Raw genomic sequence first — 112,067 nt, forward strand, 5'->3', positions numbered from 1 at the left:
CAGGCGGTTCCACCGACCCAACGGGCGCCGAGCCGCTCCCCGGTCAGCCTCCTGGCGGCCAGTCCGGCCACCGCCGGTACGGTCCCGAACGCCACCGCCGTGGCCACGGCTGCCCCGGAGCGGTCGACCGCCTCCAGGAAGCAGACCTGGAAGAGGGCGGTCACCAGCACCCCGACCACCATGGCGCCACGCACGCCCGGCTGCCAGAGCGTCCGAAGTCCCGCGCGGCGTACGGTGAACAGGCCCAGCACCGCACCACCCAGCAGCATCCGGCAGGCCCCCAGCGCCACCGGCGCCACTCCGGTGTCCGCCAGCACCTGCGCGGGCCCCACCGTCCCCCAGAGCACCGCGGCCGCCAGCACCGGCCCCACCCCGCTGCCCACCACCGCACGCCCGCCTGCCATCGCCCTCACTCCGCCAGGCCGAGGTGCGGACCGCACCTCGGCCCACGGCGCGGCGAGCCGCCCGGCGACACCCTCTCCCGGATGCTAACGGGGCGTCAGAACACCGGGCCATCACAGAAGTCCACCAACCAGGACCGCCCTCCGGCCGCCCGCCCCGTAGGTTCGCACCAGCTCACGGTCTCAGTCGACCACGAACAGCCGGGCCCCCTCCGCCGTGCTGGAGCGGTGCGGCTGGGTGTCGTCGCCGACCTGGTAGCTGCTGCCCGCCGTCAGCGTGACCACCTCGCCGTTGCCCAACTCCGTGGTCAGCGAGCCTTCGAGGACCAGCAGGATGTGCCCCCGGTCGCACCAGTGGTCGGCCAGGTAGCCCGGGCTGTACTCCACCATCCGGACCCGGACGGACCCGAACTCCCTGGTCCGCCAGGTGGCGAAGCCGGTCTCCCCCGGGTGCTCGGTGGCCGCGACCTGCGACCAGTCAGTGGTGCCGAACGGAATGTCGATCATGTCCATCCCGGCAGCGTATCCGTCCTGCCGGGTGAGCAGGACGGACACGCCTCCCGCTACGGCGCCTTGACGTCGGCCTGGCGGCCGCTCTTCAGCAGGCAGTCCCGGAACTCGTACCACGGCGTGACGCCCGTCCACCGGAGGAAGCCCGAATCCCCGGTGCCCGCCGTCATGTTGATGAACCGGCAGCCGTCGTAGAGCAGCTTGCCCATGGTCATCGCGGTCGGCGCGGTCACCTGGTGCGAGCCCATCAGGATGCAGTCCTGGTAGCGCACCATCGGCCCGCGCGACGGGTTGACGGTGTCGAAGCGGTACACGTGGGTGACGGCCGTCGGCGCCCAGGGCTGGTACGAGTTGGCGGTGTCGTCGCAGGAGACGAAGGTGATCGTGCCCTTGTACCAGGCCGAGTCGATCAGCTTGTGCCCGACGCCGCGCAGCTCGAACCGGATGCCCTGGACGAGCAGCCGCATCACCGAGTCCGCCCGGGAGTTGGCCGCCGCGCCGAGCTGGAAGATGGTGCCGGTGGAGGTTCCGTCGGTGATGATGTAGGAGCCGCCGATGAAGTTCATCGACCCGCCGCGCTCGTTCCGCACGAAGATGCCGGACTTGAACTCGACCTTGCAGTCCCGGAACCAGTAGTTAAGGAACTGGTCCTGCTGCGAGACCGACGGCGTCATGCCCATCACCAGGAAGGCGTCGGCGTAGGAGCCACTGATCTGACAGTGGTCCCAGCCCATCTCGCTGTTCAGGTTGGCGGTGGTCGGTCCGTCCAGCCCGATGCCGACCTTCCAGGTGCCGCGCCACTCGACGTCGGTGTACCAGGTGTCCTGGACACCGTAGGTCGTCGAGGACCTGGCGATGTTGAAGGTGGCGGTATCGTCCAGGCTGTCGAAGGTCAGCCCGCTGATCCGGATGTTCCGGTACCGCTGGTCGTTGGTCCAGAGCACGGTGTCCTGGACCGTCGGCGCGTACGTGATCCGGGACAGCCGCTTGCCGTACCCGACGATCGTGATGCCGTCGACGACCTTCTTCGCGGTCTCGCCACTGACGTTCGGCAGCAGTGAATCCGGCTGCGTCAGCAGGTAGTTGCCCGGCGGGATCAGCAGCACCTTGGTCGGCGTCGGCCCACCCACCGGGCTCACCTGCTCACCGGCCAGCAGCTCGGCCGCCGCCGCCCGGAACGCCGTGTCACTGGCCGTCCGCCCCGTCGGGTCGGCTCCCTTCGCCAGGACGTTCACCACATAGGCGTCCACCCCCGTGGCCGCGACCGCCGCCGCACTCCCCCCGCCCAGCGCCAGGCTGCCCGCAATGGCACCCGCCCCGGTGAACCCGGCGAGCAGGGCCCGGCGGCCGGGTCGCTTCACCGCCTCGTCGTGGCTTCCTGACCTGTCGTCACTGTGTCGTTCTGCGTACGTGGACAACGCGCTCCCCCTCGTGATGGATCTACTCAGAGCAGCATGATCATCTGTCATGCCCATCCGGTGCCACAACCCCCGGTCAGCCGCGAATCCGGTCACCCCGGCATGGTGGAATCAGCTCGGACCGGGCAGGATGCGCAGGGTCACCGCGTCGGCATCACCGGAGCCCGCTGGTCACTCGCCGGGGCCGAAGCCGTCCTCAAACTTCGAGCCTTGACCAGCAACGGCGACTTCGACGCCTACTTCACCTGGCATCTCAAGCAGGAACACCACCGCGTCCACAAGGTCCGCTACCAGGACATACACAGCCTCGCAGCCTGACGGCCAGTCACTCAGGAAGAACTACACCCAACCAGGTCTGCGCCCGTCACCCGTCCAGCCCCGGTCGGCCGGGTGGTGGGGATGGTTGCGGTCCACGAAATCACGGCCCTTCTCCATCCTGCTCGATCGACTACCGCGTTCGCTCGCCGGGCCTGTACGCACGCCGTGACGGCAGCTCACAGCGGCCCTGGAGGGCCGCCCGGAACGGTACTTGCCGCGGGCCCGCCGCATGCTGGATGACGCTGGATATCGAGCGTCTCTCGGCAGGTCAAACGGCTGAACGGTGACGGTTCGTTCCCGATTCGGATGTGACGTTTCGCCCAGCCCGTTGACCTGTCGCAGCACCCCGCGGTCGCCCCATACTCCAGGACCTGACGAACCAAAGGGGTGGTGGAGCACGGTGAACACAGTGGCGACAGCAACGACCTGGAAGCTCGGGGACCTGGCAGTGAACCGCGTCGGCTACGGCGCGATGCGGCTGACCGGCAACGGAGTGATGGTGAACTCCGACGGCACGCCGATCGACCGCGCCGCCACCTGCGCACCACCTTCGACCGCCACCTCGAGATGACCGTCCGCTTCACCATCTGGCACCACATCACCAGCGGCACCGGCCTACCTTCAGCAGCCTGACCCAGTACCGCCGGCGGGCACAACCACGCCCTGACAGAACCTCAGACGATCACATAACCGACAACGTGACAACACCCTCCGCTCCGCTGTCCGTCCCAGCCCAGCCTTGATCGACGACCAGGAGAACCAGGTGAACCAGGCGAGCACGCTGTCCCCCAACGACCTTCGGGAGGAGGCCGCTCCGGACCGTCGGTCCTGGCCGGTGCGGCGAGGGCTGCTACTCGAGTCCGCCCCCCAGCGCCGACTGGCTCTCGGAGGCTTCATCAACCAGCTCGGCACCGCAGCCTTCCTGGCGACGGCGCCGCTGTACGCCATGCGGGTGATCGGCCTGTCCATCGGGCAGGTTGGCCTCGGCCTCGGTGTCGCCGGAGTCGTCGGCCTGCTCGCCGGCCCACCCGTCGGACACCTCGCCGACCGACGCGGGCCGCACGGTGTGTTCCTGGCTACCCTGCTGGTCCAGGCCGTGTCCATGCTGTCGCTGCTGTTCGCCCACTCGTTCGTGGCATTCATGGTGGCCGTGGCGGTGACCGACCTGGCCGGCGCCTCGGGAGGCGCCGCGCGTGGCCCGATGATCCGCCGCTTCGGCGGTGACGAGGTGCCGAAGTTCCGCTCCTACCTGCGCTCGACCGCCTTCCTGGCGAGCACCTTCGGTGCGCTGGCCGCCGGTGTGGTGATCCAGCTCGACTCCGGCTCCGCCTACCGGGCGCTCATCCTCGCCAACGCCCTGTCCTTCGTCGGCTGCGCGGCCGTCATGCTCCGGCTGCCCAAGCTGGAGCCGCTGCCGGCCTCGGCCGAGTCGGACCGGTGGCTTGCGCTGAAGGACAAGCCGTACATGACGTTCGTCGTGCTGGACGGCATCCTGTGGATCCAGGGCGAGGTGGTGACCTACGCCCTCCCGCTGTGGGTGGTCCTGCACACCCATGCACCGCGCTGGTTCACCGGCGTCGCGCTCGCTGTCAACACCGTGATGGTGGTCCTCCTCCAGGTCCACACCAGTCGCGGCATCAAGGGCGGCCAGGTCGCCGGCCGGGCCACTCGGCGTGCCGGGGTGGCGTTCCTGGTCGGCATGGGGGTCATCGCGATGGCCTCGGGCCTGCCTGGCTGGGTCGCTGCGGCAATCATGATGGCCGGCGTCGCCATCCACACGGTGGGTTCGCTGTGGCACGGGGCCGGGTCGATGGAGCTGCGGTTCCGGCTGGCCCCCGCACACGCGCAGGGACAGTACTCCGGCGTGTTCGGCATCGGCATGGGCCTGTGCTACACCGTCGCCCCCGGCCTGCTCGGCTTGCTCTGCCTGAGGTGGGGCGCCCCCGGCTGGCTGGTCATGGGCGGCCTCTTCGTCGCAGCCGGCCTGGCCATGCCGTTCGTGGTCCGGTGGGCCGGACGGTCCCGGGAAATCGACGCCTGATCGGGCGAACCGGGGCCCGGGCCGCTCCTCCGGAGTGTCCGGGCCCATCGGAGCAACACCTGCAGCCACCGCCAGACACAGAGCAGTTGTGCCACGATACGCAGCGTTCTGCCACCGGAGATGGCGCTTGGCGCTGAGGCACACCTCGACCCAGACGACCTCTTCGGGCCCTGATCAGCAACGGCGACTTCGACGCCTACTTCGCCTGGCATCTCAAGCAGGAACACCACCGCGTCCACAAGGTCCGCTACCAGGACATACACAGCCTCGCAGCCTGACGGCCAGTCACTCAGGAAGAACTACACCCATCGGCGAACGTTCGTACTGCTGCCAGCGATCGGGATCCGCCTGCCGGACGGACCGTTGGACAGCGTGGTTCTTCGACGGAGCGGCCCCCGGCCGCGCTGGGTAGGTACCGGCTCCCGGGGCTGCCGCTCCAGCCCGCCCGGGCCACTACCTACCCGCGATCACGCTCCGCGTCGAACCACCGGACGGGACCGGCCGCAGCTCGAACAGGTGGGTAGCGGCTACCTGTTCGTCAGGAAGGGCGATCCGCCGACGGACCTACTGATCTGCCAAGATCTTCGCCAGAGCCGAATTTCGTGGCCGCTGAAACCGTCAGAGCCAGCTGACGAAACTGACTGCGCCGAGTACGACGAACAGGACCAGCAGAAGCGCGACGAGGACCGCAGCTGTGCAGCCGACGAACCGCATCACCGCAGATGAGCCCTCCACCTCTGACTCTTCACCCTCGGACGGGGTGAAGCCCCAGGCCAGTGGACGACCCTCAGCAGCCGAAGCTGCCTTACGGACTTCGGCCAGAGCGGTTCGGGCGAACCCGGTGGCCGCAACGTCCTCGGGGCCGCGCCATGCCAGCGCGATCATGCGTGCCACGGCGTTGGGGTATCGAGCCTCGAATGCCGCCGTCTCAGCGGGGTCCCGGTCGGCCTGCAGATAGGTCCAACGCCCAGCCTCGGCGGTGTCGCCGTACAGCCGGTAGATCTCGCCCAGACAGCACCGCACTTGAAGGTCACTCGGGTAGGAGGAGACCAGGCCACGCAACCGCTGGCGAGCCATGGGTACTCGGCCCGCACGAAGATCCGCGTCTACGTTGGCAAATGTCTTCTCGATAGTCACCAACACATGATCACCGAGCGAGAGCCCCAGGCCCAACGGCTTAATCACCTGGCAAGCAGCCCAGGGCTTCGGCAAAGTGGCGTGATGTCCGTTTTGATCAGGTGAGTCCGAGGAGGGCGAGTGGTCGCCTCGCCCGGTACCGGTTGCGGGATCACGGACGTCGAGAAGCCCATGAGCTTGGAAGCCGTACCTGCTTCCGATCCCAGAGCCACCAGCCCCACGGACGGACCGTCACGTACCTGACGCCACGCGGCTACGCCGTATTCGCTTACGTTCAGGCAGGTTGGAAGAATGCGAGCATTTTCTGGCTGGCGTCCGGCGACGCCAGCATCTCCTGCATGTCCGCGGACTGTCGGCCGACAGTGCCGGTGCGGTCGAACATCTCGCGTTCGTACTCCTCGACGGCGGCGGGGAAGTCGTCCGGGTGGGCGGCCAGTGCGAGGCCGAGCAGGGCGCCATCGAGCATCGCCATGTTGGCGCCCTGCCCTACCGGGGGCATCAGGTGGGCGGCGTCGCCGAGGAGGGTGACGCCCGGGGTCGCGGGCCAGGTCAGGCCGACCGGGAGGGTGGTGATCGAGCGGGGCAGGATCGTGTCCCCGCAGGCTGCGATCAGGGCGGTGAACCGTGGGTCCCAGCCGGTGAACAGGTCGATCAGCTGCGCACGGGCGGCGGCTGGATCGTCGAACGGGATCCCGCTGGCGGCGAACCAGTTCTCGGCGGTGTTGTAGAGGCTGAGGTACACGCGTACTTGGCCATCGCCGTTCCGCTGCGCCGACAGGGACTGTCCGTTGCCGAGCACCCAGTAGTTGCCGCGTCCGACCATGGTGGCGAGGTCGGGGTGGGTGAGGTCGATGTCGGGGATGGCGAGCTCGACGACGCTTTGGCCGGTGTGCGCCGGCAGGGCGTCGGTGAGCAGGGCGCGGACCCGGGAGTTCGCGCCGTCGGCGCCGACCAGTAGGTCGGACGTCGTACGGCTGCCGTCGGCGAAGTACAGGAGGCCGTGGTGGGCGGACTCGAACGCGTGCCCCCAGCGCACCGTGTGTGCGGGGAGGGAGTCCAGCAGGAGGTTGCGCAGGTCGGCACGGTCGGCCTCAGGCCGATCCAGCGGGGCGTCGTCGGGCGTGTCCTCCTGCAACAGCAGGGTTCCGTCCGGTTCGAGGAGGCGCAGGTCCTGGCCCTGGGGGCGGGCGATGGCGTGGAACTGGTCGATCAGGCCGGCCTTGCGCAGCGCCCGCTGGCCGGTCCTGGTGTGCAGGTCGAGCATGCCGCCCTGGCCGCGCGCGCCGGGCGAGGGTTCACGTTCGTAGACGACGGCGTCGATGCCGTGCACGTGCAGCACGCGGGCCAGGGTCAGGCCGCCCAGGCCGGCTCCGATGATGGCGATGGTCATGAGTACCCCCGATTCACCGTATTGATCGATACACTGTATCGACGCTGTCACCGTATCACTCACGCGGTATTGTCGGCGGCATGTTGGTGTGGGAACGGCCGGAGCCGCAGGATCGACCGGTGTTGGGCCCGCTGAGCCGGGAGCGGATCGTACGCGCGGCGGTCCGGCTGGCCGACGCGGACGGCCTGGAGGCGGTGTCGCTGCGCAAGCTTGCCGCCGCGCTGGAAGTCGGGCCGATGCGGCTGTACGGCTACATCGCCACCAAGGAGGAGTTGCTCGACCTGATGGTCGATGCGGTCCACACCGAGATTCGGCCGACCGGCGACGGCTGGCGAGAGGTGCTGCGCTCCCTCGCCGAGGCCACCCGACAGGCCGTTCACCAGCACGAATGGCTCGCCGACCTGATCGGCGGGCGGCCGCAGCTCGGACCGAATACGCTGGCCAGCGGCGAGGCTGTGGTGGCCGCGATGGGCGGCGTCGCCCTGGACGCCGCCGTGCCGGCGATCTCTGCGGTCAACGCCTACGTGATCGGCGCGGTGCGCCGGGAGATCACCGAGCGGCGCGCCGAGCGGGCCACCGGGATGGACAAGGAGCAGTGGCAGGCCACCTTCGGGCCGTACCTGGAGCGCACCTTCGCCACGGGCCGATTCCCCGCGCTGGCCACGGTCGTCCGCGACGGCCCTCACCTGGACGCCGATCAGACCTTCCGGACCGGCCTCGACTTCCTCCTCGACGGCATCGAAGCCCGCATCTCAAGCTGACACGCGACCGAGGGACCGGACGAGCGCCACCTGTGGCACCAGGTTGGCGCTGATGCATTGAAAGTCCGGTGAATCCCCTGTGAACCAAGTAAGTTGACGGTCAGTCACTTCAGGTCGGCCGAGGGGGACGCGGCAACCGTCCAGCGGCCGGCCACTGCGAGCTGTGGTGTCACACGTGGGGGGTACGTTGCGGCGGTCGGAGGACGAGCAGGTCGTGGCGGCGCTGGGCCGCGCCGGGGTGCAGGGTCTCGCCCCGGGAGAGATGCCGCTGTTCACCCAGCTGAGCGAGGCGTACTTCGCCCGCGGGGTCAGGCTCGACCGCTCCGATCGGGATGCGCTGTTGGGGTTCGGCCTCGACGCCGCAGTGGTGCTGCTGACACCGGTGGTGCTGGAGGCGTGCCGTCAGCTGTGGGGCGCGCTGAGCGCGAAGGCGGCGGAGCGGGCGGTGGACGGAGCCGGAGGTCTGCTGAGCCGGATCCGGCTGCGCCTCGGCAGGGGCGGCGCGCCACAGGACGGGGCCGCCCGGGTGGAGTTCACCGCCGAGGAGCTCACCCTGCTGCGCACCGAGGTCACCAGGTGCGCAGCCGACCTGGCGCTGACGGATGCTCAGCAGCGCCTGCTGGCCGACGCGATCGTCGGAGCACTGGCCGTGCCCTCCCCAGCCCTGCCCGCCGGGGAGTGACGTGGGACCGGCCGGCGCCGGGGCGAGCGGACGGGCCGTCACCTCGGTCCTGTTCACGCTGCTCTCGCTCGAGGTGGCGCTGTCGACACTGATCGTCGCCCGGGGAGCCTTCGCGATCTCCCCCGGTGGCCGGAACTGGATCGACCTGTGGACCCGGTGCGTGACCGCCCACCCGCTCGGCGGGGTGCCGACCGGCATCACCGACCTGCCGTCCTTCGCCGACTGGGGGTCGTACTCGAGCGGGCAGCTCGCCGCGGTCGAAGCGTGCGCGGCCCCCGCTCAGCACGACCAACTGCGCTGGCTCGTCGGCGGTCTGCTCCTCGTCCTGGCCGTCGCGGCGCTCTTGTACGCGGCGCATCCGCCGGTGCTCGCCCGCCGCTACCGCCTGCGCGGTTTCGACCCCTCGGACGCCGCACTGCTGCTGACCGAGCTGGAGCGGCTGCGACGGACGGCCGGTGCCGGACGCGTGCGGTTCCTCAGCCGCCCCTTCGATCCGGTGCCGTCGGCCTTCGTGGCCGGTCTGCCGGGTCGGCGCACGGTCGTCCTCAGCGCCGGACTCGTGGTGCGTCACCACACCGACCCGGCCGCGTTCCGGGCCACCGTCCTGCACGAGCTCGCGCACGTGCGCAACCGGGATGTCGACCAGACGTACGCGGCTCTGGCGCTCACGGGGGCGTTCACCCTGGTCGTGGGCGGGGCCGCGCTCTGGTTCGCGACGGCGGGCAGTGCCCCGCCCGGGCTGGTGGCGGGGTTCGTCCTGCGGGTGGTCGGTCTGCTGATGGTGAGCGTGGTGCTGCTGGCGGCGCTGGTCCGCTCCCGGGAGTTCCAGGCCGACGCCCGGGTCGGTTCCGGGACTGCGGAAGGGGACGCGCTGGCGAGAATCCTCGCGAGTATGCCGACCCCGTCGCGCCGAGCACGGCCACGGCTGCACCCGGCTCCCGGCTCCCGGCTGGCGGCCCTGCACGGCTCCGCGCCGTTGTTCGGGCAGAACTTCCGAGGGGGTCTCGGTATCGGCCTGGTCGCCATGGTCGGGCTGACCGGGCTGAGCCGGGCGGCATGGCTGCTGGTGTCGGACCCGGCCCAGGCCGCCTGGACCGCTGCGGCCATCGCCGTACCGGTGGCGGCGGCCGTGGTGGGTGGGCAGTGGCGTCCGGGCCCGCAGGCCCGGGCCGGGGGGGGACGGGGTCGGTGCGAGCCCGGCCGGGTCCGGAAGGACCGCGCGGGCCGCCCTGCTGACGGTGGTGGTCGTGCTCGCAACGGTCGCCTACACGATCGTGCTGCGCCTGGTCGACCAGGCGTTCCTGACGCTCGCTCCGCTGTCCGGGCAGGGCCCGGGCGCCGCGCTGTCCGAACTGGCGCAGCCGTTCGCGCTGCCCGGGCTGGCATACGCCTCCGCTGCCGTGCCCGCGGTGCTCGGCTGTGCCGTGGTGTCGGCCGCCGTGGTCGCGGGCATCGCGATGAGGCAGCGACTGCGGAACCGGCCGCCCTGGGCGGGCGAGTCGATGACGGCGATCAGGGCGGGTTCGCGAGCGGGGCTGATAGCGGGTACGGCCGTGGCGGTGCTGATCCTGCTCTCCGCCTGGCAGGCGCACCAACTGCCGCTGCTGGAGCGGTGGAGCCACGAGTTCGTCATCCGCTTCCAGCTCTGGCTGATCCTGGCCGCTGATGTGATCGCACTGCTGGCCGGCCTGGTCGCGGCCGGCCGGGAGCCGCGTACGGGGCTGCTGCGCGGGGGGACGACAGCCCTCGTGTGCGCCGCCGTAGGGGCGTTCGCGATGGTCGTGCAGCCACTCCTCGGCCACTGTGCGGACGCCTTCGCACTGCGCCCGTCCAGCCGGGGGTGCCTGTCCGCGCCCGCCGGGGACGGCGTCGTTCTGATGGTCCAGCTGCTCCCCGGGGTGACCGGCGTGCTGTGCGTACTGCTGTTGCCGCCCTGGCTCGGCCTGCGGAGTTGGGTGGCGGGGCGGCTTTCGCCACGTCTGCGGGTGCGGCGGTGGGCGGTCGGCGGGCGCGGGCTCGCCCTGGCGGCGGTGCTGCCGCTGCTCGCCGGCCTGTACCTGGCCGGTCACCTGGTGACCCGGCAGAGCCGCGCCACGCCGACTCTGGCCGGGGCGTCGGTCGGGGACGGCGGCTGGGTCGGGGCGGCCGACTACCGGTTCCGCCTGGTCCCCGGCTGGTTCGACGTCAGCTCCCAACCGGACGGCTCCGGAGCGCACCTGCGGATCCGCCCGGAGGATTTCGTGCTGCGCGCCCAGGTCACGATCACCCGGACCACGGACTTCCCGATCGACTCCTCCAAGGCGACCCTCCTCGCACAGGGCGGCCACGAGACCCTCGTCGGCGGACACCGGGCCCTCGTCCTCGAAGGCCGGCCACCGGGTGAGGACCGCTCACGCTTCGTCCTGGTGGAGGACGGCGGCGAACAGCTGCTCATCCACCTGTCGGCCCAGCCGCAGACCTGGCCGGACCGGGTGCGGGAGCTGGACACCATGCTGGCCGGCTGGCAGTGGACGGGGTGAGTGCAGGACTGCGGTGAGAACGTCGCACCAGAGGGTGCGAGGCCAGGGCTTCGGCAAAGTCTCGGGATGTCCGATTCGTGATCACGTGAGCCCGAGGAGGGCGAGTGGTCGCTGCGGGTCGCGGGCGTTGCGCCGCAGGGCAGTGGCGATGCTGCGGACGCCTGCGAGGCGGAGTGCGCCGATGGTGAGGTTGCGCCAGGTGGCCATCGCCCGGGGCGCGTTACCGGTGCGGAGCTGGGAGGCGCCCTCAGCGAAGGTCACGTCACGGATATGGTGCAGCGCCTCGATGGACCAGTGGCCACGGATCAGGGCGTCGAGCTGTGCGAGAGCGGCCCGGTCGGCGGGCAGGCTGGTGACCGCGTAGATCGTCTTGATGGTGATCCTGCCGGTCTTGCGGTTCACCCGGCGACGTTTGAGCTGGATGGCTTGGCGGGCGTGGGGGAACAGCAGGTTGTTCACGGTCGCCGCCTTGATGCGGCGGATCTCACCCCGCCCGTGCCCGGCCTCCCTGGCGCGTCCCTGCAAGGGGATCGCCTTCCGGGGAAGGGACTTGAGCTGCCTGCGGAGCTTCTTCTGATTGCCTTTGACGATCACGATGTAGTGGGCGCCGCGACCCAGGAGGTAGTCGGCGTGCTCGCGCTGGGTGTGCATCGCGTCGCTGGTGACGACCGTGCCGGCGAGGTCAGCGACGGTGTCCAGCAGCGGCTGGAAGCAGGTGATCTCGTTCGTCTTCTCACCGACGTCCAGCTGAGCCAGGACCAGGCCGGTGGTGTGGTCCATCGCGGCGCGCAGGTGGATCTTCCGGCCGTTCGCCTTGGCGGCGCCGCGCAGACTCTTGCCGTCCACGGCCAGGCCGCGCAGCCCGGCGGCGGCCCCGGTCGTCTTCGGGCGGCGGTCCGCGAGCCAGCGGCCGACCGCCCGGTCCAGCGCGTCACCGTCAAGCAGCCGAGCACGTCATTGCCGATCCGGACGCACTTACCGCGCTGCCTGCCGTCCGTGCGTTCGCTGCAGACCGGATCGACATCGAGGGCGAAGGAGCCCTGAGCATCGCCTGGGACGCCTACCGGGCCGTCGCCGGTGAGGAACGCCCAGAGGACGTCCACCAGGCTTCGGGTGCAGCACTGGTCGCCGTCGGACTGCCGGAGTTGCTACGGCTCCTCCTGGTCGCGCCTTGGTGGCGTGGCTGCCGCGCCTGATATGCACTCAGGAGCGCTGGCCCTACGATCCGCTGTTCACGAGCTGAGCACAGCGGGCTCCGTCCTACTCGCTCATACCGCCCATGCCTCGCTGGTCGCCCGGGTCAGCCAGCGCAGGTACCAGTCGCGGAAGTCCACACGGTCCGGTCCGGCGAGGAGCGGTTCGAGGGTTCCGTCGGCTGCTCGAAGGTCGGTCCAGAGAGCTCCGCGGTCAGGACCGGTGACGACGAGCCAGGTGAAGTAGCCGCATCCCTCGTGGCTGAGGCAGATCGCCCCTGCGGTCATCGAAACCTGCAGCCGTTCCCACTCGTCGTCCCAGGCCCGGAACGCGGCGAGGTACGACTGGCTGTCGGGGAAGTCCTGCTCGGCAGGCTCGCGAGCGTCCAGGTCCTCCTCCCGGTCGGCGCGCTCCGCCGCTGACGGGAACGGCTCTCCCAGAAGGACGTTGTCACTGCGAACGTCATTTCCTTCGGCCCAGTGCCATCCCTGTCCGTCGCGCCGGAGGGGAAAGATCCCGTAGTACGGCCCGGCACCGCTGGCACCGACCTCCAGCAGGATGGAATTCGGACGGACGTGACTACCTGCACAGCCAGACGATTTCGCCGGTCCCGAGTGGCAGCTGCCAGGTTCCAGCCGTGTCCGGGCTGGGGAGAATTCTCGCTGCTCCGTCCCGTTCAGCTTCGACCACCCGGGAGTTGGCCCATGCACCGTCGCGTTCTTCCCGTCGCCCTCACCCTGCTGTCGGTCTTCGGGGCGGTCGGGCCGGCCGGCTCCGCGCAGGCGGCCGAGGCCGGGCCGAATCCGGTGATCTTCGTGCACGGGCGCAATGCGGACCCGGGTGTCTGGGGCACGATGACGGCCGACTTCCGGGCCCACGGCTTCCCCGCCGACCGGCTGTTCACCTGGTCGTACGACACCAGCCGGTCCACCAACGAGGTGTTGGCCGGTCAACTCGCCACGTACGTCGAGCAGGTGCGGCAGCAGACCGGGGCCGCGCAGGTCGACCTGGTCGCCCACAGTCTGGGCAGTCTGCCGACCCGGTGGTACGTCAGGTTCGGCGACGGCAGCCGGACGGTGGCCAACTGGGTCTCGCTGGCGGGCCCCAACCACGGGACCACGCTCGGGTATCTCTGCGCGCTCTGGGACCAGGGCTGCCGGGACATGACGCCCAACTCCTATGTGGTCAGTCACCTCAACCAGGGCGACGAGACCCCGGGCAGCACCCGCTACACCACCGTCCGCTCCTCCTGCGACGAGCAGATCGCCCCCACCGCCAGCACCGCACTCACCGGATCCGTCAACCTGGAGACGGCCGCCTGCCTGAAGCACAACGACCTGCTGACCGACCAGTCCGTCGCCGCCGCCGTGCGCGCGGCGCTGACTCCCTGACGCCCCATGGTGACCGTCCTGGTGAACGGCCTTCCGGCGGCCGGCAAGTCCACCCTCGCCCGCGCCCTGGCGAGCGAGTTGAGGCTGCCGTTGTTCAGCAAGGACTCGATCAAGGAGACCCTTGCCGACCAGCTCACGCCCGGCACCGGCACCACCCCGCGCGAGTGGAGCACCGCCCTCGGCCGCGCCGCCTCGGAGACCCTGTGGACGCTGCTCGCCCACGCGCCCGACGGCGCCGTGCTGGAGAGCCCGTGGCCGGCCGACACCCGCCGGTTCGCGGTGGCCGGGCTCGCCAGGGCAGGCGTCCAGCAGGTCCAGGAGGTCTGGTGCGACGCGCCGTTGGCGGTCCTGCGCCGCCGGTACGCCGAACGGGCCGCCGAACGGCACCCCGTGCACCTCGAGGACCCGGCGGATGCCGAGGAGCGGTGGGAGCAGTGGAGCCGGGCGGCCCAACCGCTCGGCCTCGGGCCGGTGCACCGCGTCGACACCACTCGGCCGGTGGACATCCCGTTGCTGGCCCGGCAGATCACTGACCGGGCGGCATCAGCGCCCAGTCGATGGCCGACAGGGTGACCATCGACAGCAGCGTCGAGCAGAGCACCGAGTTCCGCGGCAGCGCGGTGCTCAGGCCGTACTCGCGCGCGAAGACGAAGACGTTCTGGGCAGTGGGCAGCGCGGAGCAGAGCACCACCGCCAGCAGCTGACGGTCGCTCAGCTGCAACATGCTGCCCACGGCCAGCGCGGCCAGCGGCTGGACCAGGTTCTTGGTGAGCACGACCACACCCACCTCGGCGCGCGGCGAGCTGCCGGTGGTCGCCGGGCGTCCGTGCAGCGAGAGGCCGAGGGTGATCAGCGCGGTGGGGACTCCGGCGCTGCCGAGCAGCGCGCAGGAGTGCCCGAGCGCCGTCGGCAGCTGCCAGTGGAGGGCGGAGCAGGTGGCGCCGAGGGCCGAGGCCAGGATGACCGGGTTGCGCAGCGGCATCAGCAGCAGCCGGCGGTGCGCGGCGCCGCCCCCTCCCCTGGTGCCGACGTCCAGCGCGGTCAGGATCACCGGCGTCACCAGCAGCACCTGGAAGAGCAGCACCTGACCGATGAACGAGGCGTCACCGAGCACCTGGAGGGCGACCGGGATCCCGAGGTTGGCGGAGTTCACGTACCCGGCCGCCATCGAGCTGATCGCCCGGTCGGCGGGCCGCCGGTCGAACAGCCACCGGGCGGCGGCCCAGCCGAGCAGCGAGGCCGCCAGGGTGCCGGCGGCGAAGGCCAGTATCGAGGTGTTGGCGAGGCTCCCCAGCGGTGCCCCGGCCAGCATGGTGAACAGTGCGGCGGGCATCGCGACATGGAAGACGAACCGGCCGAGCACCGCCTCGGCCTGCTCGCCCAGCAGCCCGGTCCGGCCGACCAGGTAGCCGACGGCGGTCAGCGCCCAGATCGGCACGAAACTCGACAACAGTGGCTGCATGGTCATGACGCACCATCATCGTCCCCCCATGATCGGTCAGCGCAGGGGGGCCGGGGACTCCGCGTCGCGGGCCAGCAGGCTCGGGCCGCCGGTGCCATCTGCCGGTACGGTCCAGACGTCGGAGCCCGGGCCGGAGTGCGGGAGACCGTACGCGATCGTATGGTCGTCGAGCCAGGCGGGCTGGTCGTCGACACTACGGGTCTCGGCGAGCGGGGTCTCGGCAAGATCTGCCAGCCGAAGCACGGTGAGCCGCCAGCCGTGGTCGGGGAGCGCCTTCTTGTACGCCAGCCTGGTGCCGTCCGGGGAGAGCGACGGGCACTCCACGTTGTCCTTGAGAACCCGTAGCGCCCGGGCCGCGAAGTCGCCCACCACCAGGGACCGGTGGCCGTCGGCCGACATCGTCGCGTAGAAGCGGTTGTCGTCGGCCGCGAAGGTGACGCCCCAGAAGTTGGCGTCGGGGGCCGGCGGGTGGCCGTCCACGGTGAAGGCTTCGAGGTTGCCCGCCAGGGTGCCGCTGCGGGTGTCCAGGATTCCGGAACGGGTGGAGAAGCGGCCACCGTTGTAGGAGTCGCCGGTGACGAAGACCGTCCAGGACACCATCCGCCCGGAGGCGGAGACCCGGGCCCGGCTGGGCACACCGTTCAGCGGGATCGCCCGCACCTGGCGCAAGTCCCGGTCGAGCACCGCGAGTTGGTACGAGGCCGGGCTCTCCAACAGGCACACCCCGGTACCACCGGCCGCGTACACCCGGGCGCAGGGCAGCGCCGACCGGGTACGCACGCCGTCGGGGTGCTGCATGGCGAGCAGGCCGGTCACGGTGTCGCGGATCAGCAGCCCAGGGCCGTCCAGGGTGACGGCGGTGTCCGGTACGGCGGGAGCGGGCACGGCCCGCAGCAGGGTGTAGCCGAGCGCGACCCCGGCGAGCAGCAGGGTCGCGGCGAGGGCGGTCAGGATGCGCCACTTCATTGAGGGGAGGGTCCTTTGAGCAGGGGGACGGAGAGAGCCAGCGCCACCGCGGCGGCCCCGGCGGCGGCCAGGCAGGCGGCGGAGGTGCCCCAGTACTGCCAGGCCAGCCCGAACAGCACCGAGGAGCACAGACCGGCCAGCGCCTGCCCGGTCTGCAGCAGAGCCAGGCCGCTGGTGCGCAGTTCGACCGGGAGCAGCGGCCCGGCCAGCGCCATCAGCACGCCGTCGGTGGCGGCGTAGAACGCGCCGTGCAGCAGCAAGACCGCCGGTACGAGCACTACGGGGCCGCCAGCCCCGGCTGCCAGCAGCACCTGCACGGCGACCACGGCCCCGTAGCCGCCGAGCACCACCGCCCGCCGCCCGATCCGGTCGGCCAGCCGGCCGAGCGGCGCGGCCAGCAGCAGGTAGGCGAGCGCGGAACCGACGGCCAGCAGCGGGAAGGCGGTGACCGGCAGGTCGTCCCGGCGCTGGAGCAGCAGGTAGACGAACCCGTCGCCCACGGTGGTCAGCCCGAGCAGCGCGGCGGCCGCGCACAGCGAGCGGAACGGCCCCCGGCCCAGCAGCGCCAGCGCAGCTTGGGGACGGACCCGGCCCGGCGGCAACGGCTCGGTGTGGTCGCGGACGAAGAGCGCCAGCAGCAGGACCCCGAGCAGGGCGAAGCACAGGCTGGTGAGGAACACCGCGTCGTACGAGCGGCCCGAGCCCGCCAGCGCGAGCACCCCCACGGCTACCAGCGGTCCGGCGAATGCTCCCAGACTGTCCATCGCCCGGTGCGCGCCGAAGGCCCGGCCGAGCCGGTGCTCGGGGACCGAGAGGGTGATCAGGGCGTCCCGGGGTGCGGTGCGCAGCCCCTTGCCGGTCCGGTCGACGGCCAGCACGGCGCCGATCGCGGCGGGGGCCGCGCCGGTCAGCAGCAGTCCGGCCTTGGCGGCGGCCGACAGGCCGTAGCCGATCCCGGCGACCAGCTTGCGGCGGCGGAACCGGTCGGCCGCGTACCCGCCGGCCAGCCGGGTCAGGGCGGTGGCTCCGGTGAACAGCCCGTCCATCATGCCGTACTGACTGACCGTCAGGTGTAGCCCGAGCACCAGATAGGCGGGCAGCACSGMGCTGACCATCTCGGMGGASACGTCGGTGACCAGGCTGACCAGGCCGAGGGCGAGGACGTTGCCGGTGAGGATCCGCGGGGGGGGGGGGGGGGGGGGGGGGGGGGGGGGGGGGGGGGCGGGGGGGTCACCTGCTGCCAACTGCCGCCCCTGGTACAGGTCTTGGCCAGCGGGGTGACCGTGCTGCCGCTGGTGTTGTGCTTGACCACGACGCTGGCCCAGGCGTACTTCACGGTGTCCTGGCAGTCACCCTTCCACCAGACGGTGAGCTTGGTGACGCCCGGCGGCGCGGTGAACGTCTGACTCAGGACGGAGTCCCCGTCGGTCGGGGTGGTAGCTCCGGCCGCGCCGCTGTAGGCACCGGCGTGTGCGGTGTCGGTGATCGCGGTGGTGCCGGTGCGGGTCCAGCCGTTGAAAGTCCCGTACWCGAAACCGCCGTTGACGATGCCACCGGCCGTGGTGGGCGAGGGCGAGGGCGACGGGCTGGGACTGCCGGTCGGCGAGGGCGAAGGCGACGGGCTCGGGGAGGGAGAGGAGGTCGTCCACACGTCGGTGATCGGCGTGGCGGTCGCCGCCGCGCCGAGCGGGCTGAGGCCGTAGGCGTCCTCGATGGTCCGCAGCACGTTGTAGTGGTTGATCTGCCCGGCGGAGGTTCCGGGGCGGACCTTCTCGCCGACGAAGACGGTGGCGATCTGGTTCACCGAGCTGAAGTTGTCCTCGTCGAAGGTGACGACCAGCAGGCTGTTGTGGGTCTTGGCCCACTGCGCGTACCCGTCGAGGTTGTTCTTCAGCCAGGTGTCGCCGGTGCCGACCGAGCAGTCGTGCATGTCGTTGCACATGTCGGGGACGACGAAGGAGACGGTCGGCAGCTGGGTGTAGTCCGTGGGGAAGGTGCTGTAGCGGACGTTGCTCGCGGCCGGGACGTTGTCGAAGTCGACCCAGGGGTTGTGCTTACGAACGTACTTGCCGCTGCTGCAACCGGTGTAGCCGTCCGAGGGCATGCCCTCGGAGTAGCCCTTGAACGTGAGACCGGCCCCGATCAGCTGGCTGCCGAGGTTGGCCTTGCCGGTGAAGTTCTTCGGGCAGGAGTCGTCCGTGACGCCCTGTTGGGAGCCGGAGAACATCGCGACGTAGTTGCCCTGGCTGGGGTGCGTGACGCCGAACGACTGGGTGAAGCTCGCGCCCTGCCCGGCGAGTTGGTTGATGTACGGCGCGCTTGAGCTGCCGATGATCGTCGAGTAGTCCTTGTTCTCGAACGTGACGACCACGACGTGATCGGGCCGCGGCACTGCGGTGACGGCTGCGGTGGTGCCCTGCGGTGCGGCGGACGGGACGGCGACGCCCAGCGCCGCGCCGGTACCGGCCAGGGTGATCACGGCGGCCACCACCGCCGTGATCACGGATCTTCTGCTTGGCATGAACAGCTCCTCATTCGTGGATGCCGAGGTCGGGCACATGGTGGAGGCAGTAGGGGTACAGGCGGTAGCGTGCGGGCCGACATCCGGGGAGCGGCTGCCCGGGCGGACCGGCACTGCCTGCGGGAACGGCCCGGCGGCAGTGAAAATCCAGTACTCGTCGGTAACTTATCTGGGGGGCCTCCGATCGACGACCTCCGGCACCTGCTGCGCACCGGCCCGTTCCACAGCGCCCTGCGCTGGGCCATCACCGCCCGGGGCCTCAGCCTCGACCGGCTCTGCGACCGGCTGGCCGCCCTCGGCCTGCGGGTCAGCGTCTCGACACTGAGCAACTGGCAGCGCGGCACCAGTCGGCCCCAGCGGCCGGAGAGCCTGCGCGCGGTCGCCGAACTGGAGCTCCTACTCGGCCTCACCAGCGGCTCGTTGAGCGGGCTGCTGGCGGAACCGGCGCACCGGGGCAGCCGCAGGCCCGCGCTCGTACCGGGCACTCCGCTGCTGCCGGCCACCCGGCTGCGGGCCTCGCTGGCCGATCCGGCCGATCCCGATCTGGACGTCCTCGCGGTGCAGGACGACGTGACGGTGACGGGTCGCGGGTGGGTGTCCACCGTCCGCTCCGTCGTCCGCGCGCGCCGCTCCGGGGCCGGGCGCCATGTGGTGCTCTACCACGTCGGAGCCGAGGCACTGCCCGAGATCCGAGCCGGGCGGGACTGCGCACTGGGACGGGTGCACACCGACCCGGACGCCAGGCTGATCGCCGCCGAACTCCTCTTCGGCCCGCTCAGCAAGGGCGAGACCTTCGCACTGGAGCACACCGTGACGTCCACAGAGGCGGACCTGCACCACGGACGCTGGTTCCGCACGGCCGGACAGCACTTCGAGCTGACGGTCCGGTTCGAGCCCTCGGCGGATGCCCGGCGGGCGTACCGGATCTGGCGGCTCGACAGCCGCTCGCCACACAAGGACGTGTCCCAACTGCGCCTGATCGACGGCCGATTGGTCCACCTGGTGGACCACGACCTGTCCCCGGGCTTCCACGGGATCCGCTGGACCGGCTGAGCCGCCGGGGCCGAATCCGGGTGAAATGTTACGTTGCAATGTCTCCGCGCATCGGGCATAGTCCTCTCTCACCGCTGCGGGCTTCCCACCCAAGTCCCGTTCACACAGCGGAAGTTAACGGCCGCGCCGACGCGCATCGGCCGGCCCGCAGGACGCCACTCGGAGCTCGACCCTCACCCCCAGGAGACCGACCATGGCAGAACGCCGTCCCCGTCGCCTCGCCCGGATCATCCTCGCAGCCGCCGTCGGCCTGCTCGTCCCGTTCACCCCGCTGGCGGTCGGCCAGGCCGATGCGGCCGGCACGGTCTGCCTCAGCGGCACCCTCGCCTACGACCACCAGGACGCCGAGTCCGGCACCGCGAAGCCGCTCCTGACCCAGGTCGCCCGCAACGCCAACTGGGAGCTGTGGGGCCGGACTTCGACCACCGGAACGGCCCGCCGGCTCGCCTCCGGGATCACCGACAGCGGCTCGGGGAGGTTCAACGCCTGCTACACCGCGTCCGCCCCGCTCCCCGAGGCGTTCGTCCGCTTCAACTCCGCCAGCACCACGATGTGGCGGGTCATCAAGAGCCCCGGCAACCAGGCCCAGTACACCTTCGACTCCGCACACCGCAGCAACGTCTCCAGCAGCCAGGACCTCGGCACCGTCAAGGTCCCCGCCACCATGCAGCGCGCCTGGCACATCGTGGACACCCTCAACCTCCTGTACTGGAAGCGCGGCAACCCCACCAGCAGCTGCTGGACCAGCCACCAGGCGGACGGCGGCTGCGACACCCTCACCTTCGTCTGGGACCCCAAGCGCACCAACGCCGGCTACTGGGACTACCAGGGCACCAACTTCGTCATCCTGGGCACCGACATGCCGGACTCCGAGCACCTGATCCTGCACGAGGCGGGGCACTGGTTCCAGTGGCAGCTGTACAGCCACGACTTCCCGACCGTGACCGGCTGCAACCCGCACTACATCGAGCGGTCCAGCTCTACCACCTGCGCCTGGACGGAGGGCTTCGCCGACGCGGTGGCCGCCTACACCCTCGGCGACTACCGCTACGTCTTCGAGGACGGCAACTCCTACAGCTTCGCCAACGACCCCACCACGCCCGGCTGGGACCGCGGCGACACCGTCCAGGGCCGGGTCGGCAGTTCGCTGCTCGACCTCTGGTCGGCGGCCGGCCCTGACGGCGGCAACTGGAACCGCACCATCGCCCTGATGACCAAGAACCCGAGCGAGGACTTCCGCGAGTACTTCACCGAGGACCGGCCCACCGCCGCCCCGCCCATGAGCACCACCGGGGCCGCCGCTGACATCCTCCACCGGCACACCATCGACTACTGACACCCGCTCAGGCCGACCGTCACGACCGTCGTGCTCAGCAGGCGACGGTGTGACGTTCGGCGATCCGCCCGGCCGCTGCCGCCCTGATGGCCCGTCAGCACCCGTGACTCGGTACGATCACTTGCCCATGGACGCGAACGAATCAATTGCGCTGGTCGCCGTCCCGCCCGGGCGGGTGACGCTGTCGGACCGGCGGACGCAACGGAGTTGGTCGGCCGACCTCGCGCCCTACCGGCTGGCGCCGCACCCGGTCACCCAGGAGCAGTACGCCCGGGTCACCGGCCTGCGGCCGAGCACCGCACAGGGCGACCGGCTGCCGGTCGAGGGTGTCTCCTGGCAGGACGCGGTCCGGTTCTGCAACGCCTGGTCCGCACAGGAGGGACTGACGCCCGCCTACCGCCTGCACGAGCATGACGCCGAGACCGTCGAGTGGGACACCGCCGCCGACGGCTACCGGCTGCCCACCGAGGCCGAGTGGGAGCACGCCTGCCGGGCCGGCACCACCGAGGCCCGGTACGGCCCGCTCGACGACATCGCCTGGCACCGGGGCAACTCGGACGAACGCATCCACCCCGTGGGCGAGAGGCAGCCCAACTCCTGGGGCCTGTACGACATGTTGGGCAACGTCTGGGAGTGGTGCTGGGACGTCTACGACGCCGAGGTCTACGGCACCTACCGGGTGCTGCGGGGCGGCGGCTGGTTCGACGAACGCTGGAGCTGCCGGGCCTCGGTCCGCCGCCGCAGCCACCCCACCTTCCGGATCGACGACGTCGGCTTCCGGGTCGCCCGGTCGTAGCGGCGGGCGACCCGACGGTAGCTGGTAGGCCAGGCCATCCGGAGGCCGCCGCCGCCCTGCTCCGCGCCTCCTGGCCTGAAAGCGCAACCTCCGAGTGGGCCTCGAGCGTGGGTATGTACGAACGGTTTATTCACGATCGGGGAGGATGCATACACATGATGCGACGTTGGATGACGGCACCGATGGCACTGGTACTCGCAGCGGGGGTCGCGACGGCGGTGGCGCCCACGGCGTACGCGGCGACCGCCACCAGCAGCACCGCGTGCGAGACCGGCTGGGGCAGCCTCAACAAGCAGAGCCCGGTCTTCGACTACGAGCACCAGCCGATCACCGACATCAGGACGGGCACCCACCCCTGCTACGACCGGATGGTCATCGACGTACCCGGCACCTCGACCGCCAACCCGCTCAGCTACCGCGTCCAGTACATGGACGGGAACACCATCCACCAGGCCGGCTCCGGCGACCCGATCACCGTCGGGGGCGGCGCAGTCCTGGAGGTCGTCGTGATGGCTCCCGTCTACGACCCGGCCACCTGGGAGGTGGTCTACCCGGCCAAGGCCCGCCAGCCGCTGCCCGGCGTGGACCTGACGGGATACCAGACCTTCCAGGACACCCGGTTCGCCGGCAGCTTCGAGGGAGAGACCCAGTTCGGCCTCGGCGTACGGGCGCGGCTGCCGTACCGGGTCTTCCAGCTCGACAACCGCCTGGTCATCGACGTCGCTCACAGCTGGGGCACCACCGCCTGACCCTCGTCCTCGGCTCTGCCCGGTCCTCGGGGACCTCGGGGGCGGGGAGGAGAGCTTCGCGGACGGCTCGCAGGAAGGCAGGTCGCCGGTGACCGGAAACGCCCGGCTGAGGGTCTACTACGTGCGCCTCCACCAAGTGTCCCGCCACCCGATGAACGTGGACGGCGACGAGATCGCCGGGATCCGCAACCTCTACTGCGCCACGGACGAGGACACGGCCGAGCGGCACCGGCACGGCGAACTGCCCTGGGTGGACGCGTCCGCCACCGACGCACAGCGCTGGTACGCCGCCACCGAGGCGCTCCAGCGGGCCATGGCGCGTCTGACGGAGCAGCAGGACGCGGCGCAGCTCCATCTGCACTGGGTGCGTGGTGCCGTGCGCCCGTTCTGGAAGGCTCGCCATGCGCTGCGCAACCGCCGACTGCGCGCCACGTACGACGCCACGATGGAGCGTCTGCGCCACGACGTGCTCACCGCGCACCGGGACTTCCGCGAGCAGGCCGGCGACCTCACGCCGTACGTCCACGCCGAACGCGAGCGCCTGGAGCGTGAGCGGCGCGATCGGCAGGAACAGTGGGAGGAGGAGAGGCGCCGACGTGAGCCCGGGGAGCGCAGGGTCCGGGCCGACGCGATGGCCGGTGCCCGGGGCGAGCCGGTATGGGGGTGCACGCTGGTCGAGCGAACGAGTGTCGGTCGCGTGTTCCGGATCTATCTGCAGACCCTGGAGGAGGTGCGGGACCCGCGTGGCGGTGTGGCACGGACCGACCTCACGCCGGAGCAGGTCCAGGCCGTGCTCACCCAGGAACGCGAACGGGACGGGTACACCGTCGTCATGTGGTCCCATCAGACCCGGCTGGCGCTGGAGGAGTGGCACGAAAGCGGGCGGGCGGTGCAGGCCTGGCGCGAGCTCAGCGGCGTCCTGGTCGACCCATGGCCCCGCATCACCGAGCAGTCCGCGCGGCAACGCCACTCCGGCCCCCACAGCACGTACTACGGTTTCGGCGGCTTCTGAGGCTCGACATCGGCCGAACTGACAGCCGGTCAGCCGACAGGCTCCATCGAGGCACTCACCGGCGGCGACCGGGCACTTGCTGACCCGGACCGGTCCGGGCCGCGGACCCCTACTCTGCTGTATGTGAGGGATACCGAGGCATTCAAGGACGCGGTGGCGCAGACGCTGGCCGAGCTGGCCCGGTTGGGTGTGACGGTACGGCCCGGTACGGTCGCCGACACCATCGAGCGGAACATCAGCGCGGTAGTCGCACGGCTGGGAATCCAGGAGCCGTCCGCCTGGCGCTATTTCGACGCGGCGAGGCTCGCCTCGGCCATTGCCCTGCAGCGCCAGGAATCCATGGACAAGAGCACGCCCCAGGACGCCGGGCATGCGCCCATGCCTCCGGTGGACAATCCCGAGCTGGCCTTGCTCCTGGCGGGCTTTCCCGACCTGCTCGCCGAGAACGGCGGGGACCTCTACGCCGCGCTCGTCAACGTTCTCGTCAACGCCTGGCTCGCCGGCCACATCCACGGCGAGGACGGCTGCTCAGGCTGCGACGGTAGTCGGGGGCCGGCAGGCCACGACTGGCAGGCTCGCATGAACGCGATCACCACGCTGGCCCCCGACATCACCAGGTGGTTCGACCGCGACGTGTGGACCACCGCCCTTCAGGACTGCGGCTACGGCGTCACCCGACGCTGATTCCCAACCGTACGGGCGGGAGTCTTTGCCAAGAGGTGGACGGGACGCCGGTCCCGGTCCGAGCGGGCGAGCTGTACCTGGTGGCGGCGGGTACCCCGCACCGGGTCCGTCCCGGCAGCCGGGGCACGCTGGTGATCGTGGCGCTGGCCGAGAACTGACGGGCGGGCACCGGAGGTGACGGAGGCCCCGGCCGAGCCGACCGAGGCTTCCGTCCGGCCTGCGTGTTACCGCCCCAGCTCGGCGGCGAACAGCTCCCTCACCCGGGCCCAGGAGTCGTCGGCGGCCGTCTTGTCGTAGGGCCCGCGCCCGGGGAAGAAGAACGCGTGCCGCACCCCCGGGTAGACCACCGTGTCGTGGCGCACCCCGGCCGCCGTCAGCGCGTCGCTGATCATGCTGCGCTGGTCCGCGGCGATGACGTGGTCGAGCTCCGCGAAGACCAGCAGCATCCGCACGTCGCGGTCGGCGATATCGCCGGTCGCCTCCAGCAGCGGTTCCGGACGGCTCAGCGCGGTACCGGCCACGGGCAGCCAGCCGGGGTAGAAGACCGCCGCCGCCGAGAGGTCGAGCCGGCTCGCGGCGAAGTACGCGATGTGTCCGCCGAGGCTGAAGCCGAGCACGCCGGCCTTCCCGGTGGCCGCCTCGTGGTCACGGACGTGGGCGAGGCAGGCCCGCAGGTCCGCTTCGACGCCCTCCCGGGTCAGTTGGCCCAGCAGGGCGAACCCGCGCTCCCGGTTGGCGTCGCTCTCCTCCAGCCCGGCAGCGGTCTCCGGGCCGGAACGGTGGTACAGGTTCGGGGCGATCGCGACATGGCCGAGCGCCGCCACCTGCCGCGCGACCTCCCTGACCTCCTCGGTCACACCCCACAGCTCGGAGCAGACCAGCACGGCCGAACGCCCCTCGCCCCCGGCCGGCCGGGCCAGGTAGGCGGTCATCGGCTGCGAGCCGCCCACCTCGATGTCCACGTCCTGCGCAATGATCTGCTCTGCCACGGAATCCCCCTCGCACCGACCGTCCCTGACACCCTGTCAGATCACCGTCGGCCATCGGGCACCCTATCCGCCCCGCACCCAGACGGACCACGCCACCCCTGCACCATCCGCCTCACAGGTTGTCGGGACCGCACGATACGTTGAGCGGATGACCGAGACAGAGAGCAAGATCGAGCGCATCAGGCCGAAGCAGTTCCACGAGACCGCCGGCCTGGCGGACTGGCGGGTGCTGGGCGAGGGGGCGTGCGCGTACTTCCGTACCGGAAGCTTCGCCGTCGGCGCCCGACTCGCGCTGGCGATCAGTGAGTTGCCGGGCCTCGAAGACGGTGAGCCGGATGTCGACCTGCGGCCCGAGGGCGTGACGGTGCGGCTGATCACGGTCACCGAGGACTACTACGGGCTGACCGAGCGACACCTCGAACTGGCCCGGCAGATCTCGGCCGTGGCACGCGCCCTGGACGTCCCGGCCGACCCGACCGCCGTGCAGACCGTCCAGGTCACCGTCGACGCCCTGGCCGGGCCCGAGGTGGTGGCGTTCTGGCGGGCCCTGCTCGGCTACCAGGACCGGGCCGGCAGCGCGGAGGATCTGATCGACCCGCAGCGCCGCGGGGCGCCGTTCTACTTCCAGCAGATGGAAACGCCGCGCCCACAGCGCAACCGGGTGCACGTCGACGTCTGGGTACCGTACGACCAGGCCGAGGCCCGGATCGCCGCGGCGCTCGCGGCGGGCGGCCGACTGCTGAACGACGCTGACGCCCCGTCGAACTGGGTGCTGGCCGACCCGGAGGGGAACGAGGCCTGCATCGGCGCGGCGGGGTGGACCGGGCCGGAGCCCACGCACTCCTGAAGCCCCCAGAGAAACAACAAAGGCAAGAGGGAAAACCCACCTCCTGCCACTACCAAGATATAGCGCACCGGGGGGCTTGCGGCAAGCCCCCCGGTGTACCGCAGAATCACTGGTCTGAACCAGAACCTGCGGAATCAGGAGATTCACGAAATTGCGTGTGCAGTTGTCAGCTGACGGGTCGTCCACCAGCGCGTTCGACCTCCCCGACCATCTCTCCGGCAAGGCCGACCCGGCCCTGATCGCCCGCGACGAGCAGCACTTCGCGGCCATCTCCGAGAGCCTCGAGCAGACCATCGCCGAACTCTCCGGCCGCCTCGACGCCGAGCGCAAGGCACCCGGCGGCATCGGCCAGGAGGCGATGGACCGGGACCTGGAGATCCACCGGTTGACCGGTCGCCTGCGCGCCCTGCGCCGCTTCGGGCTGGACCTGTGCCTCGGACACATCGTCAGCACGGACAGTCCCGAGCCGGTGTACATCGGCCGGCTCGGTCTCACCGACAGCACCGGCCGCCGGCTGCTGCTCGACTGGCGCTCCCCCGCCGCCGAGCCGTTCTTCGCGGCGACGCACGCCAACCCGATGGGTCTGGCCAGCCGCCGCCGGTACCGCTGGACCCGGGGCCGGATCGGCGACTACTGGGACGAGGTGTTCACCGCCGACGGGCTCGAAGGGCACGCCGCACTCGACGACCAGTCCGCCTTCATCGCCAGCCTGGGCAGCAACCGGTCGGCCCGGATGCGCGACGTGCTCGCCACCATCCAGGCCGACCAGGACGCCATCATCCGGGCGAGCTCCCGGGGCTCGCTGGTCGTCGACGGCGGTCCGGGTACGGGGAAGACCGTCGTCGCCCTGCACCGTTCGGCCCACCTGCTCTACTCCGACCCCCGCCTCGGGCACCGTCGCGGCGGCGTGCTGTTCGTCGGTCCGCACCAGCCCTACCTGGCGTACGTCGCCGACGTCCTGCCCAGCCTCGGCGAGGAGGGCGTGCAGACCTGCACCGTGCGGGACCTGGTCGCCGAGGGGGCGAAGGCGGCGGTCGAGACCGACCCGGAGGTGGCCCGGCTGAAGTCGTCGGTGGACCTGGTGCGGGCGATCGAGCCGGCCGTCGGCATCTACGAGGAACCACCCACCAAGGGGATGACGGTCGAGACCCACTGGTCGGACCTCTGGCTGAGTGCCGACGACTGGGCCGCGGCGTTCGATGCGCCGGACCCGGGCACCCCGCACAACGAGGCGCGTGACCAGGTCCTGGAGGAGCTGCTCACGATCCTGATGGACAAGGACGACAGCGAGGCCCCGCCCGCGCAGCTCCGGCGCTCCCTGCTGCAGAACCGGGAGCTGATCGGCACCCTGCACCGCGCCTGGCCGATGATCGAGCCGACCGACCTGGTCGGCGACCTCTGGTCGGTGCCCGCCTACCTGCGCAAGTGCGCCCCCTCGCTCAGCCCCGACCAGGTCAGGAAGCTGCAGCGCGAGGAGGCCGACGCCTGGACGGTGTCCGACCTGCCGCTGCTGGACGCGGCCCGGCAGCGGCTCGGCGACCCGGAGGCGTCCAACCGCAAGCAACGGCACAACGCCGCGGTGGCGGCCGAACGCGCGCGGATGGCCGACGTGATCGACCACCTGCTGGAGGCCGACCACGACGGTGACGGTGTGGTGACGATGCTGCGCGGGCAGGACCTGCAGGGCACCCTGGTCGACGACAGCGCGCTCCCGGGCACCGACCCGGAACCGCTGGCCGGCCCGTTCGCGCACATCGTGGTGGACGAGGCCCAGGAGCTGACCGACGCCGAGTGGCAGATGCTGCTGCTCCGCTGCCCGTCCCGGAGCTTCACCATCGTCGGAGACCGCGCCCAGGCCAGGCACGGGTTCACCGAGTCCTGGCAGGAGCGGCTGGAGCGGGTCGGTCTCGACCGGATCGAGGTGACCTCACTGAGCGTCAACTACCGGACGCCGGAAGAGGTCATGGCCGAGGCCGAGCCGGTCATCCGGGCCGTACTCCCGGACGCCAACGTGCCGACCTCGATCCGCAGCAGCGGCATCCCCGTCGTGCACGGGTCCGTCGCGGAGCTGGACTCGGTCCTCGACAGCTGGCTGGCCGCGCACGCCGAGGGCGTCGCCTGCGTCATCGGTGACCCGACGTTCCAGCCGACCTCCCGGGTCCGCTCGCTCACCGCGGAGCTGTCGAAGGGTCTCGAGTTCGACCTGGTCGTCCTGATCGACCCGGAGACCTTCGGCGCGGGCATCGAGGGAGCGGTCGACCGCTACGTCGCGATGACCCGGGCAACCCAGCAGCTCGTGATCCTCACCAGCTGCTGACCTCGGCCCGGCCCCGATCCGGCCGTCACCCGAACTGCTGAACCACCGACAGGCCCCACATGCGCCGCGCCGCGAAGGGGTAGTCCGACCACGAAGGTTCATCACCGGAACGGGAGACACGCATGGCACCCACTCGCATCCTGGCCACGGTCGGAGCCACCCTGGCCGTCCTGCTCGGCACCACGGCCGCCGTCCCCGCCGAGCCCGCCCAGCCGCTGTTGGCAGCCTCCTGCAAGGCCGCCGCCTGCAACGGCAAGGACCCGGTCTCGGCGGGCTGCGACAGCGACGGCAAGCTGGTGGAGAGCGTGCCGCTCGCCTCCGACCGGAGCATCAAGGTCGAGCTGTTCCACAGCAACGCCTGCCAGGCGAACTGGGCCCGCAGCGTCGGCGCGCCGGACGGCGGCGCGGTGCTGGTGACCAACAAGCGGGGCGCCAAGTACGTCCGGAACACCAGCGGCGCCAAGACATACGTCTGGACGCCGCTGGTGGACGGGACCGTCCAGGCCCAGGCCTGCCTCGGCCCGCAGAACAGCGATGCGCTGACCTGCACGAAGTACCACTGACCGGCCGTCAGCCGGTGGACTCCGCGCGCAGGTCCTCCTCGGAGGCCCCCAGCCGCCAGTAGCCGGTGAAGGTGACGGTCCGCCGGTCGAAGCCCCGCTCGCCGACCAGGTGGCGGCGGACCGAGCGGACGGCCGCCGCCTCCCCCGCCACCCAGGCGTACGGGGTGCCCTCGGGGAGGACGGCGGCCCGCAGGGTGTCCAGCACCACCCCGGGCCGCGCACCCCCGCGCGGCAGCCAGTGCAGCTCCAGGTCGGCGGCGGTGGTCAGCTCCAACCGGTCGGGCCCGTCCGGGACTTCGAGGAAGGCCAGCGCCCGGGTACCGGGCGGGAGCCACTCCAGGATCGCGGCGGCGGCCGGCAGCGCCGTCTCGTCGGCGGTCAGCAGCACCCAGTCGGTCCCGGCCGGGGGCCGGAACTGCACGCTGGAGTTGTCCGCCACGGTCGGGCCGATCAGCAGCACCCGGTCGCCCTCGGCGGCCCGCCCGGCCCAGTGCGAGGCCGGGCCGGTGTCACCGTGCAGGACGAAGTCCACGTCCAGCTCGGCGAGTTCGGGCCGGGCGGCGCGCACGGTGTACGAGCGCATCACCGCCCGGACCTGCTCGGGCAGCGCGCGCCAGGCGTGGAACCAGCCCTCGCCCTGCTCCACCGGGACCACCGGGGCGTCCTGGCCGGGGTGCGGCAGGAACAGCGAGAAGCTCTGGTCCCGGCCACCGGAGGCCAAGCCGGCCAGCTGCTCACCGCCGAAGGTGACCCGGAGCAGCGCGGGACTGATCCGTTCGGTGCGGACCACCCGGGCGGCGAAGAACGCGAAGGGCAGAGTCATCGGAACCTCTCCTGGAGTGACGGACGGTCAGCCGAACTTGCGGGCGCCCTGGACGGCCTTGGCGAGGTTCTCCAGCAGCGGCGCGGCGCCCGCCCAGGAGAACCGGGGCACCGCGTCCCAGGGGGTGATCTGGCCGGCCCTCACCGCGGGCAGCTCGGCCCAACCGGGCTTCGCCGCCAGGTCCTTGGGCTGAAGGGCGGTGCTGCGCTGGTCGAGCAGCAGCAGGTCGGCCTGGTACTTGCCCGCGTTCTCCCAGCTCAGGCTCTCGAAGTAGCCGCCCTGGTCGAGCCTGTCCGGGACGATGATGTTGACGCCCAGGTCGCGGAAGTACATCAGGTCGGTGCTGACGCCGGGGTTGGAGGCGTAGAACAGGTCGGCGGCGCCTGAGCAGGCCAGCACCCGCAGCCCGCCACTGGCCTTGGCGGCCTGCCGCAGTGTCTCGGCGGCGGCCTCGAACCTGGCCTTGGCGTCGACCACCGGCTTGGCCTTCAGGTCGGCGCCGAGCGAGGCAGCCAGCTCGGCGTAGCGGCGGATCGGCTCGGTCAGCGGGACCCGGCCGGTGGTGACCGTGACCACGGGGGCGAGCGCGAGGATCTTGTCCCTGCTCGCGTCCGGCACGTACCAGTAGGCGTCCGGGTCGTACATGTGGGTGACCAGCAGGTCGGGGCGGAGCGCGGCGTACCTCTCGATGCTGAACTCGCCCCAGGCGTTGCCGATGATCTGCACCTTGGCCAGGTCCAGCTCGCCCGCCTGCGGGTCGGGCCTGCCGTCCGCGCCCTTGGTCTCGCCGAAGACGCCGACCAGTTGGTCGCGTAGGCCGAAGTCGTGCAGCGCGGCGGCGGCGCCGGTGAAGGCGACGATCCGCTGCGGCCGGCTCTTCGCCGTGACCTCCTTCTTCCGGTCATCGGTGAACGACCACGGGCCGCCCGACGCCCCGTCACCGGTGCCCGTCCCGGACGAGCCCGAGCTGCCGCAGGCGGCGATCAGGGCGCCGGCTCCGACGGCGCCGGTGGCGGCGAGCAGGCCGCGGCGGGTGAACTGAGCGGGACCGGCGTGAGGCATGGCGGTGGCTTCTCTCGTCTGGGCAGGGTGTGCGGGCAGGCCGATGGACAGGCCTGCCGGACGACTGGGGCCGTGGGAACCGGCCCGGCGCACATTAGGTTAGCCTAACCATAGTTACTGTCCATCAGCTCGGGTCCTCCGCCCTGGGTCGCACCGGAAGTCGCGCCACGTGTCCTTGACCAAAGCTCCCCCCTCGGTGGCGGGCCCSCCCCCGCCGCCCGGGCGTCAGGCCCCCCCGGCCSCCSGGCKGTTCGCCTGCCTCCTGCTGCTCGCCACGAGGGCTCGACCGGCTGGACCGTGGTGCACGAGATGCGGCTCCCCCGCACCCTGCTCGGACTGCTGGTCGGCTGCGCCCTCGGCCTCGCGGGCGGCGTGATGCAGGCGCTGACCCGCAATCCGCTGGCCGACCCCGGCCTGCTGGGCATCAACGCGGGCGCCTCGGCCGCCGTCGCCACAGCAATCACCTTCCTCGGCGTCAGCACCTTCACCGGCTACATCTGGTTCGCGCTGCTCGGCGCCGCCCTGGTCTCGGCCGCGGTGTACGCGGTCGGCGGCGGACGCGGCGCCACCCCGGCGCGGCTGGCCCTGGCCGGCGCCGCGCTGAACGCCACGCTCTACTCGTACGTCAGCGCGGTGATGCTGCTCAGCGCGGCCGCGCTGGAGCGGATGCGGTTCTGGACCGTCGGGTCGCTGGCCTCCGCCCAACCGGCCACCGTGGTCAAGGTGCTGCCGTTCGTCCTGGTCGGTACGGTGCTCGCGCTGGCGCTCGCCCAGCCGCTCAACGCCCTTGCGCTGGGCGAGGATTCGGCCACCGCGCTGGGTACCAGGCCCGGCCGGGTCCGGGCCGGGGCGCTGATCGCGGTCGGCCTGCTCTGCGGGGCGGCCACCGCCGGCTGCGGACCGATCGTCTTCGTCGGCCTGCTGGTCCCGCACCTGGTCCGTGCCCTGACCGGCCCGGACCTGCGCTGGCTACTGCCGTACTGCGCGGTGCTGGCCCCCGTACTGATGCTCGGCGCGGACGTGCTCGGCCGGGTGCTCGGCCGCCCCGGTGAGCTCCAGGTGGGCATCGTCACGGCGGTGCTCGGCGGTCCGCTCTTCCTGTACTTCGTCCGGCGACCGAAGGCGGTGCGGGCATGAAGGTGCTCAGGACGGCCGGTCTCTCCGTCCGGCTCCGGCCCAGGGCGCTGGCCGTGGGCGCCGCCTGCCTGCTGGCCGCACTGGCCGTCGGGGTACTGGCGATCGGCCGCGGCGACTTCCCGATCTCCCCGGCCGAGGTGCTCCGCGCGCTGGCCGGGAACGGTGACCCGGCCCAGGAGTTCATCGTCCGTCAGCTGCGGCTGCCCCGGGTGGCCACCGCACTCCTGGTGGGCGCCGCGCTCGCGCTCTCCGGCGCGGTCTTCCAGTCGCTGGTGCGCAACCCGCTCGGCAGCCCCGACGTGCTGGGCTTCACCCAGGGCTCGGCGGCCGGGGCGCTGACCGCGATCGTGCTGTTCGGCGGCAGCTCGCTCGCCCTGTCGCTCGGCGCGCTGGCCGGCGGGGTGCTGACCGGCGTACTGATCCACCTGCTGGCCTGGCGGCACGGCGTTCACGGCAGCCGCCTGGTGCTGATCGGGATCGGCATCGCCGCCATTCTCACCGGCCTCAACGGCTACCTGCTGACCCGGGCCCAACTCACGGACGCCGCCCGGGCGATGCTCTGGCTGACCGGAAGCCTGGACGGGCGCGGCTGGGAGCAGGCCGTCCCGCTGCTGGCGGTGCTGGCCGTGCTGGTACCGGTGGTACTGCTCGGCTTCGGGCACTCGCTGCGCCTGCTGGAGATGGGCGACGAGGCCGCGTTCGCCCTCGGCGTCCGGGTCCGGCGAGTACGGCTCGTGCTACTGGCCGCCGCCGTCCTGCTCGCCTCCTTCGCGGCGGCGGCCGCCGGGCCGGTCTCCTTCGTCGCCCTGACCGCCCCTCAGCTGGCCCGCCGGCTGACCCGGGCGCCGGGGCCGAACCTGGCGGCTTCGATGACGGTCGGCGCGGCCCTGCTGGTCGGCGCGGACTGGCTGGCCCAGCACCTGCTCCCCGACCGGCAGTTGCCGGTCGGCGTGGTGACCGGCGTGCTCGGCGGCGGATACCTGGTGTGGCTGCTGGCCACCGAACGCAAGGCGGGTCGGATATGACGGACCGTACGAGGAGCAACGGCATGAGCCCCCGACTGGCCGGGCAGGGACTGACCCTCGCCTACGAACAGCGCACCATCGCCCGGGAGTTGACGGTGGCGATCCCGGACAACTCGTTCACCGTGATCGTCGGACCGAACGCCTGCGGCAAGTCGACCCTGCTGCGGGCGCTGGCCCGGGTGCTCCGGCCGAAGGCCGGTCAGGTCCTGCTGGACGGCCGGGACATCGCGACCGTCGCCCCGCGCACCGTGGCCCGTACCCTCGGCCTGCTGCCGCAGAGCTCGGTCGCGCCCGACGGCATCACGGTGGCCGAGCTGGTCTCCCGGGGCCGCCACCCGCACCAGGGGCTGCTGCGGCAGTGGTCGCGGGAGGACGAGCGGATCACCGACGAGTCGATGGCCGCCACCGGCGTACTGGAGCTGGCGGACCGTCCGGTCGAAGAGCTCTCCGGCGGCCAGCGGCAGCGGGTGTGGATCGCCATGGCCCTGGCCCAGCAGACCCCGTTGCTGCTGCTGGACGAACCCACCACCTACCTCGACATCGCCCACCAGATCGAGGTGCTCGACCTGTGCGCCCGGCTGCACGAGGAGCAGGGCCGCACCCTGGTCGCCGTCCTGCACGACCTCAACCACGCGGCCAGGTACGCCACCCACCTGATCGCGATGCGGGACGGCAAGGTGCTGGCCGAGGGCGACCCCGCGCGGATCGTCACGGCCGAACTGGTCGAGCAGGTCTTCCGGTTGCGCTGCCGGGTGATCGAGGACCCGGAGACCGGCAAGCCCCTGGTGATCCCCGCCGCCCGCGCCCGGACCTGACCCGGAGTCAGCGGGCCTGCCTCCCTCGGCGGTCTGCTTGCATGGGCCCATGAACGCCATACTCACCAGCGTCATCGCGGTGCTCGGTACCCTGCTGGGCTCCACGGTGACGCACGCCTTCCAGCAACGGTCCGCCCGGCGCACGGAGCAGAGCAGCCGCGACGACCGGCTCCGCCAGGAGCGGTTGGCGGCCTACGGCAGCTACGCCGGGCTGCTCGTCGAGTTCCGCCAGGCCGCTCTGCACCACTGGTTCTGCGTGCACGAGGGCAACGACGCCGAGGACGAAGTCGCCATCCGCAGGCGCTCGTTCGAGCTGCGCTCCAGTGCCCAGCACGCTCTGTTCCAGGTCCAGCTGGTCACCGACTCGCCCGAGCTCGGCACTGCCGCCATCGATGCCTTCAACGCCATCGGCAGGATCGACCGGGCCGGGGACCGGCCCGACCTGGTCACCCGCCGCGATGCCACCCGCACCCTGATCGACACCTTCGTCGAGACGGCCCGCCGGCACGTCTAGTGCCGCGCCGATGGACCGTCAGGCCGGGACTCCGGGACGGCCTCGGCCATCGGTGTGGGGGGTGTCGACCGCAGGGCCTGGCCGCCGATGTCGGCCGCCCCGTCCAGTTGCTGCTGCCACCAGGCGGCCATCGCGGGCTCGGTCATCGCCGACCAGTCCGGGGTCCGTTCCGCCTGGGCCAGGCCCAGGCGGCGGGCCAGCGCCACCAACTCCTGGCCGGTGGCGCCCCGGGCGGCCTGGTAGGCGGCCAGCAGCCCGTCCCAGGAGTCGGCCTGCCGCCAGGCGGCCTCGAAGGCGGTGGCGTCCTGCAGGGCTTTGGCCGCCCCGCTGGTGTTGTGCGGACGCACCACCGACGCGGCGTCACCGCCGAGCAGCAGCCGGTCCGCGACGGTGCGTTCGGTCCGCAGGTCGTAGATCGGCTGGAGGAAGGTGTGCTCCGGCGGGGTCAGGCCGATCACCTCGGCCCAGTACGTCGGGAACCAACGCCGCGTCAACTGGCGCAGACGGTCGGCGAGTTCGCCGGTCACGCCGCCCGGCGGGAAGCTGGTCGGGTCGTCCAGCCGCAGGCCGGTCTCCGGCGGGGTCGCGTAGAACACCCAGTTCACCATCGGACCGGCCGGCCCGGGGATCCGGTACAGGACACAACTCCCGCCCGGGATACCGATGGTGACCGCATCGGTGGCCGGCCAGTCGGTGCCGCCGTCCGGCGGGGTCCCCAGCTCGGCCAGCCGGTCGGCGGGGTAGCTGCCGCGCCAGCAGACGTACCCGGCGTAGCTCGGCCGGGCACCGGGGCAGACCGCCTCCCGGACCACCGAGCGGTAGCCGTCCGCGCCGATCACCAGGTCGAAGTCCGCCACCTCCCCGGTCGCCAGCCGAACTTCGGCCCGGTCGGCGAACCCCCGTACGCTCTCCACCCCGGCACCCTGGCGGTACCGCACCGACGGCGGCGTCGCGGCGCGCTGGCCGCGCCAGAGCAGGCCCCAGTGGTAGGAGTGGAACGGAAAGTGCTGGTCCCAGATCACCCGCCCGGTACGGGAGTTGCCGTCCTGGGTTACCCACTTGCGCCGGGTCAGCCGGTGCGTGGCGATGCCCGGGGCCAGCGCGCCGGTCGCGGTCAGCTCGGCGGCCCGGTCGTCATGGATGCACAGGCCCACCCCGCGATCCGCCAACACGCCGGTGGTCCGCTCCAGCACCACCACCTCGGCAGCACCCGCCCGGGCCGCCGCCGAGGCGAACGCGCAGCCCGCGATACTCCCGCCGACCACCGCGACCCGGCCTCCGCGCATTGCCGCTCCTCCGTTGGGGGCTCCCTGACTGCTCGTCACCCTACTGACCTTCCCCCGCACGGCACTTGCGTACGCGCGAGGGTGACCCGAACGAGTCATGACCATCCACGGCCGGGAAGCCCGCGACCTCATCACGGCCACCCCGACCGCGACCTGATCGGCCCAGCGAGCAGTGTGCCGCCGTGCCGGTTCCGGACGGCTCGGCCATCCTGGGGCGATGACACACGTACCAGAGGAACCACACCGGCGCCGCCTCCGACCACCCGGAACTCCGGCCCCGGCGCTGCCCGGTCCATCGGTGCCCGCCGGGCCGGAGCGGCGCCTGCCCCGGCCGGGCGGCAGCACCTGCTGCATCACCACGATGACCGAGCACGTCGCCCTGAACGGCACCGCGATCCGCACTCGCTGGCATGAGCCGCACTGCGCGACCTGGACGGCCCGCTGACGTAACGCTCCCGCCCGCAACGTCAAGAGGACGGTCCAGGGAGGCGCGGGTTCAGCGTCCCTGGTTGCGCGGGTGCTGCCGGGCCGCGCGTTCGTTGCCGTGCTTGTAGTGGCCGGTCCAGCGGGCCATCACCAGTTGGGGGTTGCCCGCCTCGATCTCGGCGAGGAACTCCCCGGCGCGGGCGCCGCGCAGGGTCCCGGCGGGCTTGCGGTGATGGATGATCACCACCGTTCCGTCGGGGCGCTGCTGGTACTCGAATCCCGAGGGTGCGGGCATCTGCTGACTGCTCGTTTCGTGGCGCGGGCGGGGCGGACCGCCACAGCGTGCCGCGCGGCGTCGAGCTGGGCAAACGGTTTTCCGCCCCGGTCCGGGCGGTAGGGTCGGGTCATGGCAACCGACGAGTCGAGCGTACGGGTGGACGCCTGGATCTGGTCCGTCCGGCTCACCAAGACCCGGTCGCTGGCCGCTGCCGAGTGCCGGGCCGGGCACGTGCGGATCAACGACGAGCGGGTGAAGCCCGCGCAGGCCGTGCGCGAGGGCGACGTGGTCCGGCTGTTCCACGCCGGGCTGGAGCGGATCGTCACGGTCCGCAAGCTGATCCGCAAGCGGGTCGGCGCCGAGGTGGCGGCCGAGTGCTACCGCGACGACACCCCGCCCCCGCCGCCGCGTGCGGAGGCCGAGATGGCGGGCATCCGGGACCGGGGCGCCGGGCGGCCGACCAAGCGCGACCGCCGGGACATGGAGCGGCTGCGCGGACAGTGACAGGGAGCCGCACGGACCGGCTTCGCGAGGCCGCAGAATAGGGGCATGTCACGACGCACGAAGCCCTCCCCGCGCCCCGCCGCCACCGCCACCTGCCCCTGCGGCCTTCCCGCCGCCTACCGGGAGTGCTGTGGCCGTCTGCACCGAGGCGAGCTGGCGGCCGGCACGGCCGAGCAGCTGATGCGCTCGCGGTACAGCGCGTTCGTGGTCGGTGACGAGGCGTACCTGCTGCGCACCTGGGCCGCCGCCACCAGGCCGCCGTCGGTCGACTTCGACCTGGAGCTGCGCTGGCAGCGGCTGGAGGTGCTGGCGAGCACCGAGGGCGGGGCGTTCCACACCGAGGGCACGGTCACCTTCCGGGCGCACTTCGTGCACCAGGGCGAGCAGGGCGTGATGAGCGAGCGCAGCGCGTTCGTCCGGGAGAGCGGCGCCTGGGTGTACCGGGACGCACTCGAACTGAGCTGACGGCGCCCGGCCATCACGGCACCGGCCAGGGGTGGCGGCCGGTGCCGAGGGTGTGAGGTGCGAGGATGGCCGTCCCGCCAGCCGTAGGCGGGCCTCTCAGCCGACCGGCCGGGTGCTCATCCAGCACCGGTATCAGGGGCGATGCGAGCAGGCCCGACCCGCTGCGTACCCCGGCAGCCGGCAGCGGTGACCGCGTCTACTCCTCTTCCCTCCCTCAGGAAGTTGCACCCTCATGCACGTCTCCGCCATACCCACGCGCGCCCTGGTGGCCGTGGGTTGCCTCACGCTGGCCGCGTGCGGCAGCGTCATCTCGGCCACCCCGAGCTCGAAGACCGAGCTGCGCAACCGCCTGCCGCAGTCCGTCCGGGACTCCGGCGTCCTGAAGATCGCCTCCGACCTCAACTACCCGCCCGTCGACTTCAAGGCCGCCGACGGCACCGCGACCGGTCTTGACCCTGACCTGGCCGCCGCGCTCGGCTCCTACCTCGGGCTGCGGGTCCAGTTCGTCGACCTGCCGTTCGCCGAGGTGCTCCCCGCCGTCCAGGACGGCAAGGTCGACCTGGCGATGTCCGCGGTGATCGACACCCGCCGCCGCCAGCAGGGCACCGACGAGGCCGGCAACCGGATCGACCCCGGGGTCGACTTCGTCGACTACTTCGTCACCGGCACCTCGATCCTGGTGAAGCAGGGCAACCCGCTGGGCATCGGCTCACTGGACGACCTCTGCGGGCGGACCGTCGCCCTCCAGCGCGGCACCGTCCAGGACGAGATCGCCCAACTGCAGACCTCGGCCTGCACCAGGACCAGCAAGCCGCTGCGGATCCACCGGCTGGACACCGACGACCAGGCCCTCGCCGAACTCGCCGCCGGTGCGGCGGTCGCCGACCTGAACGACTACCCGGTCGCCGAGTACAACACCCGCACCGGCCGCGGCAAGGGCACCTTCCAGGTGACGGGCGGTCAGTTCCAGACCAGCCCGTACGGGATCACCGTGCGCAAGGACCGGGCCGCCCTGCGCGACGTGCTGGCCAAGGTCCTGGACCAGCTGATCCGCAACGGCGAGTACGACAAGGTGCTGGCGAAGTGGAACGTCCAGGGCGGCGCGGTCACCAGCGCCGTGGTCAACGGGGGACGCTGAATCTCAGGACGCGGTCGTCCCCGGCCTGGGGGTGGCCGCGTCCGTCGGTGTTGCTGGTGGTCACCAGCAGCGTGCCGTCCCGGTCGGCCAGCACCGTCCGCAGCCGGCCGTACTGCCCGGTCAGATGGGCGGTCGGCGCGCCGCCGTCCAGCGGGACCTGCCACAGCCGGGCGCCGCGCAGGGCCGCCATCCAGATCGCGCCGTCGGCGTAGGCGATCCCGGACGGCGACGCCTCGGCGGTGGTCCACTGGGCGTACGGGTCGGTGAACCCCGGCCGCCCGGCCTTGCCCTCGACGGTGGGCCAGCCGTAGTTGCCGCCCGGCTCGATCAGGTTGAGCTCGTCCCAGGTGTTCTGCCCGAACTCGGCTGCCCACAGCCGCCCTTGGCCGTCCCAGGCCAGTCCCTGCACATTGCGGTGACCGAGACTGAACACCACCGAGCCGGGGAACGGGTTGCCCGGCGCGGGCGCACCCTCCGGGGTCATCCGCAGGATCTTGCCGCCGAGCGAGGCCCGGTCCTGGGCCAGCGCGGTGCGGCCCGACTCGCCGGTGCCCGCGTACAGCAGGCCGTCCGGGCCGAACGCGATCCGGCCGCCGTCGTGGTTGCTACCCTTCGGGATACCGGTCAACACCGGTTGCGGGTCGGCGAGTTGTCCGTCCTGGTAGCGCAGCCGGACGATCCGGTTGTCCTGCTCGGCGGTGAAGTACACATAGAGCAGCCGGTCCGTGGCGAACCCCGGTGAGAGCGCCAGCCCGAGCAGCCCGCCCTCGCCGCCGGGCCGTACCCCGGGGACGGCGCCGAGATCCACTTGCGGCCCGCCCGCGAGCGGGACCCGGGTGATCCGCCCCTCGTCCCGCGAGCCCACCAGCAGGTCGCCGTCCGGGAGCTCGGCCATGCCCCAGGGCGTGTCCAGTCCCCCGGCCACGGTGCCGACCGCCGGGCTGCTGGTGGCCGGGCCCGCCGCCGGGCGGCCGCCGACCCCGCAGGCGGTCAGCAGCAGGGCTGCCAGCAGAACGGCGACGGGTGCGGCTCTCACGGCGACCTCCGGTGGCGTCTTCCCTTCCAGCACACCACATCCTCAGGCGCACCACACCGGGCGCTACTTCGGGACGGCGGCCAGCCCGGTGCAGCCGCGCAGCCCGTCCCGGCGCTTCAGCGCGGCGGTCGCGGCGGCGCCGGTCTCCGGGGCGGGGACGCCCTGGGAGTTGACCTGGGCCGGGGTGAAGACCTCGCCGGTGACCTTGCCCTCGCCGGTCAGGGTGAGGGTGGTGACACCGGTCTCGTTGGAGTTGGCGTAGCTGGAGGTGCCGTACCAGAGGAAGTTGCCGAATCCGTAGGCGACATAGGTGTCACCGAGCATGCCCGCACCGAGCATGGTGTGGGCGTGGGTGCCGACCACCGCCGAGGCACCGGCGCCTGCGAGCCGCTTGGCCAGGGTGGTCTGCGCGCCGGTCGGACAGGCCACGCCCTCCTCGCCCCAGTGCAGGTAGACGATCACCACCGGGGCCTGGGTCCTGGCCTTTTGCACCGCCTTGACCAGCGCGTCCGCCTCAAGTGCCGAGGCGATGCCGGGCTTGTCGGCACCGGCCCGCCACTTCTGGTTGGTCAGGTCGACCACCTGGCTCGCCCCGAGCACCGCGACCTTGACCCCCTTCACATCCGCCACGTGGGCCGCGAACGCCTCCTCGGCGTTCTTGCCGAAGCCCACCACGGGTATCGGCGAACTCGCCTTCGCCGCCAGGGTGTCGGCCAGGCCGGACGGGCCGAAGTCGACGGCGTGGTTGTTGGCCATCGAGACGATGTCCACGCCGGAGTCCTGGAGCACCTTGAGCGAACTGGCCGGCGTCCTGAAGGTGTACGTCTTCGGCTCCGGCGCACCCCGCTCGGTGATCGCGGTCTCCAGGTTGAGCACCGAGAGGTCGGCGGCCGCCAGCGTCTTGGAGATCGGTCCGAGCGCCTGCTCGGGTGCCTTGACGTTGAGCCGGGCCTCGGTCCGGCCCTCGAAGTGCACATCGCCCGCGAAGGCGATCGTGATGGTCGCCGCCGGGTTGCCGGCCGCCGGCTGCGACGGTGCGGCCGAACCGCCCGTCGCCGCCGGGGATCCGGACCTGCCGCCGTCCACGTGGTCCGCGGCTCTGGAGGGCGGTTCGCCGCCGCACGAGACGAGGCAGGACAGGCTGACCAGCAGTACGGCAGCGGACGCAGCGCGGCGCATTGGAATTCCCCCGAAGTCGATGTGGCAGAGAGACTACCGACACGCCCCCACAGGTTCTCCATGCCCCCTCCACAGATGCGGAGGGAAGGACTCCGGATCCACTCTCACCTTCACATCGGCAGCGAGCGCAGCCGCACCGCACCGGCCGGCCACTCCACCCCCTCGTGCAGCGGCGTCCACATCGTGCACAGCGGCATCACCACGGCCCCGCCGGGCTGCTCGACCTCGACCTCGCCCGCCACCGGCTGCCAGCCGAGCCGCCGGTACACCGGGGCGATCTGCGGCCGGCAGAACAGCAGCCCGTACGGCGGCCCCGCCGTCCTGGCGTGCTCGATGGCCGCCCCCACCACCGCCCGGGCCAGCCCGCGCCCGCGCAGGTCGGCGGCGACCGCCACCCCGCCGACGCCCATCACCTCCGTCTCCAGCTCGCCGATGGCTATCGGCAGCCGCAGCAGGCCGGTGTGCGCGACCAGGCGCCCGTCCAGCCGGATGCCGAAGTGCTCCTCCTTGTGCAGCCAGCTCAGTCCGAGGTGGGCGACGCCGAACGCGTCCGTGGTGTCGCCGAGGATCTCGGCCTTGTCGTCCTCCGTGTACCGAGCGAGCCGGACCGGGGCGAGCGGGAGCTGATGATCAGTCATCCCGACATGATCCCCTTCACCGTCGCAGCCCGACAACGGGGGCGGTGGTGCCCCGGGTAGGGTGATCGGATGTCCCTGCTCAGCCTGCACGACAAGGGCGTTCTGGCCGCCCGCCTCGGGCGTGACCCGGCGCTCCATCAGATGGAACTCGGCGATCTCGACGACCTGTTGTGGCCGCACACCACCTGGTACACGCTCAGCGACGACGGCCCGGTGGCCCTGCTGTACAACGTCGGTGAGCCGCCCACCCTGCTCGGGCTCGTCCGCCCCGAACAGGCCGCCGAATCGCGGGAACTCGCGAACGCCCTGCTGCCCGTGCTGCCGCGCCGCTTCCTCGCCCACCTGTCGGCGGACTCGCTCCAAGTCCTGTCCGCCGCCTACGCGGTGAAGAGTCACGGCACCCTGCGGCGGATGGTGCTCACCGACCCCACCCTGGCCGACCGGCACCCGGTCGGCGACTGGCGGCCCCGCCCGCTGAGCCGGGCCGACCTGCCGGAGCTGACCGCCCTGTTCGCGGCGAGCTACCCGGGCAACTGGTTCGACCACCGGATGCTCGACACCGGCCACTACCTCGGGGCCCGGGACGACTCCGGCAGCCTGGTCGCGGTCGCCGGCGTACACGTCCACTCCCCCGCTCACCGGGTGGCCGCCCTCGGCAACGTGACCACCCATCCGGCCGTCCGGGGACGCGGGGCGGCCGCCGCCTGCGTCGCCGAGCTCTGCCGCCTGCTGGCCGGCACCGTCGACCACATCGGGCTCAACGTCCGCGCCGACAACACCGCGGCCGTCCGGCTCTACGAGCGCCTCGGATTCACCTCGGTGCTGGAGTTCGAGGAAGCTGTCCTCACCGCCCTCTGAGACCCGGCGGGCGGGCCGGCGTCAGAGCCGCACGGGAGCCGCAGGCGCGGATACCGGCGCGGGCCGCATCTCGGGGGCGGCTCCGGACACCTCCACCACCGGAGCCTCACGCCCCGACCCCTCCGGCGGCGCCGGGAAGCGCTCGGTCAGCCCCCGGAGCAGGCGCGCGTATGCTTCGCGTTGGGGCGTCCGGGGCTCGACCCGCCCTTTCTCCCAGGTCCAAATGGTCTCGCGTTTCACCTGCAGGGCGTCCGCGATCTGCTGCTGGGTCAACCGGGCGGCTCTGCGCAGGCGGGCCCGCTCCGCAGGGGGAGGCAGCTCCTCCGCTTTCGCGAGCAGCGCGTCCACTGCTTGGAACAACGACCCCGGTTCCGTCATTACGCCACCTCTGCGCAGTACCCTAGCCTCGATGTCACTACGGATCTAACACCCACACCGGTGCTGCCGGTGGAGTCCTTTCGGCCATTAGGCGCAATACCGTGGTCCACGTCACGTAATTCGATCCGTAACGGATCGACCTGCCCCGCGATGAACGGGGAGGTGTTGTCGCGCGGGAACGAGTTCCCGTACCGCGTTGTCCCACTCCCCCTTGTGAGAGGCTCCTCGTGTCGCTCAGCTCGACCAGCAGGGTTTCCGTCGCCGAGAAGAAGCGTCCCGCCAAGCGGGCGGCGGCCAAGGCCGCGGTGGCCGCTCCGCAGTCCACACCGTCCTCGGAGGACGGCGGCGACTGGGAGGACGACAAGGAGCAGGCCGCCGCCGAGCCCGAGGAGCAGGAGGGCGGGGTCTTCGTCCTGTCCGACCGGGACGACGACGACGCGCCCGCTCAGCAGGTGGCCACGGCCGGTGCCACCGCCGACCCGGTCAAGGACTACCTGAAGCAGATCGGCAAGGTCCCGCTGCTCAACGCCGAGCAGGAGGTCGAGCTCGCCAAGCGGATCGAGGCCGGCCTGTTCGCCGAGGACCGGCTCGAGGTCGACGACACCCTGACCCCGCAGTTCCGCCGCGAGCTGGAGCTCCTCGCCGAGGACGGCCGCCGGGCCAAGAACCACCTGCTGGAGGCCAACCTCCGCCTGGTGGTCTCACTGGCCAAGCGCTACACCGGCCGCGGCATGCTCTTCCTGGACCTGATCCAGGAGGGCAACGTCGGCCTGATCCGTGCGGTCGAGAAGTTCGACTACACCAAGGGCTTCAAGTTCTCCACGTACGCCACCTGGTGGATCCGGCAGGCGATCACCCGGGCGATGGCCGACCAGGCCCGCACCATCCGGATCCCGGTGCACATGGTCGAGGTCATCAAYAAGCTGGCCCGGGTCCAGCGCCAGATGCTCCAGGACCTGGGCCGCGAGCCCACCCCGGAGGAGCTGGGCAGAGAGCTGGACATGACCCCCGAGAAGGTGGTCGAGGTCCAGAAGTACGGCCGCGAGCCGATCTCCCTGCACACCCCCCTCGGCGACGAGGGCGACAGCGAGTTCGGTGACCTGATCGAGGACTCCGAGGCGGTCGTCCCGGCCGACGCGGTCTCCTTCACCCTGCTCCAGGAGCAGCTGCACTCCGTCCTCGACACCCTGGCCGAGCGCGAGGCGGGCGTGGTCTCGATGCGCTTCGGCCTCACGGACGGTCAGCCGAAGACCCTGGACGAGATCGGCAAGGTCTACGGCGTGACCCGCGAGCGGATCCGCCAGATCGAGTCCAAGACCATGTCGAAGCTCCGCCACCCGTCCCGCTCGCAGGTCCTGCGCGACTACCTCGACTAGACACCCTCCTGGGCCTGGGCCCGGGCCAGCAGCGCCTCGCTGCGGGCCAGGTCCAGCAGGTGGCCGATGCCGCGCTGGAGGTCGGCGGCCTGTTCGGCGAGCGGGACGGCGCCGGCCGGGTCGCCCTGGTGCAGCCGGGCGGTGGCGATCACCAGCAGGGCGCGGGCCTCCAGCGGGCGGTAGCCGCCGGTGTGGCAGAGCTCGACCACCCGTTCGGCGAGCCGGACGGCCTCGGCCGGGCGGTGCTCCAGCAGTTCGACCTCGGCCAGTCCGAGGGTCGCCCGCAGTTCCGGGTGCCGTACGCCGCTGGTCACCGCCAGCCGCAGGGCGCGCCGCAGGTACAGGGCGGCGGGGCGGCTGTGGCCCATCGCCAGCCGGTACCCGCCGAGGGCGAGCAGCGCGCCGCACTCCGCGAACGGGTCCCCCGTCCGCAGCACCAGTGCGAGCGCCGTACGGGCGTCCTGCAGCGCCTCCTCGGGGCGGCCGGCGGAGAGCGCCACCGCCGACCGTTCGACCAGTGCGGCGGCCTCGCCGTCCAGGTGACCCAGGTCACGGTCGATCAGCTGCGCCGTGCTCAGGTCGCGGCTCGCGGCGTCGAGATCACCCCGGCGGTGCCGGAGTACGCCGAGGTTGATCAGCGCGGCCGCCTCGCCGCGCCGGGCCCCGGCGGACCGGTGGATCTCCAGGGCCTCCGCCAGATGGGCCTCGGCCTCGGTCAGCCGGCCCGCCATCAGGTAGTCGGCGCCCAGGTTGTTGTGGTTGATCGCCATGCCGGTCCGCCGGCCGAGCTGCTGGTAGACCGCCAGCGCCGCCGACATGTACTCCACCGCCTGGTCGGCCCGGCCGAGGATCGAACAGGCCACCCCGATCCGCTCCAGCGCTGCGGCCCGGAAGCGGTGCAGCTCGGCCGGACCGTCGGTGATCCGCTCGGCCACCCGGACGATCCAGCGGTTGTAGCCGACCGCGCGCCAGTAGTCGCCGGTGCAGTGGTGGGCCATCGCCAGGCTGGTGAGCGAGGCCATCACGGCGGCCCGGTCGTCCCGGGCCAGCGCGGCGGCCAACGCGGTACGGGCCACCGGCAGCCAGTGCGGGTTGCCGCGCCGGGCGGTGTAGTGCGGGCGCAGCGCGTCGGAGAGCAGCCAGGCCATCTCGGGTGCGCCCTGCGCCACCGCCGCGCTCTGGGCCAGCACCAGGGCGGCCTCGTGCCGGGCGATCCAGGCGGCGGCCGCCCGCGGATCGGCGAACGGTTCGCCGGGCAGCCGCAGCGCCCCCGGGATCGGCAGCCGGACGAACTGCGGGAACAGCGTCCGGGCGGCCGAGTCCGCCCGGTGCAGGTACAGCGTGTACAGCCGTCGGGAGGCCGCCAGCCGCTCGGCCTCCGGGTCGCACTCCAGGCCCAGCAGCTGGGCGTAGCGGCGGAGCAGGTCGTGCACCGTGTACCGGTCGGCGGCCAGCTGGGTGATCAGGTGCGCGTCCAGCAGCCGGCGCAGCAGCGGGGCGGTCCGCTCGGGGGTGGAGCCGGTCAGTGCGGCCGCTCCCCGGGAGCCGAACTCGGGGACCGGCAGCAGGCCGAGGCGGCGGAACAGCAGTTGCTGATCGGGGGTCAGCGCCTGGTACGAGTAGTCGAAGGCGGTCCGGATCCCGGCCTGCTCGTCGCCCAGCACCTCCAGCTCGGCCAGTGAGCAGGTGCCGGACAGGGCGAGGGCCCGGTCGGCCAGCGTCGGGTAGTCCGTCCCGGCCAGCCCGGCGGTGGCGATCCGGATCGCCAGCGGCAGCTGGCCGCAGGTGCGGGCGATCTCGGCGGCGGCCTCCGGTTCGTCGGCGACCCGGTCGGAGCCGACCAGCCGGGCGATCAGCGCGACCGCCTGATCGGGTGTCAGCAGGCCGAGCCGCAGGTCCCTGGCACCGTCCCGGGCGATCAGGCCGGTGAGCCGCTCCCTGGAGGTGACCAGCACGCAGCTCAGCGGCCCCGCGGGCAGCAGCGGGCGGACCTGCTGGGCGGTGCGGGCGTTGTCGAGCAGCAGCAGGACCCGGCGCTCGGCCAGCACCGAGCGGTAGAGCCCTGCGGCCTGCTGCTCGTCGGCGGGGATCTGCTCGGGCCGGACGCCCAGCGCGCCGAGCAGTTGGGCCAGGGCCTGGCCCGGTGTCATCGGTTCACCGGGGCCGTGGCCGCGCAGGTCGAGGTGGAGCTGGCCGTCCGGAAAGTGACCCCGGGCCTGCTGGGCCCACCAGGTGGTGAGCGCGGTCTTGCCGACGCCCGCCATGCCGGAGACCAGCACCAGCGCGGGCAGGCCGTCCGGGACCAGCGCGTCCAGCTCCGCGAGCTCTGCCCGACGGCCCGTCAGCTCCCGTACCACGGGCGGGAGTTGGCGCGGTATCACGGCGGGCGGCGGGCTCGGCCTGAGCGCGGTCCGGTCACCGGCGAGCAGTCGGCGGTGGGCGTCGGCGAGGGCCGCGCCGGGGTCGGAGCCGAGCTCCTCGCGCAGCCGGGTGCGGGTGCGCTCGTACAGCTCCAGGGCCTCGGCGGTCCGGCCGCCCTGCCGGAGCGCCAGCAGCAGGAGCGTCACCAGCGGTTCGGCCAGCGGGTGTTCGGCCACCAGCGGGGAGAGCTCGGCGGCCACCAGGCCGTGCCGGTCCAGCCGTAGTTCGGTGCGGTAGCGGCTGGTCTGGACCTCCAGGTACTCCCTGGTCAGGGTCTCCCGCATCCGGTCCGCCCAGGCGCCGGGTACGCCCGCCAGCGGGCTGGCCCACAACCGGGCCGCCACGCCCAGGAGTTCGGCCGAGCGCGGCCGGTCGCCGTCCCGCTCGGCCCGCTGGGCGTCGGCGGCCAGCCTGCGCATCCGGTGCACGTCGATCTGCTCGGGCTCGGCGGTCAGGGTGTAACCCGCGCCGTCCCGCAGCAGTTGGAGGCCCGGCCAGGGCTCGAGCACCCGGCGCAGCCGGGCCAGGTACGCGTAGAGGGTGCTCCTGGCGGTGGGCGGCGGCTGCTCGTCCCAGACCCGGTCGATCAGTTGGTCCAATCCCACCTGGCGGCCCGGTGTCATCGCGAGCACGGCGAGCACGGCGCTCTGCTTCGCCGTCCCGGCCGGGACGAAACCGGCCGGGGCGAAACCGTCCGGGGCGAACCCGTCCGCTGCCGTTATCCCGACCCGGCCGAGCAGTCTGACCAGCACGTGCACCCCGTTCGTCGTCCCCTGCGGTCCCTCGCGGCCGAAGGTGGTTCTGCCGGTGGGCCGTCCGCCGGGCCGGTCCCGCCCGCCGGAGTGTCCACCTGATCCGGGCCGTCCGGCGGGGTGTGCCGTCGGCCCGTGCAAGATTCTTGCAATCGGGCTGGGCGAGACTGTTCCCGGCCCCGGAGTTCCGGGGTCCGGCGGCCCGCAGGGGCCGGTTGGGCGCGCGCGGGGGCGTGCTGCAGCCGGTGGTCCTGTCGGGCCGGCGAGTGGTGCGGGCAGGTGGTTCGCTGACCTACGGAGACCCCGTGGGGACAGGTGCCCACCGGAGGCGGGCTCCATACACCCGCGCCGGTGTCCTGTCGCTGTTCCTCGGAGTTCCCGTACCCGCGGTCCCGGTAGTGCTCACCGGCGACCGCGGAGCGGACCACCTCGCCCCGCCGAGGTCCGGTCGGGGCGCGCGGGCCCCCCGCCCGGCGGCTGATCCGCCGTCACAACATCCGTCGCATGCACACCCTCGGCCAACGGTCCAGGCCGTGGGCCGTCTCGCCGGCCCGGACCGCCCGCAGGCCGGGCCCGATCTCCTCGGCCGCCATCACCTCGAAGCCGCAGCGCACGTAGTACGGCGCGTTCCAAGGGACTTGGGCGAAGGTGGTGAGCGTCAGCGCGGGTACGCCATCCGCCCTCGCCTGCTCCGCCAACCGCTCCAGCAGCGCCCGGCCGATCCCGAGCCGTGCACTGTCCGGGTGCACCGACACCTGCTCGACGTGCAGACACCCGTCCACCGGCTCGGCCACCAGGTAGGCCACCGGCGCATCCGCCTCGTCCGCGGCCACCCACGCCAGACCGGCCGCCTGATACCGCGCCAGCTCCTCGAGCGACGGCGGTGCGTCCTCGGCGATCTCCGCCATGCCGACCTCCCGGAAACACCGGCCGGCAGCCACCTCGATGCCCTGCAGGACGGGAAGGTCGGCCGCCCGTACGGCCCGAATGCGCATGACCGCATTCTCCCCGTCAGCAAGGCTGTCGCCGACCGGTTTTCGCCCGGGCGCGGGCGGGCTCAGCCGGTGGCGGCGCCGAACCACTTCGGCAGGTGCTCGAGCAGCTCCTGCTGGTCCGCCCCGGCCCACGCCACGTGGCCGTCCGGCCGCAACAGCACGGCGGGCACGTCCAGTTCCCCGCCGGCGTCGACGACGTGGTCGACCCGGTCCGCCCAGCCCGCCACCGAGAGCTCGCCGGTCCGGTCGAGCAGCAGCCCGCGGCCGCCGTGCATCAGCTCGTAGAGGCGGCCCTGCTTCAGCTGCAGGTCCCGCATCCGCCGGCCGAGCAGCTCGTGGCCCTCGCCGAAGTCGTAGCCGACCCCGACCGCGGTGATCATCTCGGTCACGTACCGGTTGACCTCCTCGAAGTCCATCAGCTTCGAGAACAGCTCCCGCAGCGCGGTCGGACCCGGCTCGGTCCCCAGCAGCGTGATCTGCGCACGGGTGTTGGCCAGTACGGCGGCGCCCACCGGGTGCCGTTCGGCCTGGTAGCTGTCCAACAGCCCTTCCGGCGCCCAGCCGTTGACCGCGGCGGCCAGCTTCCAGCCGAGGTTGAACGCGTCCTGCACACCGAGGTTGAGCCCCTGCCCGCCGGTCGGCGGGTGGATGTGCGCGGCGTCGCCGGCCAGCAGCACCCGGCCGACCCGGTAGCGCTCGGCCTGCCGGGTGGCGTCACCGAACCGGGACAGCCAGCGCGGCGAGTGCACACCGAAGTCGGTGCCCGCGGTGGCTCGCAGCTGCTGCTTGAAATCCTCCAGGGTCGGCTCGGCCGCCCGGTCCTCGGCCACGCCGTCGGCGGGCACCACGATGCGGTACGCCCCGTCCCCGGTGGCACCGACGCCGAACCGCAGTTGGGTCTTGCGGACCTCCTCGACGACGGCGGTGATCGTCGCCTGATCCGCCGTCAACTCCATGTCACCCAGCAGCGTCTCCACCTTGGCGGGCTCGCCGGGGAAGCCGACGCCGAGCAGCTTGCGCACCGCGCTGCGGCCGCCGTCGCACCCCGCGAGGTAGCGCGAGCGCAGCTGCGTACCGTCCGCCAGCTCGACCGTCACCCCGTCCTCGTCCTGGCTCAGGCCGACCACCTCGCAGCCGCGTCGGATCTCCACGCCGACCTCGAGCGCGTGCTCGTTGAGCAGCCGCTCGGTGACCGGCTGCGGGGTGGCGAGACCGTACGGGTGCGCCGTGTCCAGGCTCTCCGGCCACGGCTTCATGATGCCGCCGAAGAGACCGCCGACCTGGAACTTCTCACTGACCGCGAGGAACCGCTCCAGCAGACCGCGCTGGTCCATCATCTCGACGCTGCGCGCATGCAGGCCCTGCCCGCGGGACTGCATGGTCGGCTCGGCCAGCTTCTCCAGCACCACCACCTGCACGCCGTGCAGCCGCAACTCGGCCGCCAGCATCAGCCCGGTCGGTCCTCCGCCGGCCACGATCACGTCGATCATCACAAACCGTTCCTAATCAGTGAGCAGGAGTGAGTCTTGGACCCACATCTTGGCACTGCGCGCATCCCGAACGGTTTTGGGTGCGCTGGTCGCCCGCGTTCTCGTTGTCCCCGTCCGGCGGCGTGCATCGTGTGCGCGATCCGTGGCGGGGTGGCGGGTTTCCTCGCGCCTTTGGCTGCCTGGTGCGGCCTGGACGGTCCGATGCCCGTGCGCATCGCTCTGGTGTGCACGGGGCGGTGCCGTCCGTCGCCGGACCCGGTGTCCGAGGGCGCGTCGCCCGATAGCGATGCTCGCGGCATCGTGTCGGGTGGTCTTACGTCGTGGCGTGGCAAGTGGCTTCTGCCAGTGCTGCGCGCCCCACACGCTGGTGTAGGCGGGATCGACCGCGACGATCGCCAGGCCGGCCTCGGTAGCCATCGAGACGAGCCGGGCGCGGAGTTTGCCGGTCGGCATGCCGGAGATCAGCTGGCGGAACCGCTTGCGTCGGCCGTGCTTCTCGCGGGTCTTCTCGGCGGTGAAGTCCAGATTCTCCAGGGCGATCGCTGCGACACCTCGCCGTGTGGCCCAGTGGAGGAGGCGGGTGATGGCGTGTCGGATCTCCGCGTCCCGATGCTGGGCGGTGCCGGTCAGGTCGTAGGAGAAGCGGCACGGGTTGCCGACGGGGTTGCCGTGGACGTCCAACTGCCAGGCGGCGAAGTGGTCCGCGTTGGTGTCCACGCCGACCATGCCCTGGGCGCGAGCCGTCGCCAGCGGCACGGTCTGTACGACGGGCCTGGTCCATGCCGCGTCGAGGTACCAGCGGCCGCGTGCAACGTCCAGGTGGATGCGGTAGGCGACCGCCCGGTTGCTCCCGATCCGGTCGGCCCACTCGGCGCCCCGGTGCGGGAACGACACCTTCGCCGCGAGAACGTACCGTCCGCTCCTGGCGTTGGCATACTCCGCGAGCGGGGCGGGCAGCCTGATGCTCACCTCACCGTCGGGCGTGACCCGAATCGTCTCGTTGCCGAACCGTTTACCCGACTCCCCGTCAGCCGACAGGAACCACCGTGACACCTCCCAGCGTTCCCGCCACTGAGCTTCGGTCAGGTTCGCGGCAGCCAAGTTGTGGCGGCTGTTGAGCAACTTCCGTCCGCCGCGCACCACATGCACGATGCCGTTCTCACGGCCGGCGGCGACCTCAGCGCGCCGCTCCTCCAGTGCCGCGAGCCGACGGGACTTGACGAACCACTCGTGCCTGGAACGATAACCACCGGGCGCGCGCTTGGTGCCCTTCTCCCCGACCGGCAGCGACAGACGGTGCCGCAGCATCCGGATACCCGCATCCAAGGAGTCCAGGTGCGCGGCCTGGCCGCGACGCGACAGCGCCCACTGGTCGTGCGTGGCCTTGGTGACACTCCCCGCCCACCGCGACGACGACCCGACGGTCACGTCACGTTTGCGCGCGGCCCACCTCTCGTTGCCGTGGTCCAGGCCGTCCGCACAGCGCGCCTTCAGGTCCTCCGACGCCAGAGCCCCCATATGCGCGCCGACCAGCCGCAACAGCCTCTCATCCTCGGGAGTCAGATCCTTGAGCCGGTCACGGACCGTCACACCCGACGGGCCAAGACAAACGAACGGCACGTCGATCCGCCGCAGCTTCCTCCCCGCCCCAGTCACGTCATCCCCCTCCCAGCCAGTGCCACCACCCTCACACACACCACCGACAGCCGACCCATCCACCCAACAGGCCGTGATCGAAAACGCACTCGCGGGAACTCAGGTGCACCAAAACGCCCTCAATCCCCAGCAGTTCAGAACCCCCATGAATGTCTACAGACTCTTGCTCAGATGGACGATTCTGCAGCATGACCAGGGCCTTGCCACAAGCCCCCGGGGGCGCTATAAGTTGAGAGTGGCGGAGAGTGGATCAACCTCCCTGCCCGGCGTAGAGCGCGGCGAGCTCCACCCCCAGTCTGCCCAGCTCCCGCCGCGCCTCGGGCGGGTGCAGCACCTCCACCCGGGCTCCCAGTCCCGCCAGTTGGGCCGCCACCACCTCGGCTGACGGACCGTCGATCTCCAACTCGGCCCAGCCGTCCGGACCTTGACCGACCGTCCGGAGCCGGCCGCCGAACAGCCGGTGCAGCACGGCCGAGGCGTCGGGCGCCGCCCGCACCCGGACGGTGGCGGCGTGCAGCCGCTCCTCCATCCGGGCGGCCAGCTCGCGCCAGGTCACCGCCAGGTCGAAGCCGTCCGGCCGGGTGACCGGATCGCCGGTGGCCACGGCGGAGGTCACCCGGCTCAGCCGGAACGACCGCAGGCCGTCGGCCGTGTCCGCGACCAGGTAGCCGACCCCCGCCTTGGTGGCCAGGCCGAGCGGGTGGACGGTCCGCTCCCCCGCCGCCCGTCCGGGGGTCGCGTAGCCGAGCCGGACCTGTACTCCCTCCACCACCGCCCGCTGGAGCGCGTCCAGGTGCGGTTCGGCCGCCGTGCTGGTGGCCCGCGACCAGTCGGTGGGGTCGGTGAACCCGGCCCGCGCGGCGGCCTCGGCTGCCGGTCGCAGCGGCGCGGGCAGGGCCCGAACCAGCTTGCGCAGGACGGCTCTTGCCTCCGGCGAGGTGGCGGCGGGGCCGGTGGTCAGGAACAGCGAGCGGGTCTCGTCGGCGGTCAGGCCGGTCAGATTGGTCCGGGCGCCGCCGACCAGCGACCAGCCGCCGTTCCGGCCGCGCTGCGAGAGCACCGGGATACCGGCCGTCCCCAGCGCCTCCAGGTCCCGCCGGGCGGTGCGCTCCGACACCTCCAGCTCGGCGGCGACCTGAGCGACCGTCACCTGCCCGCGCTCCTGGAGGAACAGCAGGGCGGCGACCAGGCGATCGGCTCTCATGAATCCTCCGGTAATTGTGGCCAGAAGGTGGCCACTTTAACGCCCAGAGTGGAGTCATCGCCGCGAACGAGCGCGGCGCACCGAACAGTTGGAGCTGACCATGATCGTGGTGACCGGAGCGACCGGAAACGTCGGACGTCCACTGGTGCAGGCACTGGCCGAGGCCGGTGCGCAGGTGACCGCCGTCTCCCGCACCGCCGTCTCCCGCACCGCGGCCGAACTGCCGCCGGGCGTACGGCACCGGGTGGCCGACCTGGCTGATCCCGGGAGCCTGCGGGCCGCCCTCACCGGCGCCGAAGCGCTCTTCCTGCTGATCGCGGGTTCCGGCTTGGAGCTCGACCCGGACGCGCTGCTCGGCGCGGCGAAGGCGGCCGGGGTCCGCCGGGTGGTGCTGCAGTCCTCCCAGATCGTCGGCACCCGGCCGGACTTCCCCTCGCACGCCGGGCTGCGCGCCTTCGAGGAGACCGTCCGGCAGTCCGGGCTGGACTGGACGGTGCTGCGGCCCGGCGGCTTCGCCTCGAACGCCTACCTGTGGGCCGAACCGGTCCGGGCGCACCGCACGGTGGCGGCACCGTTCGGCGACGTGGGCCTGCCCGTGGTCGACCCGGCCGACATCGCCGCGATGGCGGCCGCTGCACTGCTCGGCGACGGCGGCGGTCACGCCGGGCAGACGTACGAACTCACCGGCCCCGCAACGGTTTCACCGCGCGAGCAGGCCGAGGCGATCGGCGCCGCACTCGGCGAGCCGGTCCGCTTCCTGCCGCAGAGCCCCGCCGAGGCCCGGGCCCAGCTGCTGCACTTCATGCCCGAGCCGGTGGTGGACGGCACCCTCGAGATCCTGGGCCGCCCCTCCGCCGCCGAGCAGCGGGTCAGCCCGGACATCGAGCGGGTCCTCGGTCGGGTCGCCCGCCCGTTCGCCGACTGGGCCGAGCGCAACGCCGCAGCCTTCCGCTGAGCCACCGTCACCGCCTCACCCCCGCCGCCCAAGTGGTCGGCTCCGGAAGATCGCACGGAACCCCCTTGCGCAATGGTCAAGAATCATTGACCATTGGGCGCATGCCTGCCGACGATCTTCCCGAGACGTTCCACGTCACCACTGACGAGCAGCTACGCGCCGTCTCCAACCTCACCCGCCACCGGATCATGGCCGTGCTCCGCTTCGAGCCCGCGACGATCACCCAGATCGCCGAGCGGGTGGGCCTCGCGAAGGGCAGTTCCAGCTACCACGTACGGCTGTTGGAGCGGGCCGGCCTGGTGACGGTGGTACGAACGCGGAAGGTCCGGGGGGTCACCGAGCGGTACTACGCCATGGCCGCCCGGTCGATCGTGCTGCCGGACCCGGGCGAGGGCGGCCCGGACATGCTGATGCGGCACGCGGTGGCCGACCTGGAGGCAGCGCCGGCGGACAGCGAGCGGCACGTACGGATGGCGCATCTGCGGCTCACCGACGAGCAGTTCGCGCAGCTGGGGGCGCGGCTGGAGGCACTCGCGGACGAGTACCGGGAGCTGTCCGATCCTTCACTCCCGGACGCCTCGCTCGTCTTCGCACTGTTCCACCCGGCGCCGCGCCGGCAGGCCGAAGGAGACTCCAAGTGACCTCAGAGACAAGGAAGTTGCCGACCGGGTTCGGACGGCTGTGGACCGCACAGACGGTCTCCTCGCTCGGTGACGGGGTGACACATGCCGCCCTGCCGCTGCTCGCGCTGACACTGACGCGGGATCCGATGGCGCTCGCCGTCGTCACGGCCGCCGGTACGCTGCCGTGGCTGCTCTTCGGGGTGCTCGGCGGTGCACTGGTGGACCGCTGGGACCGCCGACGCACGATGTGGGTCACGGACGCGGCACGTGCGGCGCTGCTCGCGATACCGGCTGCCGCCGCCGCGCTCGACGTGCTGAGCATTCCGCTGCTCGCCGCCCTCGCCTTCCTGCTCGGCCTCGGCGGACTCTTCTTCGACACCGCCGCCACGGCCTATCTGCCGGATCTGCTCGGCCGCGACCCCGCGCTCCTGGAGCGGGCCAACTCCCGCCTGCGCGGTGCTCAGACCGCCGCGTCCGGCTTCGCGGGGCCGCCTGCGGGCAGTGCCCTGCTCGTGCTCGGGCGGGCGGTTCCGCTGCTCGCCGACGCGGTGTCGTTCGCGCTCTCGGCACTGCTCGTACGGTCGCTGCCCGCCGCACCCCGGCCCGTACCGCAGGCCCGTGAGTCGCTGCTGCGGCAGGCGCGGGCCGGCGCCTCGTACGTCTTCCGGGATCAGTTGCTGCTCGGGCTCGCGCTGCGTCCGGCGGTCGGGAACATCGCCTTCCTCGCCGTGGAGACCGTACTCGCCCTCTTCGCGCACGACCGGCTCGGCGTCGGCACCTTCGGCTTCGGCCTGCTCCTCACGGCGGAGGCCACCGGCGGTCTGCTCGGCGCGGGCATCGCCTCCTTCCTCGGCCGACGGCTCGGCACCGGCACCGCGCTGACCTGCACGGCCGCAGTCGAGGGACTCGCCATCCTGGGGCTTGCCGCTGCCCCGAACCCGTACGTCGCCGGCTTCGCGCTCGCCGTCTGCGGAGCGGGCATGGGCGCCACGATGGTGCTCGCCCCCTCCCTGCGGCAGACGATCGTCCCCGCCCACCTGATGGGCCGGGTCGCCTCCACCTCCCGCATGCTCGGCATGTGCGCCGCCCCGTTCGGCGCCTTCCTCGGCGGCTGGCTGGCCACCGCCTACGACGTACGCACCCCGCTCTACACCGCCGCCGGCCTCCTCCTGGCGATGACCGCCGTCACCGCGACCATGACCAGCAACCGCCGGGTCGAGGCGGCACTGCGCGACGCTGCCTCGACCGGCGGTCCAGGTCACCCGGAATCCGAGGATCTCGTTCGGGAGGGTGCACCCGCATCGTTGTGACGCTTCACTGAGCGACGTGCTGCGGCACCGCCTCGACGCTCCGCTCGGCCGGGGCGGCCTGCTCGCCCGGGCGGTCGAGGGCCCACGAGACGGCGGCGATCAGGAAGCCGATCACCGCCAGCACCGCACCGACCAGGGCCGGCGAGACCCAGCCGAGCCCGGCGCTGAGTGCGAGGCCGCCGAAGAACGCGCCCTGTGCGTTGGCCAGGTTGAACGCACCCTGGACGGTCGCCGAGGCCAGCGTCGGGGCCCGCCGGGCCTTCTGCAGCACCAGGGTCTGCACGGTCGGTACGGTCGCGAAGCCGAACAGCCCGATCAGCACCACCGTGATCGCGGCCGACCACTCCGTCCTGGCGGTGACCGAGAACGCCGCCAGCGCGAGCGCCATCAGCAGGAAGGCGGCGCAGATGGCCGGTCGCAGCGCGCGGTCGGCGGCGTACCCGCCGATCACGTTGCCGAGCGTCATCCCGACGCCGAACAGCGCGAGCACCACGGTCACCGAGCCCTCCGAGAAGCCGGCCACCTCGGTCAGGATCGGGGTGATGTAGCTGTAGCAGGCGAACAGCCCGGCGCAGCCGAACACCACCGTGCCGAGCGCGAGCCAGAGTTGGCCGCTGCGGAAGGTGGAGAGCTCACGGCGCAGCCCGGCACCGGGGTGGCTCGGCAGGGCGGGGACCAGCCGGGCGATGGCGAAGGTACCGAGCGCGCCGATCCCGACCACCACCAACATCGCGGCCCGCCAGCCGAGTTGCTGGCCGAGCAGGGTGGCGACCGGCACCCCGACGATGTTGGCCACCGTCAGGCCGGAGAACATCACCGAGACGGCCCGGGCCCGCAGGTGCGGGGCGACCAGTTCGGCGGCGGCCACCGCTCCGGCGCCGAAGAACGCGCCGTGCGGCAGGCCGGTGATCAGCCGGGCGGCCGCGAGCAAGGGGAAGGTGGGCGCCAGCGCGCAGAGCAGGTTGCCGACGGTGAAGAGTCCGGCGAGTCCGATCAGCACACCCTTGCGGGGCAGCCGGGCGCAGGCCCCGGTGAGCAGCGGGGCGCCGATCACCACCCCGATCGCGTACATCGAGATCAGCCAGCCGGCCTGCGGGATGGAGACGCCCAGGTCCCCGGCTATCTCAGGCAGCAGGCCCATCGCGGCGAACTCGGTGGTGCCGATGGCGAAGGCGGTGACGGCGAGGGCGACGAGCGCCAGCGGCATGAGGGTTCAACTCCAGGACAGGGGTGGGAGGCGGTCGCCGCTGACCGCCGTACGAGAGGGATCCTACCGAGCGTCAGTGAGCGTACGAATCCGGTGCAGTTCGCCCACGATGTCGCTCAGCGTGCCGCAGTCGGCCGGCGCGGTGGCGGCAACCGGGGTACCCGGCTTCAGGCCGTCGAGGGTGTCGGCCAGGGCGGCCAGTTCGGTGGTGATCCGGTGGGCGGTCGGGGCCGCCGGGGCCGGGCTGCCGTGGTCGAGGCGGACGGCGCAGGCGGTGGTGGCGTCGACGATCCGTTCGGCCCGGGCGGTGACGGGCAGCCAGTTCCGGTCGGCGTGCAGTTCGGCGGCGGCGGTCTCGGCGGCGGCCCTGGCCTCGGCCAGCGCCCGGTAGGCGGTCCGGCGCAGGGCGGCCCGTTCGGGGCCTTCGGGCGCGCCGGAGAGTACGTGGTCGAGGTAGTGGCGGGCGTGCCGCAGCGCGACCGCGAACCGGTGGCCGACGCTGGTGCGGGTCGACGCCAGCCGGGGCAGGTGACCGACCACCAGGACGATCGCGCAGGCCAGCGCGGTGTCGGCGAGCCTGGTGCCGGAGGCCCGGGTGTCACCGCCGAGCGAGACGAAGGCGAGCACCGTGACGGTGATCACGGCGGTCTGGGCGGCGAAGTGACGGCCCGCCAGCGGGATCAGCGCCCCGGCCAGCGTGGCGGCGGCCACCTCCGCCCCGCCGGTCGGCAGCGCGGCGAACAGCAGCACGCCGAGCGCGGTGCCGACGAAGCGGTTGACCACCCGGGAGAACAGCGGGCCGACGTCGGGCTTGACCAGGAACGCGGCGGTGACCGGCAGCCAGTACCAGTAGTCGGCGCTCAGCAGCAGCGCGGCGGCGGTGCTGACGGCGACACAGACCGCGACCCGCAGGCCGTTCTCCCGGCCGACCGGTCCGAGGGGGCGGGCGCCCGGGCGGCTGCGGACCGGCACGGCGGAGGAGTCGGCCGGGTCGGCTGGATCGGCTGGATCGGCGAACGCGAGCGTGGCGTCCAGCACGGCGCGGTCGAAGGCGCTGCGGGCTGCGGTGTCCGGGACCGGGGCGGGCAGCGCACCGGGCGCCGCACCCGCCCGGACGGCGGCGGCCAGCCGCCGCGGGCCCTCGGCGACCCGGGACGGCAGCGGGGCGCCCTCCCAGAGCAGCGCGACACTCGCCTCGCAGAGCGCGGCGGCCGCGGCGAACCGTCCCAGCAGCCGGTGCTGCTCGGACCCGGCGGAGCGCGGGTGCCGCCACAGCCGGAGCGCCTCGTCCGCCTGGTCGAGCGCTCCGGTCAGCCTGCGCCGGGCCGCCKCGGCGGCCGGGGTCCCGACGGCGKCCAGCGCGTCGGCGAGGGCGTCGAAGACGGCGGCCACCGCGTGCCGCTCACCGTCCGCACCGTCCGCGCCGGACGGGCTGACGGTCAGTCGGAGCAGCAGCGGCCAGAGCGCCCCGGCCAGGAAGCACAGCGCGGTCACCCACGGCGGCGACCCGAGCGGCATCCCGGCACCCACCGCCGTCAGCACCAGCAGTTGGACGGCGGCGGCCGCGCAGACCGGCCCCGCCACGCTGGCCGCCCCCGAGACCAGCCCGACCAGGGTGAGCAGCGGCAGCGCCCACCAGCCCGGCGCCAGGCCGCCGAAGAACCCGAGCGCACCGGCCAGGGCCGGTACGGCGATCCGGACGGTGGCCACCCGGCGGGTGCCGGGCCGGTCGTTGAGGGTGGCGAACATCGCGCCCAGGCCCGCCGCGATCGCCGCCGGCCGGTGCCCGGTGGCCAGGCCGAGGGCCAGCACCGGGCCCATCCCGAGCGCGCCCCTGAGCAGGGCGGGCCAGGGCACGGGGCCCCGCTGCCAGCGGAACGGATGGGTGAGCCAAGCCGGCGGCTGGGGCACGGTCCTCCTCGTACATAGGTCTGTGCCGCCAGCCTACGAGCGGCAGTTGTCGGTCCCGCTGCGTCGCCGTTACGGGAACGTGACCATCCGTCTGATCCCGGCCAGGTGCCAGAATGGCCAACCGGCGCGCTCTACCCGATCGCGTGCCGGGAGGAGAACGACCGTGTCGGACGCCCTGCTCGCCGCCCTGGACGTCGGCGGGACCAAGATCGCGGCAGCGCTGGTCTCCCCCGACGGCGCGGTACTGGCCAGGACCCGGCGGCCCACCCCGGCGGACCGGGACGGCGAGGCCGTGCTCGCGGCGGCCGCCGAGGCGCTCGCCGAACTGGCCGAATCCGCGCACTGGTCGCAGGTGGCCGCGCTCGGCATCGGCAGCGCGGGACCGGTGGACATCTCCCGAGGGACCGTCAGCCCGGTCAACATCCCCGGCTGGCGCGGGTTCCCGATCGTCGAACGGATCGCCGCGCACCCGGCCGTCAAAGGCCTGCCGGTGACGCTGGCCGGGGACGGCATCGCGATCGCGGCGGCCGAGCACCGGTACGGCGCGGCCCGGCCCTACCGGAACGCGCTCTGCCTGGTGGTGTCCACCGGCGTCGGCGGCGGACTGGTGCTGAACAACGAGCTGCACACCGGCACCACCGGCAACGCCGGGCACATCGGCCACATCTCGGTCGACTTCGACGGCGAGTCCTGCCCCTGCGGCAGCCGGGGCTGTCTGGAGCGCTACGCCAGCGGCACCGCGATCGCCCGGCACGCCCTGGCCACCGGCTGGCGTCCGCCCGCTGACGACGCGTCGGCCGTCGCGGTCGCCGCCTCGGCCCGGTCCGGCGACCCGCTCGCCCTCGCCGCCTTCGACCGCGCCGCCCGCGCCCTGGCCGCCGGCATCGCCGCCACCGCCACCCTGGTCGAGCTCGACGCCGTAGTGATCGGCGGCGGCGTAGCGGAGACCGGCGACCTGCTGTTCTCCCCCCTCCGCACCCACCTGACCACCTACGCCGCCCTCCCCTTCGCCGCCTCCCTCCACCTGCACCGGGCCCAACTCGGCACCGACGCAGGCCTGGTAGGCGCGGCAGCGGTGGCCGCAGCGCTCCTCGAGCCCTGAGACCGACCGGCTATGGCAAGGAGCAGCCGCACAGTGGTCTGGACGATCACCCCAGACGGCCTCGGCGCAACCAGGCTGCGCAGGGCGGACGGCCAAGCAGGACAGCGACAGAGACGGAGGCCGGCCCTCTGCCCGGGGCCGGCTCACCGGCAGTCCGGGGGCGCAGCGGGCAAGCCAGTCGAGCCGGGCCGGGATCGGACAGCACCACTGCAACCGTTGGACGGGCAAGACAAAGAAGCACCGCCCACGAACGGCCCAACAACGAAGAGGCCCGCGGCAACATGCCTACTGTGCTGATGTGCTTATCCGTCGAATTGTTTCAGTTGCCCCAGCAGCCCTGGCCGTGCTGGCGATGGCCGGCTGCGGTTCAGGTGGCGGCACGCCCGGCCCCACCCCGAGCAGCAAACCCGCAGCCACCGCGACGACGCCTCTGGCCAGCACCACTCCCACGGCATCCTCTCCCCCGGCCACGCCCACAGCCATGCGCAGCAGCACCGCCGCGAGCGTTCCAGCGGCGTCCGGTACTGCGGTCACCACCGAGCCCTCGCCCCCCAGCCGTACGGCCACCAGCAGTGGGGGCGGGAGCGGAGCATGCTCCATCACCACCAACGCGGGGAACTGCTACAAGGCCGGCGAGTACTGCCGCAAGAGCGACATCGACCGCTCCACCACCGATGCCCACGGCCAACCCATCACCTGTACCCGCGAAGGCGTCGACGGCTCACAACCCCACTGGCGCTGACCACACTCTCGGCCCGGCACGAGCGAGGCGAGAACGCACGGCAGCACCCGGACAGGAAGCTCCGACCCAGAACCGCGAGCACCGGCCTGACGACCCGTGACCTGTCCCAACGAGGTCTGTTGAGCCTCGGTCTGACCACGCCAGACTCTTGGCCCGGCTTCGGGTCGGTCCTGGAGGCGACTGCTGAGGTCACGAGGGTGTACGGCTTCGGGGATCCGGCGAGTTGCCGACGTCGAATCCTGGGCTGATGCGGCTAATCGGAACTGATGGGCATGGTGTTGAGCTGGGGATTGTGGGCTACCAGTTCCCCGACGCGGTTGATCCGCGGCAGCTTCGCAGCTGGCTGGTTGTTGAAGGGACTGCCTACTGCGCGCAGACGTTCAGCTCCATCGGACCGGCACTGGTCCAGGTGAGGGCGAAGGCCAACGGCTGCCGGACGGTGCCACCGAGGTCCGCTCCGCCGCGATCGACACCCAGCAGGGCCCGGTCCAGCGGGTCGCCGTGCCCGCCACCACGCCGACGACGTTCTGCGGGATCCAGTACCTGACCCGCGCCGCCTGGGGGGCGGACGAATCCAAGCGGTTCAAGAACGGGGCCGAGAACACACCGACCGCGTTCTACCCGCTGCAGTCGCTGACCGGCCACCACAGCGCCGGCAAGCTGGTCACCGCCTTCCACAACGCCGGCTACAACTCCGGCAACCTGGGCATCGCGCTGCTCGGCACCCTCACCGGCCAGCAGGCCACCGCGGCGGCCCGCCACTCGCTCACCGCGCTGCTCGCCGGGCTGTCGCTCTGGCACGACCTGGACCCCGAGGCGGACATCACCTATGTGAACCCAATCAACGGTGTCACCAAGGCGGTCGAGACCATCAGCGGCCACCGCGACTGGCTGGCCACCGACTGCCCCGGCACCCTGATGTACGACGCCCTTCCCGCACTTCGCTCCGAGGTCGCCCGGCTCGTCGGCGGGGCCCGCTGAGACACCCCGCCAACTCACCGGCCGGGCCGGTCCGGTGACGACGTGACACCGCTCCACGTCCCCGTACTGCAGGGCCACGGCCTCCGTCCGCTCGGCCGGATGGCCGAGGGCCGCCCGCATCCGTTGGCTGTGGGCAGCCCTCGACGGCGTCGCACCGGACCGCTGCCGCCCGGTCGTGAGATTCAACAACTCGCCGATCGCGCCCGGGCGGTAGTGCGGCAGCTCAGGCGAAGTCCTCCCGAACACGCGGAAGCCGCCCACCAGGCACGGCGCGCAGGTCGCAGCCTCAGAAACCACCGAACCCGAAATAGGTGCTGGAGGGTCCGTAATGGCGTCGCCGCCCGGCCTGGACCTGCTCCGGGGTGAGGTCTGTTCGGGCAATGCCGCCCCGGGGTCCATCGCCTCCTCCAGGGTCTGCAGACAGATCCGGAACATGCGGCCCGCACTCGATCACTCGAGCAGCGTGTACCCCCAAACCGGCGCCCCCGGGGCGCCGTTCATCGCAGCGACGCGCTGCCTGCGCTCCCCCGGCTCACGTCGGCGCCTCTCCTGCTCCCACCGTTCCTGCCGCTCGCGCTGCTCGCGCTCCCGACGCTCGCGTTCGGCGTGGATGTACGGCGTGAAATCGCCGGCCTGCTCGCGGAAGTCCCGGTACGCGGTCAGCACGCCGTGGCGCAGACGCACCATCGTGGCCTCGTGAGTGGCGCGCAACCGCCGGTTGCGCAGAGCGTGCCGAGCCTTCCAGAACGGGCGCACGGCACCCCGGACCCAGCGCAGATGGAGCTGCGCCGCGTCCCGCTGCTCGCCCACCCGCGCCATGGCTCGCCGAGTGTCTCGGTCGCGGCCTGCCAGCGCTGCGCGTCGACGGCGGACGCGTGGTGATGGCACGTCAACGGAGGGCACCCCACGCCCTTTCTGACGCATCAAGGTGTCGAAGCCGCGGCGCAGGTCGGCGACCGTGACCATCGGTCCGGGCTGGTGTTCCGTCATGTCGGCTTCCCCCCGACCGTGTGACGAATGTGGCAGTTCCGCTCATCGCCTCCTCATGATTCGCGCAAGACCCTTCCCGTGACGAACGATCTCTGACAGAGTCGTCCGCTATCCGGGACGGGGTCCACGGGGAATGCTCAAGTTCGTACTGCGAAGCCTGCGCGGGACTTGACGGTACCGGCCACCCCCGCCCCCAAGCACGTCGAGCTGCCGGCCGGCCCGCGACCCACGGCGGAGGTGGCCGCACGGCAGGGCACCCTCCCCTACCTGGGCCCGACCACCGAGGCGCCGCCCGCCGACCCGCGCCGCACGGAGGAATCATGAGCGCCCGTCAGACCGTCCTCCCGGCGGCCCCGGAGCAGCCGGACCCCAAGACGCCCCCGGCCCGCGCCGCCGCTCCCTGGGTCCGCACCCGGCTGCGCGCCATGCCTGCCGCCGCTCTGCTGACCGCCCTGCTCGCGCTGGTCACCGCCTTCCTCGCCGCTGCCCTCCCGCTGACCGGGGACCGGGGCGCCGACCGGGCGCTGCGCGGCTACCTGGCCGACGCCGGGCTCGACTCCACCGGCCTGCACGCCAGTGCGCGCAGCCAGACCGGGAACGAGATCGGCGGTCTCGACTCCGTCGCGAAGCTGCTCACCGAACGGATCGGCACCCGCTTGCCGCTCGACCCGGGCGGCCTGGTGTACGGCGCGGCCGGCGCGCGCTGGACGAACCTCGCCACCCCGGGGCTGGCCGCCCCGGACGGAGTCCCTCCGCAGCTCTCCCTGATGTACCTGCACGATGCCCCGGCCCACGTACGGCTGACGGAGGGTCAGTGGCCGACCGGCCGGCCGCAGGAGGGCGAGCCCTACCCCGTGGTGCTCTCCGAGGCAAGCGCCAGGACCCTGGGCGCCCGCCTCGGCCAGGTGCTGGACGAGGGCCCGGACCCGAAGAACCCCCGGCCGGCCCAACGGGTCAAGGTAGCCGGCCTCTTCACCGCCGATCCGAAGGACCCGTTCTGGATCGGCCACGGCTGCGCGCTGAATGCCTGCCAGCGGTTCACGCCGCTGCGGCCACCGGACCGGTACTGGCAGGCCGCCGCACTGGTCAGCCCCGAGTACGTCCGGACGGTGGCCGCCTGGGGGCAGGGCAGCCAGGACTTCTGGCGGCTGCCGGTCGACACCCGGGAACTGCGGGCCGACCGGCTCGCGGACACCTCCGCCGCGCTGGCCACCGTCACTTCCGGACCGGTCGCCGCCTCCCTGGCCACCGAGAGCCGACGCACCGACCTGCGGATGCAGTCCCAACTGCGCACCCTGATCGACCAGGCCCGGGACCGGCAGGCCGCCGCCACCACACTGACCTCGGTCGGCCCCGCCGGAGCCGCCGGCGTGGCCGCCGTAGTGCTCTGCCTGGCCGCCGCGCTGGCGGCCGACCGCCGGATCACCGAGCTGCGACTGCTCCGGGCACGCGGCGCCAGTACGGGCTGGCTGGCCCGTCGGCTGCTCGCCGAGGGCCTCCTCACCGTGCTGCCCGCCGCCGCGGTCGGCACCGCCACCGCCCTGCTGCTGTTCCCGACCTACCGTCACACCACCGCGCTGGTCGCAGCGGTGACGGTCACCCTGCTCGCCTGGCTGGCGTTCCCGGTCCGGGCAGTGCTCGCCCTGCGGCCGCCCCGGGCCGCCACCCGCCGCCGTCTGATGGCCGAACTCGTCGTCCTGGCCGCCACGGTGGCCGCCGTGACGCAGGCCCGCCGCCGGGGCGTGACCCCGGTCGGCGAGGGCATCGACCCACTGCTGGTGGCTGCCCCAGTGCTGCTCGCCCTGACCGGAGCGGTGCTGCTGTCCCGACTCCAGCCACTGCTGGTCGGACTGGCGGCCCGGTGGTCCGCCCGCCGCTCGGGCGCGGTGACCTTCCTCGGACTGACCCGCGCCGCCCGGGGCGGCCCCGGCGGACGGCCCTCGGTACTGCTGCTGCTCGCCCTGCTGCTCGCGGTCGGCTGCGCCGCCTTCGGCTCCACCGCGCTGGCAGGGGTGACCGCCGAGCGCGCCGCCTCCGCCCGCTACCGGGTCGGCGGGGACGCCGTCGTCCGGTCCACCGCGCCGGGCACCCTCCCGGCCGGCTTCGCCGAGGCCGCCGCCCTACTGCCCGGCGTCCGCGCATCCCTCCCGGTCCGCACGGACGACGACCTGACCCTCACCTCGGAGAACGGCGGCTGGTCCCAGGTCAACCTGGTGGCCGCCGACCCCGAGCCGTACGCCGAGGTGGCCCGGACCGCCGGGCGCGGCACCTTCGACCCGGCCCTGCTCGGGCCCGCCAAGAACGACATGGTGCCCGCACTGGTCAGCCCCGACCTGCCGCAGGGCAACTACCGCCTCTACCTGCCCACCGGAATGGTGCGGATCCACACCGTCGGCACCATCACCGCCAGCCCGGCGGCGTTCGGTACCGCCGTCTCGACCGTGCAGATCGCCTTCATGGACACCCTCGGCCCGCCCAACCTCTGGATGGCCACTGGCCCGGTGGACGAGTCCGCTCTGCGCGCGCTGGCCGAACGGAGCTTCCCCACCGTCGACGACCCCGACCAGCCCGAGGCCAAGGCACCCGGCTTCAGCCTCCACACCAGCACCGAGGCGGAACGCGAGCTCGGCGAGGAGCCGCTCCAGCAGGCCGCCGAGCGGACCTTCTGGGCCGCAGTCGCCACCACCGCTCTCTACGCGGTGCTCGCCGTACTGCTCACCCTGGTCCGGGCCGCACCCGAACGGGCCGCCCTGCTGGCCCGACTGCGCACCATGGGCCTGAGGCCCCGTCAGGGGATGGCCCTCGTCCTCGCCGAATCACTGCCGCCGGTGCTGCTCGCCACAGCCGGCGGGGCCGGAGTGACGGTGGTCGCGGTACTGCTGCTCGGCCCAGCCGTGGACATCTCCCCGCTGGTCGGCACCGCCGTCGAGCCCGGCCTGCGACTGCTCTCCGGCCCGATCACCACCCAAGCCCTCGGCCTGGCCGTACTGGCCGCCCTCGCGGTCCTGGCCGAAGCCGCCGTCACCGCCCGACGCCAGATCACCACCGAACTGAGAGCAGGTGACCGGTGACCACCACCCCCACCGAACCCGGCCGACCGCTGAGCGGTGTGCCGTGTGGCTCCACTGCCACTTGAGGCGGAGGCATTACCAACAAGCCTCAACAGCGTCAGCCCGCTGTCCATCGGAGGTCTCGGTGATCGCGTCCACTGCCCTGGAGTCGCGGTCGGGCCCTGACCACGGCGTCCTTTTCCGTCGCGCATCCTCAGCCGGCTGCCTACAGCTGGTACCAGTCGTCCCCGCCGATACGCAGCGATCGCCCGAGATAGTCCCGTAGGTCGTTGGCCACCCACCGGCGGCTGTCGCTCTCGTGCTCCCAGACGAAGATGTCCGGCCGCTGCGGCCGCTGCACGAAGGCGAATTGGTCACCGCCCCCGTTGCTCCCGAAGAACAGAAGGGCATCGAACGGCATGTACAGCTGAGCGAAGGACTCGCCGGACCAGAAGAGGAGGTTCTGCTCGACGATCTGATCGCAGTTCCAGACCGTGTCCACGTGAGAGTGGCCGACCACCCCGTTGCTCTCCTGAAGCAACTGCTTGAGCTCGGTCGGCAGGGTTCGCCCCAGCCGCCTCTCAGCCTCGACCATCGCGGACAGCTCAGCGGGCGCCCGGAGCCCTGCCCCGGGAAAGATCTCCTGCACTGCTTGCTTCCACATGATCGCAAGCTTAGGACGACGCCGCTGGGACTCGGACGTCTTCGGTCCACTGCGACGGAGCGACCGGCCCACCACTTCGGGATCGTTGAGGGACTCTGGTCAGAGCCAAATCAGGCAGCGTCACAGCGCTGTCCGACGACGGACTTGCCCAGTGAACACCGGGGAGGGAGTACGGGAACACCCTCGCAGGCTGCTCGCTGCGGATCAGTCACACACCGCCGTCGTGGAACAGGCCCGCGCACACCCTCATCGGGACCGGCTTGATGTCGGTGCTCCAGTCGCCCTGGTCACCGGGCGGCTGCAGAGCCGGCGTCGGCGGGCAGTTCGGGCAACGGCCAGGCGGAGTCCGGCGTCCAGGTGGGCCGGCCGCCGAGGAACGGCCCCCTGCGGTCGTCGAGCATGGAGATCGCCCGGCCACGGGCCTGCTCGACCTGGTGGTGGAGGTGGTCGTCGATCACGCCGAGGCGGCGCATGTGCGCGTACCCGGCCTCGTCCTTCCAGTGGTACCCGGACAGGTCGGGGCTGACGACCAGGTCCAGGCACAGGTCCAGGGTGTCGATGCCGACGCCGGGGCGACGCAGGAATGGCTTCTCGAAGTTGACGTACCAGCGCAGCGGCTCGCCGGTGGCGGCGTCCTGGAAGCAGTGCACGGAGAACCACTCCCCCGCCAGGAAGTGGCTCAGCAGTGCGGTGCCGGTCCAGCGGTAGCGGTCCAGGACCCAGGTGCCGGCCGCGAACTCGGCCAGGACATCCTCTCGCAGGCCCTGCGCACCGGCCCGGGTCGACGCGACCCAGGCCGTCGGGGCCAGGCTCTCGATCCCCGGCCAGTAAGTCAGCCCTCCTTCACCGCCCGCTGCTGGTGCACCCGCAGGTGCAGCGTGGCCAGGTCCAACAGCGGCGTGGCAACCCCCAGTTCGCGGGCTCGGGCCACCAGGTCGCCGAGCAGCTGCTCGACCTCGGCCGGCCGGCCGGCCACCACGTCGCGGTACATCGATGAGACCAGCGGCGACCCGCTCTGCGTCACCATGTCCTCGACCAGGACGAGTTCGGCCGCCGGGACGGGGTGTCCGGCGGCAGCCGCCACCGCGGCGGCCTCGGCCAGCACGGCCGTGGCGAAGGCGGTGCCGCCCGGCACCGCGCTGATCTCGCCGACCGTGCCGCGCAGCAGGCAGGTGACCGCGCCGACGGTGCTGATGAAGACCCACTTGTGCCACATCGCACCGATGATGTCGGCCGACGCACTGCCGTCGATCCCGGCGTCCCGGAGGACGACCGCGATCTCCTCCGCCCGCTCCGACGGCCCGCTCTGCGCGCCCACCGTCAGCACGGCCAACGGCGCCAGCCGGACGATGTCGCCGTCCTCGTTCAGCGTCGTGACCACCTTGGCGACGCCGCCCAGCACCGCCGTGCTGCCGAACCGGGCGTTCAGCTGCTCCAGGTGCGCCATCCCGTTGAGCACCGGCACCAGCACCGTGCCCGGGCCGACCGCCGGGGCGACGTCCTCGATGCTCTGCGCCAGTGCGGTGGCCTTCACCGTCAGCAGCACCACGTCGTACGGCGAGCCGAGCGAGGCGGCGGTGACCAGCTGAGGGGTGATCACCTCTTCCTCTTCGGGGCCGACGATCCGCAGCCCGCGCTCCCGCAGCACTGCCGCCCGGCTGGGGCGGACCAGGAAGGTGACGTCCTGTCCGGCCTGGGCGAGCCGGGCACCGAAGTAGCCACCGGTCGCTCCGGCGCCGACGATCAGAATCCTCATCAGGGGTGGGACCTCTCTCGGTTCGGGGTGGTCACTCCGCCACCCGCAGCAGCAGCTTGCCGGTCGAGGTCCGGCCGCCCATCAGCGCATGGGCCTCGACCGCCCGGGCGAGCGGGAACTCCGCCGTGACCGGCAGCCGCACGCCCCCCTCGGTGACCGTACGGAACGCCCGCTCGGCCAGTTCGCGCAGCGCCCCGGGGTCCGTCCGGGCAAGTGTCAGGATGGAGAAGGCCGCCACCGAGCGGCCGTGCGTGGCGAGCTCCGACTGCCCGAGCTGCCAGGGCAGTTCACCACCCGCGTTGCCGTAGGACACCAGCCGACCGTACACCGCCAGCGCGTCCAGGCCGCGCCGCAGGGTGCTGCCGCCCACCGGATCGAGCAGCAGGTCCACGCCTCGGCCGCCGGTGGCGCGGCGGGCCTGCTGCGCGAAGTCCGACTCCGAATCCACGAACACCTCGTCGTAGCCGAAGCCGCGTGCGTACTCGGCCTTGGCCGCCGAGGAGACCACGCCGTGGACCGCGCCCGCGCCCGCCGCCCTCGCCAACTGCCCGACCACGGTGCCGACTCCGCCCGCCGCACCGTGCACCAGGATGCTCTCCCCCTTCTGCAGCCGCCCGACCCGGTGCACCAGCGCGTACGCGGTCGGCAGCACGGTGGGGAGGGTGGCGGCGGTTCGCAGGTCCAGGCCCGGGGGCAGCGCGAAGACCGTGGCCGCCTCGGCGAGCGCCACCTCCGCGTAGCCGCCGCCGGCGGTGAGCGCGGCCACCTGCTGACCCGGCGTCAGCCCGGTGACCCCGGCGCCGACGGCGCGCACCACGCCCGAGACCTCCAGCCCCGGTACGTACGGGAGGGCGGGCACCCGGTAGCCCTCCTCCCTGGCCTTGAGGTCCGCGAAGTTCACCCCGGCGTAGGCCACGTCGACGGTGACCTGCCCCGGCCCCGGCTCGGGCGCCTCGGCCTCCACCGACCCGAGCACCTCGGGACCGCCGTACTCCTTGAACTCCACCGCGCGCATGACAGAACCACCCCTCGCATGTGTTCAATCGAAAGCGAACACTCGAAGTGTATGATTCTCATCGAACACCAGGCAAGAGGAGATCCGTATGCCGGACCAGACGGCGAGCAGCGGCCACCGCGCCGCCCCGGTCCACCGGGACCCCGACCAGGTCCCGGTGGAGACCGCCCTGTCCGCCCTCGCCGATCCGGTCCGGATCCAGCTGATCCGCGAGCTCGCAGGGGACGCCGACTGGACCCGCAGCTGCGGCGGCTTCGACGTCCCGGTCGGCAAGGCGGCGCTCAGCCACCACTTCACCGTGCTGCGCGCGGCCGGCCTGGTCGAGCAGCGCGACCAGGGCGCCAAGCGGGTCAACCGGCTGCGCCGGGCCGAGTTCGACGCCCGCTTCCCCGGCCTGCTGGCCCTGGTGCTGCGCCCCGAACACCCCGCCTGACCAGGCGTTCCGCACTCCCCGGCAAGCCTCCGCACCGCGTGGGACCATGGCAGGACGGAAGTGCGACCCCCGGGCGGTGGTCCGATACATGCGTACCGATGAGCCGGGCCCCGATCCCCTCCCGTTCGACCTCGCGGGCGGCGAGCCGGATCAGGGCGGCCTGCTGATGGTCCCGATCGCCACGGCGCTGATCGCGGCCGACGGCCGCATCCTGCACTGGAGCGCTGACGCCCAGGCACTGCTCGGCTACTCACCGGACGAGGCGGTCGGCGCCCGGGCCGCCCAGCTGCTGGTCACCGAGGACCAGCGCCCCGACGTGCAGGCACTGTTCCGGGGCATCCTGGAAGGCCGGGCCTGGTCCGGGATCTTCCCGGTGCTGCACCGCAACGGCCACCACGTGAACCTGGAGTTCCGCACCCATCCCGTGCTCGGCCCGGAGGGGCGCCCGCTGGTGCTCGCGGTGGCCTCGGACGTCACCGCCGTGCACCGGTTGCGGGCCGACCTCGCGGTGCTGGACGGCTTCTTCACCCAGTCCCCGGTCGGCATGGCGGTGTACGACACCGAGCTGCGCTTCGTCCGGCTGAACGAGGCGCTGGCCCGCACCAACGGCCTGCCGGTCACCGACCAGCTCGGCCGCCGGATCACCGAGGTGCTGCCCGGCATCAACGGCACCGAGATCGAGGCGGTGATGCGGCGGGTGCTGGAGACCGGCGAGGCGGTGATCGACGCCCGCTCGCACGGCCGCACCCCCGGCGACCCGGCCCACGACCACGCCTGGTCCGCCTCGTACTTCCGGCTGGAGCGCCCCGAGGGCGGGGTGCTCGGGGTGAGCTCGACCATCGTCGACGTCACCGAGCGGTACCGCGCCGAGTCCGAGGTGGCCCGGGCGCAGCAGCGGCTCGCGCTGCTCAACGAGGCCAGCACCCGGATCGGCACCACCCTCGATCTGGCCCGCACCGCCCAGGAGTTGGCCGAGGTGGCGACCCCCGACCTGGCCGACACGGTGGTGGTGGAGGTGCTGGAGCCGCTGGCCCGGGGCGAGACGGCCGCGCCGCCCAGCCCGGCGGACCGCTCGGCCGTGCTGCGCCGGATGGCCTTCCACACCGTGCCGGGTTCGGCGATGACCCCGCTCGCCGAGATGGACAGCGTGCACCGCTACCCCCCGTCGACTCCGTACGCCTGGGCGCTGGCCCACCGGCGCCCGGTGCTGCTGCCCTCGATCGAGGGTTCCACGCTGCACTGGTTCGCCGACGTCCCCGAACTGACCGAGCAGATGCGCGAGGACGGCGTCCGCTCCCTGATGGTGGTGCCGCTGATCGCGCGCGGGGCCGCGGTCGGCCTGGCCGCGTTCTACCGGAACCTGACGGAGCGTCGCTACGACCAGGACGACCTGGCACTGGCCGCCGAGCTGGCTTCCCGGGCCGCCGTCGCGGTGGACAACGCGCTGCTCTACACCCGCGAGCGGGACGCGGCCCGGCAGCGGCAGCAGGCGCTGGACGCGACGCACGCCGCCCAGCAGCGTCTGCTGCTGCTGAACGAGGCCAGCACCCGGATCGGCACCACCCTCGATCTGCAGCGCACCGCCCGGGAGTTGGTGGAGGTGGTGCTGCCCCGGTTCGCCGACTTCGTCACCGTCGACCTGCTGGAGTCGGTCCTGGAGGGCGAGGAGCCGGCCCCGCCGCCGGACGAGGGGCCCGCGATGCTGCGCGCGGTCGCGGTGGGCGAGATACAGGGGTCGGTGGTGATGGCCGGGGCGGCCGATCCGGTCGGCGCGGCGAGCAAGTCGGCGAAGCTGTACGCGGAGAGCCTGCGCACCCGGCGGTCGATCCTGGTACCCGAGGTGGACGAGGCGGCGCTGCACCGGATCGTCGCCACGCCGGACCGGGTGGCCCCGAGCCTGAGCGCCGGGGTGCACTCGTACCTGATGGTGCCGCTGCTGGCGCGCGGGGTGGTGCTGGGCGGTGCGGAGTTCATCCGGACCGGCAACACCCCGGAGCCGTTCACCGAGGACGACGTGGCGCTGGCCGAGGAGTTGGCGGCCCGGGCGGCGGTCTGCATCGACAACGCCCGGCTGTACCGGCGGGAGCGGGAGACCGCGCTGACCCTGCAGCGCAGCCTGCTGCCGCAGGAGGTGCACCACACGCTCGGGCTCGAGCTGGCCCACCGCTACCTGCCGAGCAGCGCGATCAGCGAGGTGGGCGGCGACTGGTTCGACGTGGTGCCGCTCTCCGGCGGGCGGGTCGCGCTGATCGTCGGGGACGTGATGGGCCACGGCATCCGGGCCGCCGCGACGATGGGCCAACTCCGTACCGTGGCGAGGACGCTGGCCACCCTGGAGCTGGAGCCCGCCCGGGTGCTCCGGCGCCTGGACGAGGCGGCGGTGGCGCTCGGCGAGGGCCAGTTCGCCACCTGCGTCTGCGTCGTCTTCGATCCGCTGGACCACTCCTGCACCGCCGCCTCGGCCGGCCATCTGCCGCCGGTGATCGCCGCTGCGGACGGCACCGCCGAACTGCTCGAACTCCCCTCCGGCGCACCGCTGGGCGTCGGCGGAGTGCCGTTCGAGAGCCGGCGCTTCACCCTGCCCGAGGACAGCATCCTGGTGCTCTACACCGACGGCCTGGTGGAGCGGCGCGGGCATGACCTGGACGACGGACTCGACCTGCTCCGCCGGACGGTGGCCGACCGGCGGGCCACCCTGGAGCAGACCTGCGACGCCGTGCTGGCCGCGCTGGACGCCCCCGCCGGCCAGGACGACGTGGCCGTGCTGATGGCACAGGCCCGCCCGGTCGGAGCAGACCGGTTCGCGGTGCTGCCGCTGGCCGACGACCACGCGATGGTCGGCCACGCCCGCCGCTTCGTCCGGCGCACCCTCACCGACTGGGGCCTGGGCGGCCTGATCGACCAGGCCGAGCTGCTGACCAGTGAGCTGATCACCAACGCCCTGGTGCACGCGGGCTCGCCGGTCGAGCTGCGTGTCCTCCGCGACCGCGTCCTGACCATCGAGGTCGCCGACGTGGACAGCCGCCCGCCCCGGCTCCGGCACGCCCGGGAGGCGGACGAGGGCGGCCGCGGGATGTACCTGGTCAACGAGCTGGCCCACCGCTGGGGCAGCCGGGCCACCGAAGAAGGCAAGGTCGTCTGGTACGAGCTGGAACCGCCGCCGGGCTGACGGCCGTACACCGATCCGATCGGGAGGACCCCATGTCCATCAGCAGACTCGTCACCCTGCCGTGCGGACGGCGCGGCAAGTGGGTGGTGCTGGTGATCTGGCTGGCCCTGCTGGTGCTGACCGGACCGCTGGCCGCCAAGCTGACCGACGCCGAGGACAACGAGGCGTCCAGCTGGCTGCCCGGCTCCGCCGAGTCGACCCAGGTCCTGGTCGCCCAGCGCGCCTTCCAGCCCGTCGACACCGCGCAGGCCGTGGTGGTCTACGAACGGGCCGGCGGCCTGACCCCGGCCGACCGGGTGGCGGCGGCCCGCGACGCGATGGCCTTCCCGGACGCCCCGCACGTCCGGGGCCCGGTAGTCGGCCCGGTCCCGTCGGCGGACGGCCAGGCGATGCAGACCATCGTGCCGGTCGACATCGGCACCGGCGGCTGGCAGGACCTGCAACCCGCCGTGGACAGCCTGCGGGCCACCGCCGCCGACGACAGCCAGGGCATGGTCACCCACGTCACCGGACCCGCGGGGATCGGCGCCGACCAGGCGGAGGCCTTCGCCGGGATCGACAGCACCCTGCTCATCGCCACCGTCAGCGTGGTGATCGTCCTGCTGCTGCTCACGTACCGCAGCCCCGTGCTGTGGGTGCTGCCGCTGCTGTCGGCCGGGGCCGCCCTGACGGTGGCCCAGGCCGTCATCTACCTGCTGGCGACGCACTCCGGACTGACCGTCAACGCGCAGAGCGCGGGCATCCTGATCGTGCTGGTGCTCGGCGCGGGGACGGACTACGCCCTGCTGCTGACCGCCCGCTACCGCGAGGAGCTGAGACGGCACGAGGACCGGCACGAGGCGATGGCGTACGCCCTGCACCGAGCCGGACCGGCGATCGGCGCCAGCTCGGCCACCGTGATCGCCTCGATGCTCTGCCTGCTGGTCGCCGAGATGAACTCCACCCGGGGCCTCGGCCCGGTCTGCGCGATCGGCGTGCTGGTCGCGCTGCTGGCCATGGTCACCCTGCTGCCCGCCCTGCTGGTGGTGCTCGGCCGCTGGGTGTTCTGGCCGGTCCGCCCGGCGTACGGCACGCCGGAGCCGACCGCGCACGGCCGCTGGGCCCGGGTCGGCGGCGCGATCGCCCGTAAGCCGCGCCGGATCTGGATCGGCACCGGCCTTGCGCTGGCCGCCTGCTGCCTGGGGCTGTTCGCGCTGAACGCGGGCGGTCTGAGCCAGGCCGGGAGTTTCACCGGCACGCCGGACTCGGTCACCGGCCAGCAGGTGCTGAACCAGCACTTCCCCGGCGGCACCGGCGCCCCGCTCACCGTGCTCAGCGCCGCCGACCGGGCCGGGCAGGTCCGGACGGCCACCGTCACCACCCCCGGCATCTCGGCCGCCACCGAACCGACGGTCCGTCAGGGCACCGCGCTGTTCTACGCCACGCTGACCGATCCGCCGGACAGCCAGGCCGCCAAGGACACCGTCGACCGGCTGCGCACCACCGTGCACGCCGTCCCCGACGCCGACGCCCAGGTGGGCGGCAGCACGGCCATCATCCTGGACGCCGGGCGGGCCGCCGCGCACGACAACCAGGTGATCATCCCGCTGGTGCTGGGCGTGGTGCTGGTGATCCTGGCCGGGCTGCTGCGGGCGATCACGGCGCCGCTGGTGCTGATCGCCACCGTGGTGCTCTCCTACGCGGCGGCGCTCGGGCTGAGCGCACTGGCCTTCAAGTACATCTTCGACTTCGAGGGCTCGGACCAGTCGTTCCCGCTGTTCGTCTTCGTCTTCCTGGTCGCGCTGGGCATCGACTACAACATCTTCCTGATGACCCGGGTCCGCGAGGAGGCCCTGCACCGAGGTACCAAGGACGGCGCGGTGGCCGGCCTGGCCGCGACCGGCGGAGTGATCACCTCCGCCGGCCTGATCCTGGCCGCCACCTTCGCCGTCCTGGGCACCCTGCCGATCGTCGGACTGGCGGAGATCGGCTTCGCGGTCGCCCTCGGCGTCCTGCTGGACACCCTGGTGGTCCGCTCCGTCCTGGTCACGGCCCTGACCATGGACCTCCGCCACCGGATGTGGTGGCCGTCGAAGCTGCCCGACTGACGACTCCGGCTACTCCGGGGTGACGTACGCCCCCGAGATGCCGCCGTCCACCAGGAAGGTGTTCGCCGTCATGAACGAGGAGTCGTCACTGGCCAGGAAGGCCACCGCCGCCGCGATCTCGGACGGCTCCGCGAAGCGGCCGAGCGGGATGTGCACCAGGCGGCGGGCCGCCCGCTCCGGGTCCTTGGCGAACAGCTCCTGGAGCAGCGGGGTGTTCACCGGCCCCGGGCAGAGCGCGTTGATCCGGATGCCCTCCCGGGCGAACTGCACGCCCAGCTCGCGCGACATCGCCAGCACCCCGCCCTTGGAGGCCGAGTAGGAGATCTGCGAGGTGGCCGCGCCCATCACCGCGACGAACGAGGCGGTGTTGATGATCGAGCCCTTGCCCTGCCGCTGCATGTGCGGGATGGCGTACTTGCAGCACAGGTACACACTCGTCAGGTTGACCTCCTGGACCCGCTTCCAGGCCTCCAGCCCGGTGGTCAGGATCGAGTCGTCCTCCGGCGGCGAGATGCCCGCGTTGTTGAAGGCGATGTCCAGGCTGCCGTAGGTGTCCACGGCCTGCTGGTACATCGCGATCACCGCCGCCTCGTCGGTCACGTCGGCCTGGATGAACAGGCCGCCCACCTCGTTGGCGGCCTTCTCGCCGCTCTCCGGGTCGAGGTCGACGCAGACCACCTTCGCCCCCTCGGCGGCGAACCGCTTCGCGGTGGCCAGGCCGATCCCGCTGCCTGCTCCGGTGATGACGGCCACCCGGCCGTCCAGACGCTTGGTCATGGCTACTGCTCCTCCGTTGCGATGAAGACGTTCTTGGTCTCGGTGAAGGCGTTGAGGGCGTCGGGGCCCAGCTCCCGGCCCAGGCCGGACTGCTTGAAGCCGCCGAACGGGGTCGAATAGCGCACCGAAGAGTGCGAGTTGACCGAGAGGTTGCCCGCCTCGACGCCGCGTGCGACCCGCAGCGCGCGGCCGATGTCCCTGGTCCAGATCGAGCCCGACAGGCCGTACTCGGTGGCGTTGGCGATCCGCAGCGCGTCCGCCTCGTCCCGGAACGGGACCACACTGACCACCGGGCCGAAGACCTCCTCGGTGAACGCCCGGTCGTCCGTCCGACCCGGCGTCAGCACGGTCGGCGGGAACCAGAAGCCGGGGCCGTCCGGGCAACTGCCGACAAGATAAGGGTCGTTGACGTACGAGGCGACCCGTTCCCGGTGCGCGGCCGAGATCAGCGGCCCCATCTCGGTCTTCTCGTCCGTCGGGTCGCCGACCCGGACCGCCCGTACGGCGGCCTCGAAGGCGGCCATGAACTCGTCCAGCACACTCGCCTGGACCAGGATCCGGGAGCGGGCGCAGCAGTCCTGCCCGGCGTTGTCGAAGACCGCGCCCGGCGCCGAGGCCGCCGCCTTGGCCAGGTCCGCGTCGGCGAAGACGATGTTGGCGCTCTTGCCGCCGAGTTCGAGGGTGACCTGCTTGACCTGCGCGGCGCACCCGGCGGCCACCGCCTTGCCGACGGCGGTCGAACCGGTGAAGACCACCTTGCGGACGGCCGGGTGGGTGACGAACCGCTGCCCGACCACGGGGCCGCGCCCGGGCAGTACCTGGAAGACATCCTCGGGGAGGCCTGCCTGCCGGGCGAGTTCGGCCAGCCGCAGAGCGGTCAACGGGGTGAGCTCGGCTGGCTTGAGGACCACCGTGTTGCCGGCTGCCAGCGCGGGAGCGAAGCCCCAGGCCGCGATCGGCATCGGGAAGTTCCACGGCACGATGATGCCGACCACGCCCAGCGGCTCCTGGAAGGTCAGGTCCACTCCCCCGGCCACCGGGATCTGCCGGCCGAACAGCCGCTCGGGGGCGGCGGCGTAGTACTCGATCACGTCCCGGGCGTTGCCGGCCTCCCAGCGGGCGTTGCCCACCGTGTGGCCCGCGTTGGCGATCTCGAGCTGCGCCAGGTGCTCCCGGTCGGCGTCCACGGCGGCGGCGAAGGCCCGCAGCAGCCGGGCCCGGTCGGCCGGGGCGACCCGGCGCCAGCTGTCGAAGGCGGCCGCGGCCCGCGCGATGGCGGCGTCGGTCTCGGCGAGCGAGGTCATCGGGACGCTGGCGATCACCTCCTCGGTGGCGGGGTTGACCACCTCGAAGAGGTCGGGCTCCGCACTGCTCACTGGGTGCTCTCCTTGATCAGGGCCTGGAACAGGCGCGGGTCGCTGGGGTCGGTCTCGGGATGCCACTGCACGCCCAACACGAAGCGCTCGCCCGGCAGTTCGACCGCCTCGACGGTGCCGTCGGTGCTGCGGGCGGTGACCGCCAGGCCCTCGCCCGGGCGGCCGACGGCCTGGTGGTGGTAGCAGCGCACCTTGGCGTGGCCGCCGAGGATCGCGGCCAGCCTGCTGCCGGGTGCGGTCTCGACCTGCTGCCACTGGAAGGTGGCCGGGGCGACCTGGTGGTCCGGCGGGTCGAGGTGCTGGACCAGATCGCCGCCGAGCGCGACGTTCAGCAGCTGCATGCCCCGGCAGACGCCGAGCAGCGGCAGTCCGCTGTCGATCGCCGCCCGGGTGAGCGCGAACTCCCAGCCGTCCCGGGCCGGTTGCGGCTCCCCGGTGCGCGGGTGCGGCTCGGCCCCGTACGAGGCCGGGTCGAGGTCGGGGCCGCCCGCCAGCACCAGCCCGTCCAGCCGGGCCAGCACCCAGGCGGCGCCCGCCGGGTCCTGCGGCGGCAGCAGGACGGGCAGGCCGCCGGCCTGTTCGACGGCCTCGACATAGCTTTGCGGGATCAGCGCGGCGGGCTGCCGCCAGACGCCCCAGGCCGCCTCGTCCCGGTAGCTGCTGACGCCGATCAGCGGACGCTCCGTCGGATGATTCGTCACAGCCGCTCGAATCCGCGGCGCCGCTCCCAGTCGGTCACCGCCGCGTCGTAGGCGGTGAGTTCGACCCGACCGGCGTGCGTGTAGTGCCGGACCACGTCCTTGCCGAAGGCCAGCGCAGCGACCTCGCTGGCCTCGAAGGCGGCCACCGCGTCGCGCAGCGTGCTGGGCACCCGGGGCGCGTCCGAGGCGTACGCGTTGCCGGTGAACTCGGGCTCCAGGGCGAGCTGTTGCTCGACCCCGTGCAGCCCGGCGGCGATCAGTGCGGCCAGCGCCAGGTACGGGTTGACGTCCCCGCCGGGCACCCGGTTCTCGAACCGGAGCGAGGGGCCGTGGCCGACCACCCGCAGCGCGCAGGTCCGGTTGTCCCGGCCCCAGGCGACCGCGGTGGGCGCGAAGCTGCCCGGCACGTACCGCTTGTAGGAGTTGACCGTCGGTGCCAGCAGCAGCGAGAACTCGGCCAGGCAGGCGAGCTGCCCGGCCAGGAAGTGCTCCATCGTGCGGGAGAAGCCGCCCGGCCCGTCGCCGGCGAAGACCGGCCTGCCCTGCTCGTCGCGCAGACTCAGGTGCACGTGGCAGGAGTTGCCCTCGCGCTCGTTGTACTTCGCCATGAAGGTCAGGCTGTACCCCTCCTGGTCGGCGATCTCCTTGGCGCCGGTCTTGTAGACCGCGTGGTCGTCGCAGGTGGCCAGCGCGGGGCCGTACTTGAAGGCGATCTCGTGCTGGCCGAGGTTGCACTCGCCCTTGGCCGACTCGACGGTCAGCCCGGCGCCGGTCATCTCGTTGCGCAGCCGGCGCAGCAGCGGCTCGATCCTGGAGGTGCCCAGGACGGAGTAGTCGACGTTGTACTGGTTGACCGGGGTGAGCCCGAAGTAGTCCTTCTGCCAGGCCTGTTCGTAGCTGTCCTTGAAGACGATGAACTCCAGCTCGGTGCCCGCGTACGCCTGCCAGCCGTACCCGGCCAGCCGCTCCAGCTGCCGACGCAGCACCTGCCGCGGCGAGACCGCGACGGGGGTGCCGTCGTGCTGGAGCACGTCGCACTGGACCATCGCGGTGGCCGGGTGCCAGGGCACCATCCGCAGCGTGGCGAAGTCGGGCTTGAGCACGAAGTCGCCGTAGCCGGTCTCCCAGGAGGAGACCTCGTAGCCGTCCACGGTGTTCATGTCGATGTCCACGGCGAGCAGGTAGCCGCAGCCTTCGGCCGCGTTCTCGACCACCTCGTCCAGGAAGTGCCCGGCGGCGATCCGCTTGCCCTGGAGCCGGCCCTGCATGTCGGTGAGGGCGAGCACCACGGTGTCCACGGCGCCGCTGCCGATCAGCTCGCGCAGCCGGTCGAGGGTGAGGCGGGGGCTGCTCATCGGGGACCTCCGTGGGCACCCTCGGCGTTAGCCGGGGAAGGAAGCGGACTGCCTGCGGGGTAGGTCAGGGGGCTGTGTTTCGCAGCCAGGGCGCCCCGCTGTGCGGGCGGCCGCAGGTGGTTGTCAGTGCCCAACGGTAGGTTGATTTTGTGCACCTCAGATACTCCTATCGCATCTATCCGACGGTGGATCAGCGGCAAGCGCTGGCCCGTACGTTCGGGTGCGCGCGGGTGGTGTACAACGATGCGCTTGCCCTGCGGAAGGCGGCTTGGAAAGCGGACGGGTCGAAGATCCCGATCGGCGTCCTGGCCAAGGCAGTGATCACGGATGCGAAGAGGACGGAAGCCCGGTCGTGGCTCGGGTCGGTGTCGGTCGACGCCTTGCAGTCGTCTCTGCGGGACTTGGACACCGCGTACCGGAACTTCTTCGACAGCGTGTCCGGGAAGCGGGTCGGCCGCCGGGTTGGCCTGCCGGTGTTCAAGTCGCGGAAGGAGAACAGGCAGTCGCTGCGGTTCTCTCGCAATGGCTTCCGCCTGCGGTCCAACGGGAAGCTGAACCTGGCGAAGATCGGTGACCTGCGGGTGAAGTGGTCGCGGGCGCTGCCCGCCGACCCGTCGTCCGTGACCGTGGTCCTCGACCCGGCCGGCCGGTACCACGCCAGCTTCGTGGTGGACGTCGACCCCGAGCACCTGCCGGCGCTGGACACCGAGATCGGGATCGACCTCGGGCTGACCACCTACGCCGTCATGTCCGACGGCACAGTGATCGACAACCCCCGCTTTCTGCGCAAGGCGGAGAAGAAGCTCAAGACCTTGCAGCGGGCGTTGTCCCGCAAGGTGAAGGGGAGCAGGAACCGGGCGAAGGCCCGCAAGAAGGTCGCCAGGGCGCACGCCAAGGTGGCCGACACCCGCTTGGACTGGCTGCACAAGCAGACGACCCGGTTGATCCGCGAGAACCAAGCGATCTACCTGGAAGACCTGAACGTGCACGGCCTCGCCCGGACCCGCCTGGCCAAGTCCGTGCACGACGCCGGATGGTTTACCTTCCGACGCCTCCTCACCGAGAAGGCCGCACGGTACGGACGGCACGTAGGAGTGATCGGCCGGTACGAACCGACCTCGCAGGTGTGCTCCACCTGTGGCGCCCTGGACGGGCCCAAGCCGTTGAGCGTCCGCACGTGGGCGTGCGGAGCGTGCGGTGCCTCTCACGATCGTGACCTCAATGCTGCTCGGAACATCCTGGCCGCCGGACGGGCGGACAGGCTAAACGCCTGCGGAGGGCCGGTAAGACCCGGCGTGGCAATCCCACGCCAGGCACGGCCCGTTGAAACAGGAACCCACCGGAACGCCCGCCGCACAGGGAGCAAGCCCCGTGCCGCAGGCACGGCCGGAACCCCCGCGCTCCAGCGCGGGGAGGATGTCAACGGTTCTCCAGAATCGTGATCGGTTCGTCCTCGGCGGTGACCTTCGGGCCGGTGAACCAGTGCCGGGCCGACACCAGCCACCAGACCCCGGCGAAGCCGAGCACGGCCGCAACCGCGACGGGGGTGTAGTTGAAGCTGACGGCGGTGATCGGACTGACCGTGGGCAGCATGAACAGCACGGTGATCAGCGCAGTCCAGCCGACCGCCACGCTACCGACCAGCTTGCTCCAGCGGCCCAGATGCCACGGGCCGCGCTCGAAGGCGTCACCCTGACGGAGTCTCAGGAACACCGGGACGACGTACGCGATGTACAGCCCGATGACGGAGACCGAGGTGACGGCGGCGTACGCGGTGGCGTTCCACAGGTACTGCGCGCCGAGCACGAACGCGCCGCCGGTGGCCAGCCAGACGGCGGCGGTCGGGGTCTGGGTGCGAGGGTTGATCCGGTGCCAGATCCGCGAGCCTGGCAGCGCGCCGTCCCGCGAGAAGGCATAGATCATCCGGGAGTTGGCGGTGACCGAGGCCATCCCGCAGAAGAACTGGGCGCCGATCACGATCAGCAGCAGCAGCTTGGCGCCGCCCACCCCGATCGCGTCGATGAAGATCTGCGCGGGCGGCACCGCGGTCGAACTGCCGAGCGCCCCGTCGTAGTCGCGGATCGCGAAGGTGATCCCGAGCAGCAGCACCCAGCCCGCGACGATAGAGACCAGTACCGAGTTGACGATGCCCTTCGGCCCGGAGCGGGCCGCGTCCTTGGTCTCCTCGGTCATGTGCGCCGAGGCGTCGTAGCCGGTCAGCGTGTACTGGGCGAGCAGCAGGCCGAGCATGGCGACGTAGAAGCTGTTCCGGAAGCCGGTGTTGTTCACGAACTCGGTGAACACGAAGGAGGCGGAGGCGTGTTCGGCGGGCAGCAGGACCAGCGCGCCGACGATCACCGTGACGCCGATCAGGTGCCACCAGACGCTGACCGTGTTGAGAAGGGAGACCAGCTTGACGCCACGGGTGTTGAGCAGCCCGTGCAGGACCAGGATCACCGCGAAGATCAGCACGGTGTGGGCGGGCGTGGCGGCGTAGTCCCACTGGAGGGCCAGGAAGGCGTTGGTGAAGAAGGCGGCGCCGAAGTCGACCCCGGCGGTGACCGCGACCTGGCCCATGAAGTTGAAGTACCCGGTGAACCAGCTGGTCGCCGGGCCGTTGCGCTTGGCCAGCTTGGCGGCCCAGTAGTACAGCCCGCCTGCGGTCGGGTAGCTGGAGCAGATCTCGGCCATTGCGAGTGCGACGCACAGGGTCATCACGCCGACCAGTGGCCAGCCCCAGATGATCATGGCCGGGCCGCCGGTGTTCAGGCCGAAGCCGTAGAGGGTGAGGCAGCCGGAGAGGATGGAGACGATCGAGAACGAGACCGCGAAGTTGGCGAAGCCCGACATCGAGCGGGCGAGCTCCTGGGTGTATCCGAGTTCGCGGAGGCGATGTTCGTCGTCGCCGAGAGTGTCGCTGAGAGTGTTTTCGGAGGACATGCGCACCCCTTGGGGGTTCGGTTGGGGGAAGTCCGAAACGTGCGCCCACGGCAGTGTGGAGATCAATGGACTGAAACCGGACCATTGACGTGGTGAGCATGTTTCACCCCACGTGGTGGGCGCGTCAAGGGGGTCTGGGTACGATTCCCGCGTGGACGACGACGGCGGGCTGATGGACTGGCAGGGCGGCGCGATCTTCCGCCCCGTCCGGACCGGCAACGCCTTCGAGGAGACCGTCGAACGCATCCTGGAGGCGCTCAAGCTCGGCGTCTTCGGCTACGGCGACCGGCTGCCCGCCGAACGGGAGCTGGCCGCCCGGCTGCACGTCAGCCGGGAGACCCTGCGCGACGCGATCCGCTCACTCCAGCTGGCCGGCTGCGTGGAGTCCCGACGCGGCCGCTACGGCGGCACCTTCGTCACCTACCGGCTGCCGCCGCCCGACCCGGACCTCGGCCAACTCCGGCGCGCGGTCCAGGACATGGGGGCGGAGCTGGAGGACGCACTGACCTTCAGGATGGTGCTGGAGACCGGGGCGTCCGAGCAGGCCGCCCGGCGCGCGCTCACGCCCGAGCAGCGCGCGTACCTGACCCAGCGCCTGGACGAGCTGGAGCGCTCGGGGCCGGACGAGTACCGGCAGCTCGACTCCCGCTTCCACCTGGCCATCGCCGAGCTGACCGGCTCCCACTCGCTGGCCGCAGGGGTGGCCGAGAGCCGGATGCGACTGAACGACCTGCTGAACGCGATCCCGGTGCTCGGCCGCAACATCGACCACGCCTCGGAGCAGCACCAGGCCATGGTCCGGGCCATCCTGGACGGCGACATCGAGGGCGCCCGGCGCGCCACCGAGGAGCATCTCGAGGCGACGGCGGCGCTGCTGCGCGGGTTCCTGGGCTGACCTGCTGCGTCAGTGCTGGTGCTCGTGCTCGTGCTGCTCGAGGTGCTCGTGCTGGTGGCCGTTGCTGTGCACGTGCTGGTGGGCGCCGCGCACCACCAGGTGCTCCAGCAGCTCCCGGGTCGCCTCGGTGACGGCGGCCACCGCCCGGTCGAACGCCTCCTGGTTGTGCGCCGCCGGCGCCCGGAAGCCGGAGACCTTCCGGACGTACTGGAGCGCAGCCGCGTGGATGTCGTCCTCGGTCACCTCGGGGGTCACCGGGGCGCGCAGGGTCTTGATGCTTCGGCACATGCCTCCAGTCTGCCTCTTCACCGTCCCCTGACAGGTGACAGGGGGTACTGGCGGGCGTCCCGAGGTACCGTGGCGGGTAACTCTTGACGCATGATCACTCACGGCCGCGAGGTCGGACAGCAGCGGGGAGGCACAGTGGAGACCTGGGCGACGTGGACCACGCAGGGCATCCGGGCCGGGCACGGCGGTGTCCTCACCGAGGAGCTCGGAGCAATCACCGGAGACCTCACCCTGCACACCACCTGGGTGGACGGCGAGGCCCGGATCACCATCCAGTACACCGGGGCGCAGGACTGGTTCACCGTGGTCGGCAGCCCCGTCACGGTGACCGACGAGACCGCCGCGCGCAATCTGCACCAGGCCATGGTCGAGGCCACCAAGGCCGGCGGCGGGTCCGGCGTACCGACCTGAGGCGGACCGCTCCCGGCGGCTGTTGACGATCACTCAACTGCTAGTCTGTGTACGCCAAACGGGGGGCTCCGGGCCGAACCGCGCCGGTTCTCCGGGCGCGGTGGGTTTGCTGTGCGCCTCGTCGTACCCGACTGCCAGGAGCACTCTTGCTGCCCGCGCACACCCATCGCCGCCGTGTCCTGCCCTTCGCCGCCGTCGCCATCGCCGCCTCGCTGCTGGCGGGCGTCGCCCAGGCCGACACCTCCACCCCGGCGGACCCGAAGCTGATCGCCGACCTGGACGCCATCCTGGCCGATCCCCGGTTGGCCACCGCCCAGGCGGGCGTGCAGGTCGTCGACACCAGCACCGGCCAGGTGGTCTACCAGCACCAGGCCGACGCCCTGCTCACCCCGGCCTCCACCCTGAAGACCGTCACCTCCGCCGCCGCGCTGGAGCTGCTCGGCGAGAGCCACGTCTTCACCACCGAGATCCGCACCACCGGCAGCCGCTACAGCTCCGTCCTCAACGGTGACCTGATCCTGCGCGGCGGCGGCGACCCGAGCCTGCAGCCGAAGGACCTGGACGACCTGGCCGCCCAGGTGGCCGCGGCGGGCATCACCACCGTGACCGGCCGGGTGCTCGCCGACGGCAGCCGCTACGACTCCGTCCCGCTCGGCCCCGGCTGGGCCTGGGACGACGAGGCGTACTCCTACAGCCCGCAGATCTCCGCCCTCACCGTCGCCCCGGACGCCGAGTACTCGATGGACACCGTGAAGGTGACCGTCACCCCGGCCGCCACCGCGGGCCAGCCCGCCACGGTCACCCTGTTCCCGGCCGAGGCGCCGATGAAGTTCGCCGGGCAGATCACCACCGGCGCGGCGGGCAGCGGCAACAGCAGCGGCGTCGAGCGCCGACGGGGCGTCAACGAGCTGGCGCTGACCGGCAGTCTGGCCGTCGGCTCCGCCCCGGTCGACTTCCTCACCACGGTGGAGAACCCGACCGGCTACACCGGCGACGTCTTCGCCGGCGCGCTGGCCAAGCACGGTGTCAAGGTCATGCACCCGACGAAGGCCGCCACCGGCGCCGAGGCCTCGCAGGCCCTGGTCGGCCACGCCTCGCGGCCGCTCGGCGAGCTGCTGGTCCCGATGCTCAAGATCAGCAACAACGGCATCGCCGAGCACCTGCTGAAGGAGATCGGCAAGGTCAAGGGCGGCCAGGGCAGCTGGAGCGCCGGCGTCACCCAGGTGAGCGGCTTCCTCAAGGCCAACGGCCTGGAGCTGCCGACCAGCCGCCAGGTGGACGGCTCCGGCCTGTCCCGCTACGACCTGGTCAGCGCCTCCAAGATGACCGGCCTGCTCAAGCTCGCCCCCGGCAAGCCGTGGTTCAAGACCTGGTACGACGCCCTCCCGGTGGCGGGCAACCCCGAGCGGATGGTCGGCGGCACGCTGGCCGCCCGGATGCGCGGCACCGCCGCCGAGAACAACGTGCACGCCAAGAGCGGCTCGATGGGCGGCGTCGACAACCTGGTCGGCTACGCCACCGCGCCCGACGGGCGTCGGCTCGCGTTCTCCATCCTGGTCAACAACTTCCCGGGTGCCCGCCCGCGCAGCGTCCTCGACGCGATCGCCGTCCGCCTGGCCACCGGCCCGGCCGTCACGCCGTCCGCGCCCGCCGCGCCCGCGCTGAAGTCCTTCAACGCCCCGGCGCTGCACGACGCTCCCGCCGAGGTCCCGGCCACCCGCTGGGAGGAGTGCGAGACGCTCGGCCGCTGCTGAGTGCCCGCCTCCGGCGCCCCGTCCGTGCTTCGGACGGGGCGCCGTTGTCGTCCCGGGCGCCCCGGCGCGCAGGACCCGGCGTGTGGTTGCACGGGGCGGGGCCATCCGGGTGAACGGCATGGCTTCGGCTCCGGGAACCCCCGCAGCTGAGAACTACGCTGACGGTGGTTCAGCACCCGCGTCGGCCGGACTCGGCCGCCCGCAGTTCGGAGGCCAACATGTCCGGAGCCAGGTCCATGCTGCAGACCGCCCGAGGCCATCTCGGCTACCGCGAGGGCGCGGGCAACCAGAACCGCTTCTCGGCCGCGATGGGCCGCCCCGCCGAGAGCTGGTGCGCCGACTTCGTCGCCGCCGTCGCGGTGGAGAGCGGCAACGCGGGCCGCTACCCGGACACCGCCTCCTGCTCGGTCGCCCGGGGCTGGTTCGAAGAGCGCGGCCGACTCTCCGCGTACCCCGCGATCGGCGCCCAGGTGCTGTTCGGCACCCCCGAGGGCCCGTACGGCCCGGGCGGCGCGCACACCGGCCTGGTGCTCGCGTACACCTCCGACACCATCACGGTCGTCGCGGGCAACACCAACGACGACGGTTCCGCCAACGGCGACGGCGTCTACCGCCGCAGCTACCAGCGCCGCTCCCGCTACGTCGACTCCTACGGCTACCCCGACTTCCCCGAGGGCCTGGTCACCGCCGACCCCGCCTGGCGCGACCGCCCCGGCGTCCGGTACTTCGGCCACCAGGCGGACGAGTCCGACCTGCCCGCCCCGCTGATCCCCCGTCAGGTGGTGATCGACGGCCGCCCGTACGGCCCCGGCGCGGTCGGTGAGCACATCACCACTCTCGGCCGGCTGCTGGTCGCGGCCGGCTGCTCCCACTACGCCGAAGGCCCGGGCCCGGTCTGGGGCCCGGCCGACACCGAGAGTTTCCGCCAGTACCAGCTCAGCCTCGGCGACACCGGCGCCGACGCCGACGGCATCCCGGGGCCGCGCCAACTCCACCGCCTGGAGTCCGACTTCGGCGACCGGATCTGACGGCCGCTCACCGCTACCCCCGTAGTGCCGGGATCTCCGGCGAGGGCACCGTGGTGGCGACCGCAGCCGCCTGACCCGCCCAGTGCCGGATGCCCGTGATGTCGATGCCGAACGGCGGCGCCGCCTCGAACGGCGCGAGGCCCTCCGCCGCCCGGGCCAGCAGGGCGGCCGCGCCGGTCGGGTTGCCCCGGGCGGCGTGGGTCAGGCCGACCGCGTACTGGGCGAGGGCACGCCACAGCGCCCGCTCCGGTTCGGGGGCGGCCTTCCAGCGGTCCTCCAGCACCTCGTGGGCATGGAACGGCATTCCGGCGTCCAGCAGTTGCTGGGCCTCGGTGAGCGTCCGCTCGGCCGACCGCTGCACGCCCTCCGGCTGGCGCGGGGCACCCTGCGCGCCGTACGGGAGCGGCCGGCCCAGACCGTCCCGCGGCCGTCCGTTCCGGGCCCGGCCCGCCGCGTCGCGGTCCCGCCCGGGACGCCTTACGGCGCTGGGCGAAGGGGCGGCGGGCAGCGGTCCGCAGTGCGCGCAGGCCGCCGTACCTTCGCGCAGCCGCCCGCATTCGGGGCAGACCTGTTCCAGTCGGCACACCGCGTCCCCGCCGCCGTTCTCCGCATAAGCCATACCGCGATTGTCCCGCACCGGTCAGCGCCGGGTGTCCTCGCCCGCCTCGTCCTCGCGGTCGCCCTCGGCCTGCGACTCCTCCCAGGCATGGGCGACCTGGTAGGAGGTGATGCCCTCCTCCGGGTCGGCGGCGCGGACCTCCTCGCGGTCGGTCGCGGCCTTGTCGCTGAACTTCTCCTGCATCTCCGACATGACGGCTCTCCCAACTGGTCGGCTACCCCCAGCCTGCGCTCATCGCTCCGTCGGGGCCAGCTCCGCCAGCAGCGAGGGGTTGACCAGTTCCAGCACCGCGCGGATGTCCTCCGCCGCCGCGGCGGGCCAGAGCACCGCCCGGGCCGAGCGGTAGCGTTCGGCCAGCCGCTCCCGGTCGGCCTCCGCCAGGGCGGCGGCCCGGGCCGGGTGGGAGTTGTGCGCGTTGTCGGAGATCTTCAGCAGGGTGGCCGCGTGGTCGGTCACCACCTGCTGGAGCATCTCCCGGTAGCCCACCCCGGGCAGCCTGGTCACCCTCCGCACGGTCGCCACCACGCTGAACGGCACCCCCGCCCGCAGCAGGTCGTCGGCGGTCACCGGGGTGTCCTCCAGTACGTCGTGCAGCAGCCCGGCCATCTGCAGCCCGACCCCGAACGGCGCGACGCCCGCCGCCACCGCCCGGACGTGCCCGATGTACGGCGCGCCGATCTTGTCGAACTGTCCGGCGTGCGCCTCGGCCGCCAGGGCATCGACATCGGCAAGGCTCAGCGTGGGCACAGCGCGCTCCCCCAGGGGAAGATGACGGTCCGTCAGCCGATCGGCCGCCGGTCTGGCGCGACGATAGCACCGGCCCGGACCGCCCCCGCGCAGCAGCCCGGGGCATACTTCGACCGACCCACCGAAGAGAAGCCGGAGACCGATCCCGTGCGGGTACACCCCATCTCCCCGGAGCGGCTGGCCGAGCTGCTCGCCGACCGGATCGCCGACCTCGCCACCGACGGCCGCCGGGCCCGAGTGGCGCTGGACGGTGCTCCCGCCGCCGCACCCGCCGCGCTGGCGGACGCGCTGGTCGAGCCGCTGCGCCTGCGCGGGCACTCCGTCCGGCGGGTCTCGGCGGCTGACTTCCTCCGCCCGGCCTCGGTCCGCCTGGAGTACGGCCACCAGGACCCCGACGCGTATCACGACAGCTGGCTGGACGACGGCGCGCTGCTGCGCGAGGTGCTCGACCCGCTGGAGCCGGGCGGCACCGGACGGATCCTGCCCACCTTCCGGGACCCGGCCACCGACCGCGCCACCCGGGCCGGCTACGTCGAGCTCCCGCCTGGCGGCGTCCTGCTGCTGGACGGCCCGCTGCTGCTCGGCCGCTGGCTGCCGTTCGACCTCACCGTGCACCTCGCCCTCGGCCCGGCCGCGCTGGCCCGCCGGACCGCACCGGAGGAGCAGTGGACGCTGCCCGCGTTCGCCCGCTACCAGGCAGAGACCGACCCGGCCGCCCTCGCCGACCTCACTGTCCGCTGCGACGACCCCCGACACCCGGCCCTCATCGAGGAGTAGGGCCGCGCTGGCAGCGCGGGCACCAGTACGCCGGCCGGTCGCGGTCGTGCTGGGCGGTCCGCACGGTGCTGCCGCAGCGCAGGCAGGGGTGGCGGGCGCGGCCGTAGACCCAGTTCTGCCGGCCCGGGCGGGGGTCCGGGGTGGTCGGGTGGCCCGGCCGGTCCTTGTTGGCGTCCAGCAACTGCCGGGCCCGGGCGGCCAGTCGGTCCAGAACCGGGAGGGCGTCGGCGACCGGGGACCAGGGGGTGAGCCCGGCCAGGAAGCACAGCTCGTTGGCGTAGATATTGCCGATCCCGGCCAGGTTGCGCTGGTCCAGCAGCGCGGCGCCGAGCGGGCGCCCCGGGTCGGCGACCAGCCGGCGGACCGCCTCGGCGGCGTCCCAGTCCGGACCCAGCAGGTCGGGGCCGAGATGGCCGACCACCGAGTCCTCGTCCGCGCTGCGGAGCAGCTGGACCACCGGCAGCCGGTACCCGACGGCCGTCCGCCCCTCGACCCCGAGCACCACCCGGATCTGGTGCCAGGCCCCGCCGGTCCACCGCTCCCCCGGGCCGTACAGCTCCCAGCGGCCGTCCATCCGCAGGTGCGTGTGCAGGGTCAGCCCACCGTCGAATCTGGTCAGCAGGTGCTTGCCGCGCGGGACGGTGCCGAGCACCCGGCGGCCCGTCAGATCGGCGGTGGCGTGCGCGGGCACCCGCAGCTCGGCCGTGATCAGCAGGCGGCCGGTGAGTGCGCGGTCCAGCTGCCCGGCAACGCGGTGGACGGAGTCTCCTTCTGGCACCCGTCCATCATCCGGCAGCGCACGCTGACGGGTACTCAGCGGCTGATATGTTTTTCCGCGAAGATCATCTGACTGTCTGTACTCACGGGGTGGGACATGAACATCAAGCGCACCGGCACGGCCGTCCTCGGCGCCCTTCTCCTCGGCTTCCTGCCGACCGTCGCGGGCGCCACCCCGGGCAGCGGCGTCACCGCCACCGTGCTCGCCAAGGGCACCACGGAGGACAGCATCACGCTCAAGGCCAAGGGCCGCACCGACGTCGTCTTCCGCGAGATCACCATCGCTCCCGGCGGCACCACCGGCTGGCACTACCACCCGGGTCAGGTGCTCGCCGTGGTCAAGTCCGGCACCCTGACCCGCAAGCTGGACGACTGCTCGACCGAGGTGACCGCCTCCGGCGGCGTGGTGGTGGAGCCGGCCGGCCACAAGCACGTCCACATCGGCTACAACTACGGCACCGAGCCGGTGGTCCTGCTCGTCACGTACCTGGTCCCGGAGGGCAGCCCGCTCTCGGTCGACATGCCGGCCCCCAGCTGCTCCTGACGTCCTCGCTGCCACGGCATTCGGGCGTACAGTGGCCACCCCTTGGTGGGTGGTCTGAGTTGGAGTCGGTGGAAATGAACAGAGTGCGGGTCGCCGGGCACCAGGCGCTGGCATGGCGCGGGGCGACCGAGGGGGCCGTGGCGGCGGTGCTGGTGCTGCACGGCGGGCAGGTGGCGAGCGAGCGCCGTCCCGGGCCGGTGAACCTGCCGGGCCTGCGGATGCAGGGCTTCGCCCACGCGGTGGCCCGCGAGACGGCGGGGGCCGGGATCGCGGTCGGCTCGGTGCGCTACCGATACCGGGGCTGGAACGGCGACCGGGCCGACGCCGCCCGGGACGCCAAGGCGGCCCTCTGCGACCTGGCCGAGGAGCTCGGACCGGTGCCGACCGTGCTGGTCGGGCACTCGATGGGCGGCCGGGCCGCGCTCCGGGCCGCCGGGCACCCGTGCGTGACGGGCGTGGTCGCGCTGGCCCCGTGGTGCCCGGCGGACGAACCGGTGCACCAGCTCAAGGGCCGCACCGTGCTGACCCTGCACGGCGACCGCGACCGGATCACCGAGCCGGAGGCGACCCGCGTGCTGGCCGCCCGGGCCCGCGAGGCAGGCGCCCGGGTGGCCGGCTACACGGTGCACGGCTCGGGTCACGCCCTGCTCCGCCGCTCCGCCGACTGGCACCGCGCGGCGGCCGAACTGACGGCCGGCCTGCTCGGCCTGCGCCCCCTGCCCGCCGAGGTCACCGGCGCACTCGCCCTGGGCACGGCCGACTCCGGCGGACTGGAACTCACCCTGCCGCTCTGACCCGCCGCTCCGACCCGACCCGACCGCTACGGCTTCGCGGCGGTGGCCCGGGCATGTGCGGCGGCCCGGATCTGGGACGGACCGCAGGCCCAGACCATGATCCGGCCGCCCGCCCGAGCCAGCGGACGGTCCCAGCCGGCCCGGACCAACCAGGGGCGGCGGACGGCGAGTTCGGCCCTGGCCCAGCCCGGCAGCAGGTCGATCGAGGCGTTCGTCAGCAGCCGGACGGCCAGCCGCTCGCGACGGCTGCGCCCGAAACCGCGCAGCAGCCGGAGCACCTCCAGGGCCGGCGGCGTGACCTGCAACTCGGGCCTGATCCGGTCCAGGTAGCACGCCACTTCGGCCCGGGACCGGGGTATCGCGGTGGCGCCGAGCCGTTCGGCGACGATCGCCACCTCGGCGAAGTAGCTGTCGCACTCGGCGGCGGTCAGCGGCGTGGCGGCGAAGCGCTGATAGCCCGTCAGAAAGCAGTGCACCTCGGCGACATGGACCCAGGTGAGCAGCTCAGGATCGTCGGCCCGGTAGCGGCGGCCGTCGGGCGCGGAGCCCCGGATCCGCAGGTGGATCCGCCGCACCGCCGCGATCGCCTGCTCGGCGGCCGCCGTCGAGCCGAGCGTGGTGGTGGTGACGAACCGTGCCGTCCGGTGCAGCCGCCCGGTCGGATCGGCCCGGAAGTCGGAGTGCGCGTCGACGGCGGCCATCGCCAGCGGGTGCAGCGACTGCAGCAGCAGCGCCGCGAAGCCGCCCACCAGCATCCCGGCCGGGTGCCCGTGCACCCGCCACACCACGCTGTCAGGACCGAACAGCCCGGCGTCCCCGGCCGGCCGGTCGTACCGCTCCAGATGCAGGTCGTCCCCGTGCACGGTGGCGTTGATCTCGTCCAGCAGCCGGGCGCGCAGCACGGCGACCGGCCTACGCCACCGGGCCGTACCGATTCCTGCCCCCACCGTGCCCACCCCTCGTCACCCGGACCGCCACAGTACCGAAGGGCTCCTCACCGCCCGCGTCGAGGCCGAACTGCGCAGCCGGGGCCGCGACGTGATCGCGGTCGATCTGCCCGGCGACGACGAATCCGCAGGGCTCTCGGAGTACACGGACGTGACCGTCGAGGAGATGCCCGGCGGGCACCTGGCCGCACTCAGTCGGCCCGTGGCTCTCACCGACTGGCTGGAGACCTACTGGGCCGAGGTCAACCTGGCCGCCTGAGCAGGGCCATGGGATCATCGACACGCCGGATGATGAGGCACCGTCAGAACCGGCAACCCTTCGAGAGGCACGACACGATGAGCACCGCCGACCGCCCCGATCACGGACCGTCCCCGGTCGACCACCGCGCCGCCGTCGCAACCGAGACCGCCCGGTTCGTGACGGCGCTCAAGGGCGCCGACCTGGCGACCCCGGTACCCAGCTGCCCTGGCTGGACGATGGCCGAGCTGGTCCGGCATACCGGCAGCGTGCAGCGCTGGTTCTCCGTCCTGCTGCGCGGGCGCATCCAGCAGCCCCCGCGCAGCCGCGACGTCGACCTGCGGCTGCCGGCGCGGGAGGACGGCTGGGCCGACTGGCTGGCCGACAGCGCGACCGAGGCGGCTGGCGCGTTCGCGGCCACCGACCCGGACACCCCGATGTGGGCCTGGGGCGCCGATCCCCACGCCCGGTTCTGGGCGCGCCGGATGCTGTTCGAGACCCTGCTGCACCGGGTCGACGCTGAACTGGCGCTGGGGATCCGGCCCGGGATCGACCGTGCGCTCGCGGTCGACGGCGTGGACGAATTCCTGGTGAATCTGCCTTTCGCCACCTCCTTCGCCCCCAAGGTGGCCAACCTCTGCGGCGACGGCGAGACCATCCGGTTCCGCTGCACCGACGGGGACGGCGACTGGCTGATCCGGCTTCGGCCCGACGGCTTCGGGCTCGACCCGGCCGGCGAAGGAGCGGACGCCGCCGATGCGACCGTCCGGGGAGCCGCAGCCGGTCTGCTGCTGCTCGTCTACGGCCGCCTGCCCCTCGACGCGGAGGCCTTCGAGCACACGGGAGACCAGGAGCTGCTGGCGCGCTGGTTCGCCAACTCCGAGTTCTGAGCGCGCGGTCGACCGCCTGACAACGGCGCTCGGCGGGTCTGCGTGACGGAGCCGTTCAGAAGGATCGCGCGGCCCAGTGCCGGCCGACGTCCAGGATTCGTCACAGGGGTCTGCGGGCTCTGGCGTCACCCGCCGGGATGCTGGCAGCGCGGCGTCGAGAGGGCGGGGCCAGCGGCAACCACTGCGCCCGCACACATGCCGCAGATCACCCGGGCCCGCTCTGTCGCGGCCTCGACGGCGAACGGCCCGGCCGGGACGAGGTAGTAGCCGGCGCTCGCCTCCTCGTCGCAGAGCTCACACGGATGTCGGGGGTTACGGCCGCAGCAGGCCCCAACTATGCTTCCCAGTAAGCCCACTGAGCGGTGATCAGGTCGCGATACCACGCGTACGACGCGCCCCCGGAGTACGCCGCTGAGTCCGCAACCCTCCGTAGCGTCGCGCTCACCCCGGGGTACGCAGTCGGCAGCTCTTGATCTCGCGGTCTCCGTCACCGGGTGTCACGATGGACGCGGGGGATTCGCCACGATCGGAGGCGGTCATGGGCCGGGACTACCACTTCCACTGTGAACACGCCGGCTGCTCCGTGACCGTCGGCGTCCACTTGGGGGGCGCCCGGGCGGTCGAGCTCCTGGTGGACGGCAAGGAGGTGGCGGCCACGGACGTCCACGGCCACCATGCTCAACTGCGGTCGCTGACCACGGTCCTTCCCACCCGACCCCCGCGACGGATTGACGTTCAGGTGGCACTGCCCGGCCCGGTCCGGGGAGAGCCGGCCAGCGTCCTGGTGGACAACGGCACCGAGTTCCCCATGCCCGAGCGGGAGGTACCTCGCAGGGCACGGCTGACAGAGGCTTCCTGGTACAGCTGAGCGTGTGTGGATCAGGCCGGTTCCGTGGCCGCGGCCGCGACCCGCCCGTCGCGTACTGCGGCCATCAGCGCCTGGTGGTCGCGCTCGTTCTGGTCGGCGTAACTCTCGGCGAACGTCGCCAGCGCACGGTCGAAGGCGTCGCTCCGTCCCAGGTAACCGGCGATCGCGATCCGGTCCCCGGACCGCGCGTGGGCGCGGGCCAGGGTGGTGCCGCAGAGCTCGCCGAACGCCCTCATTCCGTTCGGCACCATCAGTTCCGGCTCGGCGATGCCCTTCCAGTCCCGCAGCTGGCGGACGTAGAAGTCGCGGCGCCGGCCGTCGATCCCGTCGACCCGCTCCCAGCCGAGGAAGATGTCACTGGCGGCCTGCATCAGCCGCTGACCGGAGACCACCCGTTCGCCCTGGTTCTCGTACTCGCTCGCACCGACGTGGGCGGCGAGCACCGAGGTGTCGGCCTCCTTGGCCTGGAGGAACAGCGGGTCCTCGCCGTCCCGGCCGAGCAGCAGGATGATCCAGCAGCGGGTCCCGACGCTGCCGACGCCGACCACCTTGCGGGCCACGTCCGCCAGGCGGTGGTCCGCGAGCAGGGTGCGCCGGTCCGAGGAGAGGGTGCGGCCGTAGCGTTCGATCAGTTGGCGGAACTCGCCTTCGAGCACGCTGCGTTCGACGTCGGGAAGCAGGTCGGCGAGCGGAACGAGCAGCGGCGGGTCGGCGGCGATCCTGGCCTGCCCGTCCACCGTCTCGGTGAGCTTGTCGAAGGCCTGCAGGCCGTCGCGGGTCTTGGCCTTGGCCATCGCCCGGGCCAGGCGCTTGCGTCCTCGCTTGGCCAACTCCTCGCCGGACGCGGCCCGAAGGCGATCCTCGTCGATCCGGGCGTACCAGACGTCGAGGTTGCGCATACCCGCGAACCGGATCATCGCCTCGCGGTAGGAGCGTACGGTCGTCTGCACGATGTCGGCGCGTTCCGCGTCCGTGAAGTCGTTGGCCCGGGCCGCGATGACCATGCTGGCCGCCAGGCGTTTGACGTCCCACTCCCACGGGCCGGGCAGCGTCTCGTCGAAGTCGTTGATGTCGAACAGCAGCCGGCGCTCCGGCGAGGCGAGTAGCCGGAAGTTCAACATGTGGGCGTCACCGCACAGTTGGGCCCTGATTCCGGAGCTCGGGGTGCCGGCGAGGTCGGCGGCCATGATCGCGGCGGCGCCGCGGTAGAAGCGGAACGGCGACTCGGTCATCCGGCCGTACCGGATCGGGACGAGTTCGGGCACCCTGGTCGCCGACTGGCTCTCGAGGAGGTCCACCGGGTCGAACCGGGTCGCCGACGGCCGGTACTCGGCGTGGCTCGAACGTGGCACGTCGCGACGGGCCGCCTTCCCGCGGGCCGCTCGTTCCGCGGGCGTCTCGCCGGGTACGGTGCGGAGCGAAGCAGCAAGGTGTTCAGCCATCAGGACCCTCCAGACCGGCTTACCCGTGAACCGTTGTCGCCCCACGGGCTTCGGACGCTCCCGCCGGGAAGGCCATCGCCCCCGACGGGACCACGGCGCACGGCGGGCACAGAGTGCGCTCACTTCCGATCATCGCGGACGGCCCCGGTTCCGGCACGATCACCCGGCCCCGACACGGACGGGCTCACGGGGACACCGGCGTGGGAGCCGACGCCGGGGCGGGGGTTAGCCGGAGTGAGAGGACGTAGGAGACCACGACCGCGACGATCACGAGCGGCATCACGGTGATGCCCTCCGTTCCCAGGAGCAGCGTGGCCAGCAGTACCGCGGTCATCGGCAGTTTCAGCATCGCCACGCACATCGCTCCGACGCCCATCGCGAAGCCGGACGTCACGTCCAGCCCGGGGAGATGGGCCAGGGCCAGCCCGCCCGCGGCGCCCACGAACATCGACGGAAAGACCGGGCCGCCGCGGAAGGCGCCGAGGGAAAGGCTGTAGGCGATCGCCTTGCAGACCACAAGGATCGTCAGGGCGCCCGCCGAGTAGCCGGCCTGACCGGCCAGCAGCGGGCCGAGCGCGCTCTGGCCCGAGTACAGCACGTCGGACGCCTCCTTCCCCGTCCATTCGGCGTACACCAGCGCGGCCACTCCCACGAGCGCACCGGTCAGGACGGTGGCCACCACCCGCCGCCGCTCGACCCGAGCCTGCAGGAGCAGGGCCGTCCGACGGATCCCCGTCCCGAGGAGGGCCGCGGCCACCCCGATGGCGAGAGCCCAGCCGAACCCGGCAATGTCGGGCCGGTCGGCATGCGGCACCTGCTGAAGGACCAGCGAGTACTCGCCCAGGCCGGTCCACGACCCCAGACCGGTGAAGATCAACGCACCGACGCCGGCCGCGAGCAGGCCGGGCACCAGGACGACACCCATCAGCGCGCCACCGAGCCCGGCCGCCTCCATCAGGAGGAACGCGCCGAGCAGGGGGGAGCCGAGCAGCGTGCTGACAGCCGCGAAGCTCCCTGCGGCCCCCAGCACGGCACTCGCGTTCGGCTGGATGTCACGCTTCGCCGCCCGGACGGCGAACACCGCGAGGCCCCCGCCGAGCGCGATGAGCGGAGCCTCGGGCCCGAGCACCACCCCTGCTGCCAGCGACGCCACCGCCGCGAGCGCGATACCGGGCAGTTCCGACGCCGACGGCGCTCCCTTGGTGACCAGGCCCTCGGCCGGCTTGTGCCCGCCCGACCCCGGCAGGTAGCGGATGGTCAGCGCCACCAGCAGTCCGCCCACGGCGACCAGCGGGATCGGCCACCACGACGGCGTTCCGTCGAAGCCCAGACCCTTGGGAAGGTCGGTGTAGGTCAGCGACTGGAGTTCGGACACGAGGGCGAGGAAGCCGAACGCCGCCGCAGAGATCGGGATGCCGAGTAGCGCCGTCATCACCAGCAGCACCACGTACTTCCGGGTGCGGATCAGTGCGAACGGATCCGGTGCCGCGGCAGGCGGTCCGACGGGTGTGGTCGGCATGCTCATCGTCTCCTCGGCACCGAAAGGTCGTCTGAAACACGTCGGTCGACAAGCCTCAAGGCCGTCGTATCACGGCACGGTGGCATGCTCGGCGTCTCCGGTCCCCGACCGTCCGGCGATTCACCGAACGTCATTCCTGCGGCTCAACACCGCACCGGGACGCCCTACTGCCGGGCGGCCCGCTCGCGCCGGGCGCCCACCCGGCGCCAGATCTCCCGCTGACAGCGGAGCGTGCCGGTGCCCACCACGATCAGCACGACGATGTTGACCAGCAGCTGGATGAGCGAGCCCCAGGCCTCGCTCCAGCTCGCGAAGGCGACGGACACCGCGATGTCCGCCGCCGCCGGGATGGTCGTGACCGAGATGAACACGCCCAGAAGGGCACTCGTCCTCGCCTCGGTGAGCGAGACGATGCCGACGACCCCGGCCAGCCCCGCCACCGCGAACGAGAAGAAGTCGGGGGTGTTGATCAGGTGGGAGACCGGCCGCACACCGAGGCTGAACGCCTTCGACTCGAAGCCGAATCCGCGGATCAGCAGGCTGAAGAGGAACGTGATGACGATGGCCAGCAGGAAGCCCACGAGCAGCGCGAGCAGCCCCCGGCGGATCCGTCGGCCGTCACGCTGGTCGATGCCCAGCGCGATGCTGACGATGGCCCCGTACTCGGGGCCGACGACCATGGCGGCGACGATCAGGATCTGGGAGTTGGTGACGATCCCGACCGCGCCGATGAGACCGGCGACGACCAGGTAGAGGTAGAAGCTCGGCGCGTACGTCCCCCCGGCCCGGATCCGTGCCTCTACCTGGTCCCAGACGGGCGCGTGGGTGAGTGCACCGAGTCTGCGTGCCCCGGCCCCGGCGCGCCCGCCGACGAAGGCCATGTCCACCGGCTCGATGACGATGGAGCCCCGGCTGTCCAGGCGCAGCGCACGCAGGGCACGCAGGACGTCGTTCGCCGCGCCGGTCAGCACGTCGCAGACGAGGGCGTCGCCGTCCGGGTTGCGCGCCGCACCAGGGTGCACGATCAGGTTGAGGACGGAGGGGTCACCCGAAAGGAGATCGACGACCCGGTCGGTGAGGTCCGGCGGGCTCACCGCGCGGACATGGATCATGTCCAATCCTGAACCTCCACGAGATCCGGCATCCCGGCAAGCTGCCGGCCTCTGCAGGATCCCTCACGCAGACCGGTCTGCCACGGCAACGCCGCGCGCCGGATGTCCGGTTGGCCGCCGCAGCGGGCGCGTCCGATGGTCCTCGCCGATAGTGAAACCAAAGGACCGCTCTGACCTGGGGACACTCATGGACCGTTACCCTCCCATCGCCGAGCACGGCCTCATAGGCGACCTGCAGACCGCCGCACTGGTGACCTCGCGGGGCGTCGTCGACTGGTTCGCCGCACCCCGCTTCGACTCACCCAGCATCTTCGCCGCCCTGCTCGACCACGACCGCGGCGGCTACTTCCGGCTCGCGGACGTGGATCCGCAGGCCACCTGCAAACAGCTCTACTACCCGGACACCGCCGTCCTGGTCACCCGCTTCATGTCCCCCGACGGCGTCGGCGAGGTGATCGACTGGATGCCACCCAACACCAGCCGCACCCCGACCGACCGGCACACCCTGATCCGGACCGCGCGCACAGTGCGCGGCACCGTCCGCTTCGAGATGGAGTGCCGCCCGCGGTTCGACTACGGTCGGGCCACCCACGAACTCGACCTGCGGCCCGACTTCGCCGTCTTCCGGGCGCCGGGCGTCCAGGCGTACTTCCAGAGCACCTTCCCGGTGGAACGGGACGGCGACGACCTGCGAGGCTCCGTCACGCTCAACGTCGGCGAATCGGCGGCGGTCGTCCTGACCGTCTGCGACGCCGACGGCCACGCCCCGCCGCCGCCCACCGTCGACGGGACGACCCAACAGCTCTGGGACGCCGCCGACTTCTGGCAGAAGTGGGTGCACGGCTCCAACTACCGCGGCCGCTGGCCCGACATGGTCAACCGCTCCGCCATCACCCTCAAACTGCTCACCTACGCCCCCACCGGCGCACCGGTGGCCGCGGCGACCATGGGCCTGCCCGAACAGGTCGGCGGCGAGCGCAACTGGGACTACCGCTACACCTGGGTACGCGACGGATCCCTCTCCATCCGCGCCCTGCTCGACCTCGGCTTCGTCGAGGAAGCCACCGACTTCATGCACTGGCTCGGCGACCGCCTGCGCGAGTCGGCAGGCAGGGAGGGCGAGCCGCTGCAGATCATGTACCGGGTCGACGGCGAGCCGCTGTTGACCGAGGAGATCCTCGGCCATCTGGAGGGCTACCGCGGCTCCGCGCCGGTGCGGCTCGGCAACGCGGCCGCCGACCAGCTGCAGCTGGACATCTACGGCGAGGCGCTCTACGGCCTGTCGGAGGGGCACGAGATCGCCTCCCAGTCCGGCTACCGGGGCTGGAAGGTGCTCTCCCGCGGCCTGGACTGGCTGGCCGACTCCTGGGACCGGCCCGACGAGGGCATCTGGGAGACCCGCGGCGGACGCCAGGACTTCACCTACAGCCGGGTGATGTGCTGGGCCGCCTTCGACCGCGGCCTGCGCCTGGCCGCCGCCTTCAGCCGGCCCGCCGACACCGACCGGTGGACGAAGGCCCGCGACACCATCCTCGAGCAGGTCATGGAGCGCGGCTGGAGCGAGAAGGAGCAGGCCTATGTCCAGCACTACGGCGGCGATGCCGTCCTGGACGCCTCCCTGCTGCTGATGCCCCGCGTCGGGTTCGTCGCCCCCCGGGAACCGTCCTGGCTGTCCACCCTGGACGCGATGGACCGCACCCTGGTGTCCGACAGCCTCGTCTACCGCTACGACCCGGCCGCCTCCCCCGACGGCCTGCGCGGCTCCGAAGGCACCTTCAGCCTCTGCACCTTCCTCTACGTCGACGCGCTGGCTCGGGCCGGGCGTCTGCGGCCCGCCCGGTACACCTTCGAGAAGATGCACACCTACGCCAACCATGTCGGTCTCTTCGCCGAGGAGGTGGGCCCCAGTGGCGAGCAACTCGGCAACTTCCCGCAGGCGTTCACCCACCTGTCGCTCATCATGGCGGCCTGCACCCTGGACCAGGCCCTCGACCAGCAGCGTGACTGACAAGACATCAGGAGCGGTGAGTATGCAGACACAGAACCGGCCGGGCCACCCCTTACGCCAGAGCCATGACGAGTTCACGGCCCTCTACCGGCAGCTGAAGCAGTCGGCCGTCGGAGGCGCCCGGGGGGCGTTGGCCACCATCACCCCGGAGCACGTCCGGGGCGCGGCCGGCGAGGTCCGCCTCGGCCGGACGGTGACGATGGCCGCACCGGTGGAGACCGAGCCGGCCCCCGACAACCCGCAGCCCGCCGGCCACCGGCTCACCAGCGCGCCGGAGGCCGTGGCCGACGCCGGCGGACTGCACTTCGCCACCGACCAGTTCAGCATGAACGTCCACGGCGATGCCGACAGCCACCTCGACGCCCTCTGCCACGTCGTCTACGACGGCACCCTGTACGGCGGCATCCCCGCCACCACCGTCACCACGGACGGTGCCACCGCGCTCTCCGTCGAGATCGCGCGCGACGGCATCGTCGGCCGCGGTGTCCTGCTCGACATCCCGCGGCTGCGCGGCGTGCCGTGGCTGGAGCCCGGTGACCACGTCACCGCGGACGACCTGGCCGCCGCCGAGGGGGCGCAGCACGTCCGGGTCGGTGAGGGCGACCTGTTGTTCGTCCGGGTCGGCCACCGTCGGAGACGGACCGAGGCCGGCCCCTGGGACGCCGCACACAGCCGCGCCGGGCTCCACCCGGACGCGGTCGAGTTCCTCGCCGAGCGCCGGGTGGCCGTCCTCGGGGGCGACGGCAACAACGACACGGCCCCCAGCGTCACGGACGGCGTGGACTTCCCCGTCCACGTGCTGGGGATCCACGCGCTCGGGCTGCACCTCCTCGACTACCTCCAGTTCGAGGATCTGGCGCCGATCTGTGCGCAGGAGGGCCGCTGGTCGTTCCTCTGCGTGATCGCACCACTGCGACTCCCCCAGGCGACCGGCTCACCCGTCAACCCCATCGCGATCCTCTGACCCGTCCGTCTCCACCGGCAGAACCCCCGCTTCCGACGACAGCAAGGTGGCCGCCATGGCCGACGACCAGCAGTACGACGTCATCATCATCGGTACCGGCGCGGGCGGCGGCACACTCGCCCACCGCCTCGCCCCGACCGGAAAACGCATCCTGATCCTGGAGCGCGGCGGCTATCTCCCCCGCGAGCGGGACAACTGGGAGTCCACCGCCGTCTTCGTCAGGGGCAAGTACCGGGCCCCCGAGTTCTGGTACGACAAACACGGTGACCAGTTCCCGCCCGAGGTCAACTACTACGTCGGCGGGAACACCAAGTTCTACGGCGCCGCACTGTTCCGCCTGCGCCCCGAGGACTTCGGCGAGATCCGCCACCACGGCGGCCTCTCCCCCGCCTGGCCGATCCGCTACGAGGACCTGGAGCCGTACTACACGCAGGCCGAACACCTCTACCTCGTGCACGGCCACCACGGGGAGGACCCGGGCGAGGGGCCGGTCAGCGCCCAGTACGCCCACCCACCGGTGCAGCACGAACCGCGGATCCAGCAACTCAGCGACGACCTGGAGAAGCACGGCCTGCACCCCTTCCACCTGCCCATCGGCGTCAACCTCACCCAGGACGCCAAGGGCGGCGCGACCCACGACAGCGTGTGCATCCGCTGCAACCGGGTCGACGGTTTCCCCTGCCTGGTCCGCGGCAAGGCCGACGCCCAGGTGATCTGCGTCGAGCCGGCGTTGGAGCACGACAACGTCCGGATGGTCACCGGCGCCAACGTCCGGAAACTGGAGACCGACCCCACCGGACGCACCGTCACCGGCGTGGTGGCGGAGTTGGAGGACGGCTCCGAGGCGCGCTTCCGCGGCGACATCGTCGTCGTCGCCTGCGGAGCGGTGAACTCCGCCGCGCTGCTGCTGCGTTCGGCCGGTGAACAGCATCCCCGCGGCCTGGCCAACAGCTCCGACACCGTCGGCCGCAACTACATGCGACACAACAACCTTGCCCTGATGGCGGTTTCCAGAGAACCGAACGACACGCAGTTCCAGAAGACCCTCGCGCTGAACGACTGGTACCTGGGCGCCGACGACTGGGAGTTCCCGCTCGGCGGCATCCAGATGCTCGGCAAGTCCGACTCCGACCAGATCAAGGGCGAGGCACCCCACTGGGTCGGCCTGGCCTCGCCCGACATGCCCTTCGAGGTGCTCGCCCACCACGCGGTCGACTTCTGGCTCTGCGGCGAGGACCTCCCGCAACCGGGCAACCGCGTCACGCTCGACGACAACGGCGACATCCACCTCGCGCTGGACGAGAAGAACAACATCGAGGGGCTGAAGCGGCTGCAGCACAAGCTGCACGGCATGCTGGGCAAGCTCGGCATGCATCCGCACCATCTGCTCCCCCACAGCCTCTACCTGCACAAGGGCATGCCGATCGGCGCCACCGCACACCAGGCCGGCACCGTCCGCTTCGGCACCGACCCACAGACCTCCGCGCTCGACGTCGACTGCAAGGCCCACGACCTCGACAACCTCTACGTCGTGGACACCAGCTTCTTCCCGAGCATCGGCGCCGTGAACCCGTCGCTCACCGCCATCGCCAACGCGATGCGGGTCGGTGACCACATCGCCGAACGCATCCGCTGAGCAGCATCCGCACCGTCGCCCCGGCTGGGACGGCGCACGCAGCGGGCGAACCGGCCGAATGCCTTCGTGGTCACACGTGGGTGTTCGGCCGGATGTCCGCTAAAGCGGGGACTTGGGCGGAGGTGTCAGCAGGATGGCGATGTCGCCGCCGTTCGGCGTGGGCGTGGTGGCCCCGGTGACCGCGGAGAGCTGCCCGTCCGGCCGCACCAGGAACAGCAGGTCGTGTCCGGCGGGGATGCCGCCGTCGACCCGGTAGCTGACAATCCGGGCACCGCCCGCGTACCGGCGAGCCAGTTCGGGCCGGCTGAGGCCCTGGCCGAACAGCGCCTCGCTGCCTGTGAAGGGGGCGACCACGCCGTGGCTGCGGGTGGGCGGCGCCAGACGGTGGACGGGGCCCTCCGCCGTCTCCTTGAGGGTCATCAACGCGAGAGCGTTGAAGTCGTCCTCGTCGGTGAGCAGGAGCACATCGGTGATGCCTTCCAACTCGGCTCCGGCACCGGTGGCGGCGGCGAGCAGTTCGCCGGGGGCCAGGTCGAGCCCGCCGTCCGTGATGCTCTGGCGCTGGCGGTCGAGGCCTGCCCACATGAGCACGTCCAGGCCCGCCGAGCGCAGGGCCTGCCCCAGCTCGACCACCCAGGGGTCGCCGCCGACCAGGAGCGGCCGCGACCGCGCCGAGCGGCGCACATCGAGCCACCGGGCCACCGGGAGCGCCGTCAGGCCGTACACCATGACGGTGGCGACGATCACCACGAAGGTGGCCGGAAGGATCTTCTGCGCGCCCCCGATGCCGGCCTGGACCAGGGAGACGGAGAAGGTGGAGGCGGTGGCTGCGGCGACGATGCCGCGGGGGGCCATCCAGCCGATGAACCAGCGCTGCGGGTACGGTACGTCGGTGCGGGCGGTGGAGAGCAGCGCCACCAGGGGTCTGACCACGAGGACGAGGGCGGCGACCAGACCGAGGGCGGGCAGCGCCACGTGGCGCAGGGACTGCGGGGTGACGGTGGCCGAGATGGAGATGAACAGCACACCGATGATCAACGAGACCAGGGTCTCGAAGAAGGGCCGGCGGGCGGGCATGTCCAGCCCCGGCAGGTTGGCCAGGGCCATGCCCATGACGACGGCGGCGATGAGGCCGGTGTCGTCCCGGAAGGCGTCGCAGGCCGCTGCCACCGAGACCACCGCGGCGAGCTGCACCGTCGTGCCGAGCGTCTCGCCGAGGCTGAGGTGACGCAGCAGCAGCCAGAGCACCGCGGCTCCGACGGCCCCGCCGGCCAGTCCGACCGCCGCGCTGGCGCTGAACTGGGCCAGCTGGCTGCGCACTCCTTCCTGCTCGCCGGCCAGGACGCCGTGGAACACGATCGCCCCGAGGATGCCGCCGATCGGATCGATCAGGGAGCCCTCCCAGACGAGGATGCGCTGCAACCGTTCGGCCGGGCGGACGAAGCCCAGCAGCGGGAAGGCGGGGCCCAGCAGCTTCTCGGGGTTCACATCGTCGGTCAGCGCACCCGCGACGAATCCGGCCGGCAGCAGCAGCAGGATCGCCGGAATCCGCAGCAGGCTCGCCAGCAGCTGGGAGCCGACGGCAAGGGCCACGATCAGTCCGATGCCGACCAGTACCTGACTCGATGTCATTGCAGCTGCTCCTTGGATGCCGTCCCAACCGACAAGCTGACAGCTGCTCCTACCGTGATCAGGGGAAGGCCGGGGACCATCGTCGCCGCCCGTCGCGGTCAGCCGTCATTTCGCGACGTCCTCGTCGGCGAGCGGTTCCAGCACGCCGTGGGTGTCGAGGCGGTACAGCACGACGAGCGCGGGGCCGATCAGCACGAGGGCGACGGCCGCCACGATCAGCATCCACTGGAGCGTCGCGCTCGCGCCTGCGCCCTGCTGGACGGTCAGCGAGGTGGGCACCAGGTAGGGCCGCTGGGCGAATCCCCAGGCGGCGACCAGCAGCGCCACGACGGCCACCGAGCTGTACCGCGCCCATCCGGCGGCCGTGCCCGCGACCAGCCACGCCGTGACCGCCAGCGCCACCACGGCGACGATGACCAGGACGAGCCCGACGCCGTGGGTGAGCCCGTGGTGGACGTACGAGGCGTGCGGGTCGGTCACGGTCAGACCGATCACGCCGATCACGAGCAGGGCGGCGCTGCTGATCCAGGCGCGGAGCCGGAAGTAGCCGACGAGGTCGTGGGCGCCGAAGCGGCGGGCGTCCACGGTGAGGAACACCGCGCCGAGGAAGGCGGTGGCCGCCACGGTGAGCAGGCCGGCCATGATCGAGGTGGTGTTGGCCCAGGCATCGGCCGAGGCGGTGGTGCCGGGTGCGACCCGCCCCGAGGCCACACTGCCGATGACGACGCCCAGGAAGAACGGCGTGAGCAGCGACGAGACGGCGAACACGGCACCGTAGATGCGGCGTTCGGCCAGCCGCCGGGTGGGCTTGCGCAGGGCGAACCCGGCCCCGCGCAGGACCATGCCGACAACGGCGAGCGCCAGTGGGAGCCAGAGCGCGGTGAACACCGTCTGGAAGAACACCGGAAAGCCGGTCCACATCAGGACCAGCACGAAGATCAGCCAGACGTTGTTGACCTCCCAGACCGGCGCCATGGCGTGGTCGATCAGCCAGCGCGGGCGCTTTCCGCGTTCGGCGCCGCCGGCCAGAAGGTCCCAGAACCCGGCGCCGTAGTCGACGCCGCCGCCGCACGCGTAGGCGGCGATCGCGAGCAGCAGGATCCAGGAGACGACATTCGCGGTCACTGCTCGCTCCCGGGTGCTCGGTGGGTGCCCGGGCCACTGGCGGCCGGTTCCGGGCGCGGTCCGTACGGCGTGTCGGTCTCCGGACCCTCGGCGAGTTCCTGCGCGGAGCCGGAGTCGGCAAGCCGCCATCGGCTGCGCATCTTCAGCACCACGCCGAGGAACGCGCCGAAGACCAGTACGTAGACGGTGACGACGATGCCGAACATGGTCCACAGCGAGCCGGCGGAGGTGGGGGTGACCGCCTCGGACACCCGCATGTTCTGGTAGACGATCCAGGGTTGCCGGCCGACCTCGGTGGTGATCCAGCCGCACTCCACGCAGAGCACGCTGGCGACGCCGGCGAGCGCGGCGCAGCGGAAGAACCAGCGGGACTTCGGCAGGTCGCGGCGCCGCCACCAGCACCAGGCGTACCAGAGGGCGAGCAGGATCAGGACGCTGCCGACGGTCGCCATGATGTCGAATGCCCAGTGCACGATGGTGGCCTGGGTCGCGGTGGGGCGGTCGTCGGCCGCCACCGAGGTGAGGCCGGAGACCTGCGTGTCCGGCTTGAACCCGGCCAGGATGGAGTCGAGTTGGGGGATCTTGAGGCCGCCCTTGACGCTGCCGTCCTCCTGAAGGCGGCCGAACAGGTACTCCGGCACGTGGGTGTCGGTGTCCCAGACCAGTTCGGCGGCCGCGAACTTGACCGGCTGCTTGTGGAAGATCTGCCGGGCGATGTTGTCGCCGAGGAAGAACTGCAAGGGGGTGAGGATCGCCGCGATGGTGAACGGCACGGTGAAGCCGAGGCGGTGATAACGGTCGCGGCGGCCGCGCAGCCAGCCCACCGCGTAGACGCCGGCCACCACGTAGCCGGCGGTGAGGAACATCGCGACGGCGAAGTGCCAGTACTGCGGGCCGAACATGGGGGTGAAGATCGCCTGTTGGACACTGACGTTCACGGGTTTGCCGCTCGCGTCGAGGGTGAAGCCCTGAGGGGTGTTCATCCACGCGTTGGCGGCGATGATGCCGAAGGCGCCCATCAGGGCCGCGAGCGGCAGCGGCGCGCCGAGCCAGAAGTGCGTCCACGGCTTCAACCGGCGCCAGCCGTACAGGTAGATCGCGATCAGGATCGCCTCGAGGAAGAACGCCCAGGCCTCCACCCCGAACCCGAGACCGAAGACGTCCCCCCAGCGGCCCATCAGACCCGGCCACAGCAGGCCGAACTCGAAGGACAGCACGGTGCCGGTGACGATGCCGACGGCGAACTGGACGGCCATCACGGCGGACCACCGGCGGGCCAGCAGAAGCGCGACGGGGTCGGCCTTCCGCAGCCCCCGGTAGTGCATCACCAGTGTGATGAAGGGCAGCGCCACGCCCAGTGGCACCAGCAGGATGTGGGAGGCCAGGGTGAACGCCATCAGCTCCCGGGCAGGCAGCAGCTGCGCGGGGGTGTTCGCCAGGAGGTGTGCGGCGGTGCTCATGCGGGCCTCGATGGTTCGTGCCGGCTGACCCGCGGGTTCAACCGGTGGACCGGACGGGGAGAGGGCTTGCGCGGCGGCGGTGCGGTCAGCCTCCGGTGGCGAAGCCTGGGAAGAGGGTCATTCCGCCGTCGACGTACAGGGTGGCGCCGACGACGTAGTCCATCAGGTCGGAGACCAGGACGGTCACCGCGTTGGCGATGTCCTCCGGGTCGCCGACCCGGCGGTAGGGAATCAGCCGTAGGAGGTCGGCCTCGGCCTCGGGAGTGTCCCAGGCGGACTTGTTGATCGGGGTGCGGATGGCGCCTGGTGCCACGGCGTTCACCCTGATCCCCTTCGGGGCGAGTTCCTGCGCCAGGGTCTGCATCAGCATCAGGACGCCGCCCTTCGACGCGGCGTAGTTCACGTGGCCCGACCAGGGGATGATCTGGTGGACGGAGCTCATACAGACGATCTTGCCTGCCGAGCGGGACACCTCCGGAACGACGCCCCGGCGGACGAACTCCTTCGCTGCCTCGCGGGCACACAGGAACTGGCCGGTGAGGTTGACGTCCAGCACCTTCTGCCACTGCGCGACGGTCATCTCGGTGATGGCGGCGTCCCGCTGCAACCCGGCATTGGCCACCATGACGTCGATCGTGCCGAACTCCTCGACCATCCGCGCGACCATCGCGACGACCTGGTCCTCCTGGGAGACGTCAGCCTCATGGGCGTACGCCCGCACACCGTAGGACTTGATCTCCTCGACCACCTCCTCGGCTGCCTCCGGGCCGAAAACGTAGTTCACGACCACGTCGGCGCCCGCACGGCCGAGACCGATCGCGGTCGCCTTGCCGATGCCGGAGTTCGCCCCGGTCACCAGGGCCTTCTGTCCCTGGAGGATGGGCGGAACCGGCCGCCGCCCCTCGTCCACAGCTGAGGTCACTGATCTCTCCCGTCACTGGCCGCAAACCGACACCGGACAACACTCGTCGGCAGCGCCCGGTACGAGGACGGACGGCTCGCACTACTCGGCCATTCGGGGCGGCGGTGTCCCTCGAACGGCGCAGCACAGCCCCCTCACCCGCCGCGGTCGGACGCTCCACTCAGGCAGCCGGTGGGGTCACTACGTTCTCCAAGGGCTCGCCCGCGAGGAAGCGTTCCAGCTGGGTGCGGATCAGGCGCAGGGCCCGAGGCAGGAAGGCGGAGCTGTTGCCGCCCACGTGGGGTGTGATCAGGGTGTTGGGAGCCTGCCAGAGAGGGTGGCCGGCGGGCAGCGGTTCTGGGTCGGTGACGTCGAGTGCCGCGGCCAGCCGACCGCCCCGCAGCTCGGCGAGGAGCGCGCCGGTGTCCACGACGGCGCCGCGGGCCACGTTGACCAGCAGAGCGCCGTCCTTCATAGCGGCGAGGAAAGCCGCGTCGACCAGCCCTCGGGTCTCGTCGGTGAGCGGGACGGTCAGGACCACGACGTCGGCGCGTGGCAGCAGGTCCGGGAGGTCGGCGAGGGCGTGCACCGGCCCACGGGCTGCTGTCCTGGCACTGCGGGCGACCCGCAGCACATTGCACTCGAACGGCACGAGCCGCTCCTCGACGGCCGCACCGATCGAGCCGTGGCCGACCAGCAGCACCGTGCGGTCGGCGAGCGACGCGAACGAACCGCCCTGCCAGGAAGCGGCCTCCTGCGCCCGGACGAAGCCCGGCACGCCGCGCAGCGACGAGAGCACGAGGGTGAGTGCGAGCTCGGCCGTGCTCGCGTCGTGGACACCCCTGGCGTTGCAGAGCGCCACACCCGTCGGCACGGCGGGCAGCAGTTCCTCGACGCCCGCCGACAGGCTCTGCACGACCCGCAGCCGGGGCATCCGGGCGAGCAGCGGGACGGCGGCCGACGTGTAGGTGTAGGGGACGACGAAGAACTCCACCTCGTCGAGCACCCGCCGGGTCGGCCCCTCACCCCGGCCGTCCCACACCGCGGCCGCCACCTCCGGCAGGCCGCCCACCTGCGCGGTCGGGTAGGGAAGCAGGATCTTGGCCGGGGAACCGCCGGGCACGGCGCTTGAGTGGCTCATGCAACGATCTCAACAGCGATCACTGCCAGCGGCAAACCCCTCGACCGATCGGAGCGGTCGGCCCCTGCACCACAGCAGGGAGTAGCCACTGCCGCCGCCCCGGTGGCGCCGCGCGCATGATCTCCTGGAAGGGCTGTCCAGCTCAGGCGCGACCAGGGAGAGACGCTGTGGAGACATCGGGACCGGCACCGACCATCGTAGTGATCATGGGTGTCTCCGCCTCGGGCAAAACCACCCTGGGCCGGCTCCTCGCCGAGCGACGCGACGTGCCCTTCGTGGAGGGCGACGACTTCCATCCGGCGGCGAACATCGCCAAGATGGCTGCCGGACACGCACTCGACGACGAGGACCGCGAGCCATGGCTGCGGAGCCTGGCCGAGTGGATCCGGGGCACCACCCGCGCCGGAGTCGGTGCCGTCATCTCATGCTCCGCCCTCAAACGGGAGTACCGGGATGCTCTCCGAGCCGCCGGCCCGGGCATCTGGTTCCTGTACCTGAGCCTGGACCGGGAGGTCGCGCGCACCCGCATCACCCGCCGCGCCGGGCACTTCATGCCGGCCGCACTCCTGGAGTCGCAGTACGACGTCCTGGAACCGCTGCAGGCCGACGAACCCGGGCTGACCGTCGACGCGGACGCTGACATCGACGCCGTCCTCGGACAGGTCCACGGCGCCGTCGCACACTTCGAGGCACCGAATCAGGCATGAGACGGGCGACCGTGCGCAGGGCGGCCGAGCTGCGGCGGCTTAGGCCCGGACGTGACCCTGCTGCTCACCGTGGACACCGGCCGGGTGCCCGTGCACCCGTGCCCGCCCCCTCGTCACCCTGGGCCACCGCAGTACCCGGCCTGCCGGCCGGGCCCCCGCCCGCCCGGGTGGCGCTCAGTGCGCGGCAGTGACGTTCTTGACCAGGGCCTTCGTGAGCTCCACCCCGGCGCCTCCGGTGGACTTCTGGTCGTTGTAGAAGGTCGTCACCACCACGCTGCCGATCCGGGCGGCCACCGCCGTGCTGCCCCCGGTCCAGTCCGGCGAGGTGAGGACCGCCTGGAACGCCTCGTCCCCGACGCCGGGCAGGCTCTTCAGGGTGACGGTCACGGGGAACTTCTGGCCGTTCTGCTCCCAGGTGAAGGTGTGGCACGCGGTGAGGACCTGCTTGAGGCTGGCCATCACCGTCTGCGCGTCCTTGCCCCGGTATGCCTCGAGCTCCTGGGCGAACATGTCCTGCGAGTCGTCCATGTAGTCGTTCTGCGCGAAGGACGCGCTGCTGATCCCGGCCACCCCGACCCAGTCCGAGCCGTTGAGCATGTCGCACGCCTTCTCGGCCGGGACGGCGGAGGGCGAGAGCGGCGGGTTGAAACCGTCGGCGGTGTTCCGGCTGCCGCTGGGGTCCAGCCGGAGCTGCTGGGGAAGCGCGCCGGCCGGCAGCAGCATGGCGTTGAGCTTGGTCCCGTTGGGCAGGCCGTCGGTGCCTGCGGCCGGTCCGGGGATCGGCGCGGCGGACGATCCGCCGGCGGATGCGGAGGGGGCCGCCTGGGCGTCCGAGTGGCCTGCGGTTGCCGGGGAGCAGGCGCCGAGGCCGAGGATCGCGCCGGCGCTGCAGGCGAGGAGGGCGGTCCGGCGGAACAGTTGCGACATGAGAGGTGTGCACCTTTCGAACGAGAAGACCCAGTGAGTGGCGCGCCAATAACAACATGCGCTGTGAACCGCGTCAACACGCGATCTCTCCGTGAGGAAGGTTGTAAGATCGGGCGCAGTCATCGTGTCGCCAGGGGAGGGCCACTCAGTGCCGGAGAACAGAACAGAAGTCACCGCCGCCGGGATCGCCCGGTTCGCCGGCGTCGGCCGCGCTGCGGTCAGCAACTGGCGGCGCCGGCACACCGACTTCCCCAGGCCCGTCGGCGGCACCGACACCAGCCCGGTCTTCGAGCTGGCCGAGGTGGAGCAGTGGCTCCGCCACCAGGGCAAGCTGGACCAGGTCCCGCTGCGGGAACGCGTCTGGCAGCAGGTCGAACAGGACCCGGGCGGAGCCGCGACCGCGCTGCACCTGGTCGGCGCCGTCCTGCTGCTGCACGACCGGCCGGCCCCGTGGCGGCAGCTGCTCACCGCGGACGACAGCCGCCTCGGCCGCGAACTGCCCGACCTGCTCGCCGAGGCGCTCCGCACCCGGCTGGGCGAGGACCACCCGGTGCCCGTACCGGACGGGCCCGGGCTGACGGAGCGGCTGGCCCTGGTACGCGGCTGCGCGGAGCTCGCGAACGAACTGGGCGCCGATCAGGCGTACGAGTTCCTGATCGGCCGTCATCTGGAGTCGGGGCCCCGTCAGTACACCCTGACCCCGGCACCGCTGTCCGACCTGATGGCCGACCTCGCCGGCCCGGCCGACCTGGTGCTGGACCCCGCCTGCGGTTTCGGCGGCCTGCTCCGGGCATGTGGCCCCACCGCCGCCGTGGTCGGCCAGGAGGCCGATCCGGACCTGGCCGCACTGACCGCGCTCCGGCTCGCCCTGCACACGGACGCCTCGGTACGGATCCGGGTGGGCGACAGCCTGCTCGCGGACGCGCACACCGGCCTGCGCGCGGACGCCGTGCTGTGCCACCCGCCGTTCAACGAGCGTGCCTGGGGACACGAGGAACTCGCCTACGACCCCCGGTGGGAGTACGGGCTACCGCCGCGGACCGAGTCCGAGCTGGCCTGGGTGCAGCACGCCCTCGCCCGTCTGCGTGACAACGGCTCGGCGGTGCTGCTGATGCCGCCCGCGACGGCGTCCCGCCGGTCGGGCCGCCGGATCCGGGCGGACCTGCTGCGGCGGGGCGCACTCCGGGCCGTCGTCGCCCTGCCCGCAGGGGTGGCCCCGCCGTTCGGGATCCCGCTGCACCTGTGGGTGCTGCGCCGGCCCGGGGCGGCGGCCCCGCAGCCGCAGCAACTGCTGGTGGTGAACGTCGCGGACCGGACGGACGGTCAGGACCGGCTGCCCTGGCCGGAGTTGCGCAGCACGGTGCTGGCGGCCTGGCACGCCTTCGACCGGGACGGCTGCGCACCGGACCAGCCCGGCGTCTGCCGTACCGTCTCCCTGGTCGACCTGCTGGACGACGACGTGGACGTGACCCCCGCCCGGTACCTTCCGCCGCTGGCACCGGGCACCGGCGCGGCGGGCCTGGACGGGATCCACCACCGGCTGACCGATGCCTTGCGGCGAGCCGGGGAACTGGCACCGACCGCCGGCCCGCAGAGCGCTCCCGCGCACTGGGCGATGACGAACCTCGGCGAACTGGCCCGCACGGGAGCCCTGTTGATGCGGGCCGGCGGGCCCGGGGCCGGCCCGGCCGGCAGCCCCTCGGTGCTGACCGAGCACGACATCGTGACGGGCGGCGCACCGTCCGGCGTACTGCCCGAGGGCGAGCCGGAGGACCCGGTGCTCGTCCAGGCCGGGGACGTGGTGGTCCCGGTGCTCGGCCAGGGCGCCACCACCCGGGTGATCGACGATGCCACGGCCGGTGCCGCGCTGGGCCGCAACGTGTACCTGCTGCGACCCGACCCCGCCGTGCTGGATCCGTGGTTCCTCGCCGGGTTCCTGCGCGGCACTGCGAACAACCGGCAGGCCAGCAGCTTCACCTCGTCCGCGTCCCGGCTCGACGTCCGCCGGCTCCAGGTGCCCCGGCTGCCGCCGTCCGACCAGCGGCGCTACGGCGAACGGTTCCGCGCCGTCGCGGCCTTCGAGGAGGCGTCCCGGCTGGCCGCCGGACTGGGCGAGCTGCTCGTCCAGGGCCTGTACGACGGGCTGACCGACGGCAGTGCGAGCCCACCGTGAGCGCGGCGGACGGGCGGCGGCGGGATCGGTAGGCTGACCCCGGCATCCGCCGCCCGCCCGCCGCCGACCAGGAGTCCAGCCATGTAC

General features: G+C 72.2%; 105 protein-coding genes and 3 pseudogenes (2 of these 108 cut by a window edge). 56 read left to right on the plus strand and 52 right to left on the minus strand.

Annotation, left to right across the window (positions count from 1 at the left end; translation table 11 throughout):
• The 3 genes from ACXJMZ_RS09595 to ACXJMZ_RS09605 form a co-directional block, all read right to left on the minus strand.
• Positions 1-404, minus strand: partial view of a DMT family transporter gene (locus ACXJMZ_RS09595; protein WP_457029562.1) — the start only. Its footprint begins 532 nt before the window's first position; only the first 404 of its 936 coding nucleotides appear in the window; the start codon lies at positions 402-404; the stop codon falls past the left edge of the window.
• Positions 405-584: 180 nt separating this feature from the next.
• Positions 585-914, minus strand: coding sequence for a DHCW motif cupin fold protein (locus ACXJMZ_RS09600; protein WP_457029563.1), 330 nt, complete (start codon positions 912-914; stop codon positions 585-587).
• Between the two features lie 50 nt (positions 915-964).
• Positions 965-2,272, minus strand: coding sequence for a hypothetical protein (locus ACXJMZ_RS09605; protein WP_457029564.1), 1,308 nt, complete (start codon positions 2,270-2,272; stop codon positions 965-967).
• Between the two features lie 201 nt (positions 2,273-2,473).
• Here ACXJMZ_RS09605 and ACXJMZ_RS09610 point away from each other — a divergent pair.
• The 3 genes and pseudogenes from ACXJMZ_RS09610 to ACXJMZ_RS09620 form a co-directional block, all read left to right on the plus strand.
• Positions 2,474-2,647, plus strand: a pseudogene (locus tag ACXJMZ_RS09610) (ISKra4 family transposase); the annotation flags it as partial.
• A 409-nt stretch (positions 2,648-3,056) separates the two neighbouring features.
• Positions 3,057-3,218: a hypothetical protein gene (locus ACXJMZ_RS09615; RefSeq protein ID WP_457029565.1), complete on the plus strand. Its 162-nt coding sequence runs from the start codon at positions 3,057-3,059 to the stop codon at positions 3,216-3,218.
• A gap of 168 nt (positions 3,219-3,386) precedes the next feature.
• The gene (locus ACXJMZ_RS09620; RefSeq protein ID WP_457029566.1) at positions 3,387-4,688 is read left to right on the plus strand and encodes an MFS transporter; all 1,302 of its coding nucleotides are present in this window, start codon (positions 3,387-3,389) and stop codon (positions 4,686-4,688) included.
• Positions 4,689-5,306: 618 nt separating this feature from the next.
• On the opposite strand, the gene ACXJMZ_RS09625 is transcribed toward ACXJMZ_RS09620, so the two are convergent.
• Positions 5,307-5,825, minus strand: a complete 519-nt coding sequence (locus ACXJMZ_RS09625; protein ID WP_457029567.1) for a DUF6584 family protein — start codon at positions 5,823-5,825, stop codon at positions 5,307-5,309.
• Between the two features lie 274 nt (positions 5,826-6,099).
• The gene (locus tag ACXJMZ_RS09630) at positions 6,100-7,215 is read right to left on the minus strand and encodes an FAD-dependent oxidoreductase (protein ID WP_457029568.1); all 1,116 of its coding nucleotides are present in this window, start codon (positions 7,213-7,215) and stop codon (positions 6,100-6,102) included.
• 80 nt (positions 7,216-7,295) lie between these two features.
• Between ACXJMZ_RS09630 and ACXJMZ_RS09635 the strand changes: the two genes are divergently transcribed.
• The 4 genes and pseudogenes from ACXJMZ_RS09635 to ACXJMZ_RS09650 all read left to right on the plus strand — a co-directional run bounded on the left by ACXJMZ_RS09635 (position 7,296) and on the right by ACXJMZ_RS09650 (position 11,177).
• On the plus strand, positions 7,296-7,976 hold the full coding sequence (locus tag ACXJMZ_RS09635; protein WP_457029569.1) for a TetR/AcrR family transcriptional regulator: 681 nt from the start codon (positions 7,296-7,298) through the stop codon (positions 7,974-7,976).
• Positions 7,977-8,151: 175 nt separating this feature from the next.
• The gene (locus ACXJMZ_RS09640; protein ID WP_457029570.1) at positions 8,152-8,658 is read left to right on the plus strand and encodes a hypothetical protein; all 507 of its coding nucleotides are present in this window, start codon (positions 8,152-8,154) and stop codon (positions 8,656-8,658) included.
• Positions 8,579-9,610, plus strand: a pseudogene (locus ACXJMZ_RS09645) (M48 family metallopeptidase); the annotation flags it as partial. The gene ACXJMZ_RS09640 and the pseudogene ACXJMZ_RS09645, both read left to right, overlap by 80 nt.
• 295 nt (positions 9,611-9,905) lie before the next feature.
• Positions 9,906-11,177, plus strand: coding sequence for a hypothetical protein (locus tag ACXJMZ_RS09650; RefSeq protein WP_457029708.1), 1,272 nt, complete (start codon positions 9,906-9,908; stop codon positions 11,175-11,177).
• Between the two features lie 81 nt (positions 11,178-11,258).
• Here ACXJMZ_RS09650 and ACXJMZ_RS09655 read toward each other — a convergent pair whose 3' ends face one another.
• Both ACXJMZ_RS09655 and ACXJMZ_RS09660 read right to left on the minus strand, forming a co-directional pair.
• Entirely contained in the window at positions 11,259-12,122 is an 864-nt protein-coding gene (locus tag ACXJMZ_RS09655) for an ISAs1 family transposase (protein WP_457029699.1), read from the minus strand.
• A 323-nt stretch (positions 12,123-12,445) separates the two neighbouring features.
• Positions 12,446-13,081 (minus strand): SMI1/KNR4 family protein, encoded by a 636-nt coding sequence (locus ACXJMZ_RS09660; RefSeq protein ID WP_457029571.1) that lies wholly within the window; start codon positions 13,079-13,081, stop codon positions 12,446-12,448.
• On the opposite strand from ACXJMZ_RS09660, the gene ACXJMZ_RS09665 reads away from it, so the two are divergent.
• Complete coding sequence (locus ACXJMZ_RS09665) at positions 13,076-13,762, plus strand: esterase/lipase family protein (protein WP_457029572.1); 687 nt, start codon at positions 13,076-13,078, stop codon at positions 13,760-13,762. The genes ACXJMZ_RS09660 and ACXJMZ_RS09665 overlap by 6 nt on opposite strands.
• Positions 13,763-13,768: 6 nt before the next feature.
• Positions 13,769-14,335 carry an AAA family ATPase gene (locus ACXJMZ_RS09670; RefSeq protein ID WP_457029573.1) on the plus strand — a complete coding sequence of 189 codons (567 nt, stop codon included), beginning with the start codon at positions 13,769-13,771 and terminating at the stop codon, positions 14,333-14,335.
• On the opposite strand, the gene ACXJMZ_RS09675 is transcribed toward ACXJMZ_RS09670, so the two are convergent.
• From ACXJMZ_RS09675 to ACXJMZ_RS09690, 4 genes are read right to left on the minus strand one after another with little or no spacing between them, the layout of a single operon-like run.
• Positions 14,289-15,230 (minus strand): AEC family transporter, encoded by a 942-nt coding sequence (locus ACXJMZ_RS09675; protein WP_457029574.1) that lies wholly within the window; start codon positions 15,228-15,230, stop codon positions 14,289-14,291. The two genes, ACXJMZ_RS09670 and ACXJMZ_RS09675, sit on opposite strands and share 47 nt — an antisense overlap.
• 30 nt (positions 15,231-15,260) lie before the next feature.
• The gene (locus tag ACXJMZ_RS09680; protein ID WP_457029575.1) at positions 15,261-16,190 is read right to left on the minus strand and encodes a hypothetical protein; all 930 of its coding nucleotides are present in this window, start codon (positions 16,188-16,190) and stop codon (positions 15,261-15,263) included.
• Positions 16,187-17,293 carry an MFS transporter gene (locus ACXJMZ_RS09685; protein WP_457029576.1) on the minus strand — a complete coding sequence of 369 codons (1,107 nt, stop codon included), beginning with the start codon at positions 17,291-17,293 and terminating at the stop codon, positions 16,187-16,189. Before ACXJMZ_RS09685 ends, ACXJMZ_RS09680 begins: the two co-directional genes overlap by 4 nt.
• Complete coding sequence (locus ACXJMZ_RS09690) at positions 17,257-18,711, minus strand: alkaline phosphatase family protein (protein WP_457029577.1); 1,455 nt, start codon at positions 18,709-18,711, stop codon at positions 17,257-17,259. The genes ACXJMZ_RS09685 and ACXJMZ_RS09690 overlap by 37 nt, the downstream gene beginning before the upstream one ends.
• A 69-nt stretch (positions 18,712-18,780) precedes the next feature.
• Between ACXJMZ_RS09690 and ACXJMZ_RS09695 the strand changes: the two genes are divergently transcribed.
• The 7 genes from ACXJMZ_RS09695 (at position 18,781) to ACXJMZ_RS09725 (ending at position 24,499) form a co-directional block, all read left to right on the plus strand.
• Positions 18,781-19,764: a helix-turn-helix domain-containing protein gene (locus ACXJMZ_RS09695; protein WP_457029578.1), complete on the plus strand. Its 984-nt coding sequence runs from the start codon at positions 18,781-18,783 to the stop codon at positions 19,762-19,764.
• 193 nt (positions 19,765-19,957) lie between these two features.
• Positions 19,958-21,100, plus strand: a complete 1,143-nt coding sequence (locus tag ACXJMZ_RS09700) for a metalloprotease (protein ID WP_457029579.1) — start codon at positions 19,958-19,960, stop codon at positions 21,098-21,100.
• A gap of 127 nt (positions 21,101-21,227) precedes the next feature.
• Positions 21,228-21,896 carry a formylglycine-generating enzyme family protein gene (locus tag ACXJMZ_RS09705; protein ID WP_457029580.1) on the plus strand — a complete coding sequence of 223 codons (669 nt, stop codon included), beginning with the start codon at positions 21,228-21,230 and terminating at the stop codon, positions 21,894-21,896.
• Between the two features lie 158 nt (positions 21,897-22,054).
• On the plus strand, positions 22,055-22,645 hold the full coding sequence (locus tag ACXJMZ_RS09710; protein WP_457029700.1) for an AMIN-like domain-containing (lipo)protein: 591 nt from the start codon (positions 22,055-22,057) through the stop codon (positions 22,643-22,645).
• Positions 22,646-22,733: 88 nt separating this feature from the next.
• Positions 22,734-23,657 carry a hypothetical protein gene (locus tag ACXJMZ_RS09715; protein ID WP_457029581.1) on the plus strand — a complete coding sequence of 308 codons (924 nt, stop codon included), beginning with the start codon at positions 22,734-22,736 and terminating at the stop codon, positions 23,655-23,657.
• A 123-nt stretch (positions 23,658-23,780) separates the two neighbouring features.
• Positions 23,781-24,341, plus strand: a complete 561-nt coding sequence (locus ACXJMZ_RS09720; protein ID WP_457029582.1) for a hypothetical protein — start codon at positions 23,781-23,783, stop codon at positions 24,339-24,341.
• A gap of 35 nt (positions 24,342-24,376) precedes the next feature.
• Positions 24,377-24,499 carry a hypothetical protein gene (locus tag ACXJMZ_RS09725; RefSeq protein WP_457029583.1) on the plus strand — a complete coding sequence of 41 codons (123 nt, stop codon included), beginning with the start codon at positions 24,377-24,379 and terminating at the stop codon, positions 24,497-24,499.
• 66 nt (positions 24,500-24,565) lie between these two features.
• On the opposite strand, the gene ACXJMZ_RS09730 is transcribed toward ACXJMZ_RS09725, so the two are convergent.
• On the minus strand, positions 24,566-25,330 hold the full coding sequence (locus tag ACXJMZ_RS09730; protein WP_457029584.1) for a dienelactone hydrolase family protein: 765 nt from the start codon (positions 25,328-25,330) through the stop codon (positions 24,566-24,568).
• Positions 25,331-25,478: 148 nt separating this feature from the next.
• On the opposite strand from ACXJMZ_RS09730, the gene ACXJMZ_RS09735 reads away from it, so the two are divergent.
• The 3 genes from ACXJMZ_RS09735 (at position 25,479) to ACXJMZ_RS09745 (ending at position 29,057) form a co-directional block, all read left to right on the plus strand.
• Positions 25,479-26,177 (plus strand): VOC family protein, encoded by a 699-nt coding sequence (locus ACXJMZ_RS09735; protein WP_457029585.1) that lies wholly within the window; start codon positions 25,479-25,481, stop codon positions 26,175-26,177.
• A gap of 157 nt (positions 26,178-26,334) precedes the next feature.
• Entirely contained in the window at positions 26,335-28,494 is a 2,160-nt protein-coding gene (gene helR, locus ACXJMZ_RS09740; RefSeq protein ID WP_457029586.1) for an RNA polymerase recycling motor ATPase HelR, read from the plus strand.
• Between the two features lie 122 nt (positions 28,495-28,616).
• Entirely contained in the window at positions 28,617-29,057 is a 441-nt protein-coding gene (locus tag ACXJMZ_RS09745) for a DUF2690 domain-containing protein (RefSeq protein ID WP_457029587.1), read from the plus strand.
• A gap of 7 nt (positions 29,058-29,064) precedes the next feature.
• On the opposite strand, the gene ACXJMZ_RS09750 is transcribed toward ACXJMZ_RS09745, so the two are convergent.
• Complete coding sequence (locus tag ACXJMZ_RS09750; protein WP_457029588.1) at positions 29,065-29,880, minus strand: siderophore-interacting protein; 816 nt, start codon at positions 29,878-29,880, stop codon at positions 29,065-29,067.
• A 27-nt stretch (positions 29,881-29,907) separates the two neighbouring features.
• The gene (locus ACXJMZ_RS09755) at positions 29,908-30,942 is read right to left on the minus strand and encodes an ABC transporter substrate-binding protein (RefSeq protein ID WP_457029589.1); all 1,035 of its coding nucleotides are present in this window, start codon (positions 30,940-30,942) and stop codon (positions 29,908-29,910) included.
• 255 nt (positions 30,943-31,197) lie between these two features.
• Here ACXJMZ_RS09755 and ACXJMZ_RS09760 point away from each other — a divergent pair, with 255 nt between their 5' ends.
• The 4 genes from ACXJMZ_RS09760 to ACXJMZ_RS09775 are packed head-to-tail and all read left to right on the plus strand — an operon-like array spanning position 31,198 to position 34,433.
• On the plus strand, positions 31,198-32,079 hold the full coding sequence (locus tag ACXJMZ_RS09760) for a FecCD family ABC transporter permease (protein WP_457029701.1): 882 nt from the start codon (positions 31,198-31,200) through the stop codon (positions 32,077-32,079).
• Positions 32,076-33,104, plus strand: a complete 1,029-nt coding sequence (locus tag ACXJMZ_RS09765; protein ID WP_457029590.1) for a FecCD family ABC transporter permease — start codon at positions 32,076-32,078, stop codon at positions 33,102-33,104. Before ACXJMZ_RS09760 ends, ACXJMZ_RS09765 begins: the two co-directional genes overlap by 4 nt.
• Before the next feature lie 23 nt (positions 33,105-33,127).
• The gene (locus ACXJMZ_RS09770; protein WP_457029591.1) at positions 33,128-33,919 is read left to right on the plus strand and encodes an ABC transporter ATP-binding protein; all 792 of its coding nucleotides are present in this window, start codon (positions 33,128-33,130) and stop codon (positions 33,917-33,919) included.
• A 49-nt stretch (positions 33,920-33,968) separates the two neighbouring features.
• Positions 33,969-34,433 (plus strand): hypothetical protein, encoded by a 465-nt coding sequence (locus tag ACXJMZ_RS09775; protein WP_457029592.1) that lies wholly within the window; start codon positions 33,969-33,971, stop codon positions 34,431-34,433.
• Here ACXJMZ_RS09775 and ACXJMZ_RS09780 read toward each other — a convergent pair.
• Positions 34,430-35,719, minus strand: a complete 1,290-nt coding sequence (locus ACXJMZ_RS09780) for a monooxygenase (RefSeq protein WP_457029593.1) — start codon at positions 35,717-35,719, stop codon at positions 34,430-34,432. The two genes, ACXJMZ_RS09775 and ACXJMZ_RS09780, sit on opposite strands and share 4 nt — an antisense overlap.
• A 298-nt stretch (positions 35,720-36,017) precedes the next feature.
• On the opposite strand from ACXJMZ_RS09780, the gene ACXJMZ_RS09785 reads away from it, so the two are divergent.
• Positions 36,018-36,164, plus strand: coding sequence for a hypothetical protein (locus ACXJMZ_RS09785; protein ID WP_457029594.1), 147 nt, complete (start codon positions 36,018-36,020; stop codon positions 36,162-36,164).
• Positions 36,165-36,215: 51 nt separating this feature from the next.
• Here ACXJMZ_RS09785 and ACXJMZ_RS09790 read toward each other — a convergent pair whose 3' ends face one another.
• Positions 36,216-36,440, minus strand: a complete 225-nt coding sequence (locus tag ACXJMZ_RS09790) for a hypothetical protein (protein ID WP_057236022.1) — start codon at positions 36,438-36,440, stop codon at positions 36,216-36,218.
• A 111-nt stretch (positions 36,441-36,551) separates the two neighbouring features.
• On the opposite strand from ACXJMZ_RS09790, the gene ACXJMZ_RS09795 reads away from it, so the two are divergent.
• The 3 genes from ACXJMZ_RS09795 (at position 36,552) to ACXJMZ_RS09805 (ending at position 38,529) form a co-directional block, all read left to right on the plus strand.
• Positions 36,552-36,926, plus strand: a complete 375-nt coding sequence (locus tag ACXJMZ_RS09795) for an RNA-binding S4 domain-containing protein (protein ID WP_057236025.1) — start codon at positions 36,552-36,554, stop codon at positions 36,924-36,926.
• Positions 36,927-36,971: 45 nt separating this feature from the next.
• Complete coding sequence (locus tag ACXJMZ_RS09800) at positions 36,972-37,391, plus strand: YchJ family protein (RefSeq protein WP_457029595.1); 420 nt, start codon at positions 36,972-36,974, stop codon at positions 37,389-37,391.
• A 232-nt stretch (positions 37,392-37,623) separates the two neighbouring features.
• A complete protein-coding gene (locus ACXJMZ_RS09805) occupies positions 37,624-38,529 on the plus strand; it encodes an ABC transporter substrate-binding protein (protein WP_457029596.1) in 906 nt (301 codons plus the stop codon).
• On the opposite strand, the gene ACXJMZ_RS09810 is transcribed toward ACXJMZ_RS09805, so the two are convergent.
• From ACXJMZ_RS09810 to ACXJMZ_RS09820, 3 genes are all read right to left on the minus strand, one after another.
• Complete coding sequence (locus ACXJMZ_RS09810) at positions 38,513-39,565, minus strand: PQQ-dependent sugar dehydrogenase (RefSeq protein WP_457029597.1); 1,053 nt, start codon at positions 39,563-39,565, stop codon at positions 38,513-38,515. The genes ACXJMZ_RS09805 and ACXJMZ_RS09810 overlap by 17 nt on opposite strands.
• 63 nt (positions 39,566-39,628) lie before the next feature.
• Complete coding sequence (locus ACXJMZ_RS09815) at positions 39,629-40,744, minus strand: CapA family protein (protein WP_457029598.1); 1,116 nt, start codon at positions 40,742-40,744, stop codon at positions 39,629-39,631.
• Positions 40,745-40,854: 110 nt separating this feature from the next.
• Positions 40,855-41,382 carry a GNAT family N-acetyltransferase gene (locus ACXJMZ_RS09820; protein WP_457029599.1) on the minus strand — a complete coding sequence of 176 codons (528 nt, stop codon included), beginning with the start codon at positions 41,380-41,382 and terminating at the stop codon, positions 40,855-40,857.
• Between the two features lie 69 nt (positions 41,383-41,451).
• Between ACXJMZ_RS09820 and ACXJMZ_RS09825 the strand changes: the two genes are divergently transcribed.
• Positions 41,452-42,240, plus strand: coding sequence for a GNAT family N-acetyltransferase (locus tag ACXJMZ_RS09825; protein ID WP_457029600.1), 789 nt, complete (start codon positions 41,452-41,454; stop codon positions 42,238-42,240).
• Positions 42,241-42,261: 21 nt separating this feature from the next.
• On the opposite strand, the gene ACXJMZ_RS09830 is transcribed toward ACXJMZ_RS09825, so the two are convergent.
• The gene (locus ACXJMZ_RS09830) at positions 42,262-42,618 is read right to left on the minus strand and encodes a helix-turn-helix domain-containing protein (protein WP_457029601.1); all 357 of its coding nucleotides are present in this window, start codon (positions 42,616-42,618) and stop codon (positions 42,262-42,264) included.
• 266 nt (positions 42,619-42,884) lie between these two features.
• Here ACXJMZ_RS09830 and ACXJMZ_RS09835 point away from each other — a divergent pair.
• Positions 42,885-43,994: pseudogene (locus ACXJMZ_RS09835) on the plus strand (RNA polymerase sigma factor); the annotation flags it as partial.
• Here ACXJMZ_RS09835 and ACXJMZ_RS09840 read toward each other — a convergent pair.
• The 5 genes from ACXJMZ_RS09840 to ACXJMZ_RS09860 all read right to left on the minus strand — a co-directional run bounded on the left by ACXJMZ_RS09840 (position 43,991) and on the right by ACXJMZ_RS09860 (position 52,512).
• On the minus strand, positions 43,991-47,167 hold the full coding sequence (locus tag ACXJMZ_RS09840) for a tetratricopeptide repeat protein (RefSeq protein WP_457029602.1): 3,177 nt from the start codon (positions 47,165-47,167) through the stop codon (positions 43,991-43,993). The pseudogene ACXJMZ_RS09835 and the gene ACXJMZ_RS09840 sit on opposite strands and share 4 nt — an antisense overlap.
• 488 nt (positions 47,168-47,655) lie before the next feature.
• Positions 47,656-48,162, minus strand: a complete 507-nt coding sequence (locus ACXJMZ_RS09845; protein ID WP_457029603.1) for a GNAT family N-acetyltransferase — start codon at positions 48,160-48,162, stop codon at positions 47,656-47,658.
• Positions 48,163-48,224: 62 nt separating this feature from the next.
• Entirely contained in the window at positions 48,225-49,652 is a 1,428-nt protein-coding gene (gene rox / locus ACXJMZ_RS09850; protein ID WP_457029604.1) for a rifampin monooxygenase, read from the minus strand.
• A 12-nt stretch (positions 49,653-49,664) separates the two neighbouring features.
• Positions 49,665-51,308, minus strand: a complete 1,644-nt coding sequence (locus ACXJMZ_RS09855; RefSeq protein ID WP_457029605.1) for an IS200/IS605 family accessory protein TnpB-related protein — start codon at positions 51,306-51,308, stop codon at positions 49,665-49,667.
• A gap of 250 nt (positions 51,309-51,558) precedes the next feature.
• The gene (locus ACXJMZ_RS09860) at positions 51,559-52,512 is read right to left on the minus strand and encodes a helix-turn-helix transcriptional regulator (protein ID WP_457029606.1); all 954 of its coding nucleotides are present in this window, start codon (positions 52,510-52,512) and stop codon (positions 51,559-51,561) included.
• Between the two features lie 100 nt (positions 52,513-52,612).
• On the opposite strand from ACXJMZ_RS09860, the gene ACXJMZ_RS09865 reads away from it, so the two are divergent.
• From ACXJMZ_RS09865 to ACXJMZ_RS09875, 3 genes are all read left to right on the plus strand, one after another.
• The gene (locus ACXJMZ_RS09865) at positions 52,613-53,467 is read left to right on the plus strand and encodes an SDR family oxidoreductase (protein WP_457029607.1); all 855 of its coding nucleotides are present in this window, start codon (positions 52,613-52,615) and stop codon (positions 53,465-53,467) included.
• 101 nt (positions 53,468-53,568) lie between these two features.
• Complete coding sequence (locus ACXJMZ_RS09870) at positions 53,569-54,108, plus strand: ArsR/SmtB family transcription factor (protein WP_457029608.1); 540 nt, start codon at positions 53,569-53,571, stop codon at positions 54,106-54,108.
• A complete protein-coding gene (locus tag ACXJMZ_RS09875) occupies positions 54,105-55,400 on the plus strand; it encodes an MFS transporter (protein ID WP_457029609.1) in 1,296 nt (431 codons plus the stop codon). The genes ACXJMZ_RS09870 and ACXJMZ_RS09875 overlap by 4 nt, the downstream gene beginning before the upstream one ends.
• A 4-nt stretch (positions 55,401-55,404) precedes the next feature.
• On the opposite strand, the gene ACXJMZ_RS09880 is transcribed toward ACXJMZ_RS09875, so the two are convergent.
• Together ACXJMZ_RS09880 and ACXJMZ_RS09885 are read right to left on the minus strand one after the other, a co-directional pair.
• Entirely contained in the window at positions 55,405-56,607 is a 1,203-nt protein-coding gene (locus ACXJMZ_RS09880) for an MFS transporter (protein WP_457029610.1), read from the minus strand.
• A gap of 63 nt (positions 56,608-56,670) precedes the next feature.
• Positions 56,671-58,518, minus strand: a complete 1,848-nt coding sequence (locus ACXJMZ_RS09885; protein ID WP_457029611.1) for an FUSC family protein — start codon at positions 58,516-58,518, stop codon at positions 56,671-56,673.
• A gap of 163 nt (positions 58,519-58,681) precedes the next feature.
• On the opposite strand from ACXJMZ_RS09885, the gene ACXJMZ_RS09890 reads away from it, so the two are divergent.
• From ACXJMZ_RS09890 to ACXJMZ_RS09900, 3 genes are all read left to right on the plus strand, one after another.
• The gene (locus ACXJMZ_RS09890; RefSeq protein WP_457029612.1) at positions 58,682-59,620 is read left to right on the plus strand and encodes an ROK family protein; all 939 of its coding nucleotides are present in this window, start codon (positions 58,682-58,684) and stop codon (positions 59,618-59,620) included.
• Between the two features lie 481 nt (positions 59,621-60,101).
• Entirely contained in the window at positions 60,102-60,362 is a 261-nt protein-coding gene (locus ACXJMZ_RS09895) for a hypothetical protein (protein ID WP_457029613.1), read from the plus strand.
• 501 nt (positions 60,363-60,863) lie between these two features.
• On the plus strand, positions 60,864-61,343 hold the full coding sequence (locus ACXJMZ_RS09900; RefSeq protein ID WP_457029614.1) for a peptidoglycan recognition protein family protein: 480 nt from the start codon (positions 60,864-60,866) through the stop codon (positions 61,341-61,343).
• A gap of 450 nt (positions 61,344-61,793) precedes the next feature.
• Here ACXJMZ_RS09900 and ACXJMZ_RS09905 read toward each other — a convergent pair whose 3' ends face one another.
• Entirely contained in the window at positions 61,794-62,333 is a 540-nt protein-coding gene (locus ACXJMZ_RS09905; RefSeq protein ID WP_457029615.1) for a hypothetical protein, read from the minus strand.
• A 168-nt stretch (positions 62,334-62,501) separates the two neighbouring features.
• Between ACXJMZ_RS09905 and ACXJMZ_RS09910 the strand changes: the two genes are divergently transcribed.
• Positions 62,502-62,657: a hypothetical protein gene (locus ACXJMZ_RS09910; RefSeq protein ID WP_457029616.1), complete on the plus strand. Its 156-nt coding sequence runs from the start codon at positions 62,502-62,504 to the stop codon at positions 62,655-62,657.
• Positions 62,654-65,404 carry a hypothetical protein gene (locus tag ACXJMZ_RS09915; protein WP_457029617.1) on the plus strand — a complete coding sequence of 917 codons (2,751 nt, stop codon included), beginning with the start codon at positions 62,654-62,656 and terminating at the stop codon, positions 65,402-65,404. Before ACXJMZ_RS09910 ends, ACXJMZ_RS09915 begins: the two co-directional genes overlap by 4 nt.
• A gap of 205 nt (positions 65,405-65,609) precedes the next feature.
• On the opposite strand, the gene ACXJMZ_RS09920 is transcribed toward ACXJMZ_RS09915, so the two are convergent.
• From ACXJMZ_RS09920 to ACXJMZ_RS09935, 4 genes are all read right to left on the minus strand, one after another.
• A complete protein-coding gene (locus ACXJMZ_RS09920; protein WP_457029618.1) occupies positions 65,610-66,047 on the minus strand; it encodes an SMI1/KNR4 family protein in 438 nt (145 codons plus the stop codon).
• A gap of 287 nt (positions 66,048-66,334) precedes the next feature.
• Entirely contained in the window at positions 66,335-66,883 is a 549-nt protein-coding gene (locus tag ACXJMZ_RS09925; protein WP_457029702.1) for a DUF402 domain-containing protein, read from the minus strand.
• Positions 66,880-67,803 carry a ketopantoate reductase family protein gene (locus tag ACXJMZ_RS09930; protein WP_457029619.1) on the minus strand — a complete coding sequence of 308 codons (924 nt, stop codon included), beginning with the start codon at positions 67,801-67,803 and terminating at the stop codon, positions 66,880-66,882. The genes ACXJMZ_RS09925 and ACXJMZ_RS09930 overlap by 4 nt, the downstream gene beginning before the upstream one ends.
• 31 nt (positions 67,804-67,834) lie before the next feature.
• Positions 67,835-68,818 (minus strand): quinone oxidoreductase family protein, encoded by a 984-nt coding sequence (locus ACXJMZ_RS09935; RefSeq protein WP_457029620.1) that lies wholly within the window; start codon positions 68,816-68,818, stop codon positions 67,835-67,837.
• An 88-nt stretch (positions 68,819-68,906) separates the two neighbouring features.
• Here ACXJMZ_RS09935 and ACXJMZ_RS09940 point away from each other — a divergent pair, with 88 nt between their 5' ends.
• From ACXJMZ_RS09940 to ACXJMZ_RS09950, 3 genes are all read left to right on the plus strand, one after another.
• The gene (locus ACXJMZ_RS09940) at positions 68,907-69,251 is read left to right on the plus strand and encodes an ArsR/SmtB family transcription factor (RefSeq protein ID WP_457029621.1); all 345 of its coding nucleotides are present in this window, start codon (positions 68,907-68,909) and stop codon (positions 69,249-69,251) included.
• Between the two features lie 88 nt (positions 69,252-69,339).
• Complete coding sequence (locus ACXJMZ_RS09945) at positions 69,340-72,420, plus strand: SpoIIE family protein phosphatase (protein WP_457029622.1); 3,081 nt, start codon at positions 69,340-69,342, stop codon at positions 72,418-72,420.
• Between the two features lie 32 nt (positions 72,421-72,452).
• Positions 72,453-74,507, plus strand: coding sequence for an MMPL family transporter (locus ACXJMZ_RS09950; protein WP_457029623.1), 2,055 nt, complete (start codon positions 72,453-72,455; stop codon positions 74,505-74,507).
• A gap of 9 nt (positions 74,508-74,516) precedes the next feature.
• On the opposite strand, the gene ACXJMZ_RS09955 is transcribed toward ACXJMZ_RS09950, so the two are convergent.
• From ACXJMZ_RS09955 to ACXJMZ_RS09970, 4 genes are read right to left on the minus strand one after another with little or no spacing between them, the layout of a single operon-like run.
• A complete protein-coding gene (locus ACXJMZ_RS09955; RefSeq protein ID WP_057233577.1) occupies positions 74,517-75,284 on the minus strand; it encodes a 3-oxoacyl-ACP reductase in 768 nt (255 codons plus the stop codon).
• Positions 75,285-75,286: 2 nt separating this feature from the next.
• On the minus strand, positions 75,287-76,660 hold the full coding sequence (locus ACXJMZ_RS09960; RefSeq protein WP_457029624.1) for an aldehyde dehydrogenase family protein: 1,374 nt from the start codon (positions 76,658-76,660) through the stop codon (positions 75,287-75,289).
• Positions 76,657-77,361, minus strand: a complete 705-nt coding sequence (locus tag ACXJMZ_RS09965) for a gamma-glutamyl-gamma-aminobutyrate hydrolase family protein (RefSeq protein WP_457029625.1) — start codon at positions 77,359-77,361, stop codon at positions 76,657-76,659. The genes ACXJMZ_RS09960 and ACXJMZ_RS09965 overlap by 4 nt, the downstream gene beginning before the upstream one ends.
• Positions 77,358-78,716, minus strand: coding sequence for a glutamine synthetase family protein (locus ACXJMZ_RS09970; RefSeq protein ID WP_457029626.1), 1,359 nt, complete (start codon positions 78,714-78,716; stop codon positions 77,358-77,360). Before ACXJMZ_RS09970 ends, ACXJMZ_RS09965 begins: the two co-directional genes overlap by 4 nt.
• 149 nt (positions 78,717-78,865) lie before the next feature.
• On the opposite strand from ACXJMZ_RS09970, the gene ACXJMZ_RS09975 reads away from it, so the two are divergent.
• Positions 78,866-80,158, plus strand: a complete 1,293-nt coding sequence (locus ACXJMZ_RS09975; RefSeq protein ID WP_457029627.1) for an RNA-guided endonuclease InsQ/TnpB family protein — start codon at positions 78,866-78,868, stop codon at positions 80,156-80,158.
• Here ACXJMZ_RS09975 and ACXJMZ_RS09980 read toward each other — a convergent pair.
• Positions 80,136-81,656 carry an amino acid permease gene (locus tag ACXJMZ_RS09980; protein WP_457029628.1) on the minus strand — a complete coding sequence of 507 codons (1,521 nt, stop codon included), beginning with the start codon at positions 81,654-81,656 and terminating at the stop codon, positions 80,136-80,138. The genes ACXJMZ_RS09975 and ACXJMZ_RS09980 overlap by 23 nt on opposite strands.
• Before the next feature lie 151 nt (positions 81,657-81,807).
• Here ACXJMZ_RS09980 and ACXJMZ_RS09985 point away from each other — a divergent pair, with 151 nt between their 5' ends.
• Positions 81,808-82,551 carry a FadR/GntR family transcriptional regulator gene (locus ACXJMZ_RS09985; RefSeq protein ID WP_457029629.1) on the plus strand — a complete coding sequence of 248 codons (744 nt, stop codon included), beginning with the start codon at positions 81,808-81,810 and terminating at the stop codon, positions 82,549-82,551.
• A gap of 9 nt (positions 82,552-82,560) precedes the next feature.
• Here ACXJMZ_RS09985 and ACXJMZ_RS09990 read toward each other — a convergent pair whose 3' ends face one another.
• Positions 82,561-82,839, minus strand: coding sequence for a DUF2277 domain-containing protein (locus ACXJMZ_RS09990; protein WP_457029630.1), 279 nt, complete (start codon positions 82,837-82,839; stop codon positions 82,561-82,563).
• Between the two features lie 90 nt (positions 82,840-82,929).
• Between ACXJMZ_RS09990 and ACXJMZ_RS09995 the strand changes: the two genes are divergently transcribed.
• The 3 genes from ACXJMZ_RS09995 (at position 82,930) to ACXJMZ_RS10005 (ending at position 86,032) form a co-directional block, all read left to right on the plus strand.
• Complete coding sequence (locus tag ACXJMZ_RS09995; RefSeq protein ID WP_457029631.1) at positions 82,930-83,250, plus strand: hypothetical protein; 321 nt, start codon at positions 82,930-82,932, stop codon at positions 83,248-83,250.
• A 146-nt stretch (positions 83,251-83,396) separates the two neighbouring features.
• Positions 83,397-85,004, plus strand: a complete 1,608-nt coding sequence (gene dacB / locus ACXJMZ_RS10000) for a D-alanyl-D-alanine carboxypeptidase/D-alanyl-D-alanine endopeptidase (protein ID WP_457029632.1) — start codon at positions 83,397-83,399, stop codon at positions 85,002-85,004.
• 236 nt (positions 85,005-85,240) lie between these two features.
• On the plus strand, positions 85,241-86,032 hold the full coding sequence (locus tag ACXJMZ_RS10005; protein ID WP_457029633.1) for a peptidoglycan-binding protein: 792 nt from the start codon (positions 85,241-85,243) through the stop codon (positions 86,030-86,032).
• Between the two features lie 13 nt (positions 86,033-86,045).
• On the opposite strand, the gene ACXJMZ_RS10010 is transcribed toward ACXJMZ_RS10005, so the two are convergent.
• The 3 genes from ACXJMZ_RS10010 to ACXJMZ_RS10020 form a co-directional block, all read right to left on the minus strand.
• Positions 86,046-86,540: a DUF309 domain-containing protein gene (locus ACXJMZ_RS10010; RefSeq protein ID WP_457029703.1), complete on the minus strand. Its 495-nt coding sequence runs from the start codon at positions 86,538-86,540 to the stop codon at positions 86,046-86,048.
• A 132-nt stretch (positions 86,541-86,672) separates the two neighbouring features.
• Complete coding sequence (locus ACXJMZ_RS10015) at positions 86,673-86,843, minus strand: hypothetical protein (RefSeq protein ID WP_157531615.1); 171 nt, start codon at positions 86,841-86,843, stop codon at positions 86,673-86,675.
• Between the two features lie 39 nt (positions 86,844-86,882).
• Positions 86,883-87,398 (minus strand): HD domain-containing protein, encoded by a 516-nt coding sequence (locus ACXJMZ_RS10020; protein ID WP_457029634.1) that lies wholly within the window; start codon positions 87,396-87,398, stop codon positions 86,883-86,885.
• Between the two features lie 147 nt (positions 87,399-87,545).
• On the opposite strand from ACXJMZ_RS10020, the gene ACXJMZ_RS10025 reads away from it, so the two are divergent.
• Complete coding sequence (locus ACXJMZ_RS10025) at positions 87,546-88,175, plus strand: uridine kinase (protein WP_457029635.1); 630 nt, start codon at positions 87,546-87,548, stop codon at positions 88,173-88,175.
• Here ACXJMZ_RS10025 and ACXJMZ_RS10030 read toward each other — a convergent pair.
• Positions 88,162-88,953, minus strand: a complete 792-nt coding sequence (locus ACXJMZ_RS10030; RefSeq protein ID WP_457029636.1) for a DNA-formamidopyrimidine glycosylase family protein — start codon at positions 88,951-88,953, stop codon at positions 88,162-88,164. The two genes, ACXJMZ_RS10025 and ACXJMZ_RS10030, sit on opposite strands and share 14 nt — an antisense overlap.
• A 96-nt stretch (positions 88,954-89,049) precedes the next feature.
• On the opposite strand from ACXJMZ_RS10030, the gene ACXJMZ_RS10035 reads away from it, so the two are divergent.
• The gene (locus ACXJMZ_RS10035) at positions 89,050-89,496 is read left to right on the plus strand and encodes a cupin domain-containing protein (protein WP_457029637.1); all 447 of its coding nucleotides are present in this window, start codon (positions 89,050-89,052) and stop codon (positions 89,494-89,496) included.
• A gap of 74 nt (positions 89,497-89,570) precedes the next feature.
• Positions 89,571-90,290: an alpha/beta hydrolase gene (locus ACXJMZ_RS10040; RefSeq protein ID WP_457029638.1), complete on the plus strand. Its 720-nt coding sequence runs from the start codon at positions 89,571-89,573 to the stop codon at positions 90,288-90,290.
• A 26-nt stretch (positions 90,291-90,316) separates the two neighbouring features.
• Here ACXJMZ_RS10040 and ACXJMZ_RS10045 read toward each other — a convergent pair whose 3' ends face one another.
• Entirely contained in the window at positions 90,317-91,192 is an 876-nt protein-coding gene (locus tag ACXJMZ_RS10045; protein ID WP_457029639.1) for an oxygenase MpaB family protein, read from the minus strand.
• 46 nt (positions 91,193-91,238) lie between these two features.
• Here ACXJMZ_RS10045 and ACXJMZ_RS10050 point away from each other — a divergent pair, with 46 nt between their 5' ends.
• Together ACXJMZ_RS10050 and ACXJMZ_RS10055 are read left to right on the plus strand one after the other, a co-directional pair.
• The gene (locus ACXJMZ_RS10050) at positions 91,239-91,496 is read left to right on the plus strand and encodes a hypothetical protein (protein WP_457029640.1); all 258 of its coding nucleotides are present in this window, start codon (positions 91,239-91,241) and stop codon (positions 91,494-91,496) included.
• 77 nt (positions 91,497-91,573) lie between these two features.
• Positions 91,574-92,365 carry a maleylpyruvate isomerase family mycothiol-dependent enzyme gene (locus ACXJMZ_RS10055; protein WP_457029641.1) on the plus strand — a complete coding sequence of 264 codons (792 nt, stop codon included), beginning with the start codon at positions 91,574-91,576 and terminating at the stop codon, positions 92,363-92,365.
• An 879-nt stretch (positions 92,366-93,244) separates the two neighbouring features.
• Here the strand turns inward: ACXJMZ_RS10055 and ACXJMZ_RS10060 are convergent.
• The 3 genes from ACXJMZ_RS10060 to ACXJMZ_RS10070 all read right to left on the minus strand — a co-directional run bounded on the left by ACXJMZ_RS10060 (position 93,245) and on the right by ACXJMZ_RS10070 (position 97,312).
• Complete coding sequence (locus ACXJMZ_RS10060; RefSeq protein ID WP_457029642.1) at positions 93,245-94,675, minus strand: DUF2252 domain-containing protein; 1,431 nt, start codon at positions 94,673-94,675, stop codon at positions 93,245-93,247.
• Between the two features lie 184 nt (positions 94,676-94,859).
• Positions 94,860-96,194, minus strand: coding sequence for a chloride channel protein (locus ACXJMZ_RS10065; RefSeq protein WP_457029643.1), 1,335 nt, complete (start codon positions 96,192-96,194; stop codon positions 94,860-94,862).
• 164 nt (positions 96,195-96,358) lie between these two features.
• On the minus strand, positions 96,359-97,312 hold the full coding sequence (locus ACXJMZ_RS10070; protein ID WP_457029644.1) for a DUF389 domain-containing protein: 954 nt from the start codon (positions 97,310-97,312) through the stop codon (positions 96,359-96,361).
• Between the two features lie 181 nt (positions 97,313-97,493).
• On the opposite strand from ACXJMZ_RS10070, the gene ACXJMZ_RS10075 reads away from it, so the two are divergent.
• Genes ACXJMZ_RS10075 through ACXJMZ_RS10085 form a run of 3 tightly spaced genes read left to right on the plus strand, consistent with a single transcriptional unit; the run spans position 97,494 to position 101,914 of the window.
• Positions 97,494-99,314: a glycoside hydrolase family 15 protein gene (locus ACXJMZ_RS10075; RefSeq protein WP_457029645.1), complete on the plus strand. Its 1,821-nt coding sequence runs from the start codon at positions 97,494-97,496 to the stop codon at positions 99,312-99,314.
• Positions 99,315-99,336: 22 nt separating this feature from the next.
• On the plus strand, positions 99,337-100,278 hold the full coding sequence (locus ACXJMZ_RS10080; RefSeq protein ID WP_457029646.1) for a cyclase family protein: 942 nt from the start codon (positions 99,337-99,339) through the stop codon (positions 100,276-100,278).
• A gap of 55 nt (positions 100,279-100,333) precedes the next feature.
• Positions 100,334-101,914, plus strand: a complete 1,581-nt coding sequence (locus ACXJMZ_RS10085; RefSeq protein ID WP_457029647.1) for a GMC oxidoreductase — start codon at positions 100,334-100,336, stop codon at positions 101,912-101,914.
• Between the two features lie 99 nt (positions 101,915-102,013).
• On the opposite strand, the gene ACXJMZ_RS10090 is transcribed toward ACXJMZ_RS10085, so the two are convergent.
• From ACXJMZ_RS10090 to ACXJMZ_RS10110, 5 genes are all read right to left on the minus strand, one after another.
• Entirely contained in the window at positions 102,014-103,546 is a 1,533-nt protein-coding gene (locus tag ACXJMZ_RS10090) for a cation:proton antiporter (protein WP_457029648.1), read from the minus strand.
• A 105-nt stretch (positions 103,547-103,651) separates the two neighbouring features.
• Positions 103,652-104,671, minus strand: a complete 1,020-nt coding sequence (locus tag ACXJMZ_RS10095) for a cytochrome d ubiquinol oxidase subunit II (protein ID WP_457029649.1) — start codon at positions 104,669-104,671, stop codon at positions 103,652-103,654.
• Entirely contained in the window at positions 104,668-106,131 is a 1,464-nt protein-coding gene (locus ACXJMZ_RS10100; protein ID WP_457029650.1) for a cytochrome ubiquinol oxidase subunit I, read from the minus strand. The genes ACXJMZ_RS10095 and ACXJMZ_RS10100 overlap by 4 nt, the downstream gene beginning before the upstream one ends.
• Before the next feature lie 85 nt (positions 106,132-106,216).
• Positions 106,217-107,053 carry an SDR family oxidoreductase gene (locus tag ACXJMZ_RS10105; protein ID WP_457029651.1) on the minus strand — a complete coding sequence of 279 codons (837 nt, stop codon included), beginning with the start codon at positions 107,051-107,053 and terminating at the stop codon, positions 106,217-106,219.
• A gap of 160 nt (positions 107,054-107,213) precedes the next feature.
• Positions 107,214-108,173, minus strand: a complete 960-nt coding sequence (locus ACXJMZ_RS10110; protein WP_457029652.1) for a 2-hydroxyacid dehydrogenase — start codon at positions 108,171-108,173, stop codon at positions 107,214-107,216.
• Between the two features lie 206 nt (positions 108,174-108,379).
• Here ACXJMZ_RS10110 and ACXJMZ_RS10115 point away from each other — a divergent pair, with 206 nt between their 5' ends.
• Positions 108,380-108,880 (plus strand): gluconokinase, encoded by a 501-nt coding sequence (locus ACXJMZ_RS10115; RefSeq protein ID WP_457029653.1) that lies wholly within the window; start codon positions 108,380-108,382, stop codon positions 108,878-108,880.
• Between the two features lie 174 nt (positions 108,881-109,054).
• Here the strand turns inward: ACXJMZ_RS10115 and ACXJMZ_RS10120 are convergent, their stop codons facing one another.
• Positions 109,055-109,807: a hypothetical protein gene (locus ACXJMZ_RS10120; protein ID WP_457029654.1), complete on the minus strand. Its 753-nt coding sequence runs from the start codon at positions 109,805-109,807 to the stop codon at positions 109,055-109,057.
• Between the two features lie 148 nt (positions 109,808-109,955).
• Between ACXJMZ_RS10120 and ACXJMZ_RS10125 the strand changes: the two genes are divergently transcribed.
• Both ACXJMZ_RS10125 and ACXJMZ_RS10130 read left to right on the plus strand, forming a co-directional pair.
• The gene (locus ACXJMZ_RS10125; protein ID WP_457029655.1) at positions 109,956-111,980 is read left to right on the plus strand and encodes an N-6 DNA methylase; all 2,025 of its coding nucleotides are present in this window, start codon (positions 109,956-109,958) and stop codon (positions 111,978-111,980) included.
• 81 nt (positions 111,981-112,061) lie between these two features.
• Positions 112,062-112,067 carry the beginning of a hypothetical protein gene (locus tag ACXJMZ_RS10130; protein ID WP_457029656.1) on the plus strand. The gene runs 477 nt beyond the window's last position, so only the first 6 of its 483 coding nucleotides appear in the window; its start codon is at positions 112,062-112,064; its stop codon lies off the right edge, out of view.

The sequence above is a fragment of the Kitasatospora sp. P5_F3 genome (assembly GCF_054049135.1).

What these genes read in the sequence shown, in the direction of transcription:
- ACXJMZ_RS09770 (WP_457029591.1), top strand. Translation starts at nt 33,128, where the DNA reads ATGAGCCCCCGACTGGCCGGGCAGGGACTGACCCTCGCCTACGAACAG.
- ACXJMZ_RS09995 (WP_457029631.1), top strand. Translation starts at nt 82,930, where the DNA reads ATGATCACTCACGGCCGCGAGGTCGGACAGCAGCGGGGAGGCACAGTG.
- ACXJMZ_RS10055 (WP_457029641.1), top strand. Translation starts at nt 91,574, where the DNA reads ATGAGCACCGCCGACCGCCCCGATCACGGACCGTCCCCGGTCGACCAC.
- ACXJMZ_RS09815 (WP_457029598.1), bottom strand. Translation starts at nt 40,744, where the DNA reads ATGCGCCGCGCTGCGTCCGCTGCCGTACTGCTGGTCAGCCTGTCCTGC.
- ACXJMZ_RS10080 (WP_457029646.1), top strand. Translation starts at nt 99,337, where the DNA reads ATGCAGACACAGAACCGGCCGGGCCACCCCTTACGCCAGAGCCATGAC.
- ACXJMZ_RS10005 (WP_457029633.1), top strand. Translation starts at nt 85,241, where the DNA reads ATGCTGCAGACCGCCCGAGGCCATCTCGGCTACCGCGAGGGCGCGGGC.
- ACXJMZ_RS10065 (WP_457029643.1), bottom strand. Translation starts at nt 96,194, where the DNA reads ATGCCGACCACACCCGTCGGACCGCCTGCCGCGGCACCGGATCCGTTC.
- ACXJMZ_RS09845 (WP_457029603.1), bottom strand. Translation starts at nt 48,162, where the DNA reads ATGCGCATTCGGGCCGTACGGGCGGCCGACCTTCCCGTCCTGCAGGGC.
- ACXJMZ_RS09745 (WP_457029587.1), top strand. Translation starts at nt 28,617, where the DNA reads ATGGCACCCACTCGCATCCTGGCCACGGTCGGAGCCACCCTGGCCGTC.
- ACXJMZ_RS09970 (WP_457029626.1), bottom strand. Translation starts at nt 78,716, where the DNA reads ATGAGCAGCCCCCGCCTCACCCTCGACCGGCTGCGCGAGCTGATCGGC.
- ACXJMZ_RS10035 (WP_457029637.1), top strand. Translation starts at nt 89,050, where the DNA reads ATGAACATCAAGCGCACCGGCACGGCCGTCCTCGGCGCCCTTCTCCTC.
- ACXJMZ_RS09935 (WP_457029620.1), bottom strand. Translation starts at nt 68,818, where the DNA reads ATGCGCGCGGTGGAGTTCAAGGAGTACGGCGGTCCCGAGGTGCTCGGG.
- ACXJMZ_RS09830 (WP_457029601.1), bottom strand. Translation starts at nt 42,618, where the DNA reads ATGACGGAACCGGGGTCGTTGTTCCAAGCAGTGGACGCGCTGCTCGCG.
- ACXJMZ_RS09820 (WP_457029599.1), bottom strand. Translation starts at nt 41,382, where the DNA reads ATGACTGATCATCAGCTCCCGCTCGCCCCGGTCCGGCTCGCTCGGTAC.
- ACXJMZ_RS09780 (WP_457029593.1), bottom strand. Translation starts at nt 35,719, where the DNA reads ATGCGCGGAGGCCGGGTCGCGGTGGTCGGCGGGAGTATCGCGGGCTGC.
- ACXJMZ_RS09915 (WP_457029617.1), top strand. Translation starts at nt 62,654, where the DNA reads ATGAGCGCCCGTCAGACCGTCCTCCCGGCGGCCCCGGAGCAGCCGGAC.
- ACXJMZ_RS09600 (WP_457029563.1), bottom strand. Translation starts at nt 914, where the DNA reads ATGGACATGATCGACATTCCGTTCGGCACCACTGACTGGTCGCAGGTC.
- ACXJMZ_RS09635 (WP_457029569.1), top strand. Translation starts at nt 7,296, where the DNA reads ATGTTGGTGTGGGAACGGCCGGAGCCGCAGGATCGACCGGTGTTGGGC.
- ACXJMZ_RS09860 (WP_457029606.1), bottom strand. Translation starts at nt 52,512, where the DNA reads ATGAGAGCCGATCGCCTGGTCGCCGCCCTGCTGTTCCTCCAGGAGCGC.
- ACXJMZ_RS09755 (WP_457029589.1), bottom strand. Translation starts at nt 30,942, where the DNA reads ATGCCTCACGCCGGTCCCGCTCAGTTCACCCGCCGCGGCCTGCTCGCC.
- ACXJMZ_RS09895 (WP_457029613.1), top strand. Translation starts at nt 60,102, where the DNA reads ATGCGCAGCAGCACCGCCGCGAGCGTTCCAGCGGCGTCCGGTACTGCG.
- ACXJMZ_RS09735 (WP_457029585.1), top strand. Translation starts at nt 25,479, where the DNA reads ATGACCGAGACAGAGAGCAAGATCGAGCGCATCAGGCCGAAGCAGTTC.
- ACXJMZ_RS10040 (WP_457029638.1), top strand. Translation starts at nt 89,571, where the DNA reads ATGAACAGAGTGCGGGTCGCCGGGCACCAGGCGCTGGCATGGCGCGGG.
- ACXJMZ_RS09775 (WP_457029592.1), top strand. Translation starts at nt 33,969, where the DNA reads ATGAACGCCATACTCACCAGCGTCATCGCGGTGCTCGGTACCCTGCTG.
- ACXJMZ_RS09670 (WP_457029573.1), top strand. Translation starts at nt 13,769, where the DNA reads ATGGTGACCGTCCTGGTGAACGGCCTTCCGGCGGCCGGCAAGTCCACC.
- ACXJMZ_RS09710 (WP_457029700.1), top strand. Translation starts at nt 22,055, where the DNA reads ATGCGACGTTGGATGACGGCACCGATGGCACTGGTACTCGCAGCGGGG.
- ACXJMZ_RS09945 (WP_457029622.1), top strand. Translation starts at nt 69,340, where the DNA reads ATGCGTACCGATGAGCCGGGCCCCGATCCCCTCCCGTTCGACCTCGCG.
- ACXJMZ_RS09700 (WP_457029579.1), top strand. Translation starts at nt 19,958, where the DNA reads ATGGCAGAACGCCGTCCCCGTCGCCTCGCCCGGATCATCCTCGCAGCC.
- ACXJMZ_RS10075 (WP_457029645.1), top strand. Translation starts at nt 97,494, where the DNA reads ATGGACCGTTACCCTCCCATCGCCGAGCACGGCCTCATAGGCGACCTG.
- ACXJMZ_RS10090 (WP_457029648.1), bottom strand. Translation starts at nt 103,546, where the DNA reads ATGACATCGAGTCAGGTACTGGTCGGCATCGGACTGATCGTGGCCCTT.
- ACXJMZ_RS09990 (WP_457029630.1), bottom strand. Translation starts at nt 82,839, where the DNA reads ATGTGCCGAAGCATCAAGACCCTGCGCGCCCCGGTGACCCCCGAGGTG.
- ACXJMZ_RS09680 (WP_457029575.1), bottom strand. Translation starts at nt 16,190, where the DNA reads ATGAAGTGGCGCATCCTGACCGCCCTCGCCGCGACCCTGCTGCTCGCC.
- ACXJMZ_RS09705 (WP_457029580.1), top strand. Translation starts at nt 21,228, where the DNA reads ATGGACGCGAACGAATCAATTGCGCTGGTCGCCGTCCCGCCCGGGCGG.
- rox (WP_457029604.1), bottom strand. Translation starts at nt 49,652, where the DNA reads ATGATCGACGTGATCGTGGCCGGCGGAGGACCGACCGGGCTGATGCTG.
- ACXJMZ_RS09870 (WP_457029608.1), top strand. Translation starts at nt 53,569, where the DNA reads ATGCCTGCCGACGATCTTCCCGAGACGTTCCACGTCACCACTGACGAG.
- ACXJMZ_RS09920 (WP_457029618.1), bottom strand. Translation starts at nt 66,047, where the DNA reads ATGTGGAAGCAAGCAGTGCAGGAGATCTTTCCCGGGGCAGGGCTCCGG.
- ACXJMZ_RS09675 (WP_457029574.1), bottom strand. Translation starts at nt 15,230, where the DNA reads ATGACCATGCAGCCACTGTTGTCGAGTTTCGTGCCGATCTGGGCGCTG.
- ACXJMZ_RS09825 (WP_457029600.1), top strand. Translation starts at nt 41,452, where the DNA reads ATGTCCCTGCTCAGCCTGCACGACAAGGGCGTTCTGGCCGCCCGCCTC.
- ACXJMZ_RS10110 (WP_457029652.1), bottom strand. Translation starts at nt 108,173, where the DNA reads ATGAGCCACTCAAGCGCCGTGCCCGGCGGTTCCCCGGCCAAGATCCTG.
- ACXJMZ_RS09955 (WP_057233577.1), bottom strand. Translation starts at nt 75,284, where the DNA reads ATGACCAAGCGTCTGGACGGCCGGGTGGCCGTCATCACCGGAGCAGGC.
- ACXJMZ_RS10085 (WP_457029647.1), top strand. Translation starts at nt 100,334, where the DNA reads ATGGCCGACGACCAGCAGTACGACGTCATCATCATCGGTACCGGCGCG.
- ACXJMZ_RS09950 (WP_457029623.1), top strand. Translation starts at nt 72,453, where the DNA reads ATGTCCATCAGCAGACTCGTCACCCTGCCGTGCGGACGGCGCGGCAAG.
- ACXJMZ_RS09805 (WP_457029596.1), top strand. Translation starts at nt 37,624, where the DNA reads ATGCACGTCTCCGCCATACCCACGCGCGCCCTGGTGGCCGTGGGTTGC.
- ACXJMZ_RS09800 (WP_457029595.1), top strand. Translation starts at nt 36,972, where the DNA reads ATGTCACGACGCACGAAGCCCTCCCCGCGCCCCGCCGCCACCGCCACC.
- ACXJMZ_RS10115 (WP_457029653.1), top strand. Translation starts at nt 108,380, where the DNA reads ATGGGTGTCTCCGCCTCGGGCAAAACCACCCTGGGCCGGCTCCTCGCC.
- ACXJMZ_RS09865 (WP_457029607.1), top strand. Translation starts at nt 52,613, where the DNA reads ATGATCGTGGTGACCGGAGCGACCGGAAACGTCGGACGTCCACTGGTG.
- ACXJMZ_RS10060 (WP_457029642.1), bottom strand. Translation starts at nt 94,675, where the DNA reads ATGGCTGAACACCTTGCTGCTTCGCTCCGCACCGTACCCGGCGAGACG.
- ACXJMZ_RS10120 (WP_457029654.1), bottom strand. Translation starts at nt 109,807, where the DNA reads ATGTCGCAACTGTTCCGCCGGACCGCCCTCCTCGCCTGCAGCGCCGGC.
- ACXJMZ_RS09930 (WP_457029619.1), bottom strand. Translation starts at nt 67,803, where the DNA reads ATGAGGATTCTGATCGTCGGCGCCGGAGCGACCGGTGGCTACTTCGGT.
- ACXJMZ_RS09880 (WP_457029610.1), bottom strand. Translation starts at nt 56,607, where the DNA reads ATGCCGCTGGCGCTCGTCGCCCTCGCCGTCACCGCCTTCGCCATCGGC.
- ACXJMZ_RS09790 (WP_057236022.1), bottom strand. Translation starts at nt 36,440, where the DNA reads ATGCCCGCACCCTCGGGATTCGAGTACCAGCAGCGCCCCGACGGAACG.
- ACXJMZ_RS09630 (WP_457029568.1), bottom strand. Translation starts at nt 7,215, where the DNA reads ATGACCATCGCCATCATCGGAGCCGGCCTGGGCGGCCTGACCCTGGCC.
- ACXJMZ_RS09905 (WP_457029615.1), bottom strand. Translation starts at nt 62,333, where the DNA reads ATGACGGAACACCAGCCCGGACCGATGGTCACGGTCGCCGACCTGCGC.
- ACXJMZ_RS09980 (WP_457029628.1), bottom strand. Translation starts at nt 81,656, where the DNA reads ATGTCCTCCGAAAACACTCTCAGCGACACTCTCGGCGACGACGAACAT.
- ACXJMZ_RS09940 (WP_457029621.1), top strand. Translation starts at nt 68,907, where the DNA reads ATGCCGGACCAGACGGCGAGCAGCGGCCACCGCGCCGCCCCGGTCCAC.
- ACXJMZ_RS09765 (WP_457029590.1), top strand. Translation starts at nt 32,076, where the DNA reads ATGAAGGTGCTCAGGACGGCCGGTCTCTCCGTCCGGCTCCGGCCCAGG.
- ACXJMZ_RS09795 (WP_057236025.1), top strand. Translation starts at nt 36,552, where the DNA reads ATGGCAACCGACGAGTCGAGCGTACGGGTGGACGCCTGGATCTGGTCC.
- ACXJMZ_RS10015 (WP_157531615.1), bottom strand. Translation starts at nt 86,843, where the DNA reads ATGTCGGAGATGCAGGAGAAGTTCAGCGACAAGGCCGCGACCGACCGC.
- ACXJMZ_RS10100 (WP_457029650.1), bottom strand. Translation starts at nt 106,131, where the DNA reads ATGAGCACCGCCGCACACCTCCTGGCGAACACCCCCGCGCAGCTGCTG.
- ACXJMZ_RS09665 (WP_457029572.1), top strand. Translation starts at nt 13,076, where the DNA reads ATGCACCGTCGCGTTCTTCCCGTCGCCCTCACCCTGCTGTCGGTCTTC.
- ACXJMZ_RS09750 (WP_457029588.1), bottom strand. Translation starts at nt 29,880, where the DNA reads ATGACTCTGCCCTTCGCGTTCTTCGCCGCCCGGGTGGTCCGCACCGAA.